General features: G+C 62.9%; 100 protein-coding genes and 1 pseudogene (1 of these 101 only partly in view). 45 read left to right on the top strand and 56 right to left on the bottom strand.

From position 1 onward, the window contains the following. Positions 1-625 precede the first annotated feature (625 nt). The 6 genes from JWR51_RS06900 to dapD all read right to left on the bottom strand — a co-directional run bounded on the left by JWR51_RS06900 (position 626) and on the right by dapD (position 4,937). A complete protein-coding gene (locus JWR51_RS06900; RefSeq protein ID WP_299745482.1) occupies positions 626-1,186 on the bottom strand; it encodes a hypothetical protein in 561 nt (186 codons plus the stop codon). A 12-nt stretch (positions 1,187-1,198) separates the two neighbouring features. Next, positions 1,199-1,741, bottom strand: coding sequence for a hypothetical protein (locus JWR51_RS06895; RefSeq protein WP_299745480.1), 543 nt, complete (start codon positions 1,739-1,741; stop codon positions 1,199-1,201). Next, positions 1,738-2,901, bottom strand: a complete 1,164-nt coding sequence (gene dapE / locus JWR51_RS06890) for a succinyl-diaminopimelate desuccinylase (RefSeq protein WP_366525556.1) — start codon at positions 2,899-2,901, stop codon at positions 1,738-1,740. Before dapE ends, JWR51_RS06895 begins: the two co-directional genes overlap by 4 nt. Positions 2,902-2,924: 23 nt before the next feature. Further along, entirely contained in the window at positions 2,925-3,425 is a 501-nt protein-coding gene (locus JWR51_RS06885; protein WP_299745477.1) for a DUF805 domain-containing protein, read from the bottom strand. Between the two features lie 173 nt (positions 3,426-3,598). Beyond that, positions 3,599-3,973 (bottom strand): DUF805 domain-containing protein, encoded by a 375-nt coding sequence (locus JWR51_RS06880; RefSeq protein WP_299745475.1) that lies wholly within the window; start codon positions 3,971-3,973, stop codon positions 3,599-3,601. Positions 3,974-4,094: 121 nt separating this feature from the next. Next, entirely contained in the window at positions 4,095-4,937 is an 843-nt protein-coding gene (dapD, locus tag JWR51_RS06875) for a 2,3,4,5-tetrahydropyridine-2,6-dicarboxylate N-succinyltransferase (protein ID WP_299745472.1), read from the bottom strand. A gap of 166 nt (positions 4,938-5,103) precedes the next feature. Between dapD and JWR51_RS06870 the strand changes: the two genes are divergently transcribed. The 3 genes from JWR51_RS06870 (at position 5,104) to JWR51_RS06860 (ending at position 9,343) form a co-directional block, all read left to right on the top strand. Then, positions 5,104-5,961, top strand: coding sequence for an LOG family protein (locus JWR51_RS06870; protein ID WP_299745469.1), 858 nt, complete (start codon positions 5,104-5,106; stop codon positions 5,959-5,961). Positions 5,962-6,228: 267 nt separating this feature from the next. After that, positions 6,229-7,683, top strand: a complete 1,455-nt coding sequence (sthA, locus tag JWR51_RS06865) for a Si-specific NAD(P)(+) transhydrogenase (RefSeq protein ID WP_299745466.1) — start codon at positions 6,229-6,231, stop codon at positions 7,681-7,683. 280 nt (positions 7,684-7,963) lie between these two features. Continuing rightward, positions 7,964-9,343 (top strand): FAD-containing oxidoreductase, encoded by a 1,380-nt coding sequence (locus JWR51_RS06860; RefSeq protein ID WP_299745463.1) that lies wholly within the window; start codon positions 7,964-7,966, stop codon positions 9,341-9,343. A gap of 145 nt (positions 9,344-9,488) precedes the next feature. On the opposite strand, the gene JWR51_RS06855 is transcribed toward JWR51_RS06860, so the two are convergent. From JWR51_RS06855 to JWR51_RS06810, 10 genes are all read right to left on the bottom strand, one after another. After that, positions 9,489-11,168, bottom strand: a complete 1,680-nt coding sequence (locus JWR51_RS06855; protein WP_299745460.1) for a PAS domain S-box protein — start codon at positions 11,166-11,168, stop codon at positions 9,489-9,491. 112 nt (positions 11,169-11,280) lie between these two features. Beyond that, positions 11,281-12,114, bottom strand: coding sequence for a sugar phosphate isomerase/epimerase (locus JWR51_RS06850; protein ID WP_299745457.1), 834 nt, complete (start codon positions 12,112-12,114; stop codon positions 11,281-11,283). Positions 12,115-12,336: 222 nt separating this feature from the next. After that, complete coding sequence (locus tag JWR51_RS06845) at positions 12,337-12,786, bottom strand: MaoC/PaaZ C-terminal domain-containing protein (RefSeq protein ID WP_299745454.1); 450 nt, start codon at positions 12,784-12,786, stop codon at positions 12,337-12,339. Then, entirely contained in the window at positions 12,786-13,892 is a 1,107-nt protein-coding gene (locus JWR51_RS06840) for an extracellular solute-binding protein (protein WP_299745591.1), read from the bottom strand. Before JWR51_RS06840 ends, JWR51_RS06845 begins: the two co-directional genes overlap by 1 nt. Before the next feature lie 17 nt (positions 13,893-13,909). Next, the gene (locus JWR51_RS06835) at positions 13,910-15,067 is read right to left on the bottom strand and encodes a CaiB/BaiF CoA-transferase family protein (protein ID WP_299745451.1); all 1,158 of its coding nucleotides are present in this window, start codon (positions 15,065-15,067) and stop codon (positions 13,910-13,912) included. Between the two features lie 4 nt (positions 15,068-15,071). After that, a complete protein-coding gene (locus tag JWR51_RS06830; protein WP_299745448.1) occupies positions 15,072-15,623 on the bottom strand; it encodes a MaoC family dehydratase in 552 nt (183 codons plus the stop codon). Next, entirely contained in the window at positions 15,620-16,684 is a 1,065-nt protein-coding gene (locus JWR51_RS06825) for a Gfo/Idh/MocA family oxidoreductase (RefSeq protein ID WP_299745445.1), read from the bottom strand. The genes JWR51_RS06830 and JWR51_RS06825 overlap by 4 nt, the downstream gene beginning before the upstream one ends. Positions 16,685-16,850: 166 nt before the next feature. Further along, on the bottom strand, positions 16,851-17,180 hold the full coding sequence (locus JWR51_RS06820) for an L-rhamnose mutarotase (protein ID WP_299745443.1): 330 nt from the start codon (positions 17,178-17,180) through the stop codon (positions 16,851-16,853). A gap of 1 nt (position 17,181) precedes the next feature. Then, positions 17,182-18,003 carry an amidohydrolase gene (locus tag JWR51_RS06815; RefSeq protein ID WP_299745440.1) on the bottom strand — a complete coding sequence of 274 codons (822 nt, stop codon included), beginning with the start codon at positions 18,001-18,003 and terminating at the stop codon, positions 17,182-17,184. Between the two features lie 20 nt (positions 18,004-18,023). Continuing rightward, a complete protein-coding gene (locus tag JWR51_RS06810; protein WP_299745438.1) occupies positions 18,024-18,797 on the bottom strand; it encodes an IclR family transcriptional regulator in 774 nt (257 codons plus the stop codon). A gap of 208 nt (positions 18,798-19,005) precedes the next feature. On the opposite strand from JWR51_RS06810, the gene JWR51_RS06805 reads away from it, so the two are divergent. From JWR51_RS06805 to JWR51_RS06775, 7 genes are all read left to right on the top strand, one after another. Beyond that, on the top strand, positions 19,006-20,337 hold the full coding sequence (locus JWR51_RS06805; protein WP_299745435.1) for a sugar ABC transporter substrate-binding protein: 1,332 nt from the start codon (positions 19,006-19,008) through the stop codon (positions 20,335-20,337). A 236-nt stretch (positions 20,338-20,573) separates the two neighbouring features. Then, complete coding sequence (locus tag JWR51_RS06800) at positions 20,574-21,476, top strand: sugar ABC transporter permease (protein ID WP_299745588.1); 903 nt, start codon at positions 20,574-20,576, stop codon at positions 21,474-21,476. Next, complete coding sequence (locus tag JWR51_RS06795; RefSeq protein ID WP_299745432.1) at positions 21,473-22,330, top strand: carbohydrate ABC transporter permease; 858 nt, start codon at positions 21,473-21,475, stop codon at positions 22,328-22,330. Before JWR51_RS06800 ends, JWR51_RS06795 begins: the two co-directional genes overlap by 4 nt. A gap of 11 nt (positions 22,331-22,341) precedes the next feature. Further along, positions 22,342-23,427, top strand: a complete 1,086-nt coding sequence (ugpC, locus tag JWR51_RS06790; protein WP_299745429.1) for a sn-glycerol-3-phosphate ABC transporter ATP-binding protein UgpC — start codon at positions 22,342-22,344, stop codon at positions 23,425-23,427. Beyond that, a complete protein-coding gene (locus JWR51_RS06785) occupies positions 23,427-24,533 on the top strand; it encodes a mandelate racemase/muconate lactonizing enzyme family protein (protein ID WP_299745426.1) in 1,107 nt (368 codons plus the stop codon). Before ugpC (JWR51_RS06790) ends, JWR51_RS06785 begins: the two co-directional genes overlap by 1 nt. Before the next feature lie 9 nt (positions 24,534-24,542). After that, positions 24,543-25,274 carry an SDR family oxidoreductase gene (locus JWR51_RS06780; RefSeq protein WP_299745424.1) on the top strand — a complete coding sequence of 244 codons (732 nt, stop codon included), beginning with the start codon at positions 24,543-24,545 and terminating at the stop codon, positions 25,272-25,274. A gap of 143 nt (positions 25,275-25,417) precedes the next feature. Further along, on the top strand, positions 25,418-26,692 hold the full coding sequence (locus JWR51_RS06775) for an L-fuconate dehydratase (RefSeq protein ID WP_299745423.1): 1,275 nt from the start codon (positions 25,418-25,420) through the stop codon (positions 26,690-26,692). Positions 26,693-26,908: 216 nt separating this feature from the next. On the opposite strand, the gene JWR51_RS06770 is transcribed toward JWR51_RS06775, so the two are convergent. Together JWR51_RS06770 and JWR51_RS06765 are read right to left on the bottom strand one after the other, a co-directional pair. Further along, on the bottom strand, positions 26,909-27,502 hold the full coding sequence (locus tag JWR51_RS06770) for a YdcF family protein (RefSeq protein ID WP_299745421.1): 594 nt from the start codon (positions 27,500-27,502) through the stop codon (positions 26,909-26,911). Positions 27,503-27,638: 136 nt separating this feature from the next. Then, the gene (locus JWR51_RS06765) at positions 27,639-28,883 is read right to left on the bottom strand and encodes an aminopeptidase (protein WP_299745418.1); all 1,245 of its coding nucleotides are present in this window, start codon (positions 28,881-28,883) and stop codon (positions 27,639-27,641) included. 554 nt (positions 28,884-29,437) lie between these two features. Between JWR51_RS06765 and JWR51_RS06760 the strand changes: the two genes are divergently transcribed. Together JWR51_RS06760 and JWR51_RS06755 are read left to right on the top strand one after the other, a co-directional pair. Next, the gene (locus tag JWR51_RS06760) at positions 29,438-31,252 is read left to right on the top strand and encodes an ABC transporter ATP-binding protein (RefSeq protein WP_299745415.1); all 1,815 of its coding nucleotides are present in this window, start codon (positions 29,438-29,440) and stop codon (positions 31,250-31,252) included. A gap of 143 nt (positions 31,253-31,395) precedes the next feature. Further along, positions 31,396-32,313, top strand: a complete 918-nt coding sequence (locus JWR51_RS06755; protein ID WP_299745413.1) for a VOC family protein — start codon at positions 31,396-31,398, stop codon at positions 32,311-32,313. A 149-nt stretch (positions 32,314-32,462) separates the two neighbouring features. Here JWR51_RS06755 and JWR51_RS06750 read toward each other — a convergent pair whose 3' ends face one another. Continuing rightward, the gene (locus tag JWR51_RS06750; RefSeq protein ID WP_299745410.1) at positions 32,463-33,371 is read right to left on the bottom strand and encodes a sugar kinase; all 909 of its coding nucleotides are present in this window, start codon (positions 33,369-33,371) and stop codon (positions 32,463-32,465) included. 136 nt (positions 33,372-33,507) lie between these two features. On the opposite strand from JWR51_RS06750, the gene JWR51_RS06745 reads away from it, so the two are divergent. Continuing rightward, entirely contained in the window at positions 33,508-34,977 is a 1,470-nt protein-coding gene (locus tag JWR51_RS06745) for a mannitol dehydrogenase family protein (protein WP_299745409.1), read from the top strand. A gap of 174 nt (positions 34,978-35,151) precedes the next feature. On the opposite strand, the gene JWR51_RS06740 is transcribed toward JWR51_RS06745, so the two are convergent. The 6 genes from JWR51_RS06740 to ppk2 all read right to left on the bottom strand — a co-directional run bounded on the left by JWR51_RS06740 (position 35,152) and on the right by ppk2 (position 43,099). After that, entirely contained in the window at positions 35,152-36,306 is a 1,155-nt protein-coding gene (locus tag JWR51_RS06740) for an iron-containing alcohol dehydrogenase (RefSeq protein ID WP_299745407.1), read from the bottom strand. 142 nt (positions 36,307-36,448) lie between these two features. Further along, positions 36,449-37,831 carry an aldehyde dehydrogenase family protein gene (locus JWR51_RS06735; RefSeq protein ID WP_299745406.1) on the bottom strand — a complete coding sequence of 461 codons (1,383 nt, stop codon included), beginning with the start codon at positions 37,829-37,831 and terminating at the stop codon, positions 36,449-36,451. Between the two features lie 156 nt (positions 37,832-37,987). After that, positions 37,988-39,352, bottom strand: coding sequence for a glutamine synthetase family protein (locus tag JWR51_RS06730; protein WP_299745404.1), 1,365 nt, complete (start codon positions 39,350-39,352; stop codon positions 37,988-37,990). 169 nt (positions 39,353-39,521) lie between these two features. Further along, a complete protein-coding gene (locus JWR51_RS06725) occupies positions 39,522-41,033 on the bottom strand; it encodes an amino acid permease (RefSeq protein WP_299745402.1) in 1,512 nt (503 codons plus the stop codon). A 35-nt stretch (positions 41,034-41,068) separates the two neighbouring features. After that, positions 41,069-41,866, bottom strand: a complete 798-nt coding sequence (locus tag JWR51_RS06720) for an N-formylglutamate amidohydrolase (RefSeq protein ID WP_299745399.1) — start codon at positions 41,864-41,866, stop codon at positions 41,069-41,071. A 369-nt stretch (positions 41,867-42,235) separates the two neighbouring features. Continuing rightward, the gene (ppk2, locus tag JWR51_RS06715; RefSeq protein ID WP_299745396.1) at positions 42,236-43,099 is read right to left on the bottom strand and encodes a polyphosphate kinase 2; all 864 of its coding nucleotides are present in this window, start codon (positions 43,097-43,099) and stop codon (positions 42,236-42,238) included. Positions 43,100-43,233: 134 nt separating this feature from the next. On the opposite strand from ppk2, the gene JWR51_RS06710 reads away from it, so the two are divergent. Further along, entirely contained in the window at positions 43,234-44,466 is a 1,233-nt protein-coding gene (locus tag JWR51_RS06710) for an ATP-binding protein (protein WP_299745393.1), read from the top strand. Positions 44,467-44,470: 4 nt separating this feature from the next. On the opposite strand, the gene ugpC (JWR51_RS06705) is transcribed toward JWR51_RS06710, so the two are convergent. The 5 genes from ugpC (JWR51_RS06705) to JWR51_RS06685 all read right to left on the bottom strand — a co-directional run bounded on the left by ugpC (JWR51_RS06705) (position 44,471) and on the right by JWR51_RS06685 (position 52,175). Continuing rightward, on the bottom strand, positions 44,471-45,532 hold the full coding sequence (ugpC, locus tag JWR51_RS06705) for a sn-glycerol-3-phosphate ABC transporter ATP-binding protein UgpC (RefSeq protein WP_299745390.1): 1,062 nt from the start codon (positions 45,530-45,532) through the stop codon (positions 44,471-44,473). Between the two features lie 178 nt (positions 45,533-45,710). Further along, a complete protein-coding gene (locus JWR51_RS06700) occupies positions 45,711-48,905 on the bottom strand; it encodes a glycoside hydrolase family 38 C-terminal domain-containing protein (RefSeq protein WP_299745387.1) in 3,195 nt (1,064 codons plus the stop codon). Further along, on the bottom strand, positions 48,902-49,714 hold the full coding sequence (locus tag JWR51_RS06695) for a carbohydrate ABC transporter permease (RefSeq protein WP_299745385.1): 813 nt from the start codon (positions 49,712-49,714) through the stop codon (positions 48,902-48,904). Before JWR51_RS06695 ends, JWR51_RS06700 begins: the two co-directional genes overlap by 4 nt. Continuing rightward, positions 49,714-50,610, bottom strand: a complete 897-nt coding sequence (locus tag JWR51_RS06690; RefSeq protein WP_299745382.1) for a sugar ABC transporter permease — start codon at positions 50,608-50,610, stop codon at positions 49,714-49,716. Before JWR51_RS06690 ends, JWR51_RS06695 begins: the two co-directional genes overlap by 1 nt. A 242-nt stretch (positions 50,611-50,852) precedes the next feature. Continuing rightward, positions 50,853-52,175, bottom strand: a complete 1,323-nt coding sequence (locus JWR51_RS06685) for an extracellular solute-binding protein (RefSeq protein WP_299745379.1) — start codon at positions 52,173-52,175, stop codon at positions 50,853-50,855. A gap of 295 nt (positions 52,176-52,470) precedes the next feature. On the opposite strand from JWR51_RS06685, the gene JWR51_RS06680 reads away from it, so the two are divergent. Beyond that, positions 52,471-53,514: a LacI family transcriptional regulator gene (locus JWR51_RS06680; RefSeq protein ID WP_299745376.1), complete on the top strand. Its 1,044-nt coding sequence runs from the start codon at positions 52,471-52,473 to the stop codon at positions 53,512-53,514. Positions 53,515-53,538: 24 nt separating this feature from the next. On the opposite strand, the gene JWR51_RS06675 is transcribed toward JWR51_RS06680, so the two are convergent. The 4 genes from JWR51_RS06675 to JWR51_RS06660 all read right to left on the bottom strand — a co-directional run bounded on the left by JWR51_RS06675 (position 53,539) and on the right by JWR51_RS06660 (position 59,126). Then, positions 53,539-55,416, bottom strand: a complete 1,878-nt coding sequence (locus tag JWR51_RS06675) for a glycosyltransferase (protein ID WP_299745374.1) — start codon at positions 55,414-55,416, stop codon at positions 53,539-53,541. A gap of 240 nt (positions 55,417-55,656) precedes the next feature. Next, on the bottom strand, positions 55,657-56,679 hold the full coding sequence (locus JWR51_RS06670) for an Hsp33 family molecular chaperone (RefSeq protein ID WP_299745371.1): 1,023 nt from the start codon (positions 56,677-56,679) through the stop codon (positions 55,657-55,659). A 175-nt stretch (positions 56,680-56,854) separates the two neighbouring features. Next, positions 56,855-57,787, bottom strand: a complete 933-nt coding sequence (gene argF / locus JWR51_RS06665) for an ornithine carbamoyltransferase (RefSeq protein ID WP_299745369.1) — start codon at positions 57,785-57,787, stop codon at positions 56,855-56,857. 133 nt (positions 57,788-57,920) lie between these two features. Further along, the gene (locus JWR51_RS06660) at positions 57,921-59,126 is read right to left on the bottom strand and encodes an aspartate aminotransferase family protein (RefSeq protein ID WP_299745367.1); all 1,206 of its coding nucleotides are present in this window, start codon (positions 59,124-59,126) and stop codon (positions 57,921-57,923) included. A 389-nt stretch (positions 59,127-59,515) separates the two neighbouring features. Here JWR51_RS06660 and JWR51_RS06655 point away from each other — a divergent pair, with 389 nt between their 5' ends. Together JWR51_RS06655 and JWR51_RS06650 are read left to right on the top strand one after the other, a co-directional pair. After that, a complete protein-coding gene (locus JWR51_RS06655; protein WP_299745365.1) occupies positions 59,516-60,064 on the top strand; it encodes a GcrA family cell cycle regulator in 549 nt (182 codons plus the stop codon). Between the two features lie 66 nt (positions 60,065-60,130). Then, positions 60,131-60,349: a DUF6500 family protein gene (locus tag JWR51_RS06650; protein WP_299745362.1), complete on the top strand. Its 219-nt coding sequence runs from the start codon at positions 60,131-60,133 to the stop codon at positions 60,347-60,349. Here JWR51_RS06650 and JWR51_RS06645 read toward each other — a convergent pair. Then, a complete protein-coding gene (locus JWR51_RS06645) occupies positions 60,346-60,963 on the bottom strand; it encodes a TetR/AcrR family transcriptional regulator (RefSeq protein WP_299745585.1) in 618 nt (205 codons plus the stop codon). The genes JWR51_RS06650 and JWR51_RS06645 overlap by 4 nt on opposite strands. A gap of 137 nt (positions 60,964-61,100) precedes the next feature. On the opposite strand from JWR51_RS06645, the gene JWR51_RS06640 reads away from it, so the two are divergent. Together JWR51_RS06640 and JWR51_RS06635 are read left to right on the top strand one after the other, a co-directional pair. Beyond that, positions 61,101-61,856 (top strand): SDR family NAD(P)-dependent oxidoreductase, encoded by a 756-nt coding sequence (locus JWR51_RS06640; protein ID WP_299745359.1) that lies wholly within the window; start codon positions 61,101-61,103, stop codon positions 61,854-61,856. A 19-nt stretch (positions 61,857-61,875) separates the two neighbouring features. Continuing rightward, a complete protein-coding gene (locus tag JWR51_RS06635; protein WP_299745356.1) occupies positions 61,876-62,907 on the top strand; it encodes an aldo/keto reductase in 1,032 nt (343 codons plus the stop codon). Between the two features lie 43 nt (positions 62,908-62,950). Here JWR51_RS06635 and JWR51_RS06630 read toward each other — a convergent pair whose 3' ends face one another. Beyond that, the gene (locus tag JWR51_RS06630) at positions 62,951-64,093 is read right to left on the bottom strand and encodes an alpha-D-ribose 1-methylphosphonate 5-triphosphate diphosphatase (protein ID WP_299745354.1); all 1,143 of its coding nucleotides are present in this window, start codon (positions 64,091-64,093) and stop codon (positions 62,951-62,953) included. 255 nt (positions 64,094-64,348) lie between these two features. Beyond that, complete coding sequence (locus tag JWR51_RS06625; protein ID WP_299745351.1) at positions 64,349-65,278, bottom strand: helix-turn-helix domain-containing protein; 930 nt, start codon at positions 65,276-65,278, stop codon at positions 64,349-64,351. 161 nt (positions 65,279-65,439) lie between these two features. On the opposite strand from JWR51_RS06625, the gene JWR51_RS06620 reads away from it, so the two are divergent. The 5 genes from JWR51_RS06620 (at position 65,440) to JWR51_RS06600 (ending at position 72,901) form a co-directional block, all read left to right on the top strand. Continuing rightward, positions 65,440-67,530 (top strand): ABC transporter substrate-binding protein, encoded by a 2,091-nt coding sequence (locus JWR51_RS06620; protein WP_299745346.1) that lies wholly within the window; start codon positions 65,440-65,442, stop codon positions 67,528-67,530. A 124-nt stretch (positions 67,531-67,654) separates the two neighbouring features. After that, a complete protein-coding gene (locus tag JWR51_RS06615; protein ID WP_299745344.1) occupies positions 67,655-68,662 on the top strand; it encodes an ABC transporter permease in 1,008 nt (335 codons plus the stop codon). A gap of 59 nt (positions 68,663-68,721) precedes the next feature. Further along, positions 68,722-69,846 carry an ABC transporter permease gene (locus tag JWR51_RS06610; RefSeq protein WP_299745583.1) on the top strand — a complete coding sequence of 375 codons (1,125 nt, stop codon included), beginning with the start codon at positions 68,722-68,724 and terminating at the stop codon, positions 69,844-69,846. Positions 69,847-69,859: 13 nt separating this feature from the next. Continuing rightward, on the top strand, positions 69,860-71,524 hold the full coding sequence (locus tag JWR51_RS06605) for an ABC transporter ATP-binding protein (protein WP_299745342.1): 1,665 nt from the start codon (positions 69,860-69,862) through the stop codon (positions 71,522-71,524). 9 nt (positions 71,525-71,533) lie between these two features. Further along, positions 71,534-72,901, top strand: a complete 1,368-nt coding sequence (locus JWR51_RS06600) for an alpha-glucosidase/alpha-galactosidase (RefSeq protein WP_299745341.1) — start codon at positions 71,534-71,536, stop codon at positions 72,899-72,901. Positions 72,902-73,141: 240 nt separating this feature from the next. On the opposite strand, the gene JWR51_RS06595 is transcribed toward JWR51_RS06600, so the two are convergent. The 3 genes from JWR51_RS06595 to JWR51_RS06585 all read right to left on the bottom strand — a co-directional run bounded on the left by JWR51_RS06595 (position 73,142) and on the right by JWR51_RS06585 (position 76,819). Then, positions 73,142-73,732, bottom strand: coding sequence for a LysE family transporter (locus tag JWR51_RS06595; protein ID WP_299745339.1), 591 nt, complete (start codon positions 73,730-73,732; stop codon positions 73,142-73,144). Continuing rightward, the gene (locus JWR51_RS06590; RefSeq protein WP_299745337.1) at positions 73,729-75,270 is read right to left on the bottom strand and encodes a tryptophan halogenase family protein; all 1,542 of its coding nucleotides are present in this window, start codon (positions 75,268-75,270) and stop codon (positions 73,729-73,731) included. Before JWR51_RS06590 ends, JWR51_RS06595 begins: the two co-directional genes overlap by 4 nt. A 94-nt stretch (positions 75,271-75,364) precedes the next feature. Next, complete coding sequence (locus tag JWR51_RS06585; RefSeq protein ID WP_299745334.1) at positions 75,365-76,819, bottom strand: alpha-glucosidase/alpha-galactosidase; 1,455 nt, start codon at positions 76,817-76,819, stop codon at positions 75,365-75,367. 100 nt (positions 76,820-76,919) lie between these two features. On the opposite strand from JWR51_RS06585, the gene JWR51_RS06580 reads away from it, so the two are divergent. From JWR51_RS06580 to JWR51_RS06545, 8 genes are all read left to right on the top strand, one after another. Further along, positions 76,920-77,792, top strand: a complete 873-nt coding sequence (locus JWR51_RS06580) for an AraC family transcriptional regulator (RefSeq protein ID WP_299745332.1) — start codon at positions 76,920-76,922, stop codon at positions 77,790-77,792. Positions 77,793-78,074: 282 nt separating this feature from the next. Beyond that, positions 78,075-79,106, top strand: coding sequence for an aldo/keto reductase (locus JWR51_RS06575; protein WP_299745329.1), 1,032 nt, complete (start codon positions 78,075-78,077; stop codon positions 79,104-79,106). Positions 79,107-79,307: 201 nt separating this feature from the next. Further along, complete coding sequence (locus JWR51_RS06570) at positions 79,308-80,216, top strand: LysR substrate-binding domain-containing protein (protein WP_299745327.1); 909 nt, start codon at positions 79,308-79,310, stop codon at positions 80,214-80,216. A 162-nt stretch (positions 80,217-80,378) separates the two neighbouring features. Further along, complete coding sequence (locus JWR51_RS06565) at positions 80,379-81,533, top strand: ABC transporter substrate-binding protein (protein WP_299745325.1); 1,155 nt, start codon at positions 80,379-80,381, stop codon at positions 81,531-81,533. Positions 81,534-81,557: 24 nt separating this feature from the next. Then, positions 81,558-82,553 (top strand): ABC transporter ATP-binding protein, encoded by a 996-nt coding sequence (locus JWR51_RS06560; protein ID WP_299745323.1) that lies wholly within the window; start codon positions 81,558-81,560, stop codon positions 82,551-82,553. After that, positions 82,550-83,500, top strand: coding sequence for an ABC transporter permease (locus tag JWR51_RS06555; protein ID WP_299745321.1), 951 nt, complete (start codon positions 82,550-82,552; stop codon positions 83,498-83,500). Before JWR51_RS06560 ends, JWR51_RS06555 begins: the two co-directional genes overlap by 4 nt. 275 nt (positions 83,501-83,775) lie before the next feature. Beyond that, positions 83,776-84,585 carry an ABC transporter permease gene (locus JWR51_RS06550; RefSeq protein ID WP_299745318.1) on the top strand — a complete coding sequence of 270 codons (810 nt, stop codon included), beginning with the start codon at positions 83,776-83,778 and terminating at the stop codon, positions 84,583-84,585. Positions 84,586-84,597: 12 nt separating this feature from the next. Beyond that, on the top strand, positions 84,598-86,028 hold the full coding sequence (locus JWR51_RS06545) for a gamma-aminobutyraldehyde dehydrogenase (protein WP_299745581.1): 1,431 nt from the start codon (positions 84,598-84,600) through the stop codon (positions 86,026-86,028). Positions 86,029-86,246: 218 nt separating this feature from the next. On the opposite strand, the gene JWR51_RS06540 is transcribed toward JWR51_RS06545, so the two are convergent. From JWR51_RS06540 to JWR51_RS06495, 10 genes are all read right to left on the bottom strand, one after another. Continuing rightward, the gene (locus JWR51_RS06540) at positions 86,247-86,972 is read right to left on the bottom strand and encodes a FadR/GntR family transcriptional regulator (protein WP_299745315.1); all 726 of its coding nucleotides are present in this window, start codon (positions 86,970-86,972) and stop codon (positions 86,247-86,249) included. Between the two features lie 78 nt (positions 86,973-87,050). Next, entirely contained in the window at positions 87,051-88,247 is a 1,197-nt protein-coding gene (locus JWR51_RS06535) for an aminotransferase class V-fold PLP-dependent enzyme (protein WP_299745312.1), read from the bottom strand. 1 nt (position 88,248) lies between these two features. Beyond that, the gene (locus JWR51_RS06530; protein WP_299745310.1) at positions 88,249-89,145 is read right to left on the bottom strand and encodes an ABC transporter permease; all 897 of its coding nucleotides are present in this window, start codon (positions 89,143-89,145) and stop codon (positions 88,249-88,251) included. Further along, positions 89,142-90,071: an ABC transporter permease gene (locus JWR51_RS06525; RefSeq protein ID WP_299745307.1), complete on the bottom strand. Its 930-nt coding sequence runs from the start codon at positions 90,069-90,071 to the stop codon at positions 89,142-89,144. The genes JWR51_RS06530 and JWR51_RS06525 overlap by 4 nt, the downstream gene beginning before the upstream one ends. Further along, complete coding sequence (locus tag JWR51_RS06520; protein WP_299745304.1) at positions 90,068-91,834, bottom strand: ABC transporter ATP-binding protein; 1,767 nt, start codon at positions 91,832-91,834, stop codon at positions 90,068-90,070. Before JWR51_RS06520 ends, JWR51_RS06525 begins: the two co-directional genes overlap by 4 nt. Before the next feature lie 129 nt (positions 91,835-91,963). Beyond that, complete coding sequence (locus JWR51_RS06515; protein WP_299745301.1) at positions 91,964-93,568, bottom strand: peptide ABC transporter substrate-binding protein; 1,605 nt, start codon at positions 93,566-93,568, stop codon at positions 91,964-91,966. Between the two features lie 270 nt (positions 93,569-93,838). Further along, entirely contained in the window at positions 93,839-94,255 is a 417-nt protein-coding gene (locus JWR51_RS06510; RefSeq protein ID WP_299745299.1) for a curlin, read from the bottom strand. A gap of 186 nt (positions 94,256-94,441) precedes the next feature. After that, a complete protein-coding gene (gene csgH / locus JWR51_RS06505) occupies positions 94,442-94,837 on the bottom strand; it encodes a curli-like amyloid fiber formation chaperone CsgH (RefSeq protein WP_299745297.1) in 396 nt (131 codons plus the stop codon). An 86-nt stretch (positions 94,838-94,923) separates the two neighbouring features. After that, positions 94,924-95,358 carry a curlin gene (locus JWR51_RS06500; protein ID WP_299745296.1) on the bottom strand — a complete coding sequence of 145 codons (435 nt, stop codon included), beginning with the start codon at positions 95,356-95,358 and terminating at the stop codon, positions 94,924-94,926. A 176-nt stretch (positions 95,359-95,534) separates the two neighbouring features. Next, positions 95,535-96,302, bottom strand: coding sequence for an IclR family transcriptional regulator (locus JWR51_RS06495; protein WP_299745293.1), 768 nt, complete (start codon positions 96,300-96,302; stop codon positions 95,535-95,537). Positions 96,303-96,439: 137 nt separating this feature from the next. On the opposite strand from JWR51_RS06495, the gene dgoD reads away from it, so the two are divergent. The 4 genes and pseudogenes from dgoD to JWR51_RS06475 all read left to right on the top strand — a co-directional run bounded on the left by dgoD (position 96,440) and on the right by JWR51_RS06475 (position 99,673). After that, on the top strand, positions 96,440-97,609 hold the full coding sequence (gene dgoD / locus JWR51_RS06490) for a galactonate dehydratase (protein WP_299745290.1): 1,170 nt from the start codon (positions 96,440-96,442) through the stop codon (positions 97,607-97,609). Positions 97,610-97,664: 55 nt separating this feature from the next. Next, positions 97,665-98,394: pseudogene (locus JWR51_RS06485) on the top strand (ribonuclease activity regulator RraA). A gap of 20 nt (positions 98,395-98,414) precedes the next feature. Beyond that, a complete protein-coding gene (locus JWR51_RS06480; RefSeq protein WP_299745288.1) occupies positions 98,415-98,912 on the top strand; it encodes a 2,4'-dihydroxyacetophenone dioxygenase family protein in 498 nt (165 codons plus the stop codon). Positions 98,913-98,914: 2 nt separating this feature from the next. Further along, the gene (locus JWR51_RS06475; protein ID WP_299745285.1) at positions 98,915-99,673 is read left to right on the top strand and encodes an SDR family oxidoreductase; all 759 of its coding nucleotides are present in this window, start codon (positions 98,915-98,917) and stop codon (positions 99,671-99,673) included. Here JWR51_RS06475 and JWR51_RS06470 read toward each other — a convergent pair. Both JWR51_RS06470 and JWR51_RS06465 read right to left on the bottom strand, forming a co-directional pair. Continuing rightward, positions 99,666-101,063, bottom strand: a complete 1,398-nt coding sequence (locus tag JWR51_RS06470; protein WP_299745283.1) for a glycoside hydrolase family 5 protein — start codon at positions 101,061-101,063, stop codon at positions 99,666-99,668. The genes JWR51_RS06475 and JWR51_RS06470 overlap by 8 nt on opposite strands. A gap of 35 nt (positions 101,064-101,098) precedes the next feature. Further along, positions 101,099-102,082 (bottom strand): LacI family DNA-binding transcriptional regulator, encoded by a 984-nt coding sequence (locus JWR51_RS06465; RefSeq protein WP_299745280.1) that lies wholly within the window; start codon positions 102,080-102,082, stop codon positions 101,099-101,101. 432 nt (positions 102,083-102,514) lie between these two features. Here JWR51_RS06465 and JWR51_RS06460 point away from each other — a divergent pair, with 432 nt between their 5' ends. From JWR51_RS06460 to JWR51_RS06425, 8 genes are all read left to right on the top strand, one after another. Then, on the top strand, positions 102,515-103,732 hold the full coding sequence (locus JWR51_RS06460) for a sugar ABC transporter substrate-binding protein (RefSeq protein WP_299745277.1): 1,218 nt from the start codon (positions 102,515-102,517) through the stop codon (positions 103,730-103,732). Between the two features lie 141 nt (positions 103,733-103,873). Then, entirely contained in the window at positions 103,874-104,731 is an 858-nt protein-coding gene (locus JWR51_RS06455; RefSeq protein ID WP_299745274.1) for a sugar ABC transporter permease, read from the top strand. Beyond that, positions 104,728-105,597 carry a carbohydrate ABC transporter permease gene (locus tag JWR51_RS06450; protein ID WP_299745271.1) on the top strand — a complete coding sequence of 290 codons (870 nt, stop codon included), beginning with the start codon at positions 104,728-104,730 and terminating at the stop codon, positions 105,595-105,597. The genes JWR51_RS06455 and JWR51_RS06450 overlap by 4 nt, the downstream gene beginning before the upstream one ends. 2 nt (positions 105,598-105,599) lie before the next feature. After that, positions 105,600-106,421: an aldo/keto reductase gene (locus JWR51_RS06445; RefSeq protein ID WP_299745269.1), complete on the top strand. Its 822-nt coding sequence runs from the start codon at positions 105,600-105,602 to the stop codon at positions 106,419-106,421. Positions 106,422-106,427: 6 nt separating this feature from the next. After that, positions 106,428-107,480, top strand: coding sequence for a sn-glycerol-3-phosphate ABC transporter ATP-binding protein UgpC (ugpC, locus tag JWR51_RS06440; RefSeq protein ID WP_299745267.1), 1,053 nt, complete (start codon positions 106,428-106,430; stop codon positions 107,478-107,480). A 4-nt stretch (positions 107,481-107,484) separates the two neighbouring features. After that, positions 107,485-108,609: an iron-containing alcohol dehydrogenase gene (locus JWR51_RS06435; RefSeq protein ID WP_299745265.1), complete on the top strand. Its 1,125-nt coding sequence runs from the start codon at positions 107,485-107,487 to the stop codon at positions 108,607-108,609. Between the two features lie 36 nt (positions 108,610-108,645). Beyond that, entirely contained in the window at positions 108,646-109,014 is a 369-nt protein-coding gene (locus tag JWR51_RS06430) for a tautomerase family protein (protein ID WP_299745262.1), read from the top strand. A 32-nt stretch (positions 109,015-109,046) separates the two neighbouring features. Then, positions 109,047-110,048 (top strand): NAD-dependent epimerase/dehydratase family protein, encoded by a 1,002-nt coding sequence (locus JWR51_RS06425; protein ID WP_299745260.1) that lies wholly within the window; start codon positions 109,047-109,049, stop codon positions 110,046-110,048. Between the two features lie 45 nt (positions 110,049-110,093). On the opposite strand, the gene JWR51_RS06420 is transcribed toward JWR51_RS06425, so the two are convergent. The 3 genes from JWR51_RS06420 to JWR51_RS06410 form a co-directional block, all read right to left on the bottom strand. After that, positions 110,094-111,716, bottom strand: a complete 1,623-nt coding sequence (locus tag JWR51_RS06420; protein WP_299745258.1) for an ABC-F family ATP-binding cassette domain-containing protein — start codon at positions 111,714-111,716, stop codon at positions 110,094-110,096. Between the two features lie 125 nt (positions 111,717-111,841). Continuing rightward, positions 111,842-112,747, bottom strand: coding sequence for a S1C family serine protease (locus JWR51_RS06415; RefSeq protein WP_299745256.1), 906 nt, complete (start codon positions 112,745-112,747; stop codon positions 111,842-111,844). Between the two features lie 120 nt (positions 112,748-112,867). Then, a complete protein-coding gene (locus JWR51_RS06410) occupies positions 112,868-113,560 on the bottom strand; it encodes a phosphoribosyltransferase (protein WP_299745579.1) in 693 nt (230 codons plus the stop codon). Positions 113,561-113,617: 57 nt separating this feature from the next. Here JWR51_RS06410 and JWR51_RS06405 point away from each other — a divergent pair, with 57 nt between their 5' ends. Next, on the top strand, positions 113,618-114,796 hold the full coding sequence (locus tag JWR51_RS06405) for a M20 aminoacylase family protein (RefSeq protein WP_299745254.1): 1,179 nt from the start codon (positions 113,618-113,620) through the stop codon (positions 114,794-114,796). Positions 114,797-114,956: 160 nt separating this feature from the next. On the opposite strand, the gene JWR51_RS06400 is transcribed toward JWR51_RS06405, so the two are convergent. Further along, a protein-coding gene (locus JWR51_RS06400) for a nucleoside hydrolase (protein ID WP_299745253.1) crosses the window boundary here: on the bottom strand, positions 114,957-115,343 show its 3' end. Its footprint extends 504 nt past the window's final position; the window shows 387 of its 891 coding nt (coding positions 505-891); the start codon falls outside the window, past its right edge; its stop codon occupies positions 114,957-114,959.

Genomic DNA, 115,343 nt, shown 5'->3' with positions numbered 1-115,343 from the left:
TTCCCGCGGACTTGATCTGCGGGCCTCTATCCAGCATGGCACAAGCGGTGAGTGGCCCGCGGGTCAAGCCCGCGGGAAGGAAGTGATGGGGAGGATGGTGGATTACCAGGAGCCGCTGCGGTTTTCGGTGACGCACTGAGCATCCACTCCCACTGTCCTTCCCGCGGACTTGATCCGCGGGCCTCTATCAGCATGGCACAAGCGGTGAGTGGCCCGCGGGTCAAGCCCGCGGGAAGGAAGTGATGGGAGGATGGTGGATTTACTAGGAGCCGCTGCGGTTTTCAGTGACGCGCTGAGCACCCACCTCACTGTCCTTCCCGCGGACTTGATCCGCGGGCCTCTATCAGCATGGCACAAGCGGTGAGTGGCCCGCGGGTCAAGCCCGCGGGAAGGAAGTGATGGGGAGGATGGTGGATCACTAGGAGCCGCTGCGGTTTTCAGTGACGCACTGAGCATCCCACCCCCACCGTCCTTCCCGCGGACTTGATCCGCGGGCCCCTATCAGCATGGCACAAGCGGTGAGTGGCCCGCGGGTCGAGCCCGCGGGAAGGAAGTGATGGGGCTGGGAAGGAATTGATGGGTTAGGAAGAACGGCGATGGGGATGGATCCGGCTTGTACGGAACCCTAGGCGGCAGCCGGCGCTACCATGCCGCCCAACAGCAGCAGCCCAATGGCCGAACCGACCAGTTGGGCGACGATGAACATGGCGATCTGCAGCGGCGGCAGGGTGACGATCAGCCGGGCGATGTTGATCTCGACGATGATCACCACGATGCCGATGGCGATAATGACCACGTCGGCCGGCAGGCCCAATAGCAGCAGTCCCAGCGACAGGATCGAGGTGAAGAACGTGGCCCAGTTGTCGGCCACGAGGAATGGCACGAAACCGTCCAGCCGGCCCATCTGGCGCAGTACCAGATAGGATACGGCGAGCTGGATCAGGAACAGCACGCCGCCCAAGATCAGCGCCTGCGTGGCGGCGCCCGGCGGGCTCTGGATACCGAAAACCTGCGACCCGTAGGCCCCCAGCGCACTGGCGATCACGAAGGCGATGAACGAGCCGATCAGCCCGCGCTGGCTGAAATCGAAATGGGTAGGCGCCTGCCGGTTGCCGGTGAGCAGGGCGAAACAGCCACGCGCCGCATCCACCAGCTCATCGAGAAAGGTCGAGGAATTCTGAGACAAACTGCAACTCGATCAGATTGGAGAACCGGCGGGATTGTTCAGCATGTAGAGCGTCAACGGCATGCCGACAAGCAGCACGACGGTTAAAACCGCAAATGCCAGCGCCACGCCGATCGACCAGGTGCCCGCGGCGCGCCCCAGGCTGTAAAGCAGAAACACCAGTCCCAACAACACGATCGGCACCGTCTCGATGCTGATCGCCGCCAGCACCGAGCCGGCGACCAGGTAGAATACCATGCCGTAAATCCCCGGTATCAGCACGCGCAGCAGCGGCACCTGGGATTTGACCGCCAGTTTCGTCACCACGATGCCGATCAGCAGCGCCACCAACCCCAGCGACTGCACCAAAAGGTTGGCGATCAGCCCAGGCAGGGACGGCATGCCGCCCTGCACCGACCCCATGGCAATAGCGAGGAAGGCGAACAGGAAAAAGATCACCAGCGCCTTGGCCAGTGCGCCGAACGAAAGGCCGAACCGTTCCTGCCAGCCCGGTCGCTGCCGCACGATATCGACCCAGCCCAGCCAGGCATCCCGCAGTGCTGCCCAGAGCTTCATCCCAGGTCCCCGAAAAACCGCGTCATGAATGCCGTGTAGATCGCCGTCAATCCGGTGACATCGGCAATGGTCACATGCTCGTCGGCCTTGTGCATCGAGGGGCCGACCAGCCCGCATTCCACCACCGGGCCATATTGCGCCACGAACCGCGCGTCCGAGGTTCCGCCGCCGGTGGATAGGGTGGGCCGGCGTCCGGTCATCTCGAAGATGACGTCGCCCAGCGTGTCCACGGCCGCGCCCAGTGGTGACAGGAACGACTGCGACGGCACGCCCGCTACGGTGAACGTCACCCTGGCCTGCCCCGCATCCACCGTAGCGATCCGCCCGCTCACCCATTCGGCCAGCGCCTGTGGTGTCCACAAATCATTGTAGCGGACGTTGAACTTGAGCGTGCCCTTGGGGGGGATGACATTGCTCGTCGGGTTGCCGACATCGATCGAGGTCACTTCCAGATTGCTGGCCGGAAAATGCGCCGTGCCCTTATCGATGACCTCCCCGCTCAGCGCCGTCACGATCGCCGCCAAAACCGGCAGGGGATTATTGGCCTTTTCCGGATAGGCGACGTGGCCCTGCACGCCCTCGACGGTCACGACCGCGCTCAGCGAGCCACGCCGGCCGATCTTGATGCTGTCGCCCAGCTCAGCCGCCGAACTGGGCTCACCCACTATGGCGAAATCGAAATTGTGGCCCTGCGCTTGGGCCCAGGCCAGCAGCTTTTCGGTGCCGTTGATGCCGTCGGCTTCTTCGTCATTGGTAATGGCCAGCATGATGGTGCCGGCCTGCGTCGGGACGTCCGCAGCGGCGGCCACGAATGCCGCGACGCCGCTCTTCATGTCGGCCGCTCCACGCCCATAAATCTTGCCATCGGCCTCGCGCGGCACGAACGGATCGCTGGTCCAGTTCGCCAAATCCCCCGGCGGTACGACGTCGGTATGGCCGGCAAACAGCAGCTTGCGCCCGCCGCCATGGCGAATGGCGAACAGGTTATCGACCGGATAGGAGCCGTCGCCCTCGAAACGCAGCCGCGTCACGGTAAAGCCGAGGCCGGTCAGCGCGCTCTCCAGCACGCCGAGCACACCGGCATCCTCCGGCGTCACCGATGGCCGCGCAATCAGGGCCTTGAGCAGTTGGACGGGATCGCACCTAGAAATATCAGTCACGCGCAATCCCGTCCCTTATTGTCTTAAGCTGCCGGCGCCCAGGTGCCGCCAGTCGGATCGGCCCCGTAGGTGTTGTTGCCCACGGTGCCGCGCAGGAACCCCAGTACCACCAGCAGATAGAGGCCGGCCAGACCAAGGATCACATAAAGTGTGCTCAGCCACACCGCGGGCATCGGCACCATCACGCCGCCGCCGATATCGGTGGGTGTCATGCCCACGCCCAAGGCCTGCAGCAGCGTCAGCACCAGTGAGATGCCGGTGAGGATCTTGATGTCCATGCCGTTATTGTCGCGGTCGTGACGGCGCTTGGTGGACAGGCACAGTGACGGATAGAGCAGCAGGATAGAAACGATCAACTGTCCCCAGCCCGCCGAGCCCGTCGTCGGCGACGGTCCAAGCCCAATCGCGGACAGGATGATTGTGAGCACGATGCCGACCACGGCGAGGCCGATCACGCCCAGCCACCAGCTCTTGCGCCCAATGCGGCCTTCCATGCCGTTATACAGTGAAATGAATGAATTCATGATGTTTCCCTCAAAGACTCATGATGCCGATACCGGCGCACCGACAATATGACAGTTCGCACAAGCTCGCCAGCGGAGGGAAATGCTGCTTCGCACACTGTACAATAGACGACGCCCGCCCCCGGAATGCCGGGAACGGGCGCTGTAATTGTCAGATCTGCGAGGTATCGCGATCAGGCGGCGACGGTGCCGCCGAGCGGGTTCTGGCCATACTGGTTGGCCGCCGGCTCGCCTTCCTTGATGCCCAGCATATAGATCGTGTAGATCGCGCCGAGCAGCGGAACCAGCGCGATCAGCGTCCACCAGCCGGACTTGGCCTGGTCGTGCCAGCGCTTGGCGTAGAGCGCTACGGCCGGATAGATCAAAATCAGCGAGCCGATCGTCGCCAGATAGCTGAGCGGCCCGAAGATCATGCTCAGGATCGAGCCGATGATCGCCAGCACCACATTGGCGCCGACGAGAACCAGCACGCCGGCCCAGAAGGGCTCGCGATTGATGCGGCCGTCAAAGCTCGTGAACAGGTATTTCCAGTCTTGATCGAAATTCATTTTTTGCTCCAGATCGTGAAGGCGGCCCTCAAAGCCTGCCGCGCCAATTCGGTATCGGGAGTGTTCCCGCCCCTGAGCGCCTTCTATCGATCTGGAAATGAACGCCAAATGAGTGACTGGTTCAGTCGCGCAATAGCTCGTTGATGCCGGTCTTGCTGCGGGTCTGCGCGTCCACGGTCTTGACGATGACAGCGCAATACAGCGACGGGCCGGGCTGCCCGTTCGGCAATGGCTTGCCGGGCAGGTTGCCGGAGACGACCACCGAATAGGGCGGCACCTTGCCGATGTGAATTTCGCCCGTGGCGCGGTCGACGATCTTGGTGGAGGCGCCGATGAACACGCCCATCGAGATCACCGAGCCCTCGCCGACGATCACGCCTTCGACCACTTCGGAACGCGCGCCGATGAAGCAATTGTCCTCGATGATCACCGGGCCGGCCTGCAACGGCTCCAGCACGCCGCCAATGCCGACGCCGCCCGACACATGCACGTTCTTGCCGATCTGTGCGCAGCTGCCGATGGTGACCCAGGTGTCCACCATGGTGTTCTCATCCACATAGGCGCCCAGGTTGACGAAGCTGGGCATCAGGATGACGCCCTTGGCGATATGGGCGGAGCGGCGCACTACGGCGCCAGGCACGGCGCGGAAGCCGGCATCGCGGAACGTGTTTTCGCTCCAGCCCTCGAACTTGGTGGGCACCTTGTCCCAATAGGACGAGCCGCCCGGACCGCCCGGGATCATCACATTTTCATTGAGGCGGAAGCTGAGTAGCACCGCCTTCTTGAGCCACTGGTTGACCTGCCAGGTGCCGTCGATCTTTTCGGCAACGCGGGCCTTGCCGCTATCGAGCAGCGCCAGGGCCTCCTCGACCGCCTCGCGCACGGCGCCCTTGGTGCCGGAATTGACCTCGGCGCGCGCCTCGAAGGCGTCGTTGATGGTCTGGGCGAGATCGGTATACGACATGGCGAGGTCCTGGCGGAGAAGGTGGGTTGGCCGGGACCATAACGGGGCTCCGCCTTGTGTCAATCGGGGCCGCAAACCCAATCGTGATGCCGTGCCGCTTTACCGCACTGCCATTGATCCTTAACCCGACTCAGACAGCATGGATTGCAACACTTGGAGAGCCGGAATGGCCAAAGCCCCCCAGACACCCTTACGCACCGCCGGCCAGGATGTCGCTGCCGCCAAGCGCGCTCCCCAAACCCCCCAGACCGAATCGGCAGCATTCCGCCTTGCCTATGCGGATGACGATTTCCTGACCGCCGAGGAAACCCGCGGCATCCGCTTCCAGCTCGAATATATGAAGACCGAAACGCGGCTGCGCGAACAGGCGATCAATTCGACCGTAGTGCTGTTCGGCGGCGCCCGCATTCCCGAGCCCGGCAAGCCCGCCTGGGCCGCCAAGAACGATGTGCAAAAGGCCAATCTCGAAAAGGCCTCGCGCTATTACGACGAGGCGCGCCGTTTCGCCCAATTGGCCGCGCTGACCTCGAAGTCGCTGGACTTCAGGGATTATGTCGTCGTCACCGGCGGTGGTCCCGGCGTCATGGAAGCCGGCAATCGCGGTGCCAGCGATATCGGGGCGCCCTCGATCGGGCTCAATATTGTGCTGCCGCACGAGCAGGCGCCCAACCACTACGTCACTCCGTCGCTGAGCTTCAATTTCCACTATTTCGCGACGCGAAAAATCCACTTCCTGTTGCGCGCCCGCGCCGTGGCGGTGTTTCCCGGCGGCTTCGGCACGCTGGACGAATTCTTCGAAACCCTGACCCTGATCCAGACCGGTCGCATGGACCGCATCCCGCTGCTGCTGTTCGGCGCCGAATTCTGGGGCAAGGTCATCAACTTCGAGGCCCTGGCGGAAGCCGGCACCATCGCCCCCACCGATCCAAGCCTGTTCAGCATCGTCGACAGCGCCGAAGAGGGCTGGGACGTGATCCGGCAGTTTTACAACCTGCCCGACGTTGGAGCGGCGCCGGGGTGGTAGGGGGCGACTATTCGTCCGGCGGGTCGCCCCCTCCTATCCTCCCCCATCAAGGGGAGGTGTCTGCCGGTGGTCGTGGCTTCGATCGCGCGTCAAGAGTGGAGAGAAACCTCCTCCTTGATGGGGGAGGTAGGAGGGGGTGTTCTGCTTCGGCCCGGATATTCGGAGCTGCACGCATCCCAGCCCTTCCGTCTGCCCCGTTGCATCGATTGCAATGGCAGTGTCACACTTGCGCTATAACGCCTGCCTGGGCGTGATTTGGGGATAATCTTGGAAACGTTCGATCTCGTCGTCATCGGCAGTGGTCCCGCCGGCCGCCGCGCCGCCATTCAGGCGGCCAAGCTGGGCAAATCCGTGCTCGTCGTGGAAAACCGGCTCCGCCTCGGCGGCGTCTCGGTCCATACCGGCACCATCCCGTCCAAGACCCTGCGCGAGACCGTGCTGAACCTGTCCGGTTGGCGCGAACGGGGCTTTTACGGCCTCGCCTATCGGGTCAAGAAGGACATCGAGGGCAAGGACCTCGGCGCCCGTCTGCGCATGACGCTGGACCACGAAATCGAGGTGCTCGAACACCAGTTCGCCCGCAATGGCGTGCGCACGCTCAGCGGCAAGGCGCGGTTTGTCGATACCAACCACGTCGCCGTCACCACCAACGAAGGCGAGGAGACCAAAATTGGTTTCGGCGCTGCGGTGATCGCCGTCGGCACCGCCCCCTACCGCCCGGCCAATATCCCCTTCAACGACCACTCCATTCTCGACAGCGATAGCCTCGTCGCCGAGCCGCGCGTGCCGCGCAGCCTGACCGTCGTGGGTGCCGGCGTTATCGGCATCGAATATGCCACGATTTTTTCGGCGCTCGACGTGCCGGTCACCATCATCGAGCCGCGCGACACCATCCTGGATTTCATCGATCGCGAAATCATCGAGGAATTCACCCACGAGATGCGCAAGCGCGGCATGACCATCCGCTTCGGCTCCAAGGTCGACCATGTCGAGCTGGACGAACAAGGCTGGGCTGTCGCCGTGCTCACCGATGGCCGCCGCATCCGCTCCGACATGCTGCTCTATGCTGCCGGCCGCTCCGGCGCCACGGCCGATTTGGGGCTCGAGAACTGCGGCATCACTGTCCACGACCGTGGGCGCATCAAGGTCGATCCCATCACCTTCCAGACCAATGTGCGCAATATCTACGCCGCTGGCGACGTCATCGGCTTTCCCTCGCTCGCGTCGACCTCGATGGAGCAGGGGCGTATCGCCGGGCTGCACGCCTGCGGCGCCGCCATGCCGCCCGCGCCCGAATTTTTCCCCTATGGCATCTATGCGGTGCCGGAAATCTCCACCATCGGGCTGACCGAACAGCAGGTCCGCGCCCAGGGTATTCCCTATGAAAACGGCATCGCCCGGTTCCGGGAAACCTCGCGCGGCCACATCATGGGGCTGCAATCGGGCATGATGAAGCTGATCTTCTCGCTGGAGACTCGCAAGCTCCTGGGCGCGCACATCGTCGGCGAAGGCGCCACCGAACTGATCCATATTGGCCAAGCCGTACTCAATCTCGGCGGCACGCTGGATTATTTCGTCGAGAACGCCTTCAATTATCCAACGCTCGCCGAGGCATACAAGATCGCCGCGCTTGATGCGTGGAACCGCATGCCAAGGGATATCCCGCTGGCGCCGGTGGCCGACGCCGAAACGGAAGACGCACCGGTGAAGAAGGCGAAGTAAGCCCCCTCACCCTGGCCTTCCGCTGGACGCGTCAGGCCTGTCCCTCTCCCACAAGGGGCGAGGGTGACGACTGCGAGCTTTCGGCTCTTTCCCTTTCTCCCGTCGTGGGAGAAGGGGCCCGAAGGCGGATGAGGGGGCACTGCGGAGCGTCATTTGCCAGTAGTCCTCATGGTGAGGTGCGAGCCTTCAAGAGCCTCGAACCACGAGGGCGTGCCCGAATGCCTCCCTAGCGCAAACTCAAATCCCCCCATAAGCTCTCCTCAAACAACGGGGCACCACTATGAGCGAAGCCTTTGACGCCATCATCATTGGCGCCGGCCAGTCCGGGCCGTTCCTCGCGGCAAAGCTAGCCACGGCCGGCTGGAAGACGGCGCTGATCGAGCGCACGCATCTCGGCGGCACCTGCGTCAACGATGGCTGCACCCCCACCAAGACCCTGGTCGCCAGCGCCCGCGCCGTCTGGTCGGCGCGCCATGCCGCCGATTGGGGCGTCACCGTCTCGGGTCGCGTCACCGTCGATATGAAGGCCGTCAAGGCGCGCAAGGACAAGGTGGTCAACGCTTCCGTCCAGAGCCTGACCGACTGGCTCGGCGGCCTCGAACACCTCGAAGTCATCCGCGGCTCCGGCAGCTTCGTGTCGCCCACCGAAGTTGCGGTCAACGGCCGCACCCTGACCGCGCCGAAAATCTTCATTAATGCGGGCGCCACCGCCAGCGTGCCCGATTGGCCGGGCCTGTCCTCGGTGTCCTATCTGACCAATACCACGATGATGGACCTGGACACGCTGCCCGATCACCTGGTGATCGCCGGGGCCAGCTATATCGGGCTGGAATTTGCCCAGATGTATGCCCGCTTCGGCGCCAAGGTCACCGTCATCGAGCGCGGCCCACGCCCCGCCTCGCGCGAGGACGAGGATATTTCCACCTCGATCCGTCAAATTCTGGAAGCCGACGGCGTCTCGTTCCTGTTCGACACCACGGTGGAATCGGTGGTCAAGGCCGGGCCGGGGGTGCTGCTCTCGCTCAATACCGGCGGCCGCCGCGCTTCGACCGAAGCCAGCCACCTGCTGATTGCGCTCGGCCGCACGCCCAACAGCGCCGACCTCAACCTTGCGGCCGCGGGCGTTGCCACCGACAAGCGCGGCTATATCCCGGTCGACGACCACCTACGCACCAGCGTGCCCGGCATCTGGGCCATGGGCGACATCAACGGCCGCGGCGCCTTCACCCACACCTCCTACAACGACTTCGAAATCGTCGCCGACAACGTGCTGGACAGTGGTAGCCGTTCAATAGCCCACCGCATCCCGGTCTATGGCCTGTTCATCGACCCGCCGCTGGGCCGCATCGGCATCTCCGAACATGAGGCCCGCGCCTCCGGCAAAAAGGTGCTGATGGGCACCATGCCGATGTCGAAAATCAGCCGTGCCAAGGAAAAGGGCGAAACCCAGGGCCTGATGAAAGTGCTGGTCGATGCCGACACCAAGCGCGTCCTCGGCGCCGCCATCCTGGGCATCGGCGGCGACGAGATCGTGCATTCACTGCTGCAACTGATGGCCGGCGATCTGCCCTACACGGTGATGCAGCAGACCGTGCACATCCACCCCACGGTCACCGAGCTGATCCCGACCCTTCTGGCGGATTTGAAGCCGCTGGTTTGAGATTGGCTCGTCCATCTAACCCCACCCACTGTCCTTCCCGCGGGCTCGACCCGCGGGCCATTCTCAACACGGCACAAGCGACGCGAGGCCCGCGGATCAAGTCCGCGGGAAGGGCCAGAGTGTGTTGAAGGATATGGACACTTCTTCAAATATCCCGGAACGCTATAGCAATCCCGCGGCCGCCAGCCTTGGCCGCATAGCACGCGGCGTCAGCTTCACCCATGAAACCGAGCGGCGAAGCAGGTCCTGCGCCAATCGTCGCGATGCCGATGCTGGCGCCGATGCGATAGGTCTGTCCCGCCCAACTGAACGCCAAAGCGGTGATCGCCCGCACGATCTTGTCGGCCGTCGTCTTGGCACTGGCCGCGAGGCTATCCTGCAGCAGCACGGTGAATTCGTCGCCGCCGACCCGCGCCGCAATGTCGTGGCTACGGCAACAGCCGCGAATGGTCTGCGCCACCTGCTTGAGCAGGGCGTCGCCCGCCGCATGGCCGGCGGTGTCGTTGACCGGCTTGAAGCGGTCGAGATCGATATAGAGCAATCCATGCTGCCGGTTGCCGTCCCGCGCGGTGGCAATGGCGCCGTTCAGCGCCCGGTCGAACGCCGCCCGGTTGGGCAGCCCGGTCAGGTCGTCATGATTGGCCGAATGGGTCAGTTGCCGCTGCAGCGCCCGGCTATGCGTGACGTCCTGGAACACCAGCACTGCGCCGATGACGCCTCGATTATCGCGCACCGGTGCCGACGAACAGCGGATATCGCGGCCGATGCCGTCGCGCCCCACCAGCACCATATCGTCCTCGATATGCACCGGCCCGTCCTGCGCCAGACAGACAGCCACCGGGCATTCCTCGACCAGGCCGGTCATCTCGTTGCGAATGGCAAAGATCTCGCGCACCGACCTGCCGGTGGCTTCCGCCGCCGAATACCCGGTCAGCGCCTGGGCCGAGGCGTTCATGAACAGGATATTGCCCAACGCGTCGGTCGAGATCATGCCATCGCCAATGGCCTCCAGCGTGATACGCAGGCGCTCCTTTTCGGCCGCCAGTTCCGCCTCGATGGTTTTGAGGCGGGTAATGTCGGTGTCGGTGCCCAGCGTGCGGATCGGGTTGCCTTCGGCGTCCCATTCCACCGGCTTGCCGCGGCTTAGGATCCACACATAGCTGCCGTCGCGCCGGCGTTCGCGATATTCCAGTCCCTCGAAGTCGTCTTTGCCCTCGTCCTGCCGCCGCATATTGGTCGTCACATGCGCCAGATCGTCGGGATGAATGCGCGATAACCACTCGGGCAGGTGATCCTGCGGCACCGCTTCGTCGGGTGGAATGCCGCGCATGATGCGCCACATGCGCGAATAGAACATCGTGTCGTTGACGATGTCGTGGTCCCACACGCCCTGGCCGGCGCTTTCCAGCGCGAAATTCCAGCGGCTTTCGGAATAGGCCAGCGCCTCTTCGGCACGCTTCTGCAGTTCGATATTGGTGATCTGCACGATCAGGTAGAGCGGCTCCTGGGGGTCCTCCGGCCTTAGCGCCGATACGGCGACCGTGACCCAGAGCGCGCTGCCATCTGCGTGGCGGAAACGATGCTCGGCGCGATAGTCGTCGACTTCGCCGCGCGTCAGCCGATCGAGCTGCAAGCGCGCCGCGCCGGTATCGTCTTCATGCACCAGATCGAGAATGCTCAGACCCTGGTAGGCCTCGGCACCATAGCCCAGCATTTCGATGAACGCGCGATTGCCATAGCGCAGGTGGCCGTCCATGCCGGCAATGACCATGCCGATCGCCGCATTATCGACGATCTTGGCCAGAATCGACTTGTTCCTGTCCAACGAGGGACTGGGCGATCGAAATTTTGTCAGCGGCTCCGGCATTTGCCCAATGTGCCGGAGAGCCCGTTAATAACTGCCTTAGAATCCAGGGCAGTTTCTTACAAGTGATCGCCTACTTGAGCAGTTCTTCGATGAATTCTTTTTCGGTCTCGATACCGGCCCATTCGTCCGGCGTTTCGGCGTCGAAAATCAGCGTATAGGGGCCTTTGTAGCCCGCCTCCTCGGCCGCCTGCAGGCATTGGCCATAGTCGGCCTCGTCCAGCTTTCCGTCCGCAAAACTACCCTTGGCGTGGCAGGTTTCCGCCCGCCCGAAAATGGCGCGCAGGTCGTCATACTTGGTGGCACGGCCCCAATTGCCGAAATCGCCATTGAGCCCGATGCGCCCGTCCAGCTTGTCGAGCAGATAGTGCACCTGCGCGGGCTCAGCCAACAGGTCAAACCAGTTCTCGGTGGTCAGCCGCACCTTGGAGCCGGCATTGCGCTCAGCGAGGGACGTCAGCGCCTTGACCGAGAGGTCCAGCGCGTCGCGCGTCGGCTTCTGCTTGCCTGCGATGACGCGGGCGCGTTCGGCGCCGAGCTGGTTGGCGATCTCGATCCAGCTCCAGATCCACTCGGTATCGCGCGCGCTGGTGGCTGGATCGCTGATATCGCCGGCATCGATTAGGAGCGTCTGCAGGGCGACGTCGGCATTGCTCAGCGCACTGCGCAATTCGCCCAGATAGACCGGGTCCTTGCTCGGCAGGTGAAACGACACCAGTTCCAGTCGGTTGATACCGTGATTGGCAATGGCCGAGGGAATATCGAGCAGCGACTCGTCGACCTCGCCATAGGTCTCCTGCACCGGCCCGATCTCGAGACTGTCGAGATTGTGCGGATAGGTGGTGCCCAGCATCCGGTGCAGCGACCAAGTGGAGACCGCAATACGGTCAGCGGAGTTGAAAGCCATCGAAAACGTCCTCATTCGTGTTGAGGGCGACACTGCCCCGGCGCGGTGGCCGGTTCAAGGCATAAACCCATCCAACGCTTGGGTTCTCGTGGGCATCATGCCTGCCAACCCACTCTTTCTTCCCGCGGGCTTGACCCGCGCGCCACCCTCAACACAGCATGAGCGACGAGAGGCCCGCGGATCAAGTCCGCGGGAAGGACGGTAGGTGGGCTAGGCCATGCCTTACTCGGACAGCCGCCGCTGCGCCAGATAGATGTGGTCACACGCCAGCACAGTCTCGCCGCGCTGGTTGAGCACGCGCACCGCCTCGGTAATGCGGCCATGGTCGGCCCGCTTGGGATCGGGGTCGAGCCCCGTAATGGTCAGCGTGGTGTGCATCGTGTCGCCGATGAACACTGGCTTGGGAAACCGCAGCCGCTCATAGCCATAGGAGAAGGCCAGCGGATTGATCTCGCTGGCGGTCAGGCCAATACCGATGGCAAAGGTCATGGTGCCATGGGCGATGCGCTGGCCCCAAGGCGAGTCTTTCATCGCCTCGGCGTCCATATGGTGCGGGAAGAAATCCCCCGTATGGCCGGCATGAACCACGAAATCGGTCTCAGTGATGGTACGCCCATAGGTCTTGCGGGTTTCGCCCAGCACGTAGTCCTCGAAGTGGCGTGGCCGCTCCATCAGAAGCTCTCCCGATACAGGCGGTTGATCTCGGCGACGATCAGGGCAGGGCTCTCCTTGCCGAGCAAGCCGGCATTGAGGCGCTTCGATGCCGCATCCTGGAAGCCCATGTAACCGTTGTGCCGCGGCCGTACCCAGGACGTTTCCAGCGTCCGCCGCGTGTCCCGGTAAAACCCGTCCACTGCCGCGTTCACCGCCTCGTTTTCCCAGGCCAACCCATGCCCCGGCTGCCCACCGGCCTCGGCATAAATCGTGCTCTGGATGCCGCCACTGGCGACCCAATACGCATAGTCGAGCGCCGCCTCGCGATGCTGCGAAAATGCCGAAACAGCGATCCCGGTACCGCCCAGCGCCGAGCCCACCGGACCCAGGCCACCAGCATCGGGAATATCGGCGAATTTCAGCCGCCCCGGCCGGAAACCCTTGAGCGCATAGCTCAAATAGCCATAGCCATAGGGCATCACGCTGACGAGGGGATGTTCGCGCGCCATCGCTTCGCTGGCCGCAATCGGGTCCATGGCAAAATTGGACGGCTCGATCAACGCCACCAGCTCGCGCAGGTGCTCGATCACCTCGGCCCCGGCCGCAGCCCCGATCAGCTCGCCTTGGCCCGTATTGCAAGCGTGGCCCAGATTGCCGGCCAGCGTATAAAACGTCATCAGGCTATGCGGCGCCATCATCGGCAGCACCACCTGTCCGGCCTTGGCCAGCCCGATCACATCCGCCCAACTGGTCGCCGGACCTTGGACGATATCGGCGCGATAGGCCTGCACCTGCGTCGCGGCATCGATGGGAAATGCCCATTGATGGCCGGCCCACGTATAGCTCGGATAGGATTGGCCGACACTGTGCCGTGCCAGCTCGTCCCGCTCGCCCTCACGACCTGCTACGTCCAGCGGCGCCAGGCACTTCTCGTCGGTGATCTGCCCCACATGGGGATGATCGATGACGATCAGGTCATAGGCCCGCGCCAATTCCTCGACCGGAAAGGTCTCGAAATCCTGTAGACTCCGCTGATCCCACTCGATCTGCACCCCGGTCTTGTCGCGCCACAGCGCCGAGGTCGCCACCATCGGATCGAAACCCCGTGGGTGCTTCCAGGTCATGCCCTTGAGAGTGATCGTCACAAGCCGAACTCCGCGCGGATTTTCGCGCTCTGCTCGCCGATCAGCGGGGCGGCTCGCGTGGTTTGGGCCCGCTTGCCGTTGATCCGCAGCGGCGACTTGGTGGTGGTGATCGACACATTGTCCTCGCGCGTCACCGTCTGCAGCATGTCGAGTGCCTTGAAACCCTCGCTGGCCATCAGCTCCGGCCAATCCAGCACCTTGGCGCACCAGATATCGGCCGGCTCAAGTATGCTCAGCCAATGTGCGGTGGATTGCATCGACAGTCGCTCGGCGATCAACTGCTTGATCGCGTCGCGCGCCGTGAACCAGCTTTTTGGATCGGCATAGGCGCCAAGCGCCGCGATCTCCAACAGTTTCTGCAGTTTGCCCAGCGGCGTCATAGCGATCGCCAGATATCCGTCGGCGGTCGGATAAACCCCATAGGGTGCCGAAAGATAGGCATGAGCCGAGCGGAATTCGCTACGCTTGGGCACCCGGCGTCCGTCGTTGAGATGGGTGGTCAAAACCTCGAATTGGAAATCCACCAGCACTTCCAGGAGGCTGGTCTCGATATGGGCGCCCTGTCCGGAAATGCCGCGCCGTACCAAAGCGGCGAGGATGCCTTGGGCCACGGCGGCACCGGCCAGCATATCGGCAATCGCCAGCCCGAACGGCACTGGTCCCTGATCGTGATCGCCGTTGAGCCACATCACGCCGGATCGAGCTTGCGCCAGCAGGTCCTGGCCCGGACGATCCACCCACGGGCCTTCGTCGCCATAGCCGGTGATCGAGGCGTAAACGATGCCTGGATTGATCGCCTTGACCGCCTCGTAATCCAGTCCCAGCCGCTCGATCACGCCCGGCCGGAAATTCTGCAGTACCACATCGGCCTTAAGCAACAGCTTGCGCAAAGCCGCCAGGTCGTCGGCATTCTTGAGGTCCAGCGCCAGACTCTCCTTGGACCGGTTGATGGCGTGGAAAATCGTCGAATCCCCGCCGATTTCCGTATCGCTCAGATACAGCCGACGGCTGAGATCGCCCCCATCCGGTCGCTCGATCTTGATCACCCGCGCGCCCAGATCCTGCAATCGCAGGCTGGCATAGGGGCCGCTGAGGAACTGGCACATGTCCACGACGACAAGGCCGTCGAGCAGCTTGGTTTCGGTGTCGCTCATGGCTTTATTTCTCCGTCTTGCCGACGAAGTCAGCCGGATTTTTGTAGAGAACCGTCTGGATATGCTCGCAATATAGCACCAGCTCGCCCTCGCCCTTGAACACCTCGTAGCTGGCGCGGATCAGGCCCAGCTTCTGGTATTTCGGCGATTTCTCGAGGTTAGTGCGGATCGTATAAATCGTGTCGCCGATGAAGGTCGGCTTGATGAAGCGCAGGCGGTCATAGCCATACGAGAAGGCGTTGACGCAATTGGTCGCCACAAGCCCCAGCCCGGCCGAAAACACGAACGCGCCCGCCACCAGCCGCTTACCGAACTGGCCCTCGCTCTGGGCGAAAATATCGTCCGCCACGTACGGGTGCATGTCGGTCACCAGCGCGTTGAACTGCATCGATTCCCCCTCCGAGATCGTGCGCCGCAACGAGCGGATTTTGTGCCCGACCTGCCAGTCCTCGTAAAACCAGTTCTCCGCATTCCACACCGGGATATCGGCGTGCGCCTCCGGCATGGTCTTGGGATGGGTGGAATGGACGCCAACGGTGGGTGCGAATTCGCTCATGGTTGTGCCTGAACCTGGGTTGCGGGCGCTGCTGCCGAGGCGAATGCCGCTTCGGCCAGTGCCATGGTGTGCCACGCATCCTCAACCGACGAGACCAGTCGGTCATCCTCGCCCGCTGCGAAGCGCTGCAGATTGCTCATCGTGCCAACAAAGGCATGGGGGAACCAGCCGCCGCTGAGGGCAACCTGTTGCCAGTCCTCGCCCTTGCGGGTGATCCAGAGTTCGTCGGGCTCGCCTGCGGGATAGTTCAGCAGCAGGCCCAGCTTGACCATGGCCGCGCCCTCGGTGCCTTCGAAACGGAAGCTGGCATCCTGGAATTTGCGGCCGAAATCGTGGTTGTGGTTGATGCTCATCGTGGTGCGCACGCCGTCCTCGAAATCGATCAGCGCGCTCGTCCGCGTCTGCGCCAGTTCGGTCGACGGGTGGCCCATGGTGCGGGCATGCACGCCCACCGGATTGCCCAGCAGCGCCCGGATCAGGTCGAGGTAATGGATTGAATGAACTGCGATTTCGACCCTCGGCGCGCCTTTGAGAAACGGGAACAGCTCCCATGGCGTCACGAGGTTCAGGTGCACTTCGGTATCGATCAGTCTGCCCAGCCAACCGCGTTCCAGCGCATCGGCCACCGCCAGCATCATCGGGGAAAACCGCAGCTGGAAATTGACCGCCGCGACGAGTTTCTTGGCGCGGCACAGCTTGAGGATGGCGGTGGCATCGCTCAAGTCTCGCCCCATCGGCTTTTGCAGCAGCACGGCCGCGCCATCGGGCAGCTTGGGCAAAACATCCAGATGCGCGACCGGGGGCAGGGCGAGGTCATAGATCGCCCCAGGCGTGGCGATCGCCTCTTCCAGCGTCGCAAACGCCGGAATGTCCCACTTGGCGGCCAGCGCCAGCGCCTTGTCGCGGTCGATGTCGAACACGCCGGCGACCGGCAGACTGGCCAGCCGATAGGCCGGCAAATGCGCATCGTTGACGATGCCGCCGGCCCCGATGATCACGATCGGGCGCGGCGCGCTGGGCTTTGGCCAGCTCTGGCGCAATGCCGAATAGTCCGTGGGCACTTGCCCCTCCCTCGCGACGGCCAATGCGGCGTCATTCTTATGTGAATAATCTTTTCACATACGAGATATCGAGGCAAGACCCGTTTTGCGTTCAGCAGCGGCGCGGCGCTTTCGGAAAACGCTCATCGGCGTAATCCAATTGCGACCGCGCCAGTGTGAACCCGCTTCAGTCGACGTGGAAAACTTCTTCGGTGCCCACCCACCATTCGCCCTCGGCGCGCGTATCCAGGGGGGCCTGCATCGGCATGCACACGGCCCACCATTCCTGCGTCCGCGGATCGGCAGCCATTGCGGCCATATCGGCATCGTGGTCGGTCCCCACATATTCGTAATAGGCGAACAGCAGGTTTTCCGGCTCGCGCAGGAAAATCGAATAGTTGGCAATCCCGCTGGCCTTGATCTGCGCCAACACATCCGGCCACACTGCGGCGTGGACCCGCTTGTATTCGGTAATCTGCTCGGGCTTGAGCCCGATGACGGAACCGTATCGTTTCATTTCAAACCCCGTAAATTCGTTCAGCATTGCGGTGGAACAGGCGCGCCTGCTCGTCCTCGCTGGCGCCCTTGACGATCTCGCGCGTGGCTTCGACCCACCGGGTCAGGCTACCGGTCAGCGTCACCACCGGATGGTCCGAGCCCCACACCACGCGGTCCCAGCCAAAGCTCTCGATGATATGCTCGACGAAGGGCCGTAGGTCCGCAACCGTCCAGTCGGCGCCCGCATAAGCGACGATTCCCGACACCTTGGCCGCCACATTGGGGAGCTTGGCGATTTCGGTGATGTAGCCCCGCCACGGATCGAGCCCCTTGCCGGCCACATCCGGCACCCCGCAATGGTCGAGAATGAACTGCACATCCGGCGCCCGCTGCGCCAGCATGGTGCCGATCGGCAATTGATCGGCCCGCACGCAGAGATCGAAGCTCAGGTCATAATCGGGCAGGTGCCGGATGTTTTCGACGAATAGATCGCTCTGGCTCAGCTCATCCGGTGCCTGGTGCAAAATTCGCCGCACGCCCTTCACATGCGCATGCTCGCTCAACTGCTCGATCTGGTCGACGAAACCCATGCCCTCGGGTCGGCAGGCCGCGATGGCGCCGACAATGCCCGGCAAAGTGAGCATGAACTCGGTCTCGGCCACGATATCCTTGTCGGCGACATCGACCTCCATATGCAGCGCCCCGGTGATCCCCAGTCCGCGCGCCTCGGAGAAGTAATTCTCCACCAGCCAGGGCCGGTTGATCGCGGGCGCGTCCGCCAGCCACGGATAGGAGAATTTCTCGGGATAGACGAGGTGCAGATGGGTATCGAGAATGCGCATGAAGGCTGTCCTCCCTAGGGTCAGGATTGATTGCTGGAGCGCTTGGAAATTTCCTGGCCCGCTTCGAGCAGCAGCCTAATGGCCTGCTGCGTATTGGGCGCATCGAGCTTGTCGAGGCGCTGTGTATAGGGGCAGGTGAGCACCGCGATAACGCTGCCCAGCGGCCCGAAGATCGGCACCGACAGGTTGGAAACCCCGGAAACCTGGGCGCTCGGCATGTTCTCGTAGCCCTGCTCGCGCACCCCATCGAGCCGCCCCACCAGCCCCTTGGGCATCTGCTCGGGTGAGCCCAGATCCTGCTCTTCCAGCATCAGCTTGCGCTCTTCCGGGGTCGAAAACGCCAGGAACACATGGCCCGAGCCGGTATTGACCAGGCTGATTCGGCTGCCGACGCGGATCGACACATTCCAATAGCCGGGGCCATCGACCTGGGCGATCACCACCAGGATATTGCGGTCCTGCACCACCAGGTGCACCGCCTGCTCGGCCTTGAGGGCGAACTGGCGCAGCACCGGGGTCGCCTGGCTGATCAGCCGCCGCATCGGCGGGCGCGCATGGCCCAGTTCGAAGAGCTTGAGCGTGACCTCGTAGCGATCCTCCAGCGTGCGGCGCACATAGTCGCGCCGCACCAGCCGGTCCAGCATGCGGTAGATTTCGTTGGGCGATCGATCGAGCGCCTTGGCGATTTCGGCCTGGCTCAGCCCGTCATCGGTAGCCGCCAGCAGTTCGAGAATATCCAGCCCCTTGTCGAGCGCCGGCGCGCGATAGCGTTCCGCATCATCCGCAATACTCACCGGTTCCTACTCCCATCCCGTGCTAACGATGCTAGCCATTCACCAGCGAATTGCTAGCGAACTGTTACCCTCCACAACCGCATTCCGCTCCCCTCAGCCGTTGACGCGGAGGCGGAAGTTATGCTTACCTACGAATAGACTTTTCAAATATGGATGATCAAGCCCCGAGTGGGGCGGCATCGGAAGGTCCCCTGTGGAGGAGAAATCAATGGCAACCAAGTTCCTGGCCAAGGCCCTTTTGGCCTCGGTCGCCCTGGCGACGCTGTCGGGCGCCGTCATGGCGCAAGAATTCGATTACGGCTCGTTCCCCGGCTACACCCTCAAGGTGAAGCTCATCGGCGGTACGCAGTACGAAAAGCTCTATACCCGTATTCCCGAGTGGGAAGCGCTGACCGGCGCCAAGGTCGAAATCGTTTCATCCAAGAACCATTTCGACCTGGACCGCGAAATCAAGCAGGACATCGCGTCCGGCCAGATCACCTGGTGCGTTGGCTCCAACCACACCAGCTTCGCCCCCCAGTATGGCGATCTCTATATCGACCTGGCGCAGTCGATCCCGGCGTCCGAACTGGCCAAGTACGTCCCCGGCACGCTGCAGTCCGCCATGGTCGATGGCCGACTGGTACAGTTGCCGCGCGTCACCGACGTGTCCAACCTCTATTATCGCAAGGACCTCTATGAGGACCCGGCGAAGATGGAAGCCTACAAGGCCAAGTTCGGCACCGATCTCGCGCCGCCCAAGACCTTCGACGAATTCAAGCAGCAGATCATTTTCTTCGCCGACGCTCCTAACCTTTACGGCACCGCTTTTGCCGGCAAGGACGAAGGCATGTCCGGCCGCTTCATGGAAATCTTGCGTGCCAATGGCGGCGACCTGTTCGACGCCAACTGGAAGCCGACCTTCAATTCGCCTGAAGGCGTCGCGGCCCTGCAGTGGTTCAAGGACATCTATGATGCCGGCGCCGTGCCGGCTGGTACTGTGAACTACACCTGGGACGAAATCGGCCAGGCCATGGCCGCCGGCCAGTTGGCTGTCGATCTGGATTGGCCGGGCTTTGCCGGCTTCTACAGCGATCCGACCGCCTCCAAGATCGCCGATCACCTCGGCTTCGCCGTGGCGCCCGTGGGCACCTCCGGCAAGCGTGGCGGCTGGTCCGGTTCGCACTCGTTCTCGGTGACCGAAGCTTGCGATAATAAGCCGGCCGCCGTCTCGCTGGCCGTGTTCCTGACCAATGACGACAGCGAGCTGATGGAAGCCGAAGCCGGCAACCTGCCGACCCGTTCCGCCACGTTCGACGCTGCGGTGAAGTATTTCAACGAGAACGGCAAGACCGCTCTGGCTGAGATGTTCCCGATCTGGCAGGCCAGCCTTGCCGATGCCCGGACCCCGCCATTGATCCCCCAGTGGATTGAAGTCAGCAACGTGCTCTGGCCCCAGCTCCAGGCTGCCATCGTGGGCGAAAAGACCCCGCAGGAAGCGCTCGATCAGGCTGCTGCCGAGGCGACCACCATCCTCGAAGATGCCGGCATCCTCAAGTAGTAAGCCAATCGCCGTTTCGGGGCTTTGCTCCGAAGCGGCAACTCCCACGATGTCATTCCGGCGCAGGCCGGAATCCATCCTGAGATTCATTCAAACACACGCATCTCAGGATGGACCCCGGCCGATGCCGGGGTGACACTGTGGCGGGTCTCGGACACGAGGCCGCCGCTCACGATAGAGGCCTGTCCTTGACCACAGACGTTCAATCCCTGCCGCAGACCCGAACCAAGGACCGCGTGTCCTGGTTCGCCTCGCCGCGCGCTATTCCCTATGTGCTGCTGTTGCCGGCGATCGTGGTCATCCTGTCGGTCGTGCTGGTGCCGCTGCTGGTCTCATTCTGGACCAGCTTCACCGCCTATAACCTGACCAAGCCCGCCACGCTGTACCAGTTCGTCGGGCTGCGCAATTACCAGCGCCTGCTGACCAATGGCGATTTCTGGTGGGCGTTCGGGCGCACCTTCGTCTTCGTCACCATCACGCTGAACCTCGAAATGATGCTGGGCCTGGGCCTGGCGTTGCTGGTCAACAAGATCACCTGGGGCCAGCGCACGCTGCGCACCATCATGATGTTCCCCATGATGTTCAGCCCGATCCTCGTCGGCTTCCAGTTCAAATACATCTTCAACGACAGCATTGGCCTGCTCAACAATGCGCTGTTCGACCTGCACATTATCAACCAGCCGATCCCCTGGCTGGTCGATGGCACGCTGGCCAATTTCTCCATCATTTTCGCCGAAATCTGGATGAGCACGTCGGTGTTCGCCATCCTGCTGCTGGCGGGCCTGATGGCACTGCCCAAGGAGCCGATCGAGGCTGCGCGCGTCGATGGCTGCAACCCGATCCAGGTGTTCCAGCACATCACGCTGCCCTTCCTGATGCCCTTCGTCTACATCGCCATGACCATCCGCTCGCTGGACGTCGCCCGCGCCTATGACATGGTCAAGATCATGACCAATGGTGGGCCGGCGGGCCGCACCGAGCTGCTGTGGACGCTGATGACCCGCACCGGCTACCAGAACAGCCAGATGGGCATGGCCAACGCCATGGGCTACGTGTCGATCATCCTGTCGATCGTTTTCACCTTCTATTTCTACCGCAAGCTGGTCGCCGCGCGCACCTTCATGGGAGGCGCACAATGAGCCGGTTGACGATCGAAAAACCCTGGCAGCGCTGGCTGATCCGCTTCGGCGTCTTCGTCGCCATGGCCATCCTGACCGTGCCCGGCCTCTGGGTCGTGCTGACCGCGTTCCGGCCCAATATCGAAGTGCTGGCCCGGCCCGCCGTCTGGATTCCGCAGAACCCGACGCTGGACAATTTTGCCCGCCTGTTCGGCCTGTCCTCGGCCCAGCAGGGCCTGCCGGTGGCGCAGTATTTCATCAACTCGCTGGTGATCTCGATCACCTCCACCATTGTGGCCGTCGTCATCGGCATGGCCGGCGGCTATTCGTTCGCCCGCTTCAGCTTCAAGGGCAAGGCTACGCTGTTCCTGGCCTTCATGCTCAGCCGCACCGTGCCGGGCGTAGCGCTCAGCCTGCCGTTGTTTATCATCTGGGCACGCCTCGGGCTGATCGATACCAGCTTCGGCATGATCCTGGTCTACATGGCGGTCAATATCCCCTTCACCATCTGGCTCACCGATGGGTTCTTCCGCCAGATCCCGGTCGATCTCAGCGAGGCCGCCCAGATCGATGGCTGCACTCGCTGGCAAGCGTTCTGGAAGGTCGAATTTCCGCTCGCCCGCTCAGGCCTTGCCTCGGCCGCCATCTTTGCCTTCCTCACCTCGTGGAACGAATATGCGCTGGCGAGCCAACTGACCCGCACCACGGCATCCAAGACCATGCCCGTCGGCCTGATGGATTTCACCGCCCAATTCACCGTCGATTGGACCGGCATGAGCGCCATGGCTGTGCTCATCATCATCCCGGCGCTGGTTCTCACCTTCGTTGTACAGAAACACCTGATCGCCGGCCTGACCTTCGGCGGCGTCAAGTAAGGAACTCCCTCGTGGCACAAGTGCGCCTGGAAAAAGTCAGCAAGAGCTATGGCAAGATCGAAACGGTGCATGGCATCGACCTCGATATCGCCCACAATGAATTCGTCGTTCTGGTCGGCCCCTCGGGCTGCGGCAAGTCGACCACGCTGCGCATGATCGCCGGGCTGGAGGAAATCACCGGCGGCACGATTTCGATTGGCGATCGGGTGGTCAACGACCTGCCGCCGCGCGCCCGCAACATCTCGATGGTGTTCCAGTCCTATGCGCTCTATCCGCATATGACGGTGCGCGACAATTTGGGCTTCGGGCTCAAGATCGCCAATATGCCGGAAGCCGAAATCATCACCCGGGTCAACGAAGCCGCCGAAATCCTCGGGCTTGGGCCGTACATGGATCGCCTGCCCGCCAACCTGAGCGGTGGCCAGCGCCAGCGCGTCGCCATGGGGCGCGCCATCGTGCGCAATCCGGACGTGTTCCTGTTCGATGAGCCGCTGAGCAATCTCGACGCCAAGCTGCGCGGCCAGATGCGCGTTGAAATCAAGAAGCTGCACCAGCGCGTCAAGACCACGGTGATCTACGTCACCCACGATCAGGTCGAAGCCATGACGCTGGCCGACCGTATCGTCATCATGCGCGATGGCCACATCGAGCAGATCGGCACGCCCTCGGACGTGTTCGAGCACCCGGTCAATACCTTCGTCGCCGGCTTTATCGGTTCCCCGCCGATGAACCAGCTCGACGCGGTGGTGAAGGGTGGCAAGGCCGTGCTCGCCGATGGCGTGGAAGTGCCGCTGCCTGCCGATAGCGCCGTGACCGAAGGCCAGTCCATCATCCTCGGCTTCCGCCCCGAAAGCTTTGCGCCTGCAGGCCATTCCTTGCATGGCACCGAGAACGCGCTCTCGATCACCCGCACCATCGCCATCGCCGAGCCGCTCGGCACCGAAACCATCCTGTTCACCGAGCTGGGCGGCAAGGAAATCCAGGGCAAGATGCTCAACCCCCGCGTCGTCAAGCCGGGCGAGAGCCTGGATTTCACCCTCGATCTGACCCGCCTGCACGTCTTCGACGCGGCCAGCGGCAAGAGCGTGAGGGCATAATGGCCAAAATCGTCCGCATCGACCTGCTGATGGTTGACCTGAAACCCAAGGTCAAACGCGTCGACGCCATCCAGTCCTTCGTCAGCCAGGAAACCCCCATCGTCCGCATCACGGACGCGGACGGCGTCACCGGCACCGGCTATAGCTACACCATCGGCACCGGCGGCCATTCCGTCATGGAGCTGCTCAACCGCACGCTCTGCCCCGCCATCATCGGCCGCGATGCTTATGACATCGAGTCCATCTGGCGCGACCTGTTGTTCCTCACCCACGCCACCACAATCGGCGCCATCACCGCCATCGCCATGGCGGCGATCGATACGGCCCTTTGGGACCTTAAATGCCGCAAGCTCGGCCTGCCGCTGCATAAGCTGGCCGGCGGCGCACAAAAGGAAATCCCGCTCTACACCACCGAAGGCGGCTGGTTGCATCTGGAGCAATCCGCACTAGTCGAGGACGCGCTGCGCGCTCAGGCCGACGGCTTCAAGGGCGCCAAGCTCAAGGTCGGCCGCCCCATCCACGAGGATGTCGCCCGCATCACCGCCGTGCGCGAGGCCGTCGGCCCGGGCTTTGAAATCTTCACCGATGCCAACCAGGCCTTTGCCGTCGACGAAGCCATCCGCCGCGCCCGCGCCTATGAGCCACTCGATATCGGCTGGCTCGAGGAGCCGCTCCCCGCCGACGATATCTCCGGCCATGTTCGTCTCAGCGAACACACCAGCCTGCCCATCGCGGTCGGCGAAAGCCTCTATTCGGTCAGCCATTTCCGCGAATACCTGCAGCGCCATGCGGCCTCGGTGATCCAGGTCGATGTCGGCCGCATTGGCGGCATCACGCCCTGGCTCAAGGTCGCCCACATGGCCGAGTGCTTCAACATCGTCGTCAGCCCGCATTTCCTGATGGAACTGCACGTTTCGCTCTGCGCCGCCGTGCCCAATGCGCGCTGGGTCGAATACATCCCACAATTGGACGACTTGACCACCGAGCGCATGACGATCCAGAACGGTAAGGCTCGGCCCTCCGATGCCCCCGGCCTCGGCATCGCCTGGGATTTTGCGGCCATCGACCGCCAGGTTGTCGAAGGCAGCCGCTCCACCATTCAATAAGGTCCAAAAATGTCCGATATTTCCGGCAAAATCGTCCTCATCACCGCCGCCGCCCAAGGCATCGGTCGCGCCTCGGTCGACGCCTTCGTTGCGGCGGGCTGCAAGGTCATTGCCACCGACATCAATGCCGAAAAGCTCAAGGAGCTGGACGGCACGCCCAACGTGACGACGCGCATCCTCAACGTGCTGTCGGCCGAGGAAGTGAACAAAGCCGTGGCCGAAATCGGCCGCATCGACATCCTGTTCAACTGCGCTGGCGTGGTCCACAACGGCACCGTGCTGGAGATGAGCGACAAGGAGCTCGATTTCGCCTGGGACCTCAACGTTAAGGCGCAGATCCGCACCATCCAGGCCGTGCTGCCGCAGATGCTGGAGCGTAAGGACGGCGCCATCGTCAACATGGCCACGGTCGCGTCGTCGGTGAAGGGCGTCCCCAACCGCGCCGCTTATTCCATCAGCAAGGCCGCCGTCGTCGGGCTAACCAAATCCGTCGCCGCCGATTACGTCACCCAGGGCATCCGCATCAACGCCATCGCGCCCGGCACGGTGGATTCGCCCAGCCTGCACGAGCGCTGGCACGCCACCGGCGATTTCGAAGCCGCCAAGAAAGCCTTCATCGCCCGCCAGCCCATCGGCCGCATCGCTCGCCCCGAAGAAGTCGCGGACCTCGCCGTCTACCTCGCCGGCGCCACCTACACGACCGGCCAGGTCCATGTCATCGACGGTGGCTGGACGGGCTGAGCCCCCTCATCCGGCGCTACGCGCCACCTTCTCCCACGAGGGGAGAAGGGAACACCGAGCTTGAACAACCACGATGCCCCCCTCTCCCCTCGTGGGAGAGGGTGCCCGAAGGGCGGGTGAGGGGGCCTTCCTTAGGAACATCCATGACCAAAATCACCGCCCTCCTGACCCACGATCTCCGCTTCCCCACCTCGGACGCACTCGACGGCTCCGATGCGATGAACCCGGATCCCGATTATTCCGCCGCTTACGTCATCCTGACCACCGATGGCGCGCATGAAGGCCACGGGCTGACCTTCACCATCGGCCGCGGCAATGAAGTCGTGGTCGCCGCCATCAAGGCACTCACGTCGCGCGTCGTCGGCCTCGACCTCGCCTGGATCGCAGAAAATCCAGGCCGCTTCTGGCGCCACGTCACCGGTGATAGCCAGCTCCGTTGGATCGGCCCCGACAAGGGCGCCATGCATCTTGCGACCGGCGCCGTGGTCAACGCCGTCTGGGACCTCTTGGCTAAGGATGCCGGCAAGCCCGTCTGGCAGTTCGTCGCCGACATGACGCCCGAGCAGCTCGTCTCCGTCATCGACTTCCGCTATCTCACCGATGCCATCACGCCCGACGAAGCCTTGGCGATTTTCCGCAAGGCCGAAGCCGGCAAGGCCGAGCGCGTCGCCGCCCTCAAGGCCGAGGGCTACCAGTGCTACACCACCTCGGCGGGCTGGCTCGGCTACTCCAACGAGAAGCTCACCCGCCTCGCCACCGAGGCTGTCGCCGAAGGCTTCAACCACATCAAGATGAAGGTCGGCCGCGACCTCGACGACGATATCCGCCGGCTCGAAATCGTGCGCTCGATCATGGGCCCTGATCGCTTCCTGATGATCGACGCCAACCAGGTCTGGGAGGTCGATCAGGCCATCGACTGGGTCAAGCAGCTCGCGCGCTTCAATCCCTATTTCATCGAGGAGCCGACCAGCCCCGACGACGTCTCCGGTCATCGCGCGATCCGCCAGGCCATTGTCCCGGTAAAGGTGGCGACCGGCGAAATGTGCCAGAACCGCATCCTGTTCAAGCAGTTCATCAAGGACGGCGCTATCGATATCGTCCAGATCGACGCGTGTCGGATTGGTGGGCTGAATGAAGTGCTGTCGGTATTGCTGATGGCCGCCAAATACAACCTGCCGGTCTGGCCCCATGCCGGTGGGGTGGGGTTGTGCGAATATGTGCAGCACCTGTCGATGATCGATTATCTGGTTGTCTCGGGGACGAAAGAGGGAAGGGTGATCGAGTATGTCGATCACCTGCACGAGCACTTTTTGGACCCCTGCGTGATCCAGAACGCCGCCTATATGCCGCCGAGCCGGGCTGGATTCTCGATCCAGATGAAACCGGAGTCGATCGCCAAATATGAGTTTGTGGGGTAGGGGCCGTTTGGGTGTAACCCCAAAATCACCCCAACCACCGTCCTTCCCGCGGGCTTGACCCGCGGGCCACTCTCAACCCGGCACAAGCGGCGAGAGGCCCGCGGATCAAGTCCGCGGGAAGGGCGGTGGGTGTGACTCGATCGAGTTTTAAGAGTGGGAAGCAACCCCTTGATGGGGGAGGTAGGAGGGGCTGCTCTTCACGAGCACCGGACTGAGCTACATCCCCGTCACCAGATACTGCCCCATGAACCACACCTCCCGCGCTAAAAACGGCAAGGTCGTCTGCCAGCTCTGATATTTGCTGGTCGGCGTCGGCGATGGCTCCGCCCGGATCCCCACGCGTCCCGCGATCATCAGCGCCCGCCGCATATGCAGCGGATCGCTGACCACCAGAACCGTGCCGATCCCGTTCGCCTCCAGCACCGGCTTGGCAAACTGTAGGTTCTGGATCGTGGTGCGCGACTTGTCCTCCAGCAGCACATCGGCGGCCGGCACACCCTCGGCCACCAGCCAGTTCTTGCTCGCCTGCGCCTCGGTCAGGTCATCCTCGGGGCTCAACCCGCCCGTCACGACGATCCGTTTCACCTGCCCGCTTTCGTACAAATTTGCGGCGTGGCGCAGCCGTTCCACCAGTACCGGCGTCGGCGTGGAGCCGATCACCGCCGCGCCTAGCACGAGCGCCGCATCGGCCTTGCCGGTCGCGCTTTCCCCGGCGAAGCGCCAGATATCAACGGCCATGCCGCCCACGCCCAGCAGGGCGAGAACAATGAGCGCCACGATGAGTTTGTAGATGCGGCGGACTAAGATCATGGCCGGTCGTTCCCTGAATCCAGTTCGCCCCACGGCGTCATCCCCGCGAAGGCGGGGACCTCCGTTGCGGTACCATCAAGGAGAGGTTCCCGCCTTCGTGGGAATGACCTGGTGGGCAGGCAGCTTCCGTGAGCCTCTATGCTGAGGCCCATTCGCCCTTGCGCATCACTGGCTCGGTCGTGCCATCGGCGTGGACGCCGTCGATATCGACCTTGTCCGAGCCGATCATCCAGTCGATATGGATCAGGCTCTTATTGCCGCCCTGCGCGAAAATCTGCTCCTGGCTCAAATTCTTGCCGTCGATGAAGCAGTCTGCATAGCACTGTCCCTGCGCGATGTGGCAGGAGGCGTTTTCGTCATAGAGCGTGTTGAAGAACAAAATCCCCGAGGCTGAAATCGGCGACGAATGCGGCACCAGTGCCACTTCACCCAGCCGGCGCGCACCCTCGTCGGTGTCCAGCACCTTGTTGAACACGTCTTGGCCTTTGGCTGCCTTGAGCTCCACCAGGCGGCCGTTCTCGAACCGGCCCTGCATTTCCTCGATCAGCGAACCATTGTGGCTCAGCGGCTTGGTGGCCGCCACATAGCCGTCGACCCGCTCGCGATGCGGCGTGGTGAACACTTCCTCGGTGGGAATATTGGGGTTGCAGGTGACGCCGTTCTTGGCTTCCGACGCGCCGCCCTTCCAGCGGTGGCCATCGGCCAGCCCCACCGTCAGGTCGGTGCCCGGGCCGGTATAGTGCAAGGACGCGAACGACTTCTCGTTGAGCCAGGTCCAGCGCTTCTTGAGGTTCGCATTGTGCTCTTTCCACGCCGCAATCGGATCGGGCTGATCCACACGGCTGGCAGCGAAGATGGCATCGGCCAGCTTGCCCACGGCGACATCGTCGCTGTCATTGGGGAACACCAGCTTGGCCCAGGCCAGCGTCGGATAGCTGACGATATTCCAGTTGATATCGAAGCCGGTGATCAGCTCCAGCGCCGGGCGATAGGCCGCCGAATTGGCGCGGTTGGCGCGCGAAACCTTGGTGGGGTCCTGGCACGCCAGCATCATCGGGTTATCGCCCGAAATCGCCAGCCGTGCGGCGTTGTTCTTGTAGGCCTCGGCCATGCCCGAATAGAGCCAGCCGGCAGCGCGGTCGAAGCTGGCGTCGTTGGCGTACTTGTAGCGCATCAAGGTGGCTTCTTCGTCAGAATAGATCGTCGTCACCAGCCCCGCACCGGCCTTGTAGGCATGCTCGGTAATCCGCCGCACCAGCGGGGCCGCGGTCATCGGCGCGGTGATGATCAGGTCCTGTCCCTCCGCCAGTTGCAGCCCCACTTTGATGGCGACTTCGCCGAGCTTGTCGAGCTTTACCGGGTCGATGGGATTCGTGGTCATGGCATGTTCCGAAACAGGATTGATTTGCGCATTACCCTAACCAGCCATCGCGGCAAGGCAAGGGCAAGAATGGGATGGTCGCCGATACAATAAGTACCCCCACCCCCCTCCCCCTGGGAGGGGGAGGAGTTCCTTCTGTGGTCGGCACTCAATCGAGTTTAAGGAGTGGAGCAACTCCTCCCCCTCGAGGGGGAGGATGGGTGGGGGCGGCCGCTACTCCATCGTGCCCTCCCGTTGCATCCCTGCAACACCTGTCACATTGGGGACATTTTCCCGGTTGGCAAAGCCTGCCGGTTTGGTTACAAATCGTCCACCGCTCAAAATCGAACTTCGGGGAGGCGTTGCATGACAGATATGTTCACCAATTCCCCGATGGGTAATCCGCTGCCTCGTCGAGGTTAGGTACCCATCCGCGGCCCGCCCTGGTGCCGCCCGCGGTCTTTCATCACAACCCTTCTGCATCTGCCGGGACTATTTTCCTCTCCCGTCACGGTTGTGCCTTTCATGTCTACCCCAGAGGGCCGGCGCGCCAAAATCGTGGCCGGGTCACCATTATGTCGTCCAAGAAATCCGGTTTCAGTGCCGACGCGTTTCGCAATGTCCTGGGCTTTACCTTTGGCTATTGGCGCCAACAGCCCGTCCGCGCCGCCTTGATCGGCGGGCTCGTGCTGCTGGCTACCCTGGCCGAAGCCCTGAGCCCGCTTTTCGCCGGCCACATGGTCGATGCCGTGGCGTCGGGCAATGGCCAGGATGCCCAGTATTGGGGCGCCGCGGTCGCGGCATTCCTGACCATGTCGGGGCTCTATCTGGCTTCGGTGGTGCTGCGCCAGTTCGTGTTCTTCAACATCATCGTCTTCACGCTGCGCATCATGAGCGACGTGACCACGAACGCGTTTCATCGCGTCCAGCGTTTCTCGACCGATTGGCATGCCAACAGCTTTGCCGGCTCCACCGTGCGCAAGATCACCCGCGGCATGGGCGCCATCGACCTGCTCAATGACGTGCTGCTGACCGCGCTTTTGCCGTCGCTGACCATGCTGGTCGGCGCCACGGTGATCCTGGGTCTCGCCTGGCCGGTGATGGGCCTGGTGGTCGGCCTCGGCTCGATCATCTACGTGTTCGTTACGGTCTGGCTGTCGGTCAACTTCGTTGCGCCTGCCGCGACACTCGCCAATGCGTGGGATACCCGCATGGGCGGCGCGCTGGCCGATGCGGTCAGTTGCAACCCGGTGGTCAAGGCCTTCGGTGCCGAAACCCGCGAGGAGGCACGGCTCACCCATGTGGTTGGCAAGTGGCGCAAGCGCACCCGCCGCACCTGGCAGCGCGGTACGCTCAACGGCGGCGCCCAGGGCCTGATGATGGTCATCATGCAGACGGCGATCCTGGGCACGGCTCTGCTGCTGTGGCAGCAGGGCGCCGCCACGCCGGGCGACATCACATTCGTTCTGACCATGTTCTTCGTGCTGTCGGGCCATCTGCGCGACGTCGGCCAGCACGTGCGTAACCTGCAGCGTTCGGTCAACGACATGGAGGAACTGGTGGCCCTGCACAGCCAGTCGCTGGGGATCGATGACAAGCCGGGCGCCAAGCCGATCGCCATCGGCAAGGGTGCCATCGCGTTCGAGAACGTGACGTTCCAGTATGGCTCGCACGCCACCGCGCTCTACCGGGATTTCTCGGTCAGAATTGCGCCCGGCGAGCGCGTCGGGCTGGTGGGTCATTCGGGTTCGGGCAAGACGACCTTCGTCAAGCTGATCCAGCGTCTCTATGACGTCAACAAGGGCCAGATCGTCATCGACGGGCAGAACATCGCCGACGTGAAGCAGGCGTCCCTGCGCCAACAGATCGCCATCGTGCAGCAGGAACCGGTGCTGTTCCACCGTTCGCTGGCCGAGAACATCGCCTACGCCCGCCCCGGCGCCACCCGCGCCGAGATCGAGCTGGCGGCCAGGCAGGCCTCGGCGCATGACTTCATCGTCTCGCTGCCCAAGGGCTATGAGACGATGGTGGGCGAACGCGGGGTGAAGCTGTCGGGCGGTGAACGCCAGCGCGTGGCCATCGCGCGGGCATTCCTCGCCGACGCGCCGATCCTGATCCTGGACGAGGCGACATCGAGCCTCGACAGCGAAAGCGAAGTGCTGATCCAGAACGCGATGGAACGCCTGATGGTCGGCCGCACCACGCTGGTGATTGCCCACCGTCTGTCGACGGTGCGGGCGCTGGATCGCCTGCTGGTGTTCGACAAGGGCCGCATTGTCGAGGAAGGCACCCACGAACTGCTGGTGCGCCAGCCCTCCGGCATCTACCGCCGCCTGTTCGAGCGGCAGGCGCTGGAGCTGACCAAGGGCCTAGCCATCGCCGGAGAATAGAAAACGCCGGGGAGCAATCCCCGGCGTTTTCATTAGCTGGCTTTGGCTCAGCATTGACGAACAATGCCTTCGCCTTGGCAGTCATGGTGGGAACGACCGGCCGGGCCTATATCAGCGCAAGACACATTTATTGGGAGGCCATCATGATCGATGCCCGCATCCAGACCGACGTCCGCTCCGCCCCCATCCTGCCGCTGACCACCCGACTGGGCCCGGTCCACATCGCCGTGACCGAAAAGGCGCGGGCCCTCTCGATCTGGCGCGATGTCGTCGGCCTTGAGCTCATCTCCGAAACCGGCAACCTGCTGACCCTGGGCGCGGGCAGCACGCCGCTGATCGTGCTTGAAACCGGCGCTACTCGCCCCTCGGTGCCGCGCACCATCGGCCTCTATCACGTCGCCATTCACGTCCCCACACGGCCCGACCTGGCCCAGATGGCGGTCCGCGCGTTGCAGCGCCAGGTGCAGATTTCGCCCACCGATCACTTGGTGTCCGAGGCGATCTACCTGTGGGACCTCGACCGTAACGGCATCGAAATCACCTTTGAAACCCCATGGCGCGGCACGCTGGCCGATCCAAAGCTGGGCCATTACGCCGTCACCACCGAGGGCAAGCCGCATTCCGGCCGCGAGCCGATCGATCTCGACGGCCTGCTCGACGAGCTGGGCGATAAGCCGGTGCTGGTCGCCTCCATGCCCGCCGGCACGCGCATCGGCCACGTCCATGTCCACGTCAACGACCTGCACATGGCGATGGATTTCTACCGCGACGTCATCGGTTTTGCCGGGTTCCTGCTGATCACCTCGTTCGGCATGGGCGATGTCGGGCTCGACTACGCGCCCCACACCATCGCTTTCAATATCTGGTCTGGCGAGAATGCCGGCCTGCCGCCCGCCGGTGCCGCGGGTCTCCGTTGGTTCACCATTGTGCTGCCCGATGTGGCAACGCTCGAAGGCGTCCGCACCCGCCTGACCGCCGCCAAGGCGCCGGTGCTGGATATCGACGGCGGCATCGAAACCCAGGACCCGTTCGGCAATCGTATCAAGCTGCTTGTGGACTGAGGCTTGGGCCTTTTCACCTCGCCCCTCCGGGGAGAGGTCGGCGCGTAGCGCCGGGTGAGGGGCCTTTACTGAGTGCGGCGCATGGGGAAAGCCCCTCACCCGACCCAAGAGGGTCGACCTCTCCCCGGAGGGGCGAGGTGAGGAAAGAGCTATCTAACCAACCTCGGCTCCACCAACGCCCCACGCTGCCCGATCACAATCCCCGCCACCCGATGCGCCGCCTCGGCAGCCTCGCGCAATGACTTCCCCGCCAGTCGCGCCGACAAATACGCCCCGTTGAACGAATCCCCGGCGCCCGTCGGGTCCACCACCACCGCACCCGGCTTCGGCGCCACGGTCACCCGCTCGCCCGCCGTCGCGATCAGCGCCGGATTGGCCCCGTCCTTGACCACGACTTCCTCGACCCCCAGTTCGAGATACCGCTCGGCGGTCTCTTCCACCGAGGCGTCGCCAAACACCGGCGCCTCGTCCGAATGCGTCGGCAGGACGATATCGCACACGCTCGCCGCCGCCGTTAGCATCGAGGCCATCACCCGCTGGCTGCTCCACAGCGCCGGTCGCAGATTGGGGTCGAACACGATTTTCGCCCCTGCATCGCGCGCCCGCACGATCGCTCCCAGCAGCCGCCCCCGCGCCCGCGGATGCAGGATCGCCATGGTGATGCCCGAGAAATATACCATGCTGGCGCCCTCCAGCGCCACGTTCAGCGCATCCTTGTCCTCGGCCATCAGCTTGGCCGCCGATTGGTCGCGCCAATAGGTGAAGTGCCGGTCGCCATGTTCCTGATGGATCATGTAGAGCCCCGGCCGCCGCCCCTTCACCGTGCCGATGAACTGCGTGCCGATGCCATTGCTATCCAGGAACGCCCGGATATCGCCCGAATAGCGGTCCTCGCCCAGCGCGGTGAAATAATCCACCGACCAGTCGGCCCCGAGCAACGCCCGCATGTACCAGGCCGTATTGAGCGTATCGCCCGCATAGCCCAGCCGGTACTGGCGATCCTCGCCTCCGGCCATCTCGATCATGCACTCGCCAATGCTCACGAACCGCTGTGCCAAGCTCAAACCTCCATTGCGTCAGACTGGGTTATGCCGTCAAACCCTGTTGCGCCGCAAGATTACAGCAACGCCTGCAGCCTTCCATACAAGTTTGGAAGGCATTATGCTGCGCCCATCGTTTGGAGATTCTGCCGTCATGACCCGCCTGAGCGCCAAAACTATTCCCGGATCGCCCACGGGCTTTGCCGTCCCCGATTATGACCGCAGCACGGTGACCCCCGGCATCGTTCATCTCGGCATCGGCGCCTTCCATCGTGCCCATATGGCGGTTTATGTCGATAGCCTGCTGGCGACAAATCCGAACTGGGGCATTGTGGGTGCGAGCCTCCGCCGTCCCGATACCAAGGAGGCGCTGGAGCCGCAGGACGGGCTCTATACCGTCGCCGTGCGCGACGCCTCCGGCACTAAGGCCCGTGTCATTGGCTCGGTCCTCAAGGTACTCGACGCCAATACCCAGCGCAGCGAACTGCTCGATCTCATGGCCTCGCCTGCCATCCGCATCGTCTCGCTGACCGTCACCGAGAAGGGCTATTGCTACGCCCCCGCGACCGGCGAGCTCGATCCCAACCACCCCGATATCGTCCATGACCTGGCCAATCCCGACTCCCCCCGCAGTGCACCGGGCATGATCGTCGCCGCGCTGGCCCAGCGTCGCGCCGCCGATGTCCGCCCCTTCACGGTCATGAGTTGCGATAATCTCCCTTCCAACGGCCCCACCACTCGCCGCATCGTGGTCCGCTTCGCCGAATTGCGCGATCCCGCTCTGGGCGCCTGGGTCGCCGAACATGTGGCTTTCCCCGGCACCATGATCGACCGCATCGTGCCCTCCACCACCGACGCCGACCGCGCCATGGTCACATCGTTGACCGGCCTCGAAGACGCCTGGCCGATCATGACCGAGCCCTTCACCCAATGGGTCATTGAGGACCATTTCCCCGCCGGCCGTCCGCCCTTCGAAACCGTCGGCGCCCAAGTGGTCAAGGATGTCGAGCCCTTCGAGCGCATGAAGCTGCGCATGCTCAATGGGTCGCACTCGACGCTGGCCTATCTGGGCTATTTGGCCGGCCACCAATACGTCTCCGACGCCATGGGCGATCCGGCATTCGTCAAGTTGATCCACAATCTGATGACCGAGGAGGCCATCCCCACCCTCGACATGCCCGGCGTCGATCTGGCAGGCTATCGCGATCAATTGCTGGAGCGCTTCCGCAATCCGGCGCTGCAGCACCGCACTTGGCAGATCGCCATGGATGGTACGCAAAAACTTCCGCAACGCCTGCTCGGCACCATCCGTGATCGCCTAAAGGCCGACCAGCCCATCACGCATCTGGCTTTGGGCGTCGCCGCCTGGATGCGCTACGTCATGGGCATCGACGAGAATGGCGATACGATTGATGTTAAAGACCCGCTGGCGATGCGCATGATGGCCATCGCGGCGGGGGCGGGGGATGACCCGGAGGCGCTGTTTGATGGGCTATCGGCTTTGACGGAAGTGTTCGGCACGGACTTGCCGGAGAACGAGGTGTTCCGGGGCACCGTCATCGAGCACCTGGAAAGCCTGTTCGAGATTGGGTCGGCGGAGACGGTGGCGGAACTAGTGGGCTGACCTCCGAGCCTAACCCTCTCCCCTTGAGGGAGAGGGACGACCTGACGCGTTCAGCGGAAGGTCAGGGTGAGGGGTACACCGCGAACGCTGCTGCATCGCTGACCCCTCATCCGCCCTTCGGGCACCTTCTCCCTCAAGGGGAGAAGGGTGACGACTGCGTGACGCGGAGTAGATTCAAACCCAGCCGTTCAACGCCCTATCAAATATATCCAGCGCCCGCGCCTTGGTCAGTTCGATCGGGTTGCCGCCCGCCGTCGGATCGACAATCGCCATCTCTCCGATCAGGTCGCGCTTGCTGTCATCCACATTGAACTCCCGCAGCGTATTGGGCACGTCCAGTCGCTGCCGCAGCGCCAGCACCGCGTGCTGGAACGCCTCGAAGCTCGGCGACAGGCCCAGATACGCCGCCAGCCGCGCGATGCGCTGCTCGATGGCCGAGCGGTTGACCGCCAGCACATAGGGCATGAACACCGCATTGGTCATGCCGTGATGGGTGTCGTAAAGCGCGCCGACGGGATGGCTCAGCGCATGGATGGCGCCCAGCCCCTTTTGGAAGGCCGTCGCCCCCATCGCCGCCGCGCTCATCATGTGGCCGCGCGCTTCGATGTCGTTTGGATTGAGATAAAGCTTGGGCAGGTTCTCGAATACCAGCCTTATGCCCTCGACCGCGATACCATCCGCCAGCGGGTGGTAGCCCGGTGCGCAGTAGGCTTCGAGGCAATGCGCCAGCGCGTCCATGCCCGTGCCCACGGTGATGAATTTGGGCATGCCCACCGTCAATTCCGGATCGGCGATCACCACTTTAGGCATCATCAGCGGGTGGAAAATCACCTTCTTGGTATGCGTCGTCTCGTCGGTGATCACGCCGGCGCGGCCTACCTCCGAGCCGGTCCCGGCCGTGGTCGGCACCGCCACGATGGGGAAAATCCCCTTGGGATCGGCGCGCGTCCACCAGTCGCCCACGTCCTCGAAATCCCACATCGGTCGCGTCTGGCCCGCCATGAAGGCGATGACCTTGCCGGTATCCAGCCCCGAGCCGCCGCCGAACGCGATTACGCCATCATAGCCGCCGGCCCTCAGGGCGGCGATGCCGGCTTCCACATTCGCCGAAATCGGGTTTGGCTTCACCTCGGCGAACACGCCAACATCGATCCCAGCCGCCTTGAGCAGCGCGATCGTGTTCTGCGTCACCGGCAGATTGACCAGCCCCGCATCGGTCACCAGCAGCGGCCGGCTGATCCCGGCGGTCTTGAGCGCCTCGGGCAGTTCGGCGATGCGGCCGGCGCCGAACTTGACGGCGGTTGGGTAGTTCCAGTTGGCTTTGGTCATAATGGCCTCCGGTGGCACGCCCTCGTGGTTCGAGGCTCGTGAAGAACTCGCACCTCACCATGAGGGCTACTTTGATTGAACCCCCAGTAGCCCTCATGGTGAGGCGGGAGCGCAGCGACCCTCGAACCACGAAGGCGTGCCACTAGGCGTGCTTGAGATGAAAACTCTTCGGCTGGGTTAGGTTCGCGTAGCCGATCTCGCTCAGCCCACCGCCCTTGCCGGTGTCCTTGACCCCGGTCCAGACCAGCGCCGGATCGAGATAATCGCAGCGATTGGCGAACACTGTGCCGGTCTCGACCCGCGCGCCGATCTTGCCGGCGGCATCGAGGTCCTCGGTCCAGATCGAGGCGGTCAGCCCATAGGGGCTGTCGTTCATCAGCGTGATCGCCTCGTCATCGTCGGCCACCTTCATGATGCCCACGACCGGCCCGAAACTCTCCTCGCGCATCACGCTCATTTGGTGATTGACGTTGGTTAACACCTCCGGTGCCAGGTACGGCGAGCCGTCCTTGTCGAGTGCATGTTTGGAATTCAAATGCCGCTTCGCGCCACCGCGCACGGCCTCGGCGGTCTGCCCGCGCACGTGATCGGCGAAGTTTCCGCGCGCCATCGGTCCGACAATGGTCGCTTCATCCAGCGGATTGCCCAGTGTCCAGCCCTTGGCATTCTCCACGAACCGCTCGACGAAGCCGTCATAGACGCTCGCGTCGACATAAATCCGCTCCACCCCGCAGCAGCTCTGCCCCGAATTGAAGAACGAGCCATCCACGAGGTTCTCGGCCGCATTGTCGAGATTGGCGTCGGCCCGCACATAGGCAGGGTCCTTGCCGCCCAGTTCCAGCCCGAGCGTGGCGAACGTTCCCGCCGCCGCTTTCTCGATCCGGCGGCCACCCTCGACCGAGCCGGTGAAATTGATGTGGTCGATGGCGCCCGAGGCGATCAGTTTTTCGGTATCCGCGTGGCCCAGCACCAGGTTCTGGAAAATCCCTTCAGGAAGTCCAGCATGCTTGGCGGCTTCGGCAAATCTCTCGCCCGCCAGCAGCGTTTGGCTCGCATGCTTGAGGATCACCGCATTGCCCGCCATCAGCCCCGGCACGATTGAATTGACCGCCGTCAAAAACGGATAATTCCACGGCGCGATCACCATTACTGTGCCCAAAGCCTCGCGGGTGATATACCGCGTAAAGCCTGGTTTACCGGTCTTTTCCATCGGCTTGAGGCTGTCCTCGGCAATGGCGATCATGTGCCGCGCGCGTTCCTCGACCCCGCGCTTCTCGCCACCGAACCGCACCGGCCGCCCCATCTGCCAGGCCAGTTCCTGCACGATCTCGTCGTTCATTTCCAGCAGCGCATCGACGAAATGGCTCATCACCTTGGCCCGCTCGGCCACAGTGATCTCATGCCAACTGTGCCGCGCCGCCTTGGCCCGCGTCACGGCCGCATCGATCTCCGCGCCGCTGGCCAAAGGCCGCTCGGCGTAGACGCTGCCGTCGATGGGCGAGATGATTTTGACGGTTTCGGTCATGGCATATCCTTGAATCCCACGGCGTCATTCCCGCGAAAGCGGGAAACCATTCTGGCTGTCTGGCAGGTCGAAGAATGGGTTCCCGCTTTCGCGGGAATGACACCGTGTTTGAAAATTACGGTCTCAATAAGCACTGGCGTCGAAGCGAGGCAATGCCTAGCTGCGCTCGAAACCGCGCTTGAGCTCCCAGTCGGTTACCCGCCGATCATACTCGAACTGCTCCCATTCCGCCGTGTGGACATAGTGTCCCACCACGTCCTCGCCGAACACCTCGCGCAGCAGCACCGAGTGGCGCAGCGTTTCGGTGGCTTCGCGCAGGGTCTTGGGAATTTCGCGCAGTTTTTCAGTGACATAGGCGTCGCCAACGAAAGCGGGCTCCAGCGGCAGCTTGTCCTCAATGCCCTTGATGCCGGCCGCGATCAGTGCGGCCATCGCCAGATAGGGGTTTAGATCTGCCCCGCCGATGCGGCATTCGACGCGAATGGCCTTGCCGCCCTCGCCACACAGGCGGAAGCCGGCCGTGCGGTTATCCGAACTCCAGATCGCCTTGGTGGGCGCGAACGTGCCGGCCTGGAAGCGCTTGTAGGAATTGATGTAGGGCGCGAGGAAATAGGTGATGTCGCGCGCGTGGGCGATCTGCCCGGCCATGAAATGCGCCATGGTCTGGCTCATGCCGCGGTCGGCGGTGGGATCGGCGAAGACCGGCTTGCCCGCCATATCGGCCAGCGACATGTGGATGTGGCTCGATGAGCCGGCCAGCCCAAAGTCCCATTTGGCCATGAAGGTCACGGCCTTGCCCTGCGCGTAGGCGATTTCCTTGGTGGCGTTCTTGAGCACCACATGCCGGTCCGCCATGGTCAGTGCGTCGGCATATTTGACGTTGATCTCTTCTTGCCCCGGGCCCCATTCGCCCTTGGAGCTTTCCACCGGAATGCCCGAGGCCTGCAGGTGCTTGCGCAGCGCCCGCATCACCCCTTCTTCCTTGGTCGTCTGGAAGATGTGGTAATCCTCGATGTAATAGCCGGACGTTTTGAGGTTGCGGTGGCCCTTATCGTGCACCGTGCGGAAATCATCGTCGAACAGGTAGAATTCCAGCTCCGTGGCCGCGTTGCAGGTATAGCCCATCGCGGCCAGCCGCTCGATCTGGCGCTTCAGGATGGCCCGGGGACTGTGCGGCAGAGGTTCGTGATGGTGATGGTCGAGCACGTCGCACAGCACCAGCGCCGTGCCCTCGAGCCAAGTCGCCTTCATCAGCGTCGTCAAATCGGGCTTCAGCACGAAATCGCCATAGCCCTTGGCCCAATTGGCGGCCTCATAGCCCGGCACCGGCTCCATATCGATATCGTCGGCCAGCAGGTAATCGCAGCCATGGGTTTCGTCATGGGCGGTTTCGAGGAAAAACTCGGCTTGCAGCCGCTTGCCCATCAGCCGCCCCTGCATATCGGGAAAGGCGACGAGGACGGTGTCGATCGTGCCGGCGGCGACGTCGGCCTTGAGCGCGTCGAGGGTGTAGGCAGCCATGGGTAGTTCCTCTTTTTGTTCTTACCGGCGGGCTAATTGCCCACCGGGTCATTCCCGCGCAGGCGGGAACCTCCGTTATCGATGCCGCAATTGCAAACAGAGGTTCCCGCCTGCGCGGGAATGACTCTGTGGGGTAGGGGCGCTCAACGAAAGCCAAGCGCCCTTCGGGTTACGCCTTCTGGTGTTCCATCGCGAATTCTTCTTCTGGCGACAGGATCAATTTGTGACGGCCGACAATTGCAAAGTAGACGATGCCGACGGCGCACCACAGCACCACCCAGATCACGCCCTTGAAGAAGTTCGGGTCCTGCATCTGGTAGCCCAGCGTCACCGCCGCGATGATGATGGTGATGACGGCGCCCGGAATGCCCACCGGGCTTTTGAACGGCCGCTCGATATTGGGCTGGTTGCGACGCAGCAGGATAAAGCTGATCCCCTGCATGATGTAGCTCAGCATCGCGCCGAACACCGCCATGTTGAGCAGCACGGTGCCGATGATGTCGTCACCCAATTGGGTTTCGCCAGCACCGCCGCCGCCATTGGCGAACCAGATGATCAGCATCACCGCAAGGCCCAGCAATGCGCCGGCGATCATGGCGACATGGGGGGTCTTGTACTTCGGATGCGTCACCGACAGCGCCGACGGGAAATAGCCGGCGCGGCTGAGCGAATAAACCTGCCGACCCTGCGCATAGAGGATGGTGTGAAACGAAGCGATCAGACCTGTGAGGGCCACCAGGCCCAGCACGGTGGCGCCCGCATCGCCATAGATGGCGCGGAAGCCGTCGAGCAGCGGCTCCAGCGAGGAGCCGAGCGCGAAGGACCCAATGCCCGCCACCGACGGATTGAGCAGGACGATCATGAAGGCCGACAGCAGCAGCGTGGCAAAACCCAGCAGGATGCCGCGCGGCAGGTCACGCTTGGGATCGACCGATTCCTCGGCGGCCAGCGGCACCTGCTCGATGGCGAGGAACAGCCACACCGCGAAGGGCAGGGTGGCCAGAACACCTTGCCAGCCAAACGGGAACCACGAGCCATTACCCTCCGGCAGCTCCACTGCCTTGCCATCCGGCCCGGCGCCGATATTGAGCGCCCAGCGGCCGAAGTCCATATGAGTGAAGGCCGAGATCCAGAACACCACCAGCACCGCCAGCGAGATCAGGGTAACGACCAGCGTCACCTTGTAGCTCAGCGCCACGCCATAGATGTTGAGCGCGAGGAAAATGGCATAGAACACAATCCACAGGATTGGATAGAGCGCCGTGTCCATGCCGGTGATCGAGCCGAAATAGCCCGAGATGAAGGTGACGATCACCGCCGGCGTCAGCACATATTCGACGTTCTCGAACAGCCCGGTGATGAAGCCGCCCCATGGCCCCATGGCGGTGCGCGCGAAGGAATAGGCCGCCCCGGTATGGGGGAGGGCCGGGCTCATCTCGGCGATCGAGGAGACCAGGCCCATATACATGATGGCGATGATCACGCCGGCCACCAGCATGCCGCCCCAGCCGCCGGTCATGAAGCCAAAATTCCAGCCCGAGAAGTGGCCGGAGATCACCGCGCCGACGCCGAGCGCCCACAGCGACCAGATGCCCGCATAGCGGGTCAGGCCGCGTTTTTCGAAATAATCACTTTCTCGCTTAGCATAGGCAACGCTGCCCACTTTTGTCGTCTCAGCCATTCAAGTCCCCCTGGTTCAAAGCCCGTTCACTTGGTCTAGCGAGCCGCCGTCCTGCTGCGCGCCTCATGCGCCTGCGTCAGACTGCGGGCCAGCCGCGCCGCCCAGAAGGCGACCCCGGCAGGTTCGAGAATTTCATTGTTGCGAATTTCGATCATGGTGGCGTCGAGCCCGCGCCCGTCGCCATGGCGCTCCAGCGTCAGCGTCACCCCGTTGAGCGCCGCATAGGGCTGGTTCCAGCCCAGGTCGAGCGCTGGGTCTTCGGCCTTCAGCGCGTCGAACAGCTTTTGCGTATAGCCGGTGTCGCGACCATGGATCAGCCCTATCGGCCAGGGCCGCGGCACGCCCAGATAGATCGGCGTGAACGAGTGCATGCAAACCAGCACGGTCGACAGGCCTCGCTCGGCGCGTTGGTCCAGCACCCGTTCGATGGCGAGATGGAACGGCGCGTGATAATCGCCGATCCGCCGCGCCCGTTCCTCGGGGCTCACGTCGATATTGGCGGCGATCACCGTGGCTTCCGACAGCGTGCGGATCAACTCGGGCGAATTGGTATCCCTGTTGCAGTCGATGATCAGCCGCGACACCGTCGAATGCACCAGCGGCGCATCGAGCAGGTCGACCAGCGCCTGGCACACCGACAGCGCACCCGGGTCCCAGGCGATGTGTTCAAGCCGCTGCGCCAGCGACAGGCCCAGATCGCCATAGCGCTCGGGAACGCGATTGGAAGCATGGTCGCAAACCAATACGAAGGGCGAGCGCCCCTCGGAATTGATGGTGATTGCCGGCGGCAGTTGGCTCGCCTCCCGGCGAACCTCCGCACGATCGTCAAGCATGCCGTGCCCCAGCCGGATCGCCGATCCGGACTTCCATCTTCATGCGCCGGCCCTCACCAGCGATCATGAAAGATTAACGACAGATGAAAGCCTTTTGCGGCCTCTGTCAAAGGGAACGCGCCAACCCCTGTGGATAATTTGACCGTCCGGTCAAATTGCATTCGGCTGATGCTGGCCGGCGATGTCGGTTTTCTGCGCTTCCGATCCTCATGTATCTACCCTGATCCATCCTCACCATTGTCCGCTTGTGCCATGCTGTTAGGGGCCCGCGGGTCAAGCCCGCGGGAAGATCGGTGGGGAGGAGAGACTGTGCGCCACAGCTAAGACGGCGTGCTCTAGCTTTTTCGGCTCAGCCTGGTCTGAATGATCCTACGCCGCATCCACGCCGTCCATCGCCAAAAATTCCTCGGCGCTCATGGTGATTTTCGGATCGATCTTGCCGATTTTCGACAAATCCTTCCCCGAAAAATCCAGCCGGTCGAGCACGCTGCGAATGACGGTGAGCCGGCCGCGCCGCTTGTCGTTGGCGCGAATGATGGTCCAGCGCGCATGCGGCTTATCGGTGCGCTTCAGCATCTCGTCGCGGGCCTTGGAATAGGGGTCCCATTTGTCGAGCGCCTGCAGGTCGACCGGCGACAGCTTCCACACCTTGAGCGGATCGTGCCGCCGATCATGGAACCGCTTGAGCTGCATTTCGCGGCCGATCGACAGCCAGAACTTGAACAGATGAATGCCGTCATTGGTCAGGCGCTTTTCGAATTCGGGCGCTTCCTCGAGGAAATGCTCGGTCTGTTCGGGGGTGCAGAACCCCATCACCGGCTCGACCCCGGCCCGGTTATACCAGGAGCGATCGAACAGAACGGTCTCTCCGGCGGCCGGAAGCCAGTCGACATAGCGCTGGAAATACCATTGCGTGCTTTCGCGATCGTTCGGCTTGGGCAGCGCCGCGATCAGATTGTAGCGTGGGTTGAGATTTTCCAGATAGGTCTTGATGGTGCCGCCCTTGCCGGCGGCGTCGCGGCCTTCGAATACCAGCATCACGCGCTCGCCGGTTTTGGCCAAATGGGCCTGCAGCAGCACCAATTGCTTTTGCAGATCAAGCATTTCCGCCTCGTAGACATCCCAATCCAGCTTGTCCGCATAGGGATAGAAGCCCGAGCGCATGGCATTCTTCTTGATGTCTTTCGGCAATTTGGGATTTTCGATATCGAAGTTGTCGGACGGATCGCTCACCTGTCTCTCCCTTGTCGCATTGAACGTGCTATGAAGATCGCTTGTGTGCAAGTGGCCCCGGCCGCTTTGGTTTTTTTACGGTGCCGATGCTCGATCGTAGTCTCCCTCAACCGCGTAGCTTTGTCGTAACGCTGATGTCTCGCCTGCTCAGCCGGGCCACGCTGCTGCTCGCGCTGGCCGGCGTGCTGCTGGCGCTGGTGCTGTCCGCTTCGCTGAACCCCATCAATGCGCTGCTGGTCTTGCTCATCATGGCCGTGGTGGCGGCGTTGTTGCCGGCCGCTGAAATCCGCATCGAAACCGTGGTGCCCGGCGCCACCGAGGCCGCCGATGACGAACAATGGATCGCCGCTTTCGCCGACGCGCTGACCGATCCTTGCCTGCTGCTGGACCGGCGCGCCATCGTCACCCACGCCAATGGCGCGGCCGCGCGGAAGTTCCCCAATCTGAGTACCGGCAATCCGGTCACGTTCTATCTGCGCAATCCGGACCTGGTGCAGGCCATCGATGGCGCCGGTCGCAGTGGCGCGACGCGCACGTTCGAACTGCACGAAACCCTGCCGTCCGAGACCTGGGACAAGGTCGTCGTCACCCCCCTGCGCCGCCCCGACGTCGAATGGTTCCAGGACGAGGACCGGCTCGTGATCGTAACCTTTCAAAGCCTGACCGAGCTCAAGCGCGTCGATGCGATGCGCTCCGACTTCGTCGCCAATGCCAGCCACGAACTGCGCACGCCCCTGGCGTCCCTGCTGGGCTTCATCGATACCCTGCTCGGCCCGGCCGCCAAGGATACGGCGGCACGGGAGAAATTCCTCGTCATCATGCGCGGCCAGGCCGAGCGGATGAGCAAGCTGATCGACGACCTGTTGAGCCTGTCGCGCATCGAGATGCACCAGCATGTCCGCCCCACCGGCAGCATCGATCTGGCGGCGCTGTTGCGCGAAGTCCGCGACGGCCTGCAGATGCAGGCGCGCGCCGCCAATGTCGAGATCGTCATGACCCTGCCGGATGGGCCGGCAACCACTACAGGCGATCGCAGCCAGCTCTACGAAGTTTTCGAAAACCTGATCGATAATGCGGTCAAATACGGCTCCAGCGGCAAGACCGTCGAGGTCCAGCTCGGCGCGGCCGGCCGCGTCGGCTTCCAGCATCAGGTCAGCGTCACCGACCATGGCCCGGGGGTCGAGCCCGAGCATGTACCGCGGCTGACCGAGCGCTTCTACCGCATCGACGCCGACACCAGCCGCAAGAAAAAAGGCACCGGCCTCGGCCTCGCCATCGTCAAGCACATCGTCCACCGCCACCGCGGCGTGCTGACCATCAAGAGCAAGCCAGGCGAGGGCATGCGGGTGGACGTGCTGCTGCCGTGAGCCGCTAGACCGACCGCAACGCCCGTCCCTCGGCGTCGAACAGATGCACCACAGCAGGATCTAACCCGACATGCACTTCGGTATGCAAATGCAGATCCGGCGCGCCGTCCAGTTTGACCGTCAGGTGATTGCCGTCGGCGAGCACGACGTGGATCAGCGCATATTCGCCGAACTGCTCGATGACCTCGATGGTGCCGGTGAATTGCGCGCTCGCCGCGTCGGTCAGCCCCAGATGTTCCGGGCGCACGCCGAGGCTCGCCGCTTTGGCAATCTGCGGATTGCTGCTGGCGATGGTCTTGCCGCCGGGCAGGGTGAGCGTCGATCCCTTCGGCGTCACATTGACGAAATTCATCGTGTGATTGGCGATGAAGCCGGCCACGAACGTGTTGACCGGGTGTCGGTACAGCTCCAGCGGCGTGCCAACCTGTTCAATCCGCCCGGCATTGAGCACCACGATGCGGTCGGCCAGGGTCATGGCCTCGACCTGATCGTGCGTCACGTAAATCATCGTCGCGTCGAGCGTATCGTGCAGCTTGGCGATCTCGACGCGGGTCTGCCCGCGCAACGCCGCATCAAGGTTGGATAGCGGCTCATCGAACAGGAACACCTTCGGTTGGCGCACGATGGCGCGGCCGATGGCGACGCGCTGGCGCTGGCCGCCAGAAAGGGCTTTGGGCATGCGGTCGAGATAGGGTTCGATCTGCAAAATCCGCGCCGCCTCGCGCACGCGCTTGTCGACTTCCGCCTTGGGCGTCTTGGCCAGTTTCAGCCCGAAGGCCATGTTGTCGTAGACGCTCATATGCGGATAGAGCGCGTAAGATTGGAACACCATGGCGATGCCGCGCTGCGGGGAGGGCACGTCATTGACCACCTTGCCGCCGATGCGGACCTCACCACCGGTAATGTTTTCGAGCCCCGCGATCATCCGCAGCAGGGTCGACTTGCCGCAGCCCGAGGGGCCGACAAAGACCACGAACTCGCCCGACTTGATCGTCAGATCGACGCCATGCAGCACCGGCACACTGCCGTAAGATTTGTGCACGCCGGTTAGTTGGACATCGCTCATCGTGGTCTCCTTATTCTCGTTGACGGGCTGGTCGATTGCCAACCCCCTCACCCGTCTCGGCCTTCGGCCGATCCACCCTCTCCCACGAGGGGAGAGGGGTAGCTCCGCTGTTAGCCCCTCCACCGAGCCACCTTCTCCCCTCGTGGGAGAAGGTGCCCGAAGGGCGGATGAGGGGGCCTTAAGCCGTCTCAACCATCAGCGTGGCGATCTGGAACGGGCGCAGTTCCAGCACCACGGTGTTGTCCACCACCGTGACCTTCCCCTCGTCGCCTTCTTCCATCAGGTTCACCAGCCTGGCCGATTTGATCGGCAGGCCGAACTTGATCGTCGCTGTCGCGCGGGTATTGGCGGTTTCGAAAACCCGCAGCACCAGTGCGTCGGACTTTTCCGCCTTCTTGACGGTCTCGATGGTGACATTCTGCGCATCGCAGGTGGCGAAGGCGAAGCTTTCGCTGCTGCCCGTGCCCGAGCCTGGCTTGACCGAACCCAATACGCTGATCGGGTTGTTGAACCGCTCCGCCGCACGATGCACCTGGGCCAGATCGGCGACACCATCGTGCACGAACAGGCCATAGCGCAGGCGATGTTCGCCCAGATCCGCCTTCGGGTCAGGGAAGCTGGAGCCGCGCAGCAACGTTAGCCGCACGGTCTGTTCCAGCGCGTCATAGCCATACTTGCAGTCATTGAGCAGCGCGGCGCCGAAATCGGTCTCGCTCATGTCCACCCAGCGATGCATCGACGCCTCGAAGCGCGCCTTGTCCCAGCTCGTATTGCGATGGGTCGCCCGTTTCACATGGCCGAACTGGATTTCCGAGCGGATTTCCGAAACGTTGAGATCGAACGGGAAACAGGCCTTGAGCACGGTTGCGCGCTCCTGCCAGTCGACATAGGTATCGAATTCAAGCTGCCGCGCGCCGGCTTCCAGCGAAATAACCTGCACGATCTTGGACAGATTATACGTCCGCTCCACCCGGATCGCCGCCCGATGCGGACCGGTTTCCACCACGGTGATGTTCGCCTTGCTGTCGCTGAGCGGCCAGAACTGTTCCTCGAAATAGCGGTCGATATCCCAGGCGTCCCACTCCATCGGCTTGTCTTCGTAAGCGATCAGCCGGTTGCCGGTCTGCCCCTTGGCGATGACTTCGCGATTGCGCGTCTTGTCGAGGATCGAGGTGATCTCGCCGGCCTTGTCGAAGCTGACCTTGAGCAAGGCATTCTCAAGCTTGCTGGTCGAAACCGACAGGCTCGACTTGCCGGCGGCAACGCCGGACACAACTTGCACCCCAGTCCAGCCCAGCGGCGCCAAAGCGCTGACCGGGGCCGCATAGCTGGTTTCGCCACCGGCGCCGACCAGCTTTTGCAACGGCTGCGTCGCGCCACCCTGAGCAAGCCCGGCGCCATCGAGACCAACATCGCTGCCCAGGCTCACCAGCGCATTCGTCCTGCTCTGGCTGGTAAAGTTGAACAGCCGCGTGCCGCTCTTGGCGCCGGGAATAGCCGCCGCCGCCGAATGCCACGGACCATTGGCCGAGGCCAGGGTCGAGAACAGCTCGCCATACTCATTGTCCGAGTCGACATAGACTTCCGGGATCGAAGTGCCCGGCAAAATGTCGTGGAACTGGTTGATCAAAATGGTCTCCCAGAACGTATTGATCTGGGCGGTTGGGTAAGCCGCGCCGCTCTGCGCATGCGCCAGGGCGCTGAGCAGTTCGAGCTCTTTCATCACCCGCTCGGACCTGCGGTTATTGGCCTTGTTCTTGGCTACCGAAGTCAGCGTGCCGCGATGATATTGCAGGTAGAGCTCTCCATTCCATTCGGGGAAGCGGGCCGGATCAGCTTCCATCGCCGTGCCGAGGCGATTGAGGAACGGCGCAATGCCTTCCAGCTTGAGCTTGGGTGCGCCCGGAATGCCGCGCTCCAAGCGCGTACCGCGCTCGATCATGGCCCGGGTGGGTCCGCCACCACCATCGCCATAGCCGTAGCACAGCAGCACCTCGTCATAGGCCTGCTTGGGCTCGTAGCGGGTCCAGGCGCCCATCACTTCGCTGACCGAAAGATCGGAGTTGTACGTGGTGTAGATCTGCTCGCTGCCGAACTTCTGCGCGGTGATCAGCTGCGCCTTGGTCTTGGTGCCGTCGATGCCGCGCCAGAAGAAGGTGTCATAGGGATGCCGGTCGGTATCGTTCCAGCTCAGCTTGCTGGTGACAAAATATTCCAGCCCCGAGCGCTCCATAACCTGCGGCAGGTTGGCCGAATAGCCGAACGTGTCAGGCAGCCAGACGGTCTTGGGCGTAACGCCGAATTCCTCGATGTGGAACCGCCGCCCGCGCATGATCTGGCGCACCAGGCTCTCGCCCGAAACGATGTTAACGTCGGGCTCGACCCACATCGCACCTTCGATTTCGAACTGGCCGGATTTGACCTTTTCCTTCAGCCGCGCCCAGGTTTCCGGGTAATCGGTCTTGAGGAAGTTGAACAGGACCGACTGGTTGTACATGAACACGAACTGCGGATATTCGAGCATCAGCTCGATCACCGTGGCGAAGCTGCGCCCCGTCTTGTCGCGCGTATGCATCACGCGCCAGAGCCAGCCGACGTCCAAATGGGTATGCCCCACCGCCGTGATGGTCGGCATCACCTCGGTGTCCTTGAGCTGATAAATCTTCGCCGCGATCTTCTCGGCCGCGCCCAGCGAAGCTTCGAAGGCGTCGGTATGCGCACCCCGTCGGTCCAGCGCTCGCAGCGCGTCATTCACCAGATTGGTGATGGCATGGCGGCGCGGATCGGACTGGTGCAGGCGGGTCGCCACTTCCAGCGGCGTCTGCAGGTCGTAATAGAGCTTTTCCGCCCGCTCGTTGCGGATGAAGAACTCAACCGTGAAGCCCACCAGCAGCCGCGGGAAGAACGTAAATGCGTTGACATGGACGACGCGCTTGGTGCCCGCCTTGGCCTTGCGCATCACCACCAGTTCATTGTGGTTGCCGTCGATCGCCTGCGCCGTCGAGCCATCGAGATAGGCAAGGCACTGCGGATCGGTGCCGCCCGGCCGGTCGCTCCACTGTGAGGTCACCCGCATGATGAAGGTCTTGCCAGCAGCTTCCTTGGGGACGGTCACTTCGGCCGCGAACCAGGTATTGTCCTGGCTGCGCGCCCAGACAGTGCGCTCGTCGAACTTTTTCCAGGCCTGCCAATTGGCCTTGAGCGCCACATCGGCGGCGAGATTTTCCTCGATATAATGCCACTGGAATGGCGTGGCGACCGGCGTCAAAATCTTGGCGCGCAGGTCGGCACATAGCCGCAGCAGCTTCCCCTCGGTTTTCAGGTCATCGTCCATCAGCGCAAGCTTGGTGGACAGGGGATTGGAATAGGTCATCCTTTAACTCCGACACCGGCGAAACCTGTGTTCATGTTGCGCCGTAACAAGAAATAGACGCCGACCGCCGGCGCTGCGTAGATAATGGAATAGGCCGCCAGGAACCCGTACTGGATCGCACCATTTTGGCCAAAAGCGGCATAGAGGCCCACCGACATCGGAAAACCCTGTTCGGTGCGCGAAAAGATCAGCGGCAGCAGGAACTCGTTCCAGGCGCCGGTGAAGGTGAAGAACCACACCACCGCAATGCCGGCCCGCGATAGCGGCAGCACGATGCGGGTGACGATGTGCCAGAGGCTGGCGCCCTCGACGTAAGCGGCCTCCTCTAGCTCGACCGGCACCGTATCGAAGAAATTCTTGAGCAGCAGCAGCGTGAACGGCAGGTTCAAAATCGTCAAGGCCAGCACGACGCCGTAATTGTTCAACAAGCCCATGGATTGCGACACGAAATACATCGGCACCAGCACGCCGATCGATGGCAGCATACGCATCACCACCAGCGCCCACAGGAACGCATTGCGGCCGGGGATTTTCAGCCGCGACAGCGGATAGGCGGCGGCGATGCCGACGATCACCGTCAGCGTCGCGGTACCCGCCGCAATATAGATCGAGTTGAGGAACTGCCGCCCCGCATTGCCGCTCATCGCCTGGGCGAAGTTGCCCAGCGTGACGCCCTGCGGTATCGCCAGCCGGCCGGTCGCCGCCGGATCGAAGGCGTTGAGGATGAGCCACGCAAACGGGCTGATCCAGATCAGCGCCATGAACGATAGCGCCAACGCCATGGCGCGGGAATGGCCTTCATTTTCCATTATTTAGGCTCCCGCAGCAGGCGCAGATAGATCAGCGACAGGGCGCCGACGATGAGCAGCATGGCCACTGAAATGGCGCTGCCATAGCCCAGCTTGCCGGTGCCAAAGCTCTGTTTGTACATGAAGATGGCCAGCGTCTCGCTCTGCCGCCCCGGCCCGCCGCCGGTCAGCGCGTAGATCAGCGGGAAATATGTGAAGGTCCAGATGGTGATGAACAGCATGTTCGTCGCGATATGCGGCCTTATGATCGGCAGGATCACCAGCCAGATGCGCTGGAACGGCGTCGCTCCATCGACCTTGGCGGCCTCCACGACTTCGCGCGACACCGAGTCCAGCGCGGCGGAAAACAGCAGGTAGCTCCAGGCCGTGCCCTTCCAGATATTGGCGATGGTCACCACCGGCAGCGCGAATTCGCTGATGAAATTGACCGGCTTGAAGCCCAAAGGCGTGATGATCAGGTTGTTGATCAGCCCGGTCTGAGAGGTGGTCGCCGACCACAGGAACGCCGCGACGATATCGGGCAACAGCCAGCCCAGCATGATGGCCACTTCGATGAAGCTGCGCAGGTTGGACCGCGTGGTGCGCAGCGCCCCCGCCAGCAGGAAACCGAGCACGCTCTGGCCCACAATGGCGGAGAAGAAGGTGAAGATAACCGTGGTCCACAGCGCATCGAGGAACCCCTTGCGGGTCCATAGGCGCACGTAATTTTCAAAGCCGACCCAGCTCCAGTTGACCGACTTACGGCCGACGAGCTCAAGATCGGTGAAGGAGAAGCTGAAGGCCCAAGCGGTGAAATAGATCAGCGCGGCGAGCAGCAGGAAGGCCGGCAACATGGCGATGACCAGCAACCAGACATTGGAGGCCAGCCAGGGATTGATCTGGTTTTTCATCGCCATTCGGCTGGATTTCCCAATTGATCGCGGAGATCCCGCGTCCTCGATATGGAGGAGAGGCTAGGGTGGGGGTTGGTCAAACCGGGAGTGGCGTTGCCGCAACGCGCTCCGCCCCGTCCAACAAACCCCACCCCACCCCTGCCCTCAAGGGGGAGGGGAGCCGCCGCTCCGTATTCTTCTAAAATCCCGGTACTGGCGGCGTTCGGATTGCTCCGAAGCGCCGCCGTGCCGGGAGGGCCTCGGTATTACTCGTAGGTCTCGACCGCGTCTGCGCCGAACTCGTCGACCAGGGCGTCGTGATATTCCTTGACCACGTCATCCACGCTGGAGCCGTCGAGGATATCGGCGGTTGCCTGCTGGATCAGAGCCGAAACGGTCTGGTAGCCGGGGACGGTGTCGCGACCGGTCGTGGTGGCGGCAAGAGCCGTCGCCTTGGCCAGATAGGCGTCTTGGGTATATTCCGGGGACTCCGAAATATCGGTCCGCACGCCCATGCGGTGGTTGGCGATGGTCCAGGCTTCGAAGTTATCCTTGTCGAAGATGGCCTTCACCAAGCCGAAGGCCAGGTCCTTGTCGGCGGCCTTTTCGTTGATGCCCACGGCCCAGCCACCCGAGATATTGGTGGTGGCATTGGTGCCCGGATCACCCGAGCCCGGCCATGGCGTCCAGCCGACCAGCGCATCGCGCTCTTCGCGGCTAGGCACATTGGCGCCGGTGCAATCCCACAGGCACGCATCTTCCCACGAGCCGGAAGCCAGAATGCCGATGGTGTTGTTGGCCATGGCCTCACGCACCGAAGCGCCGATATCGGTGGCGTAGTTCAGGTCCGGCGCCGTCAGGCTCTTCTCCACGTAAACGTCGTGATAGAGCTGCAGGGTCTTGCGGATACCCGGGCTGTCGCCAATCCACTTGCCGCTGGTACGGTCGCGCAAGCGATTGCGATCCCCTTCGGGAACGTCGGCCCCAAGCAGCGCCATGTAGAAGCCCTGCATCGTGGTGGCTTCGCCCTGCTTGGTGCCGGCGGGAAGCTGGAACGCATATTCGACGCCCGCGTCCTTGAGCTTCTGGGCTGCATCGAGCACGTCGGCCCAGCTCTTGGGCTCCCATGGCATGGCAATGCCTGCCTTTTCGAAATTGGCCTTGTTGTACCACAGCATGCGCACGTCGGTGTCGGTGGGCAGGGAGTAGACCTTGCCGTCATAGGAGCCGACTTCGATCAGGCCCTTGAGATAATACTGATATTGATCCCAGCCGGCGGCGAGTTCGTCCAGCGGGTGCAGATAGCCCGCCGAAGCCAGCTCGCTCACCATGAAGCTGTCCATCAGCACCACGTCGGCGGCAGTGCCGGCCGACAGGTCCAGCGCCACGCGCTGGTCATAGCCCTGATCGGGCAGCTTGATGGCATTGACCGTTTCGCCGGTTGCTTTTTCGAAATTGGCGACACCCGGTTCCACCAGGCCCGAGAGCCATGTGGCGTACATAAAGGTGATTTCGGCGTGGGCTGGGATGACCGACGCCGCGGCCATGGCCACAGCGGCGACCGTCGCCATTAGATTCCGTTTGAGCATGAACTCCTCCTCAGGTGCTCCACCGCGACATTGCGCGGCCCTTGCGCCGAACCCTCCTCCGACGCCGGCAAAGGTAATCATGTAAATTGCAACGTTGCAACGGTTTGTCGAAAATCAGCGGAAACGCTTTTGCCCATTTCATTTATTTCATTTTATGTGAATGGTTTAGGATGGAGATGTCCTGTGAACATCGCCGGTTGATGAACGTACATCATGCTGCATCGTTGCAAAATCTTCGCTGTTTTGAATCGTCACCACAGGGTGTAAAAGACCGCTGGAGACAAGCGGACAGACAATGGCTGGTGGCAAAGACAAGGGTAGCGGGAACGGCGCGGGGGCGATCGGCCAGCGCGCCACGCTGCGCACGATTTCCGAACTGACGGGGCTCAGCCAGTCGACGGTTTCGCTGTCGCTGCGCGGTGGCACCGCGCTCAAGGAGGAGACGCGGCGCAAGGTGGCCGAGGCCGCCAAGGCCGTCGGCTACGTGCCGGACCGGGCCGGCGTGCGCCTGCGAACCGGCAAGACCAATGTGATCGCCCTGGTGCTCGATGGCGGCGACGATTCCATCGATTTCGCCCGCCAGATGATCCAGGGGATCGGCCAGGCAATAAGGGGCTCGCGCTACCATCTGACGGTGATCCCCGAATTCGTGCGCACCCAATCGGTGGAAACCGTGCGCTACGTGCTCGATAACCGCACCGCCGATGGCGTCATCATCACCCATACCGGCCCGCGCGACCGGCGGGTGCAACTGCTGATGGACGCCAACTTCCCCTTTGTCAGCCATGGCCGCACCGAGTTTTTCACTCAGCACGCCTATCACGATTTCCATTCCGAGGCCTTTGCCACGGTGGCGGCCGAGCGGCTGGCCGCCAAGGGCTGCAAGCACCTGCTGATGCTGGTGGGCGACGACAGCACCACCAACCACCACAATATCGTCACCGCCTTCCGCCACGCCACGGCCCGGCTGGGCATTGTCGGCACGGTCCAGGATAGTGCTGCCCTGCGCGGAAGGCCCGACGAAATCCGCCAGCTCGGCCTCGACATCACCCGCCAGGCCAACCGCCCCGACGGCATCATCTGCGACAGCGAAATGCGCGCCATCGCCCTCATCGGCGGCCTGCAGGACGGCGGCCTGCACCTCGGGCAGGGCATCGAGATGATCTTCAAGCAGACCTCGGACATCCTGCCGACGCTGTTCCCCAAGCTCGACAGCATCGTCGAGGATGTGTTCACCGCCGGCGAGGAGCTGACGCGCCTGCTGCTGCGGCGGATCAACGGGGAAGCACCCGAGACGCTGCAAACCCTCTTCGAGCCCTCGCCACGCTGGCGGAGCTAGGAGCGGAAAACCACCCTCCGGGCGCTATTCGGCTGGCTTCGGGTTGGAGACGCCGCCCGTCTTGATGATCCGCCCTCTTGCCGCGCCCGCGCCGGTCTTGCGCACTCTATGCTCGGTCTTGGCCCAATAAAACGGCCGGTCGAGCAGTTCGTGCAGCGCCCGCAATGTCGCCACGGCCAGCAGCAGCCAATAGAACGGCAGCAGCAATTGCAGCGCAAACAGCCGGTAGCGCCGCTGCCGGTGCAGGCCGACCAGGGTCAGCGCCAGACTGCTGGCATAGCCGAAGCACAATAGCCCCAGATTCAATGACGCCCAATTCCAGCCCATGGCGCCGAAGACCGGCTGGCCCAGCAGCGCCTGCACCAGCAGGATCGGCAGCAGCGCGGTGTGCAGCAGGGGCGACAGGATCATCGATAGCACGACGATTTCGAAAGCCAGCATGGAGCGCCAGCCCATCTGGGCCAGCAGCGTTCCGGGATGGCGATTGTGCACGATGAACGTCTGCATCCAGCCCTTCATCCAGCGAGTGCGCTGGCCCAGCCATGTCCGCCATTGCGTCGGCGCTTCCTCAAGGGTGCTCGAGGCCAGCATTTCGGTGCGGTAGCCCCGCCGCGCCAGCCGCATGCCCAGATCGGCGTCCTCGGTGACGTTGAAAGCGTCCCAGCCGCCAATATCGCGCAGTGCCGCGATGCGGAAATGATTGGACGTGCCTCCCAGCGGCATCGGCAATTGCCAATCGGCAAACGCCGGCAGCAGGGCGCCGAACAGCCCGGCATATTCGCCCGCGAACAGGCCGGCCAGCCAGCGTTCGTCGGCATTGTCGATGAACAATTCGGCCTGCAGGCACTGCACGTCGGGCCGCTCGCGGAACGCGGCTGCGGCCTGCCAGAGCTGATCGGGATGGGGTGTATCCTCGGCGTCGAACACCACGACCAAATCGCCGCGGCAGGCCGGCAGCGCAAAATCCAACGCCTTAGGTTTGGTTCGCGGAGCCGCATCGGGCACCCGGATCAGGGAAAAGCTGGGATTGTCCGGCAACTGCTCCACCGCCTCGATCGTCGCGCACGAGCGCTCTTCGACGACGAATTTGATGTCTAGCTTTTCGGCGGGGTAATCCAGCGCCAGCAAGGCGCGATAGAGTTGCGGCACCATATGCGCCTCGTCGCGCAAGGGTACCAGCACCGAATAGACCGGCAGGTCACCATCGTCGGGCCGGATTGCCGCCGGCTGCGGCGCGCCGTGCCACAGGCCGTGCCAGCTTGCGGCCAGCCGCAGCGCCGCCGGCACGCCCAGGATCAGCAGCGCCAGCGGCAACAGCCAGTCTTGTCCCCAAAACGGCACCAGCAGCATGAACGTGACCAGCAAAACCAGTCCGGCCACGAAGCCGATCCGCACCGGCCGGGTCAGCTCCAGTTGCGCCGTGGCCAGCGGCCAGCGCCGTGCCAGCCCTTGGCGGGCATTGTCGATCAGGGCGCCCGAACTGGCCTGAACCAGATAATCGCGGATCGCCGCGTCGGGCACGAAACATACGCGGCGATGCAATTGCGGCCGCTCGCGCAGCCGGATTCTGAGCGCCAGCATTTCAAAGAAGCCGGGGGCGGAGAAGAACACGTCGCGGTCGATCAGCCGAAGCGGCACAGCGCGCGCTCGCGCCAGTTCTGCGAGGGGATAGTGTTCGGCGTGGCCTGCCAGGCCGCGCGGGATCACCTTGTAGAAGGCGAAGCCGGCCCAGCGCGCCGCCCGCTCCATCACCGTGACCTGTCCGAGACTGAGGGTATTGGCGCAGTAACTGAGCGGGTCGACCTGCCGCTCCAGCGCGCGCTCGAGCACCTGTTCGGCACTCAAGCCATGGGCATGGCTCCCCCCGATCACCGCCTCGATGAGGTTCAGCGCGTCGGACATAGCTCAGCCGGACCGACAAAAGGTCAACTGAGTATGGCGGACGATAGCCCAATACCCATCGGCCATGCGCGCTGCCCGCGCGCGATGCGACGTCCCCAAGAAGATCAACTGGCGCTGCCCCGCCTGTTTTTACTCTACGGGCATAGTGTCATAAATGTACAATTGCGCAAGTGCTTGTAAGTAAGCAAAAAACCGCCGCCCGATGGGGCAGCGGTGCTGACTGTTTCGACGATTTTAGTCTTAGTGCTTGGCGTCAAACTGATGCGGATTGAAGTGATAGGCGGTCGAGCAGAACTCGCACACCACTTCGATCTCGCCATCCACCGCCATTTCCTCGCGGTCCTCGGGCGTGAAACTGGTGGCCAGCATGTCTTCGATCCTGTCGACCGAGCAAGTGCAGCGCTCGACCAGCGTCGTGGGGGTGAACACCCGCACACCGGTCTCGTGATACAACCGGAACAGCATCCGCTCCGGCGACAGGTCGGGATCGGCCAGTTCGATATCTTCCAGCGTCATCAACAGCGTCTTGGCCTCGTTCCACACGTCGGGCTCGACGAAGTCGGGGTCCGAAGTGTGCGGATTGTCGAAGTCGCCATCGCCGGGCAGGTCGGCCATCATCGATTGCCCATGCTGGGGCAGATGCTGGATCAACACGCCGCCGGCGCGCCAATGGGCACGGTGATCGCCCTTCTGCATGAATTCGGCGACCGCCAGCCGCACCATGGTGGGGATCTGTTCGGACTGCATGAAATAGGTATGCGCCACCTCTTCGAGGGATTCTCCTTCGAGCGCGACAATACCCTGATAGCGCTCCATGTCGGCGCCCTGGTCGATGGTCATGGCGAGGTGGCCGTGGCCCAGCAATTCGCCCGGCTTGGTCTTGCCCTCCTCGGATGCCTTGAGCAGAGCGTCATGATCGTAGCGCGCATAGCCGCGAATCCCGTCCGGCGCGTCGAAATCGACGACCAGCAGGTTCACCGGACCATCCGTATGGGTCTGCATGATGAAGCGGCCGTCGAACTTCAGCGACGAGCCGATCAGCGAGGCCAGCACCACCGCTTCGCCCAGCAGGCGCGCGACCGGAGCCGGATAATTGTGCCGGCTCAAAATAGTGTCGAGCGCCTCGCCCAGCCGCACCGAGCGGCCACGGGTATCGAGTTTGTCGAGCGTGAACGGCACGACGGCGTCATCGCCGGTTTCCGGGCGATCGAGGCCGAGGGAACTCATCAGTGTGTCAGGCATGGCGGTCGCGTCCGTCGTCATTTGTATCGGTTCTTTCGGCAGGCTTGGCCTTCCGGCGTTGATCAAACCACAACGTCATTCCCGCGCAAGCGGGAACCCATTCTGCTCTGCTGGCGATAACCAGAGAATGGATTCCCGCCTGCGCGGGAATGACGCCGTAGTTGAACAGAGAGCTGTCTAAACCAGAAATCTGTTCTTAATTCGTCTCAACGCCGAAGGCCCAGCACAGGATGGCTTTTTGTGCGTGGAGGCGGTTTTCGGCCTCGTCCCACACAACCGATTGAGGACCGTCGATTACCTCGTCGGTCACCTCGTCACCGCGATGCGCGGGCAGGTCGTGCATGAAGAGAGCGTTCTTGTCCGCCAAGGCCATCAAATTGGGGTTGACCTGGTAGGGTTTCAAGACCCGGCGGCGCTCCGCGATATCGACGTCGCCCATCGACACCCAGGTGTCGGTGATGACGAGGTCGGCGCCCTCGACTGCTTCGCGCGGATCCTGGATCAGCCGCACCTTGTCGCCGGCGCGGCGGATGTCGTCCATCAGGTCCTTTTCGGGGCTATATTCCTCAGGCGTCGCGATGGTGAGTTGGCATTCGAACACCTCGGCCGCATTGACCCAGGAATGCAGCACATTGTTGCTGTCGCCGACCCAGGCCACCTTGGCGCCTTTGATGTTGCCGCGATGCTCTTCGAAGGTCATCAGGTCGGCCATGATCTGGCACGGATGCGCGCGACGCGTCAGCCCGTTGATCACCGGCACGGTCGCGGCCTCGGACAGTTCGAGTAGGTCGGCATGGCTGAGAATGCGGATCATGATCGCATCCACATAGCGGCTGAGAACGCGTGCAGTGTCGCTGAGCGTCTCCTCACGGCTGAGCTGCATTTCCTGGCCGGATAGCATGATGGTCTCGCCGCCCAACTGGCGCATGCCGACGTCGAAGCTGACGCGGGTACGAGTGGACTGGCGCTCGAAGATCATCGCCAGGACCTTGTCCTTGAGCAATTGCGGGCGGTCGCCCTGCTTGAGGCGGGCTTTGAGCGAGCCAGCGGCGGTGAGCATGCCGCGCAATTGGGAATAGTCGAAATCGTCGATCGAGAGAAAATGCCTTGGTGTGCCGGTCGATGTCATGGGCCGGGTTCCTTTGTGACGCATAGAAAAGCGGGCGGCACCCCTACGGGCACCGCAATGAATGCTGCCTCCACTCAGGGTGGAGGAAACAAACCGCGTCGTCGCCGTCCGAAATATTCGGTTGCGTCTTGCATCAGTCGACTGCCGGCACCGAGGCCACTTCCGCCTCGATCGCGCTGAACGCCGCAGCGATCTTGTCGATCGCCTCTTCGATATCGGCTTCGGTGACGATCAGGGGCGGCAGCAGGCGCAGTACATTGTCGCCGGCCCCGATGGCCAGCAATTGATGGTCGGCGCGCAGCCGGGCGACGAAATCGCGCACCGGCGGGGTGATCTTGATGCCCGCCAGCAGGCCCTTGCCGCGCTGTTCCACAACGAAATCGGGGAAGCGCTGCGCGAGCTGCTGCAGATGCCAGGCCAGCTTCTGGCCCATCTGGTTGACATGGTCGAGGAAACCGGGCGCCAGAATACGGTCGAGCACCGCATTGCCGACAGCGGTCGCCAGCGGATTGCCCCCATAGGTCGAGCCATGCGTGCCGGGCACCATGGAGGCCGCGACATCGCCTTTGGCGAGGCACGCGCCCAGCGGGAAGCCGCCCCCGATGGCCTTGGCCACCGCAACGATATCGGGCGTGATGCCGCTCCACTCGAAAGCGAAGAAGCGGCCGGTCCGGCCATAGCCGCACTGCACTTCGTCGAGCACCAGCAGCATGCCATGCTTGTCGCACAGCGCGCGCAGGCCCTGCATGAATTCGCTGGTCATGGCGGTCACGCCGCCTTCGCCCTGCACGGTCTCGATCAGGATGGCGCAGGTGTGCGGAGTGATGGCCGCCTCCACCAGAGCCAGATCGCCGGGTGCCACATGGGTGAAGCCGGGCATGGCCGGCCCGAAGCCTTCGAGGTAGCTCGGATTGCCGCCGGCCGCGATCGTGCCCATGGTGCGGCCGTGGAAGCTGCCCGTGAAGGCCAGGATTTCGAAGCGGTCGGGCTCGCCCTTGGCGAAGAAATAATGCCGCGCCGTCTTGATGGCGCATTCCAGCGCCTCGGCGCCCGAATTGGTGAAGAACACCGAGTCAGCGAAGGTGCTGTCGACCAGCCGCTGCGCCAGCCGTTCCTGCTCGGGAATGGTGAACACGTTGGACGTGTGCCAGACCTTGTCGGCAGCGCCCTTCAGCGCCGCCACCAGGTGCGGATCGGCATGGCCGAGCGCATTAACGGCGATGCCGGAATGGAAATCCAGATAGGCCACGCCGTTCTGGTCAAAAAGGCGCATGCCTTCGCCGCGCTCAAACGAGAGTTCGGACCGAGCATAGGTGCCAAAAAGCGCAGACATGGACATTGACCTTTATTGGGTGTGACAGACAAAGCACAGGGCGGGGATGGAATTATCGGCGGCCCCGAAAAAACCAAAAACGCGCTCCATTTTTGCAGCGCGTTCAGCCTCCGACATAGAGCATTTTTGCTTTGAAAGTCAATGTTTGCCAGCCAAGTGACTGAATTGACTCAGGCTTTCTTTACGCGATGTTAACCAGTCGTTTTTCCGGGGAAAATGGGCTTGGACTCTTGATCCCGATTCCACCGATGGCGTACTATAGAAACCGTTGGGGACACGATATCTCGTGTGGCGGACCCGCCTAACATACGACGTATAGCGATATTTGGCGACCAGGCCATTCTGGGAGCGCAATGAAGGATTCTGCTTTGACGATGGTTTCAGGAGCGCAGCCGATGGGCTGGACCGACGAGCGCGTCGAACTTCTCAAGAAGCTCTGGATGGAGGGCCTGAGCGCCAGCCAGATCGCGGGCGAACTCGGCGAAGGGGTGACCCGCAACGCCGTCATCGGCAAGGTTCACCGGCTTAAACTTTCAGCCCGGGCCAAGCCCACCAATTCGGCGCCGCGCGCCCGTCCGGCAGCGCGTCCCGCGCCGCGCCGGGTGGCCAGCCCTGCCTCGACCATCGGCAATGCGATGGCGGGGATGAACAAGGCCCGCGCCAGCATGAACAGCCGGCCGCAGACCATGGGTGCCACCGCCCTGGCCTCGAGCCCCGAGATCGAGGCCCAGCTCTATGTGGCGCCGGCCAGCCAGGAAATCTTCATTCCCGAAGACAAGCGCCTGAGCCTGCTGCAACTGACCGAGGACACCTGCAAGTGGCCAATCGGCGACCCGCTCAACAAGGACTTCTACTTCTGCGGTGGCCACGCCCAGGATACGAGCCCATACTGCGAGTTCCATGCCCGCAAGGCCTACCACCAGGTCGACCGCAAGCGGCGCTGAACTTTCCCGATCCCTCCCGAAACTGGGGCGCCTCCGGCGCCCCTTTTGTTTGCGCAAGAGGCTCCCATGCGACCGTCCCTCCGACAAAAGGCCCTGGCCATCTGCGATGCCAAGATCGCCCAGAAGGGATCGGGTGTCGGGCTGTCCTTCTACGCCTTCTTCGCCAACCGGAATGACGACCCAGAACTGCTGATGGAGGCCGCCACCTGGTGGATCCAAACCCACCGCCTCGACCACTTCGAGAAGGCCGTCAAAATCAAGGCCATGATTGAAGCTCAGGGCTAGGCTTCCGGCCGCCCCGTTGCGCCGTAGCGCAGCCCGTCGATCAGCAAGGCCACCATGCGGCGCGCGCTTTCGGCGCCTGGTTCGTCGCGCACCGACATGTAGAGACTGCCCACGGCGTTGAGTAGGTCATAGGCGTCGACGCCGGACCGGATCTCTCCTGCCGAAGCGGCGGTGTCAAGCAGCCCGCGCAGGGCCGGGATCAGGCGCTGGTTTCGATGGGGCGGCAAGCTCTCATAGGCGGCGTCGCCCGAATGCAGGGCCGCCGCCAGGCCTTTTTTCGTCGCGACAAACCCCACATAGCGTTCGATCCATAGCGACAGGGCCTCAAACGGCGGATGGGCCGCGGCTAGGGGTTCGGCGGCATTTGCACAGGCATCGATTTCGCGGCGGAAGACCGCGGCGACCAGCTCGGCACGGTTGGGAAAGTGGCGGTAGAGCGTACCGATGCCGACGCCGGCCTTTTCCGCGATCTCGCGCACCGGCGCGTCGACGCCAGAACTGGCGAACACCTCGGCGGCGGTCTGCAGCAGCGTATCGAGATTGCGCTGCGCATCGGCACGCGGTGCCCGCGCTTTTGCCGATCCGTGCTCGTCATTCTCCAACGGTGCAGGCACGTCCGTACTCACGTCAAAATCCCCACTTGCTAAACGGAACAGCGTTCCGTATATAGGCGGAATGCTGTTCCGTTTAGGTTCATATAGCGCACCTCAGCGCTGTTGACCACACAGCAACCTCAAAAAAGGAGATCATGATGGCACACACGCGCATCGCCCTCGTCACGGGCTCCAATCAGGGCGTCGGCCTGCAGCTCGCCAAGGAACTCGTCGCCAACGGCGTCACTGTCCTGCTTGGCTCCCGCAATCTCGAACGCGGCGAGGCCGCTGCCCAATCCATCGGGGCAGGGGCCGTTCCGATCCAGATCGATGTGACCGATCAGGCCTCAATCACCGCTGCCGCCGAACGCATCCGCACCGAGTTCGGCCGCCTCGACCTGCTGGTCAACAATGCTGGCATTTCCAATACCAGCAGGGATGCTGTTCCACTGGCTGACTACGCCAAGTCTCACCGCGCCAGCAATGCCTCGCTCGATGAAGTCCGCGCCATCTGGGAGACCAATGTGTTCGGCGTCCTCGCTGTCTATCAGGCCATGCTCCCGCTGCTGCGGCTGGGTGTGGACGCCCGCATCGTCAATGTCTCGAGCGGCGTCGGGTCGCTGACATCGAACGCCGATCCGGCCTTTCCCTACCGCACCATCTTCGGCCCCGGCTACGCCGCCTCCAAGACGGCCCTCAATGCCATGACGCTCACCATGATGATCGAGCTCGAAGGAAGCGGCATCAAGGTCAACCTGGTCTCGCCCGGCTTCACCAGCACCGCCCTCAACAATTTCGAAGGCACCGAATCCGTCGAGGACGGCTCTCGCGAAGTGGTCCGCGTCTGCCTGCTCGGCCCGGACGGCCCGACCAACACCTTCACCCGCTGGGACAATGCCACCATCCCGTGGTGAGCCAATCTAGGAGACCATCATGCAATACCGCACACTCGGAAAAACCGGCATCAAAGTCAGCCCCTACTGCCTGGGCGCCATGATGTTCGGCAAGCTCGGCAACCCCGATCACGACGATGCCACAGCCATCATCCACAAGGCGCTCGATGCCGGCATCAACTTCATCGACACCGCCGACCGCTACAGCGCCGGCGAATCCGAAGAGATCGTCGGCAAGGCCCTCAAGGGCCGGCGCGACACTGTCGTTCTGGCAACCAAATTCTTCGGCCCCATGGGCACCGATCCCAACCAGCAGGGTGCCTCGCGCCGCTGGATCATGCAGGCGGTGGATGCCTCGCTCCGGCGCCTCCAGACCGACTATATCGACCTCTATCAGATCCATCGCCCGTCCCCCGAGACCGATATCGAGGAAACCCTCTCCGCCCTGACCGACCTGATGCGCGCCGGTAAGGTGCGTGCCATCGGCTCGTCGACCTTCCCGGTCTCCGAGATCGTCGAGGCCCAATGGGTCGCCGAAAAGCGCGGTCTGGCCCGCTTCCGCACTGAACAGCCACCCTATTCGATGCTGGATCGCGGTATCGAGCGCGACATGCTGCCCACCGCCCAACGCTACGGCATGGGCGTCATGGTCTGGAGTCCGCTGTCCAAGGGGATGCTCACCGGCCGCTACCGCAAGGGCCAGCCGCTGCCCGATAGCCTGCGGGTCAAGTTCATGCCCAAGCAGATGTCCGATGAGCGCAGCCTCGACGCCGTCGAACAGCTCATACCGCTGGCCGAGGAGGCGGGCCTGTCGCTCACCCATATGGCGATAGCCTTCGTGATGGCCCATCCGGGCGTGACCTCGGCCATTCTTGGCCCACGCACTATGGCCCATCTCGATGACCTGCTGGCCGGCGCCGAAGTTCGGCTCACCGACGAGATGCTCGACCGTATCGACCAGATCGTCCCGCCCGGCACCGATGTCGGCATCAACGAGGCCAACTACAATCCACCCGCGATCACCACGCCGGAGCTGCGCCGCCGTCCGATGGCCGGACGCGTCGCGGCCTGATCAACAGTCCGAGGGGCAGCGGCAACCCTCCCCTCGGTCCATCTCACATGAACTTGCGGCCGGCCACCCAGATGCCGTCGATCACCGGCAAGCCGTCGACCACGCGCACGCGCAGGAGGTCCGCCCGCAGCCCGGTTTCGATCCGGCCGCGATCGGCAAAGCCGAGTGCGGCGGCCGGGCGGGCGCTGACCATGGCCACCGCGTCATGCATGGCGAGGCCACGATTGGCCAGGATGAACGCGGCTTGCAGCATGCTGGCCGGCACATAGTCCGAGGTCAGGATATCCAGCAGCCCCTCATCGGCGAGTGCCAGCGCGCTGACATTGCCCGAATGCGAGCCGCCCAGCACCACATTGGGCGCGCCCATTACGTTCTGCATGCCCAGTTCATGAGCCCGCTTGGCGGCTGCCATCGTGGTGGGGAATTCGCTGATGCCAATGCCGTAGCCATGGGCGCGATCGACGTCTTCCACCGTCGTGTCGTCATGGCTGGCCATGGGAATATTGTGGGCCTTAGCGGCCTCCGAGACCCAGGCGCGGGCCGGCCCCACATGCTCGGCCTGCGAGGCGACACGCTCGGCGATGTAGAGGTCCCATTCGGGCTCGGTCCACACCTGGCCATTCTTCTTCTTCCGGAACGCGCGATAGATGGTCAGGTCGTGCCACTGCCCCTGGCCCGGCGTGTGGTCCATCATGCTGACCAATCGCACCGCCGGATTGTCGACATGCCGCTTGGCCAGATCCAGCAAGCCGGCATCTGAAAGTTCATAGCGGAAATGCAGGTAGTGGTCGCTCTTGAGCACGCCCGCCGCCTTGGCCTGACCCACGGCGGCGATCGCTGCTTCCAGCATGGCGGTGCGTTGCCCCTTGCTGTCGTAGTCGCCCATCGACAACGAATCGAGCACCGTGGTCACGCCAGCGCCCAGCACCTGCCAGTCATGCGCCAAAGCGGCCGCCATCGACGACGGCCACCGCACTGCGGGGCGCGGCTGCATGTGGTGCTCGAGATTGTCGGTATGCAGGTCGATGATCCCCGGCAGCAGATAGTCGCCGCCAAAATCGAGTGCATCACTGGCCATATCGGCGCCTTCGCTGACCGCCGCGATCATGCCGTTGTCCACGGTCACCGACCCCGTAATGGTGCGATCGGCCAGCACGATGCGGGCATTGCTGAGTATCTGTGACATGGGGGTGAATCGATCCGGCTGGTTGTTGCTGCGCGATTAGGTGGCAATGATGACGGTGCGATGACGATGGCGCTTCTTCGCAATATCTCGCCACGTCCTCGTGGTTCGAGGGTCGCTACGCTCCCGCCTCACCATGAGGACTACTTTCATATCGACCCCGACCGAAGCCCCCAAGAGCCACAGCTGCCCAGTAGCCTCATGGTGAGGTGCAAGCCCTTGCGAGCCTCGAACCACGAGGGCGTGGCGCCGAACTAGTCACCTATCAATGACGTCCTGGCGCATCTCGCTGGGCGTAATCCCATACGCATTGCGAAAATGTTCGTAGAACTGCGTCAGCGAACTAAACCCCGACTGAAACGCAATATTGGAAACCGACAAATTGCCCTCGAACAGCAAGGAACGCGCCCGGATCAGGCGCATCCGCACGACGAACTTCTGCACCGAGATGTGCATCACCTTGGCGAACAGGTTGGTGGCATAGTTGGGATGCAGGCCCACCACGTCGGCAATGGATTGGGCGGTCAGCGGATCGGTCAGGTTCTCCACGATATGGCGCACCATGCGCACCACATAGCGCACCGGGGCGGCAGTGCGGGTGCGGGCGCTGGAATTTTCGATCCAGGCGGGCAGCAGCAGGTCCCAGCCGGTTAGCGCCGCGCGGCGGAACATGGCGCCGATCTCGGTCTTGACGATATCTGTGCGCAAGCTGTTGCCGCTGCGATAATCGCCATGCCAGCGATCCAGCGCGTCGATGCCGATCGTGTCAGGCCGCAATTGCACGACGCCGCCGCCCATCAGGGTCTCGGTCAGCAGGCCCAGTTGTGGCATGTCCAGGAAGGCATCCACCGGCAGGTAGATATTGACCTGCCGGCCCAGGCTCGTCTCGGGGCTAAGCCCCACCGTTTGGTGCGGAATACCGGCCCAGAACGCCACCAGTCGCCCCGATCCCACCGTCACCGGACGGCTATCGACCAGATAGTCCATCGTCCCCGCGGTGAGCCAGTTGAACTCGATATGGCCATGGCTATGCGGCTCCGGCATCAGTTGCGGCGGAAACGAACGCACCCCGAACCGACCGAAGGCCTTGCCCGAGGCATAGAATTTGCGGTCTGGTCGTGGCGTGGGTCGCGGGGCCTTGTCCCGCCCGATCCGGACCAGGTCGCCCGCGGCGTTCAACTCATCCATCTGAAGAGCGTACCTATCTTTGAATCCCGGAATAAGTCTCTAACAAACCGGATTGTTTGCGCGCTGGCAAGGGATAGGATTTTGGCTCAAGCACGGACTAACGGCCGAAGAGTATAATTCGGCGCGGCGATCAACGCCGTTCCGCTGCTATGGGAGGAATGATGAGAAAACATGCAATTGCCCTTGGCGGGGCAGGCTTGCTGCTGGGTGTTTCCCTGATCGCAACGCAGGCCCAAACGGCGACGGCCGTGCTGCCCGATCCGCCGGAATTCGCGGCTCAGAGCGAGCCCGTCTTTGTCGGCGTGTCCGACATTCAGGAATACAAGGCGCTGCCCGAATACCACCAGCCCGCCTGGATGGATAAATTCGTTGCCGACGGCACCATCCCGCCGGTTGCCGAGCGCTTGCCCAAGGAACCACTGGTCTTCAAGACCGGCAACATGCCTGACGGCGTCGGCGTCTATGGCGACGTGATGCGTCACGTCATCGGCGGCCGTCCCGAAGGCTGGAACTATATTGCCGGCCAGTCCCAGGGTTGGGGCGGCATCGATATCGGCCTATCCGAATGCCTGACGCGCACGGGCCCGCTGTTCGAGGTCAAGGCCGACGAACTCGAGCCGCTGCCGAACCTGGCCAAGAGCTGGGAATGGTCCGAAGACGGCCATCAGTTGACCATGCACCTGATCGAAGGCGCAAAATGGTCCGACGGTGACCCCTTCGACGCCGAAGACGTGATGTTCTATTGGAACGACAACGTTCTGGATCCCAATGTCACCGCAGTGCCGTCAGGCACCGGTACACAGGAACGGTTCGGCGAGGGCACCACGCTCGAAGAAGTTGATCCCTATACGATCCGGTGGACCTTCAAGGAGGTCAAGCCGACCCAATATCTCTATGCCATGGGCTACGACTCCTTCTGCCCCGGCCCGAGCCATATCCTCAAGCCACAGCACCCCAAGTACAACACCGCCAATACCTACGACCAATACAAGAACGCCTTCCCGCCCGAATATATGAATATTCCGGTGATGGGCGCCTGGGTGCCGGTCGAGTACCGTCCTGACGATATCATCGTCATGCGTCGCAATCCCTACTACTGGAAGACCGACGAGAATGGCAATCAGCTGCCCTATCTCGACGAACTCCAGTATCGCCTCTCCACTTGGGCCGATCGTGACGTGCAGGCCGTGGCCGGCACGGGCGACTTCTCCAACCTCGAACAGGCCGAAAGCTACGTCGAGGCGCTCAAGCGTTCCGCCGATCCTGCGGCTCCCGCACGTCTGCAGTTCGGTGCCCGCACCATCGGCTATGCCCTGCGCATGAACTTCTCGGCCAATGGCTGGGGTGAACCCGATGCCCGCGGCCAGGCCGTGCGCGAACTCAATCGCCAGCTCGACTTCCGCAAGGCCGTCTCGATGGCGATCGACCGTCAGCGTCTGGGCGACAGCCTGGTGCGTGGTCCGTTTACCGCCATCTATCCGGGCGGCCTCTATGCCGGCACCACCTACTACGACAAGGCCTCGACGGTTTATTACGGCTATGACATCGCCGCAGCCAATGCGCTGCTTGATGGCATCGGCCTCAAGGACACCGACGGCAACGGCGTCCGCAACTTCCCCGCCGGCACTGCCGGTGGCGCAGATGTGGAAGTCACTATCCTCGCCAATACCGACTACGGCACCGATACCAATCTGGCCGAAGGCGTGATCGCACAACTGGAGCCCCTGGGCATCCGTGTCATCGCCAATTTCCAGGCCGGTACCGCCCGTGACGATATTGCCTTGGCTGGCAAGTATGACTGGTCGGTCGAACGCCAGGGCGCCGAAGTGGTCGCCGTGGTGCAGAGCACGACCGCTCTGGCTCCGACGGGCCCGCGCACCCATCCGTTCCATAAGGCTGGCACGGACGGCACCCTGGACTTGCTCCCCTTCGAGCAGGACCTGGTCGATGACGTGAATGGCTTCATCGCCACCGCCGATCCGGCAGAACGCACCGAGCTGATGAAGAAGTACCAGCACACCTTCACTGAAAACGTCTACTCGGTCGGTCTGACCCAGTATCCGGGTGCGCTGATCGTCAACAAGCGCTTCTCCAATATCCCGGTGGGTGCGCCTGTCTTCATGTTCAACTGGGCTGAAGACAACATCATCCGCGAGCGCGTCTACGTGGCTGCCGACAAGCAGGGCAATTTCGAGCTGCATCCAGACACCCTGCCGGGTGCTCCGGGTTCCGCCGGCCCGATCAGCGAGTAACCGCTGATCCTACGAATGCGGGCAGGGGAGACATCCCCTGCCCACCCAAGCATCAAGCAAAAAAGTGGCTTCCGGTTTTCTGCAAAAAAGATGCGACTAAGAAGTTTCCCGAAAGGCCGCAGTGATGCTCCGATTTTTGACTATGCGCATCCTGAGCGCCATCCCGCTGCTGCTATTGCTCAGCGTCGTCACCTTCTCCATCATCCAGGCGCCTCCGGGCGACTATGGCGACTACATCCGCTCGATGGCGGTCAACCAGGGCGGCGCTACTCCCGAACAAGCTGAAATCCAGGCAGATGCCTATCGCGTCGCCAACGGTCTTGATCAGCCTTTCGTCACCCAATATTTCAACTGGATCGGCGGCATCCTGACCCGCTTCGATTTCGGGCATTCGCTCTATTACAACAAGGACGTCGGCACCGTGGTGACCGAGCGTCTGCCTGCCACCATCGCGCTGGCGCTGGTCTGCCACATCCTCGCGTCCGTACTCGGCATTGGCCTCGGTATTCTGGCTGCCACCCGTCAATATAGCTGGGTCGATACCACGCTGGGCATCATCTCGTTTCTCGGCATGACCATCCCGCGGTTCCTGCTCGCGATCATCATTTTGTACATCATGGTCTTCCGCCTCAACGTGCAGGAAGTCGGGATGTTCTTCTCGGCCAAGTATGGCGGCGCGCCCTGGAGCTGGGACAAGTTCGTCAACCTAGTCTACCACGTCTGGCCGGTGGTCTTCATCGCCACCTTCGGCGGGCTGGCCTACAATATGCGCGTCATGCGCGCCAACCTGCTCGACGTGCTCAACGCCCAATATATCGAAACCGCCCGCGCCAAGGGCCTGCCCGAAGCCGCGGTGATCATGAAGCATGCCGTGCCCAATGCACTGCATCCGCTGATCGCCTATCAGGGCGTCGTGCTGCCCTATATGCTGAGCGGCGAAATCGAAGTGGCCATCGTCTTCGGCCTCGCCACCGTCGGCCCGGCCATTGTTGGCTCCATGGGCGTCGGCGACGTGTTCGTCACCGCTACCTTCATGCTGGTGCTGGCGACCACGCTGATCATCGGCAATATCATCGCCGATCTGCTGCTCGTCCTGATCGACCCGCGCATTCGCCTCGGGGGAGAAGCCTGATGGTCGATGACATCAACACCAAATCCTCCATTCCGCTGCCCCCCGACGCCGGTGGCGCCATGCCGACCCCAGCCGAGGAAGCCACCAACCCGGTGCAGGCGCGCTTTTCCCACGGCAATGAAGGCTATGCCACACTGGTCTGGCGGCGCTTCAAACGCTCGCCCATGGGCATGATCGGCCTGACCCTGGTGGGCCTGCTGCTGGTGGTCTCCATCTTTGCCGATTTCTTCGCGCCGATGGACCCCAAGGCGGCAAACCTGCCGTTTGCCCCACCCGATGTCATCGCCTTCGAGAACCCCGACGGCGCCTTCAGCCTGATCCCCTATGTCTACCCCATCGGCGACAGCGGCGAATTCGACCCAATCACCTTCCAGCCCCTGAACGGGCCGGATAAAACCAATCCGACTCCCACCAGCCTCTTCGTCAAGGGTTACCCCTACAAGATCCTCTGGTTCATTCCGTCGGACATCCACTTCTTCGGCACCACCGACGGACGGCCGATCCAACTGCTTGGCACCGACAAGTTCGGCCGCGATATCCTGTCGCGCGGCATTGTCGGCTCGCGCATCTCGTTGATGATCGCTCTCGCCGTGGTCACCCTGACGACCATTGTCGGCACCTTGGTGGGTATTACCTCCGGCTATCTCGGCGGCCGCACCGATGCCTGGGTGCAGCGCTTCGTCGAGTTCGTGCTCGCCTTCCCGCAATTGCCGCTCTACCTGGCGCTGACCTCGCTCATTCCCGTAACTGCGCCATCAAACGTGTTCCTAACCTTCGTCATCGCCGTGATGGCCGTGCTGGGCTGGGCGCAACTCAGCCGGGAAGTCCGCTCCAAGACCCTCTCGCTGGCGCGCATTGAATATGTCCGCGCCGCCATCGCGGTCGGCTCCAGCGATGCCCGCATCATCACGCGCCACATCCTGCCCAACGTGCTCAGCCACATCATCGTGGCCATCACCCTGGCCATTCCCAGCGTCGTGCTGCTCGAAAGCTTCCTTGGCTTCCTCGGCTTCGCGGTGAAACCCCCGCTGATCTCCTGGGGCCTGATGCTGCAGGATACCGGCACCTTCTCGGTCATTGGTTCCTATCCGTGGATCCTATCGCCGGTGGTGTTCGTGCTGATCACCGTCTTTGCCTTCAACGCGCTCGGCGATGGCCTGCGCGACGCCATCGACCCGTATTGAGTAGGGCAAGACCATGACCGACACCAACTTGCCTGTCTCCAACGATCGCCACGACCTGGGCACCCATGGTCGCGAACTGATCCTCAACGCCCGCAATATCGCCGTCGATTTCAAGGTCGAGGGCGGCACTGTCCACGCCGTGCGCGACGTGTCGTTCCAGCTCCACAAGGGCGAAACCATCGCGCTCGTCGGCGAAAGCGGCTCCGGCAAATCGGTGACCGCCCGCGCCCTGATGAAGCTCCTCACCAAGCGGGCCACCATCGGTCCGCAGACGCAGATCACGCTGTCGGGCCAGGACATCGTCAAGATGAGCGACCGCGATATGCGCAAGCTGCGCGGCAACGACATCGCCATGATCTTCCAGGAGCCGATGAGCTCGCTGAACCCGGTCTACACCATCGGCCAGCAGATCTGCGAGGTGATCCATCTCCACAACAAGATGAACCGCCGCCAGGCGATGGAAAAGGCCCGCGACCTGCTCGAAGAGGTGCAGATCCCTGACCCCGGCGCCCGCCTGCTGCAATATCCGCATCAGCTGTCCGGCGGCCAGCGCCAGCGCGTCATGATCGCCATGGCGCTCGCCAACCGGCCGGACGTGCTGATCGCCGATGAGCCCACCACGGCGCTCGACGTCACCGTGCAGGCGCAGATTCTCAACCTGATCAAGGACCTCAAGGACAAATACGGCATGGCGGTGATCCTGATCACCCATGACCTGACCGTGGTCCGCCAGTTCTCCGAATACGTCTACGTCATGCAGAACGGCCGCGTGCAGGAGCACAACGCCACCGAGGCCTTGTTCGCCAACCCGACCCACGCCTACACCAAGCACCTCCTGGCCTCCGAGCCCAAGGGCACCGCCAACCCGCTCGGCGACATGCGCGAAACGGTGCTCGAGGGCAAGAACGTCAAGGTCGCCTTCACGCTCAAGCGCGGCGGCTTCTTCAAGCCCGATTTCTTCGAGCTGCGCGCCGTCGACAATCTCGATATCAAGCTGCAACGCCATGAAACGCTGGGCATTGTGGGTGAGTCAGGCTCGGGCAAGACCACCTTCGGGCAGGCGCTGATCCGCCTGATCAACAACCAGGGCGGCGAAATCTACTTCGATGGCGAGCGCATCGATACCAAAGACCGCCAGGCGATGCGGCCGCTCCGCTCTCGCATGCAGATCGTCTTCCAGGATCCGTTCGCCAGCCTTAACCCCCGCATGTCGATCCGCCAGATCATCGAGGAAGGCCTGATCGTCAACAATATCGGCGCCAACTCCCGCGAGCGCGTTGAGCGGGTCCGCCAGGCCCTGCGCGATGCCGGCATGCCCGACACCATCCTGCAGCGCTTCCCCCACGAATTCTCCGGTGGCCAGCGCCAGCGCATCGCCATCGCCCGGGCCATCGCGCTCGAGCCCGAATTCATCCTGCTCGACGAGCCGACCTCGGCGCTCGATCTCTCCGTGCAGGCCCAGATCATCGACCTGCTGCGCAAGCTGCAGGACGAAAAAGGCCTCAGCTACCTCTTCATCTCGCATGACCTCAAGGTCGTGCGAGCCCTCTGTCACCGCGTCATGGTCATGCAAAACGGCAAAATCGTCGAGCAGGGTCCAGTGTCCGAAGTCCTCACCAATCCGCAAACCGATTATACAAAGCGCCTTGTCCGCGCTGCGTTTGAAATAGCCGCCTAGGAGCATTTTATGGCAAATCCCAAGATTACCTTTATCGGCGCTGGCTCGGCCGTGTTCATGAAGAACATCGTCGGCGATATCCTGCAGCGCCCGGCATTAGCCGGCGCCACCATCCGCCTGATGGACATCAACCCAACGCGGCTGGAAGAGAGCGAAGTCATCGCCCGCAAGCTGATCGCCACTCTTGGCGTTTCGGCCCAGGTCGAGACCTATTCCAACCAGCGCCAGGCGCTGGACGGCACCAATTTCGTCGTCGTCTGCTTCCAGATCGGTGGCTACGAGCCATCGACCGTGATCGATTTCGACGTGCCGAAAAAGTATAACCTGCGCCAGACCATTGCCGATACCCTCGGCGTTGGCGGTATCATGCGCGGCCTGCGCACCGTGCCGCATCTGTGGAGCATCTGCGAAGACATGCTGCAGGTCGCCCCCGAGGCGGTCATGCTGCAATACGTCAATCCCATGGCCATCAACACCTGGGCCATCGCCGAAAAGTATCCCACCATCAAGCAGGTCGGCCTCTGCCACTCGGTGCAGGGCACGGCCATGGAACTGGCCCACGATCTCGATATTCCCTACGAGGAAATCCGCTACCGCTCGGCCGGCATCAACCACATGGCCTTCTATCTCAAGTTCGAGCATCGCCAGGCCGACGGCTCCTATCGCGATCTCTATCCGGATCTGGTCCGCGCCTATCGCGAAGGCCGCGCCCCCAAGCCGACCTGGAACCCGCGCTGCCCGAACAAGGTTCGTTACGAGATGCTCACCCGCCTGGGCTATTTCGTCACCGAAAGCTCCGAGCACTTCGCCGAATACACCCCCTACTTCATCAAGGAAGGCCGCGAGGACCTGATCGAGAAGTTCGGCATTCCGCTGGATGAATATCCCAAGCGCTGCGTCGAGCAGATCGCCAAGTGGAAAAAGACCAGCCAGGATTACCGCAACGCCGACCGCATCGAAGTGGCGCAGTCCAAGGAATACGCCTCCTCGATCGTCCACTCGGTCTGGACCGGCGAGCCTTCGGTGATCTACGGCAACGTCCGCAACAACGGCGTCATCACCTCGCTGCCCAATAACGCCGCAGTCGAAGTGCCCTGCCTCGTCGATGCCTCGGGCATCCAGCCCACCTTCATCGGCGACCTGCCGCCGCAACTGACCGCGCTGATCCGCACCAACATCAACGTGCAGGAACTGACCGTCGCCGCCATGATGACCGAGAACCGCGAACACATCTACCATGCCGCGATGATGGACCCCCACACCGCCGCCGAACTCGATCTCGAACAGATCTGGAACCTGGTCGACGATCTCCTCGAAGCCCACGGCACCATGCTGCCCGCCTGGGCCCGCGGCTCCCGCAAGCAGCAGGTCGCGTAAGCGGCTCTGGATTAGTCCTCCCTGCTTGCAAATCGGCCCCGATGTGGAAACATCGGGGCCGATTGGTTTTGTGTACTGAGGGCGAAACCACCCCCACCCCTGTCCCCTCCCCACAAGGGGGAGGGAGACCATGAAGCCGCCAACTCAAAGGTCGCGGTTACAATGACCGATTGGGCCGGCGTCTCCCTCCCCCTTGTGGGGAGGGGACAGGGGTGGGGGTACGGATGCCCCCCCGATCTATCAGCCGATCAACCCCTCTACCGTCTGCACCACCAGCACCACCGCAAACACGACCAGCACCACCCCTGTCACCCGCTCCACCCGCGCCGACGTCAACCACCCCCGCGACGATCTCTCCGCTACCATCCCCAGCGTCATCCAGCCGATCGCCGTCACCACCACCAACACGGCAAACACGCCCAGATACGGCAGCCTTGCCCCAAACCCCACCTGCGGAAAAATCGCAAACGCAAACACCAGCCCCTTGGGATTGACCAGCGTCGTCGCGAACACTCGCGACAGGGTAATTCCACGCTGTGGCAGGTCAGCTCGTCTCCCCGCGCTCCACAGCTTCCAAGCCGACCAGATCAAAAATGCCGCCGCGACAAACTTGGCCACCACCGGCACCAGCGGTTGGCTATTCGCCGCCGCTCCGACAACCTCCGTCCAGAACATAATCGCAATGAAATAGCCGCCCAACTCACCCGCCAGAAACGGCAACGACCGCACCACGCCCCGGCTCGCGCCGGCCGCCGCCATCAGCGTATTGGTCGGCCCCGGCACCGCCAGCAGGGTAAGCACCGCCAACACAAACGGCGTCAAACCGCTCACGCCATCTCCTGCACGGCGGCCAGAAACTCGGCATGCCCCAGCGCCTGGCTCGCCGCCGCGCGATATTCCTTCACCAGCGCATTGAACGTTTCCTGCGCAAAGCGCCGAAGTTTCGGATCGCGATCCATCTCCGCCCGCGCCATATCCTGGTTGAGCAGCCCCAGCCCGCTCAGCACCGGATAATGCAATTGCGTCTCGATATGCGGCAGCCCGCCAAGATAGCTCGGGAAATCCTCCTGCCGCGGCATCCTGGTCTGCCAGCGCGCCAGCCGATCCTTGGTCTCGGGATGGATGCGGTTGGCTCTGACCTCGCGCCAGAACGGCGTGTCGTCGCGCTCGGTGACGTAGTGCGTGTTCACAAAGGTGCGGAAATCATCCACCTGCCGCCCCACCCGCGCGTTGTAATCGGCCCTGTCGCTACCGGTCATCTCCCCCGGTGCCTTGAGATACTGCTGCGCGAACAGCATCATCTGCACGATGGTCCCATGGATCGACGTGGACTCCAGCGGCTCGAGAAAACTCGAACTCAGCCCCACCGCGATCGTATTGCCAATCCACGCATTCTCCAGCCGCCCGATCTGGAACTTGATGTCGCTCCGCACCTCGATCTCATGCCCCAGCACCCTCTCCACTTCGAGCTTGGCCTCCTCCGGCGTCGAGAATTCATCGGAATACACATAGCCGCAGCCGTACCGCGTCCGCGTCGGAATCTGCCACATCCAGCCCGAGCTCTGAGCCCAAGCCCTTGTATAATTGGCCAATTCCTCGCCCGGCTTGATATCGATCCAGAACGGTAGCGCCCGATTGACCGGCAATTCATGCGCATAGGAAATCCACGGCGCCTTGAGTTCCTTGACGATGATCTGCTTGCGAAACCCCGTCGCGTCGATGAAGAAATCGCCCTCGAACCGCTGATTATCGTCCAGCACCAGCGCCGTGATCAGCCCGCTCTCCGCATCGCGCTCGACGCTCGCCACCGTCGCATCGACGATGTCCACGCCCTTGGATTTGCTGGCAAAAAACTTCCCCACCAGCGCCTGATCGAAATGATAGGCATGATGAAATGGCCCCAGCGGGATCAGCGACCCATCGGCCTTGCGCGCATACGGCGCCTTTTTCTGCTCCAGCAGCGGCTGGAACAGATGCATCTCCTGCACCGCCCGCCCGGCCGCCACCGCATACACATTGAGATAATCCGACGGCGCCCCCGCCGGCGCCTGGATCACCTGATGTGGATCATCGATCGGCCCGTAATAGGTAAAACCCTTGCGCCGCCAGTCTTCGTGGCGAATGCCCAGCTTGAAACTGGCATCCGTCTTCCGGAAAAACTCGAACTCATCGATCTTGAAATGTTTGAGCAACACGCGGAACGCTGCAGTCGTGGCCTCGCCCACCCCCACGGTCGGAATCTTCGACGACTCCACCACCGAAATCTTGGCGTTCAGCCCCCTCCGCCGCGCCTCATCCTGAATGATGAACGCCGCGATCCAGCCGGCGGTCCCACCGCCCACGATGACGAAATGCGCAGGTTTTTCCATGCGTTATGTTCTCCCCACCACACTCTAAAACCAAGCCGGGCGCCCCACAAGGGACGCCCGGTTCGGGAGGGGTTCTTTTGTCTTTTGGGAGGGCTTAGTGGTGCCCGCCCACCATTTCGCGCAGCTCTTCCACCGAGCGGACGCGCTTGCGCGCGGCGCCTTCCCAATCGCTGGTCTTGACCGTCGATTTGGCCATGCGCTCCTTGGCGGCTGGGACCGCGTCGGCATATTGCGGCAGCCACTGGGCCTGTGCGACGACCATCTCATCGACCATCGCCCAGACCTCGTCGGGCGTGCAGATGGCCCCGACCAGTGGATCATGCAGCACGGCGAGCTTCAGCGTATCCAAATTGCCGGTCATCGCGGCTTCCACCGACAAGCGCTGCACCGAGACCGACACCGAGCAGGTCGCGGCGCAGGCGGTCGGCAGCGTGATGCCTTCGATCATGTTGATGCCGAAACGATCCACATAGCCGGGGCTTTCGATGATCGCGTCATCGGGCAGATTGGTGATGATGCCATTGTTGCGGCGGTTGAAATGGCCGCGATAGGCGCGCCCGGTTTCCATCGCCTCGATGATGTAGCTGGCGTGCTCGGTGGTCCGCTTGTGCTCGGACAGCGGCTTGTTGGCCTGCTCCTTGAACATCGGGAAATCGGTTTCGAACCAGTTGCGGCGCTCGGTCGAGTGGCGCAGATAGCCCCCGGTCTCACCATGGATCCAGTCGCTCATGTCGATCCAGCGGTTGATCTCGTTCGGACGCTTGCGATACCAGGGCAGGTATTCGCTGAGGTGCCCGTTGCTCTCGGTGGAATAAACCCCGAAGCGCTTGAGCACGTCGATGCGCACCTTTTCCTGCTTGGAATAAACCGGGTGGCGCTCGAAGCCGGCGATCAGCTCATCCGCCTCGATCTTGCGGCCCTTGGCGCGGATATCGATGTACCAGGTCTGGTGATTGATGCCCGAGCAGACATAATCGAGCTCGCTATCCTCGACACCCAGAACTTGGGCAATCTGGTGCGCACCATGCTGCACGCCGTGGCACAGGCCGACGACATTGACCCCGCCATATTGCTCGGCGGCCCAGGTGTTCATCGCCATCGGGTTGGCATAGTTGAGGAACAGCGCGCCCGGCTCGGCGACTTCGCGGATGTCCTTGCAGAAATCGAGGATCACCGGAATGTTGCGCTGGCCATACAAGATGCCACCGGCGCAGATGGTATCGCCCACGCACTGGTCGACGCCGTATTTGAGCGGAATCTTGATGTCGGTCGCGAAGGCCTCAAGCCCGCCCACACGTACGCAGCTCATGATGTAACGAGCGCCCGTAATAGCGGCGCGGCGATCGGTGGTGGCGGTCACTTTGGCGGGTAAATTATTGACCGAGACGATCATGTCGATGATCTGCTTGGCCATATCCAGATTGGCCGGATTGATGTCGGTCAGCGCGAATTCGCAATCGACAAATTCGGGGACCTTGAGCAGGTCCGAGATCAGCGTTTTGGTAAAGCCGATCGAGCCGGCGCCGATGACGGTAACTTTGAAGGCCATCAATCTCTCCCTGCCGCGTTGCGGCTAATTTCTCTGCCTCCTGTCTAGCGGCACAGGCCGGATCGGTGTAGAGAAAACTTATGCGCAGGCGGGTAATTTTGTGCTCAGTGATCTGATCGACTATGGCCATAAACTGCGGGTGCTGGCGCTGCCGAAAAGCGCCGTGCCGCTGCACGCCATGGCGATCAGCGCCGGCTATGAGCAGCGCGTCAACGAGGTCTATTCCTGGGATGGATTGCAGCGCGGCACCGCGCCATTCCTCGTGTTGCAGCACACCATCGCGGGGCAGGGTAGGCTCGATTATGCCGGCACGCAGCACCGGTTGACGCCGGGGCAAACCATGGTCCTTAGCCTGCCCCATGCCCATCGCTACTGGCTCGAACGTGGTCAAAGCTGGGAGTATTTCTGGATCGTGCTGCATGGCCGTGAGGCACTGCGCATCGCCCGTGAGGTGATCGACGCGGCCGGCCCGGTGCTGACCTTGCCGGAGGCGGTAATCGACCGGATGGCTGATGCGTGCCTCGCGCTGATCGATCGGCCGGGGATCCTGCCCGGCGAGGCTTCGAGCGCCGCCTATGCCGCCATTGTGGCGCTGCATGATGGGGTGTTCAGCACCAATGCCGAACCGCGGCTGGCTTTGCCGCCGGCCATCGCTCGGGCCGTGGCCTATGTCGATGCCAACCTGGCTGGCGCCATCAATGTCGAGCGCATCGCGGCGGCGGCGCAGATGAGCCGCGCCCATTTCGTGCGGCAGTTTTCGGCGGCTCTGGGGTCTTCCCCATCGGTCTTCGTCTTCGAGCGCCGGCTGGAGCGGGTCGAGCGGCTGCTGCTGGCCACCGATATGAGCGTCGTCGCCATCGCTGCGGCGGCCGGCTTCGCCAATGCGAATTACTTGGCCAAGGCGTTCCGGCGCAAGCACGCGCTGGCCCCGCTGGAATATCGCATCGCGATGCGTTCGGCGGTTGGCGCTTAGGCAGGTCGCGTCGATCTCGCCAATCCCAACCACCACCGGGTCATTCCCGCCTGCGCGGGAATGACTCCGCGGGGAGGGAGCTTGGCGGCGAAAACAAAGCGTTCTGGTCAGGGCTTGCCCCACGCCCCCTCCCGGTGCAATATTGACTGGCGTACCTCAAATCACGCCCCGCCCGACAAAAAACTGTCACATTGTCAATAATTGCATCCAGCTCCTTGGATGCGATGACGCGGCCGTCGGGCGATGATTGCTCATTCGAACATCCCCAAAGGGAGCCCCATTATGGAATACCGCAAACTCGGCCCGAGCGGCGCGATCGTGACCAATTACGCTCTCGGCACGATGACTTTCGGCCACGAGGCCGACGAGGCCATGTCTGGCCAGTTGATGGATGACTACGTCGCCGCCGGCGGCAATTTCATCGATACCGCCAACGTTTATAACGCCGGCGTTTCCGAGGAAATCATCGGCCGCTGGCTCAAGGCCCACAAAACCGAGGCCGAGCAACTCGTCATTGCCACCAAGGCCCGTTTCCCCATGGGCACCGGTCCCAATGATGTCGGCATCTCGCGCCGCCACCTCGGCAAGGCGCTGGACGATAGCCTGCGCCGCCTCCAGGTCGAGCAGATCGATCTCTACCAGATGCACGCCTGGGACGCGCTGACCCCGCTGGAGGAAACCCTGCGCTTCCTCGATGACAGCGTACGCAATGGCAAGATCGCCTATTACGGCTTTTCCAATTTCCTCGGCTGGCAACTGACCAAGGCCGTCTGGATGGCCAAGGCCAACGGCTACACGGCCCCGGTGACGCTGCAGCCGCAATACAACCTGCTGATGCGCGATATCGAGCACGAAATCGTACCGGCAGTGCTGGATGCGGGCATGGGGCTGATGCCGTGGTCGCCGCTCGGTGGCGGCTGGCTCAGCGGCAAGTATCAGCGCGATGTGACGCCGACCGGCGCGACCCGCCTGGGCGAAAATCCCAAGCGCGGCATGGAGGCTTTCGACAAGCGCAATGCCCGCGAACAGACGTGGCAGGTCGTCGAGGCCCTGGCCGCTATCGCCAAGGAGCGCGGGGTCAGCTCGGCCCAGATCGCCCTTGCATGGGTCGCCGCACAGCCGGCCGTCACTTCGGTTCTCCTCGGTGCGCGGACGCGCGAGCAACTGGCCGACAACCTGGCCGCGACGTCGCTCACGCTGACCGGCGGTGAACTGGCAACGCTCGACGCAGTAAGCAAGCCGGACATGTCGGAATATCCCTACGGCACCGGCGGCATCAACCAGCGCCACCGCAAGATCGAAGGCGGGCGGTAGACTGCCTTCACCTCTCCCTTTGGGGAGAGGTCGACCCTCTTGGGTCGGGTGAGGGGGCCTTTACTGGGTGAGGAGCTTGGGGAAGGCCCCCTCACCCGTCATTGCGCGCCGACCTCTCCCCCAAAGGGAGAGGTGAAGGCTTTCCATCCTCCCGTTCCGCCGCTACCGTCACCCCACCCTCCGCCAGCCCATCGGACCCGCGTGGCCTTCACCCTACGTCAGCTCCAATATTTCGTCGCCGTCTGCGAAACCCAGACGGTGTCGGGCGCGGCCCATGTCATTTCCGTCTCGCAATCGGCGGTCACCGACGCCATCAAGGACCTCGAACACGATCTCGGCGTGACCCTGTTCGAGCGCCATCGGCGCGGCTTGACCATGACCAACAAGGGCCAGCAATTCTACCGCCACGCCACCCGCATTCTCTCCAGCGTCTCCGACGCGCGCCACAGTTTCTCCGACGAAATCCCCGCCGAAGCCGGCGCGCTGCATCTGGGTGTCACCTCGCTGGTAGCCGGCTATATCCTCTCCGACCTGCTCGCCCGTTACCGCCGCGCCCAGCCCTCCGTCAACGTCACTGCCATCGAGGATAATGGCGATTATCTCGAACACCTGCTGATCGGCGGTGAGCTCGACGTAGCCGTCATGGTCATCTCCAACATGCGCGACCGCGTCGCCCTGCAGGCAGAAATCTTCGAAACCTCGCCCTATCGCCTGTGGCTGCCGCTCGGCCATCGGCTGGCCGGCGCCGAGATCATCGAGATCAACGATATCGCCAAGGAACCGCTGATCATGCTGACGGTCGACGAGACCGAGGAAAATACCGGCAAGCTGCTCTCGGCTTTGGGCGCCCGCCCGCAGGTGGCTTTTCGCACCCGTTCAGTGGAGGCAGTGCGCAGTCTCGTCGCCACCGGGGCAGGGGTCGCCATCCTGCCCGACCTGATCTATCGCCCCTGGTCACTGGAAGGCGACCGCATCGAAAGCCGCGATATCGCCGGCGTGCTGCCCGTGGTGCAGGTGGGCATGGTCTGGCGCAAGGGCTCGACCCTGCCGCGCGCCGCCCGCGACTTCATCTTCATGGCCCAGGCCCATCATCCTCGCCAGCGACCCTGATGTGGTATCGGTTTTTCCGATACGAGGCTTCGTTACAAAAGATTTGCGAAAGTTAACGGGCGCTCTAAGCTCTCTTTCAGGGAGCCATGCGCTCCGCGCCCGCTCCCGAGCGCGACCGGCCACCAAGGCCGGCTCGGTTCGTTCAGGAACAGGGAGATAGCGATGAAATCGATACTGAGGACAGGTACGGCGCTCTCGATGGTGGTGCTGTTCACCGGCCAATTGATGGCCCAGGACATGATGACGACGCTCGGGACCAATGAGGGCGAGCTCAATATCGTCGCCTGGCCGGGCTATATCGAACGCGGCGAAAGCGACCCCGGCTACGATTGGGTCACCGCCTTCGAAAAGGACAGTGGCTGCAAGGTCAACGTCAAGACCGCCGCCACCTCCGACGAAATGGTCACGCTGATGAACGGCGGCGGCTTCGATCTCGTCACCGCCTCGGGCGACGCCTCGCTGCGCCTCGTGGCCGGCAAGAAGGTCGTCCCGGTCAATACCGACCTGATCCCGAGCTGGTCCACCGTCGACGAGCGCCTGCAGAACGCGGCCTGGTACACCGTCGACGGCCAGCACTACGGCGTGCCCTATCAATGGGGCCCCAACGTCTTGATGTACAATACCACCACTTTCCCCACCGCGCCGACCAGCTGGAACGTGGTGTTCGAAAAAATGGACCTGCCCGACGGCAAGACCAATGAGGGCCGCGTGCAGGCCTATGACGGCCCCATCTACATCGCCGACGCCGCCAATTACCTGATGACCGCCAAGCCCGAACTGGGCATCAAGGACCCCTACCAGCTCAACGAAGAGCAATATGCGGCCACCATCGAACTGCTCAAGGGCCAGCGCGCCCTGATCGGCCGCTATTGGCATGACGCCGCCGTACAGGTCGACGACTTCACCAATGAAGGCGTCGTCGCCTCGGGCTCGTGGCCCTACCAGGTCAATACCCTGATTGCCGCCGAGCAGCCGGTTGCCTCCACCATTCCGGCCGAAGGCGCCACCGGCTGGGCCGATACCACCATGCTGGCCGCCGACGCCGCGCACCCGAACTGCGCCTATGCGTGGCTGGAGCATTCGCTCGACCCGAAAGTGCAGGGTGACGTCGCCGCCTGGTTCGGTTCGGTCCCGACCGTGCCCGCCGCCTGTACCGCCAGCGAACTGCTCGGCGAAACCGGTTGCGCCACCAATGGCTTCGACAATTTCGACAAGATCAAGTTCTGGAAAACCCCGACGGCGCAATGCGAGGGGGGCGGTGAATGCGTGCCCTATTCGCGCTGGGTTTCGGATTACATCGCCGTCATGGGCAGCTGACGGCGATCGGGGGGAGACAGCCGCATGACCTCAGCCGTCTCCCTCCAACAGGTCTCGCGCCATTTCGGCCCCATCCGCGCCATGGACGCGGTCGATCTGGAAATCGCGCCCGGCGAATTTTTCGCCATGCTGGGGCCCTCGGGCTCCGGCAAGACCACGTGCCTCCGCGTCATCGCCGGTTTCGAACAACCGACCGCCGGCCACATCGAAATCTTCGGCGAAACCGCCGAGGGCGTGCCGCCCTATCGGCGCAACGTGAACACCGTGTTCCAGGACTACGCGTTGTTTCCGCATCTCAACGTGCTCGACAACGTCGCCTATTCGCTGATGCTGCGAAAGGTCGACAAGGCTGAGCGCCACCGCCAGGCTGAAGACGCGCTCGCCATGGTCAAACTATCAGGCTACGGCGCCCGCCGCCCCGGCCAGCTCTCGGGCGGCCAGCGCCAGCGCGTCGCTTTGGCCCGCGCCATCGTCAACCGGCCCAAGGTTCTGCTGCTCGATGAGCCGCTCGGCGCGCTCGATCTCAAGTTGCGCGAATCTATGCAGGAGGAACTGAAAAGCCTGCAGCGTTCGCTCGGCATCACCTTCATTTTCGTCACCCACGACCAGGGCGAGGCCCTGTCGATGGCCGATCGGGTCGCGGTGTTCAGCGACGGCAAGGTCATGCAGGTCGGCACGCCCGAGGAGATCTACAACCGCCCCAATTCGCGCTTCGTCGCCGATTTCGTCGGCTCGTCCAACCTGCTGCCGCCCGATTTCACCGCGACCATCACCGGTCAGCGCGCCTGGGCCAGCCTGCGCCCCGAAGCGATCCACATTACCCCCTCCGATGGCGCAGCCATGCAGGGCCGGGTGACCGCCCGCAGCTTCATGGGCTCGACGGTGCGGCTGGGCCTTTACGTCAATGGCGCATCGTTGCATGCCGTCGTCCCGGCCTCGGGCAATAGTGCCAACGTGGACGACATGGTCGGCGTCCTCTTCGCCCCCGAAGCCCTCCATCTGATGGAGCGCGAGACGTGATCGTTCTCGACACCGGCGCCATCCTGCCGCGCCGCGGCGGCATCTTCGGCGCCCTGTCCGACGCCTTCTGGCGCCATCCGAAACTGCTGGTCTTCCTGATGCTGACCCCGCCCGTCCTCTGGTTCGGCATCATCTATCTCGGCTCGCTCCTCGCGCTATTGCTCCAGAGCTTCTACTCGCTCGACGAATTCTCCGGCCTTGTGGTCCCCGAATTCACCCTCAGCACCTATGCCCAGCTGTTCCGCCCATCCAATTTCGACATCATCGTTCGCACCGTCCTCATGGCGGCGGCGGTCACCCTGGCCTCGGGTATCGTCGCCTTCCCCATCGCCTACATGGCCGCCCGCTACGCCAAGGGCAAATGGAAGGCCCTGTTCTATCTAGGGGTCATGCTGCCACTGTGGTCGAGCTACCTCGTCAAGGTCTATGCCTGGAAGCTGATCCTGGCCAAGGAGGGCATTCTCAACTGGGTGTTCGAGAGCCTCCGCCTCACCCCGCTGCTCGACGCATTCCTGTCCATCCCCGTCATTGGCGGCAACTCGCTGTCGGTCAGCTACACCGGCACCTTCTTGGTTTTCCTCTATATCTGGCTGCCCTACATGATCCTGCCGACCCAGGCAGCTTTGGAGCGCGTTCCAGTCAACCTGATCGACGCCTCGGGCGATCTCGGGGCTACCCCGTTCCAGACCTTCTGGCACGTCATCTTCCCGCTCGCTTTGCCCGGCCTCGTCGCCGGTTCCATCTTCACCTTCTCGCTGACTTTGGGCGATTACATCATCCCCAATATCGTCGGCTCCTCCCGCCAGATCATCGGCCAAGCCGTCTATGCCCAGCAAGGCAGCGCGGGAAATATCCCGCTGGCAGCCGCGTTCACAGTGGTGCCGATCGTCATCATGGGGCTCTATCTGTGGATGGCCAAACGCCTCGGAGCCTTCGATGCGCTCTAGGGGTCTCACCACCGTCTCACCACTCACGGCGTCATTCCCGCGCAAGCGGGAACCTATTCTTCGTGCCACGTCCTCGTGGTTCGAGGGTCGGCTACGCCTCCCGCCTCACCATGAGGACTACGGGGATATCGAGCTTGTATCAGTAGCCCTCATGGTGAGGTGCGAGCCCTTCGCGAGCCTCGAACCACGAGGGCGTGACACCATGATCGAGCAAGAATGGGTTCCCGCTTCCGCGGGAATGACGCCGTGGGTGTTGCTAGCGGTAGAGGACCACCATGTCCTCTGAAACCCGCGCGCCCTGGCCCCTCAAGCTCGCCTCCGCAGCCGGCCTCGCTTTTCTGCTCGTCCCGCTGCTCATCATCTTCGTCTATGCCTTCACCACCGAGGAGCGCAGTTTCGTCTGGCCGCCGCCGGGGTTGACGTTGAAATGGTTCGCCGTCGCCTGGGGCCGCACCGACCTGTGGAGCGCTCTGACCCTGTCGGTGCAGGTCGCCTCGATCTCCACCCTGATCGCCCTGATCCTCGGCACGCTTTGCGCCGCCGCGGTATCGCAAACCCAGTTCTTCGGCCGTGAGACGATTTCGTTGTTGGTCATCCTGCCGATCGCGCTGCCGGGCATCATCACCGGCATGGCCCTGCGCTCGGCCTTTTCCATCGCCGATATCCCGTTTTCCTTCTGGACCATCGTGCTCGGCCACGCCACATTCTGCGTTGTTGTGGTCTATAACAACGCCGTCGCCCGGTTCCGCCGCACTTCCGGCTCGCTGATCGAAGCCTCGATGGATCTCGGCGCCGATGGCTTCCAAACCTTCCGCCACGTCATCCTGCCCAATATCGGCACAGCGCTCTTGGCCGGCGGCATGCTGGCCTTCGCGCTCAGCTTCGACGAGGTCATCGTCACCACCTTCACTGCCGGGCAGCAACAAACCTTGCCGCTGTGGATGCTCGAAGAGCTGATCCGCCCGCGCCAGCGTCCCGTTACCAATGTCGTCGCCATGGTCGTGGTGCTGGTCACCACGCTGCCCATGCTGCTGGCATTCTACCTGACCCGCGATGGCGACCAGATCGCCGGCAGCGGCAAATAAGAGGAGGCTATCCTGGACACCAATATGCTGATCGGTGCGTCCTTCGTGGCGGGCACCGAGACCGAGGAACACATCCTCAATCCCAAGACCGGCGAGGATATCCTGCTGCTGCCCGAAGCCTCGCTGGGCCAAATCGATGCCGCCGTCAACGCCGCCGAAAAGGCGTTCACCTCGTGGTCGCGCACCACGCCCGGCCAGCGCTCCAATTATCTCCTCAAGATCGCCGACGCGATCGAGCGAGATGCCTTGGGCTTCGCCACGCTCGAAGCCCTCAATTGCGGCAAGCCCATCAATGCCGTCATCAATGACGAAATCCCCGCCATCGTCGATTGCTACCGCTTCTTTGCCGGTGCCGTTCGCTCGATGACTGGCGCTGTCGCCGGCGAATACCTGCCCGGCCACACCTCGATGATCCGCCGCGATCCGGTCGGCATCATCGGCTCCATCGCGCCGTGGAACTACCCGCTGATGATGATGGCCTGGAAGCTGGCGCCTGCGCTGGCCGGCGGCAATACCGTCGTCTTCAAGCCCTCCGAACAGACCCCGCTCAGCGCGCTCAAATTCGCAAAGCTGCTGGCCGACATCCTGCCCGAAGGTGTCGTGAATATCGTGCTCGGCCGTGGCGCCACCGTCGGCAATGCGCTGATCAACCATCCCAAGATCAACATGATCTCCATCACCGGCGATATCGGCACCGGCAAGAAGGTCATCGAAGCCGCCGCCAAATCGGTCAAGCGCACCCACCTCGAACTCGGCGGCAAGGCCCCGGTCATCGTATATGATGACGTCGATCTCGAAAGCGTCGTCTCGGGCCTCCGCGCCTTCGGCTTCTACAATGCCGGGCAGGACTGCACCGCCGCCTGCCGCGTCTATGCCGGCGACAAGATCTACGACAAGCTCGTCGCCGATCTGAGTTCTGCCGTCTCCACCATCACGCTCAACGATCCCGATGACACCAAGAACGAAATCGGCCCGCTGATTTCCGGCCGCCAGCGCGATCGCGTCGCCAGCTTCGTCAACCGCGCCGCAGAACTGCCCAATATCGAAATCACCACCGGGGGCAAGGCCACCGGCGATAGGGGCTTCTTCTTCCAGCCCACCGTCGTCGCCGGCGCGCTGCAATCCGACGAAATCGTCCGCCGCGAGGTCTTCGGGCCAGTCATCTCCATCACCCGGTTCAAGGAGCCCGAGGACGCCGTCACCTGGGCCAATGACAGTGACTACGGCCTCGCCTCATCGGTCTGGACCCGCGACGTCAACAAGGCCATGGCAACCGCCGCCCGCCTTCGCTACGGCTGCACCTGGATCAATACCCATTTCATGCTGGTCAACGAAATGCCCCATGGCGGCCTGAAGCAATCCGGCTACGGCAAGGACCTGTCGGGATATGCGCTGGAGGATTACACGGTGGTCCGGCACGTGATGATCAATCACGGGGGGTGAGGACTTTCTTACCTCTCAAGGCCAATGGCACGATCTGATCGCAACCACCGGCAGGCTCCTCCCCCTACCAGGGGGAGGTTGGGTGGGGGTTTCGAGAGCCCCGCTATTGCGGCCAACCGACCCCCACCTTGATCCTCCCCCTAGTAGGGGGGAGGCGTCGACTGGACCATCAGACCAGCCAGATCCCCACAAGGAGTAGGGGAGCCGAAGCTCAGCCCCTAAACCGCCCCGCCCGCCACGATCGCCTTAACTTCATTTTCGACACTATCCAAAATCGCATTGATCGCCGCCACCGACCCCTCGACATCCTCCGCCACGATCGCATCCGCCAAGGTCCGGTGAATGGGAAACGAATCCAACCCAAACGCATCTGCCCCGAACGGCGAATCCCCGCCGCGCTCCAGCGCATGGTCGAGGTTGGCGAGGATCTGCCCATACATCGGATTGCCCGAGGCATCGTAGATCGCGCCATGAAACGCATGGTCGGCCTTGCGCCACGGCCGCCCCGCGTCGACTTCGATCAGCAGCACCGTACACAGCCGGCCAATTTCTGCCCGCTGGCTCGGGTTCGCGGCAATCGCTGCCTTGCGCACCACATCGTTTTCGAGCGTCCGGCGCACTTCCATCAGCCGCAGCAGCGCTTCGCCTTCGAGCCGCACCATGGTGGGCACCAGCCCGCGCGAGGTCTGCACCCGCGCCGTCAGATAAGTGCCGTCGCCCTGCCGGCGCTTGATGATGCCAAGGCCTTCCCAGCGGTTGAGCGCTTCGCGCATGGTCGAGCGGCCGACGCCGAGCGTCGCCGCCAGCGATACTTCGGGGGGCAGGCGATCGCCGATGGTGAGGCCCGCACTCTCGATCATCGCCGCGAGCGCATCCAGCACCGCCACGCCGCGCGTGCGGGTTTCCAGCGGCACGAGATAGCTGAGTGCTCCACCCTGACTCACCGGCTCGAATCTCCTCTGCGTCAGCGGAAGCCGACGGCGGCACATTCATCACGTTTTCGGCGCCGTGTCAGCCCAGCGTCACGCCGAGCGGGCGGCGCTCTTGTTGAGTCCAAGCAGCGTAGTCAGCGCCTCGATCAGCAAATCCATCTGCGGCTTGGAGTTATAGCCCTGCACCGACACGCGGGCGATATGGTGATCCTGCCATTTGAACACCGGGATTTCGATGCTGTACTGCTCCAAGAGGGCAATCTTGAGCCAATCGGTATCGCAATCCGGAATCGGCATCGCGACCATTTGTGGGGCGGAAAATTCCGGGCTGCTCAGCGCCGGCAATCCGGTGATCGCCGCCAGCCGCCGCGCAGTATCCTGCGCCAGCGCCTGGCAATGGGCGGACACGTCCCACCAGTCATTGTCGCGCCGATAATCCAGCGCCGCGCTCACCGCCAGCCAGGCGGCCGGATCGCGCGTACCCTGCATTTCGATTTCGTCGATGAACGGCGAATTGCCGAACGCGCCCTTGGCGCCAGCCTCTTTCGACTCCGCAGTCCAGCCGTGGGAAATCACCAGCGGATTGAGCAGGCCCTGCAGTTCCGGCCGCGCATAAAGAAACGCCGAACCCTTGGGCGCCATCATCCATTTGTGGCAATTGCCGGCATAAAAATCGGCGCCGATGGAATCCAGATCGAGCTTGATATGCCCGGGGGTATGCGCCCCGTCTATAACACTCCAGATGCCCCGCTTGCGCGCTTCGACAATCGCGGCCTCGATCGGAAACAGCAAAGCCGTTGGCGAGGTTATGTGGCTGAGGAACAACACCTTTGTGCGTTCCGTCATGCCCGCAATAAGCGTGTCGGTGAACTGTTCTGCTGTGGTCAATGGTAACGGAATGCTAACCGTAACGACCTCTGCGCCAGTCTTGCGACACACATAGGCCCAGGTCTTTTCCAGCGCCGAATATTCGTGGTCAGTGGTCAAAATCTGGTCGCCGGGCTTGAGGTCGAGCGACTGCGCGACGATGTTCAGCCCCAACGTCGCGTTGGTCAGTCCGACAATATTGTCCGAGCTGGTTCCCAGCTCTGCCGCCAGCGCCACCCGCGGCCCCCGCATGTTCTCGGTCAGCTTTCGTCCAAGAAATTCAACGGGTTGGCTTTCCAGCTCAAGCTGCCAGTTCTGATACGCCTGGAACACCGGGCGCGGGCAAGCGCCGAACGAGCCGTGATTGAGAAAGACGACATCCTCGCGAATGAGGAACTGCCGGGCTAGGTTTTCGGACACGTCAACGCCCTTTCAGGGTGGGATCGAGGGCATCGCGCAGTCCATCGCCGAACAGCGTGGTCGCGAGCACGGTGATGGCCAGCGCAGCAGTTGGAAAAACCGCCATGTGCCAGTAAAAGAACATGAAATTCAAACCGATACTGATCATCTGCCCCCAGCTCGGCGTCGGTGGTGGCACGCCGATACCAAGGAAGCTCAAGCTGGCCTCTAGCATCATGGCGAGCGGGATCGCCAGCACGAAACCGACAATGATCGGTGAGATAGAATTGGGGATCAAATGCCGCCGGATGATGTACCACGGCGATGCCCCCAGCGCCTGAGCGGCGCGGACAAACTCCTTTTCGCGGAAGGACTTAACCTGTGCCCGCACCAGCAGGCACACATTCACCCAGCCGAACAGTGCGGCGATCAGCACGATGGTGAAAAACCCGCCATGCGTCAGCGTCGCCAGCAGCATGGCGGCCAGCAGCGGCGGCACCACCGAGAACAATTCGATGATGCGCATGATGAACCAATCGACCTTGCCGCCGTAATATCCGGCCAGCGCCCCCAGCGGAATGCCGATGAGAACGCTGAATGCGGCGGCCGAGAACCCGATGGTCAGCGACACCCGCGCGCCATAGACGATGCGCGTATAGAAATCGCGGCCCAGGTCATCGACGCCGAACCAGTGCTCGGCCGAAGGAAACGCCAGCGCCTGGGTCAAAAACGCCTGCTGTTCCGGGCCAATCGGGGTGATCAGCGGTGCGAAAATCGCCATCAGGATCAAGATCATAACGATCGCGCCTGCCACCAGCGCCGCCTTGTTGCCGGTAAAACGCCGCCAGGCAAAATACAGCGGGCTGCGTTGCCGGTATTTGGGCGCCAGCGCCGCGGGGATCAGCGTCTCGGCGCTCATGGCTTGCCTCCGGCGCGGATGCGCGGATTGAGCAGCGCATAGACAATGTCGGAGAACAGATAGGCCAGGCAGTACATCATGGTGATCATCAGCATCAGCGCCATTTCCAGCGGATAATCGCGCTTTTCGATGCTGGAGACGAAGTAGGAACCCAGCCCCGGCACACGGAACATCGCCTCAACGAAGATCGAGCCCGTCGCCGTGCCGATGAACATGGGAAGGAATACGGTGACCAGCGGGATCGCCGAATTGCGCAGCACATGCTGGAAAATGATCCGGCGCTCGCTCAGCCCCTTGGCCCGCAACACGGTCACGAATGGTCGGTTGAGCGTATCGAGCATCGCCGAGCGGGTGTAGCGCGCATAGGTCGCCAGCGGGATGGCCGCATAGGCGATGATGGGGAGAATCCAGCGCTCCGGCTTGCCCCAGCCACTCGCCGGCAGCCAGTTGAGCCAGACCGCGAACACCAGGATCAACATGAGCGAGATGACGAAGACCGGGATGGTCAGGCCCAGCGTCGCAAAGGTGGAGGCCAGATAATCGATCCAGGTATTGCGGTTCAGCGCCGCCGCCATGCCGAGCAGCACGCCCAGCGGAGCACCGATCAAAACGCCGGCGCCGCCCAGCACGAGGCTCGGGATCCACGCCCGCGAGAGCAGCCCGATGATCGTATCGCCGGGGCTCTGATAGGGCACACCGAAATCGAAATGCAGCACGCCCCACATGTAGTTTAGGTATTGCACATGCAGCGGCTGATCGAGCCCTAGCCGGGCCATCAGCTTGGCGCGCACGGCATCCGATAGCGGCATGTCGTGGCCGTCGAACGGACCGCCCGGAATAGCGTGCATCATCAGAAAGATGATCAGCGAAACCACGATGAAGGTCACGGCGATCGATACCAGCCGGCGCAGGATGAACGCGATCATGTGGTCACCACCGCTTCGACAAGATGATTGGGCGCAATACTCACCAGTTGCGGCGCGGCGTTCGGCGCCATCCCGGTCTGGATAACTGTGTAGCGCGGGGTCGCCGCGTCGATATCGGCGGCGCTGAGGAAGGTGCGGTGCCGCTTGTCGCGCGGATTGCTGGCCGGGATCGCATCGAGCAGGGCCCGCGTATAGGGATGCTGCGGGTTCTCGAAAATCTGCGCGGTCGGCGCCTGCTCGACCACACGGCCGCGATACATCACCACCACTGTGTCGGTCAGCGTCCGCACCGTGCCCAGATCATGGCTGATGAACAGCATGGAGAGGCCCATTTCGCGCTGCAATTGCTTGAGCAGCCCGATGATCTGCGCCTTGACGGTGACATCCAGCGCCGAGGTCGGCTCGTCCGCAACCAGCACGGACGGCCCGAGGATCAGCGCTCGCGCAATGGCCACGCGCTGACGCTGGCCGCCGGACAGTTCATGCGGGTAACGCTGGCCGAAATTGCGGTCGAGGCCGACTTTTTCCAGCCAGTCCAGCGCCGTTTCGGTCTGCTGCTTGCCGGGCGTGATGCCATGGATATGCAGAGGTTCGGCGACGATCTGCGCCAGTGTCATCATCGGATCGAGCGCCGAGTAACTGTCCTGGAACACCACCTGCATGCGGCGGCGGAAGCCTTTGAGCGCGGCCGGCTCCAGCATCGAGATATCGCTGCCGTCGACCAGGATTTGTCCGCCGCTTGGCTCGGTCAGCCGCAGCGCCATCATGCCGGTCGTGGTCTTGCCAGATCCGGACTCGCCCACTAGGCCAACTATCTTGTTGCGCGGCAGCACCAGGTCGACGGTGCGCACAGCACGGAAATCGGCATATTTGCGCGACAAGCCCTGGCCCTGATGGACGCGGTAAGTCTTGGACAGGCCGCGCAGTTCCAGCGCCGGCACGGCCGTGTCGTCCACTTCGCCCGTGTCGTCCGGCTTGGTTGCGCCGGCCTTGAGGCTCGCCAGCAGGGTCTGCGTATAGCTGTGCTTGGGTGCATCGAAAATGTCCTGTACCCAGCCTTCTTCCATCACCTCGCCGCCATACATGACCAGCACGCGATCGACCGTCTCGGCGATGACGCCGAGGTCGTGAGTGATCATGATCAGCGCCATGCCGAACTCGGCCTGCACCTTTTTGATTAACTGCAGGATCTGCGCCTGGATGGTCACATCGAGCGCGGTGGTCGGCTCGTCGGCGATCAGCACTTTCGGCCGGCAGCTCAGCGCCATGGCGATCATCGCGCGCTGCAGCATGCCGCCGGAAAGCTGGTGCGGATAATAGTTCAGCACATCCTTGGCGTTCTTGATTTCAACGCGCAGCAGGAGCTGCTCGGCCTCGGCCCAGGCGACGCGCTTGGCGGTCTTGCGATGGGCGCGAATGGTTTCGGCAATCTGGTGGCCGATGGTGAAGACCGGATCGAAGGCCGTCATCGGGTCCTGGAAAATCATCGCGGCGGAGCGGCCGCGCAACTGCGCCAGGCCTTCCGCATCGGCATCCAGAACGTTGACGCCATCGAGGATCATCGACTTGGCGCCGATTTTGGCATTGGCGCCGAGCAGGCGCAGCAGCGCCATGCAGGTCACCGATTTGCCGGAACCGGATTCGCCCACAATGCCCAGGCTCTCGCCCTCATTGAGGTGGAAGCTGACGCCGCGGACCGCTGCGACGTCCCCGCCATATTGGCTGAAACTGACGGTCAGTCCGTTGATTTCGACAAGCTTCATAATGAAATCCGGCGGAGCGTTTCCAGGAAAAGTGCCAAGCGGTTTTCCGGTTCGGAAACGCGACCAACAAGGACTCTTATGAAAGGCGCGCTTCCCGGGGAGGATCCGGGAAGCGCTTTTGCGGGTCGACTACTTCTTGGTCAGGTGCGTGAAGAAGTAGTGGGCCAGTCGATCGAGCGGGGTGAAACCCTGCTTGTTGGGCGTCGATGCATCGCCGCCGAGCTGGTCGGAGAGCACCGCAATAGTGATCGGATGCACTAGCGGCACGATCGACGCATTGTCGATCAGCACCTGTTCGGCCTGGGCATAAAGCTTGAGGCGCTCTTCCCAGACCGGGTTGCTGTCGGCGGCGGCGACCAGCTTGTCATAGGCTTCCACATGGTGGTCGTGACGGCCGCCATTGTAGAAAATGCCGAAGAAGTTGGACGGATCGAGATAGTCATATTCATAGGGCGCGATGAAGATGTTGTTCTTCTTCTTCAACAGGCCATCCATCCAGTCCTGCGTCGGCATTACCTTGATATTCATGGTAATGCCCAGGATGTCCTTGAACTGGGACTGCAGGTATTGGGCCATCGGCGGCACGATCGCGCCGTTATAGCCACCCTCTTCGCGATACCAGATCTCGATTTCGGGAAAACCCTTGCCGTCCGGGAAGCCGGCATCGGCCATGAATTGCTTGGCCTTTGCAGGATCGAACACGGCTTCGGCAGCGATCTCGGCATTGTAGCCAGGATAGCCGGGCGCTAGGATCGAGCCGGCCGGGATGGCGATGTCCTTGAGTACGGTCGAGGTCAGCTCGTCACGGTTGACGGCGTAATAGAACGCCTTGCGCACATTGACATCGTTGAACGGGGCCGAGTTCAGGTCGAACGAGATATAGGACACCGCGAACACCGCGTTCTTGCGGATGCCGTCGGGATAGCGCTGGCTCGCCACCGGCACCTGGCCGGTATTGAGGAACGAGTAATCGGCGTCGCCGGCGAGGAAGGCCGGCAGGCCCACTTCAGGCGCGCCCAGCGTCGGATCGATTTCGATGCGATCGACTTCGGACTGCCACGGCCCCGTATAGGTCGGGTTCTTGACCAGAACGACCGAATTGTTCGACTTCTCCCAGCTATCAAGCAGATACGGGCCCGACGAAATCACGGTGTCAATATTGGTCGCCCAGTCGTCGCCATACTTGTCGAACTGGTGCTTGGGTACCGGATACCACAGGCTGACCACGCTCGGCAGATACGGCTTGGGCGCGGCGGTGGTGACTTCGATGGTCATGTCGTCGACGGCCTTGAGGCCAAGGGTGGACACGTCGGCCTTGCCTTCGGTGACGTCTTTCCAGTTCTTGATGCCGCCGGCAAAGTCCCAGTACCAGTTGAAATCATAGCCATCGGTGGCGGCGCGTTGCAGCGCGAACACATAGTCTTCGGCGGTCAGCTTTTCGCCATCGCTCCACACAAGGCCCGGGCGCAGATGAAAGGTCCAGGTCAGCCCGTCTGCCGACTGGTCCCAGCTTTCGGCGCCGAGCGCGGTCAGTGTGAAATCCTTGTCGAAGCTGGTCAGCGGTATCTGCAGCACTTCGGCATAGGTGGCACGCGCATAGACCGTCTTCATGTAGTCCATATAGGTGCCAGACGTGTTCTGGCCCGGCGCGACCAGCGTCGTCTGGGCCAGTGCCGGCACGGCCAGTCCGACCGCCAGCGCCAGCGCGCCCGCTATTTTGAGCAGTGCGTTCATTCAGCTCCCTCCTTGTTGCAGAGCCAATTCATTTGCGTCCCCTCGCAACATCCGGCGGCGATGGTTTGCCGCCCGGCTGCGTTCCCCCAACAGGCACCGAAGTGTGTCAGATGACATATGTCTGACAAATATGGAAAGGGTTAGCAAGCGCCTCGCGGCAATCTCTGCACAAGGAATGTGCCAAGGCGCGAGACGATCAAGGAATGGGCAGGGCAAGGCAAAACGGCGCCCCTAAAGGACGCCGTTTGAATTGTCGCGGCGGTGGCTGGATCAGAAGCCGAACACGCCGGTGACGCTGGAGCCGTTATCGCCGTTCTGGACGCATTCGGCATCGGTGTTTTCGCCGAACTGGAACAGGCCGCAATTGTTGTTGTTGCCGTTCTGGTGAATGGTGCCGTTGTGGCCATTGCCTTCCTGATACACCACGCCGCCATTGCCCGAACCCTGCTGGTCGACGCCGGCCGAATTGCCATTGCCGTTCTGGCTGACATTGGCGCCGTGGGCATTCATACCGTTGAAGATCGAGAACAGCTGCAGGCCCACGCCGAGCGCTTCGGCTTCGTCCGGGTCGGTGGGGGTGTAGCTGACGGAAACCTGCCCATTGGCCATGGCGGGGGCGGCAAGGCTGAAAGCGCCCATGGTGAGGGCGAGTACGGCGACGATGGCGGTTTTGAAGGTCTTGGTCATGATGTCTCTCCTGGGTGCTTGGCGTTGGCGTTGATGCTGGTGTTCCAGCCGATGACCACACATTGGCACCCCGGGACTGAACCGATCTGGAGCGACGTATTCAGACTTCGTTCACGGATTTGGCGCCGCCCGTGCAAACAAAAAGGGCCCCGGTTGCCCGGAGCCCTTGGTGGCGATTGAGTGGTTTCAGGTGCGGCTGGGAATGGTCTGCGAGCAGTCCAGATCGATGCCATCGGCGGTGACCTTGAACCTGACCTCGTAGGTAGCGCCCTCGTTGATCGAAACCTGGCCCAGCGTGACCGTCTGATTGGCCGGCGCTGCGAAGGCGCCGCCCTGGCTGATATTGGAATTGCCGCCGGGACCGGAGCTGACCACCTGGAGCTGATAGCTGCCGCTGACATCGACATCGGAGGTGAAAGCCGCCTGCAGCGCGATCATGCCGCCATTGCTGGTGGCATTGATGCCGCAGACTGTGGGGTCCTGGCTTTTGGCCTGGCCGCTGGTGGCGGCGACGCCGACAAGCCCGAGGCCAAGCAGGATCGGGACGGCGATAATGCGGAGGCGGGAATCGAAAATGCTCATCTGAGTCTCCTGTGTTCGGGTTGATGTCATTAAGGCCGGGAGGCGCTGTGTCCTCCCGGCCCCAAAAATTTCAGATGGTGGCCGGATCAGGGGCAGGCCTGAACGAAGGCTGCGACATTGCCCGAACCGTGCTGGGCGACATTGGCGGCGCAGTTGTTGCCGACCTGGACACCGGCGGCGACGTTGCCATTGCCGTCCTGGGTCAGGATGGCGGTGTGGTTGGCGCCGAACTGGCCAACGCCAGCGGCGTTGTTGTTACCAACCTGGTTGGTCTCGCCGTAGTTGTTGAAGCCGTCCTGGCCGATGGCGCCAACGTTGCCATTGCCCTGCTGCTGGCCGATGGCCTGGTTCCAGATGCCATTCTGGTGGACACCGATGATGTTGCCGGTGCCGATCTGACCGCCGCCGGCGGTGTTGCCCCAGCCGGCCTGGTCGATGAAGACGTCATTGGCCATGCTCGGTGCTGCGGCGAAGGCGAGGACAGCGGCGACGGCGGCGGAAATAAGGAAGGTGCGGCTCATTTTGTCTCTCCTGTTGGGGTGCGGCCCGTGCGGTGCCGCTGTTTCGATGACCTGAGACTAGGCCCGCCCAAACGAACCGGCACTGAACCCGCAGTTCAGAATCCGTTCACGAAATCATTATTTTTTGCGAGGGCTACCACGGTCGCGCGAAGGCACTTTTTGTCGCTTCTGGCCGCTCAGCCCGGCATGTCGCCGCTGATGGCTTGCGCCGCCCCGATGGTGGCGAGGCGTATCTCTTCCATCCGCGCCGCATCGGTGCCCGATAAAAACGGAATGCTGAGCGCCGCCACCATCTCACCGCCCCTTGTGAAGATCGGCGCGGCGAAGGCCTGCACGCCCGGCGCGTTCTCGCCGCTGTCCTGCGCCCAGCCCTGGCGCTTGATTCGCACCACCTCGCTGCGCAGGCGCTTCGGATCGGTAATGGTTTTGGCGGTGTAGGCCGAGAGCGGCCGGCTCAGCCACAGGTTGAGTGCCGGTGCGTCCATATAGGCGAGCAGCAGCTTGCTGGCGGCGCCGGCATGGATCGGCACGTGCTGGCCAGGCGCCACGCTCAGCGCATATTCGCGCCGGCCCGTAGCTGCCGCCAACACCAGAATGCCTTCCTGCGACAGCACGCTGACCTTGACGCTTTCGCCCAGTTCCAGCGCCAGCCGGTCCAGATGCGGCTGACAGATCGCGGCGAGGTCGATCTCGCTGGCTTGAGTGGCCACATGGGCCGCCAGCGACAGCAGACGCCGCCCCAGATGGTAGGCCCCGCTCGCATCGCGACGCACCACTTCATGGCGCTGCAGCGTGTTCAAGATCCGGTAGATCGTCGTGCGCGGCAGCGCCAATGCACTGGTGAGTTCGCTGATGGTCAGGCCCGTGCCGCGCTGCTCCAGTGCGCCCAGAATGTCCATCATGCGCTCGATCACCGGAACATCATGGGGCGCGGCGTCGCTCATTTCGCTCCTTCACGCGTCAATGCGATTGACAATCCGTGGCCGAGATTTAGCATAGCAATCTGAATAGTCAAAGTTCATATTTGGATAGCTGGGCAAGCCGGCTGCCAAGTGGCGCAAGACGCCGTCGAGGACATCGCATGAAAATCACCGGACTGAAGACCTTCGTGGCCAACGCGTCCCGCACCAATTTCGTCTTCGTCAAACTCTATACCGATGACGGCATCGACGGGCTGGGCGAGGCGACGCTGGAGTGGAAAACCATGACCGTGGTGGCCGCGCTGGAGGAACTGGAGCGCGTGCTGATCGGCCGCGACCCCTTCGCCGTCGACGCCATCATCGAGCAGTTGCACCGCGACAGCTATTGGCGCACCGGCGCCGTGTTCCGCACGGCGCTCGGCGGCATCGAGGCGGCCTTGCTCGACATCAAGGGTAAGGCGCTGGGCGTGCCGGTGTTCGAACTGCTGGGCGGCAAATATCGCGACCGCGTCGCCTGCTACGCCAATCACTGGTTCTTCGGCGCCACCACGCCCGAGCAATATGCGGCCAATGCCCGCAACGCGGTGGCCCTGGGCTACAACGCGCTCAAATGGGACCCTTTCGATACCGCGGACCTCGAAATGGACCGCAAGCAGCGCCGCACCACCATCGAAATCGTCGAGGCAGTGCGCGATGCCGTCGGGCCCGATATCAACCTGATGCTCGATGTGCATGGCCGGCTCAATGTCCCCACCGCCATCGCCATGTGCAAGGCGCTGGCGCCCTATGACCTGACCTGGATCGAGGAGCCGACGCCGCCAGAAAGCATCGATGCGCTGGCCGATGTGCGCGCCCATAGCCCGGTGCCGATCGCGGCAGGGGAGCGCTTCTATGAGCCGGCGCGGTTCCTCGAAGCGCTGAGCAAGAAGGCCGTCGATATCCTGCAGCCCGACGTATCGCATGCCGGCGGCATGGGCGAGACCAAGCGCATCGCCCACATGGCGCATAGCCATCTCATCCCGATCGCACCGCACAATCCGGTCGGCCCGGTGATGAACGCCATGACGCTGCACATGTCGGTGGCGATCCCCAATTTCACCGTGTTCGAAACCGTCTCCATCGACGTGCCATGGCGCAAGGAACTGGTGCACGAGACGCTGCAATTCGAGAACGGCTACATGCTGGCCCCGACCGCGCCGGGCCTTGGTGTCGAGCTCAACGAGGAAGCCTGCGCCCGTTTCCCCTATGAGGCGACCAATGTTCCCCTGTTCGATGGCTCGATGAACACGACCGGTGTCGCCACCGGCGCGGTGGCGCAGCCGACGAAATGACGGCCCAGCCGTTTTTCCTTTCCCACGAGGCCTGAAATTGCAGTCTCCATCCGACATCAAAGACATCATCCGTCCGCCCCGCGAATATTGCGACGCTCTAGCGGCGATCGGCACCGCCACGGCCAGCAGCGAGCTCAGCCTGATGGGCATTCGCGATGCGCAAATCCACGGGCCGCGACCGCTGAAGTCCGGCTACTCCGTCGCCGGGCCCGCCTTGACGCTGCAATTCATGCCCAAGCGCGAAGATCTTTACGGCTCCGACGAATATGAAAATCCCGAGCGCCAATTGCACCGCCACGTGCTCTATCCGGCCCGGGCCGGCGACATGGTGGTGGTGGATGCGCGCGGCGACATGGCCAGCGGCGTATTCGGCGAAATGATGCTCACCTATTTTGCCGGACGCGGCGGTGCCGGCGTCGTCATCGACGGCTGTATCCGCGATTCCGCCGAGGCCAAAAAGCTCGACCTGGGCATTTGGGTCAAAGGCGTGACACCGAATTACCATGCCCAGACCAGTCTCATTCCCTGGGCCGTCAATGTGCCGGTCGCCTGCGGTAATGCCTTGGTCATGCCCGGCGATATCATCGTCGCCGATGACGATGGCGTCGTGGTGGTGCCGGTGGCAATGGCCGCCAAGCTGATCGAGGGGGGCCAGCAAGCACGCCGAATGGGAAGAATTCGCCCGCTACCGCCTTTCGCAGGGCGGCGATCTGCGCAAATACTACCCGCTCACCGAAGCGGTGCAGGATGAGTATATTGCCTGGCGTGACGCCCAGAAGCGTTAGCCGGAAACAGGAGACGCCGCATGTACCAGAATATGGCCGGCTCGGCCCATCCCCTGGCGCCCAAGGAAATTGCGGTGCCGGCCATGCCCGAGGACGAGCGCGTCTGGGTGCCCCAGGCCGATAATGTCTGGTTCCGCCCGCTAATGCTCAATACGCTGGCGGGGCAGTGGTGCAACCTGCTGCGGGTGCGCCGGGCCGGCGTGCTGTCGCGACACCTGCATCCCAACCCGGTGCATGGCTACGTCATCAAGGGGCGCTGGTTCTACAAGGAGCACGATTGGGTCGCCGAAACCGGCTCCTACGTGTTCGAGCCGCCCGGCGAGGTGCATACGCTGATGGTGCCCGAGGATTGTCCCGAGATGATCACCTTCTTCAATATCACCGGCTCGATGGTTTATCTCGATGAGAACAACAAGCATGTCGGCTATGAGGACGTGTTCACCAAGATCGACATGTGCCGCGCTCACTATGAAAAAGTGGGGTTGGGCGGCGGCTATGTCGACCAGTTCATCCGCTGACCATGGCCGATAATCTGGACTACCAATGGGCCGCCGGCTGGTACGGCGGCAAGACCGTGTTGGTGACCGGAGGAACTTCCGGCATCGGCGCGGCCGTTTCGCGGGCCTTCCTGCGGGCAGGGGCCTCGGTCACGGCGGCCGGCGTGGCGCAGAGCGAGGCCGATGCGCTGGCTGGCGACATCGACTTCGCCAAAGCCAGCCTGAAACTGCTCGACGTGCGCGATGGCGGGGCGGTCAATGACCTGGTCGCCGGTTTGCCGTCGCTGGACATCCTCGTCAACTGCGCCGGCATTATCCGGCGCGGCGACGAACTGGATCCTGTCGTGTTCGAGCAGGTCGTCGACATCAACCTCAACGGCACCATGCGCTGCTGCGCGGCGGCGCGCCCGCTGCTGGCGAAATCCGGCACTGGCGCCATCGTCAACCTCGCCTCCATGCTATCGATCTTTGGTGGCGGCCTGGTTCCCGGTTACTCCGCCAGCAAGGGCGGTATTTCGCAGCTCACCAAGTCGCTGGCCATTGCCTATGCGCCAGATGCCATTCGGGTCAACGCGGTGGCGCCTGGCTGGATCGCCACACCGTTGACCCAGGCTCTGCGCGACGATCCCGCGCGCTCGGACCCAATCCTGGCCCGCACCCCGCTCAAGCGCTGGGGCAGTCCCGACGACGTGGCGGGCGCGGTGCTGTATCTCTGTTCCCCCGTCGCCGCCTTTGTCACCGGCACGACGCTGGTGGTTGACGGAGGCTATTCGATCAGCTGAGGCCTGTGCGGGCCGCGATCACCTCGGCCAGCCGCTGCCGGCGTACGCAATTGCCCAGTGCGAACGACTCGGCCAGTTCGATCACCGTTTCATCATTGTCGATATCGGCAAACAGCGCGCCAAAGTCCTCGGCCATCGGCTCGCCGAGCATGATGCTGCGCACCAGTTGCTGCGCCCAGTTCTGCCGCCCAAATGGAAATGGGTCGAAGCCCGGATATTCCGTGTCCATGGTCGCCTCGACCGGCCCCATGATATAGCGCACGTCGGCGTCGCTGGAGCCCCAGCTGTCGACGCCCAGCCGTGCCTTCTTGTCGACCACCGGCTTGATGCGCGCCCGCCAGGCCGAGTCGGCGGCGGCATAGACCAGGCCCTGGCCGCCGACATCCTTATAGGCCCAGAGCGACCAGTGCGCGTCGTGCTCGTTGTAGATATCGAGTTGGTCCTCCAGCAGATGATAGCGGTCGGCGTCGCGCTCGGGATCGCCGGTGAACACCGGGCCAAACTCACCGATCCAGATCGGCGTGCCGGTCTGACGCATGAACTCGGTACGCTTGAGAAAGGTCGCTTCGACATTGGCGCGATCGACGAAAATTCCGCGCGTCAGCCCCGGATAGGGCCCGCCATAGGAGTAGCCGGGCAGCTTGTAGTCATGCGCTGCATAGACCGTGTTCGGATAGGGATCGAACCCCTCGAAGGCGCTGAAGTCCTGGCCATAGCGGTTGCCGTCGAGAAAGATGATGTGATCGGGATCGATTGCGCGGATGGCGTCGATGGCGCGATCATAGAACGGCTTGATCTTGAGGTTACTGGCATCGCCTGGCTCATTCATGATGTTGTAGCCCGCCACCGTGGCATTGCCCTTGTAGCGCGTCGCCAGCTTTTCCCAGATATTGACCGCGCGATCCTGGAAGTGCCGGTGCTGCCAGAACAGCGCCTTGTGGGTGGCATTATCGCTGTGCCAATGCATGTTCTGCGCGCCGGGCAGGGCATGCAGGTCGAGGATGGCGTAGAGCCCGTGGCGCTCGCACATGGCGATGACGCTGTCGAGCAGACGGAAGCCGGCTTCCTTCATTTCGAACGGGCGATCATCATTCTCGAAATGGCGGTAGTTGAACGGGATGCGCACGTGATTCATGCCCAGCGAGGCGAGATAGCGCGCGTCCTCGTCGGAAAAGAACGCCGCCATGAAATGCTCGAGATAGAGCGCATAGCGCTCCGGCCCAAGGGCGCGCAGCATGGCGTCGCGGTGCAGCGACTCGGTGGACGGGAACCCGGTGAGGAAGTTCTCCATGTTCATGAAACCACCGATATTGTAGCCGCGCAGTGAGACGGCCTTGCCATTGGCATCCAAAATCTTGGTGCCACTGACGCGCAGGAAACGATCGCTCATGAACTGGGTCTCGACAGGTTAGAGGTTTGGCGCGGCTATTTTTGTACGCGTGGCGGGGCTGTGCTGGAGCGCACGACAAGGCTCGTAGCCAGCTCGATGCGATGGCTGAGGTCCGACGATCCCTTGCCCAGCAGCATCTGGACGGCCAGCCCAGCCATTTCCGCCAGCGGCTGGCGCATGGTGGTCAGCGGCGGCGAGACCCATTCGGCCATCGGGATATCGTCAAACCCCACCACGCTCAGATCGTCGGGCAGCCGCAGGCCGTGCAGGCGCGCGGCCTCATAGACGCCCATGGCATGCAGGTCGCTGGTGGTGAAGATGGCGGTTGGCGGGTTGGGCAGGTCGAGCATCGCCGAGGCGGCATTCAGTGCCGTGGGATGGAAGCGGGCGCCGGTGAAGATCAACGCCGGATCGACCTCGATGCCGGCCCGGGTCAGCGCGGCGCGGTAGCCATCGAGCCGCTGCTGGTTACACAGCGTCGCCGGTCGGCCGGCAATCATGCCGATGCGCTTATGGCCCAGGCTGATGAGGTGATCGGTCGCCGTCATCCCGCCCGCCCAATTGGTGACGCCGATCGAGGGCGTGCTCGGATCGGGATGCCCCAGCGGATCGACGATGACGACCGGCACGTTCAGGGCCGTCAGACGCTGGCGATGGGTCGGGGATAGCTCGGCAAACACCAGGATGACGCCATCGGTGCGCCCCGAACCGATATTGCTCAGCCAGCGGGTTTCCTTGGGATCGTCCGATAGGGCCGAAACGGCGATGCGGCACTTGTTGGCGAGGGCGGCCTCTTCGGCGCCCTTGATGATTTCGATGGCGTAGGGGCCGAAGTCGGAGAATACCAGGTCGATCAACCAGGGAGCCTCGTCCTTCTTGCGCTTGCCCCGGGCATAGCCGGAGGTGTTGATCGCCGCTTCCACCCGCTCGCGCGTTTCCACGGCCACATCGAAGCGCCCGTTGAGAACCTTCGATACCGTTGGTATCGAAACGTCGGCGGCGGCCGCGACTTCCGCCATGGTCACGCGCCGGGCGCCATCCTGTTGGCTTGCGTGAAGGTTTCGACCGCGCGTCATGCCTATTCCATTCCCTCTGCCGTCGATCGCGGCGGTGCCCGCTTTCCGGCCTTTATCGGGCCTCAACCTCACACTGCGCAAGCCCAGAGCTTGCACGGTAACGTCGCCGATCGCTGCACAAAAGTTTCGATAATTTCTTCGACTGTTTCGATTTGAACGGAATAAACATCGTTGCGCCGCGCTTGGCAAGAGCGCGGATTAGCGATAATTTTCGCCTTGACGCGATAAAACCCCTTCGATAGCGTCCGAAAGATAACAACACGAGCTTCGAAACTTTCGAAGTTAACGTGGCCGCCACTGCGGCATGAGGAATAAAGGTCCCCGCTGGGCCTTTGAGAAAACCGCGGCCCAACGGCCGCCTTACGGGAGGACGATATGAAGTTGACGAGCGCGGCAGCAATGCTGGCCCTGACTGTCTCGAGCTTGACGCTGAGCACTGCCGCCTTTGCGGGCGAAGTGGTGTGGTGGACCCCCAATTGGGGCGAGGCCCGCGCCAAGGAACTGGTCGAGAAGTTCCAGGCCGCCAATCCCGGCATCACCATCAAGGCGGAAATCACCGTGTCCGACGGCTTGCCGCAGCGCGTGCTGACGGCCCTGCAGTCCGGCGGCGCCCCCGATATCATCGAAGTCCAGCACGGCTGGGTGAACGGCTACGCCCAAAATGGCCTGATCATTCCGCTGGATGATACCATCCAGGACAAGGACGATTACACCAAGGCGGCGATCGATTACGTCACCTGGGACAACCAGCTCTGGGCCATTCCCTACCGCATGGAAACCCGTGCGGTGGTGTTCAACAAGGGTGATTTCACCGCTGTCGGCCTCGACCCCGCCAACCCGCCCCAGACCTGGGACCAGTTCGTCGATGCCGCGACCAAGCTCTCCGTCAACGGCAAGTCCGGCTTCGCCATCACCGGCGGCGGCGAGATGGGCAATACCATCACCGCGTCCCTGCCTTACGTATGGATGGCCGGCGGTGCGCTGATCTCCGATGACATGACCACCGCGACCGCCAATTCGCCCGAAACGGTCAAGGGCGTCACCTTCTATACCGACTTCCTCAAGAAGGGCCTGTCGCCGGCCTCGACGCTGGAGAATGACGGCACCGCGGCGCGGCGCCTGTTCATCGCCGGCACCGTGTCGTCCTACCTCGGTGGCCAGTTCGATATTCCCTCGATCAAGACGGAAAACCCAGCCATCGATATCGGCGTGTTCCCGATTCCGCATCCCGAAGGCGTCAATACCGCCGGCGTGCTCGGCGGCTGGAGCTATGTCATCCCCAAGGATGCCAAGAACCCGACCGATGCGAAGCTGTTCCTGCAATTCCTCAACACCACGGAAAACCAGGGCTTCTTCACCGATACATTCCCGGTGCGCGTGTCCTCGCAGGCGCTGCCACGGTTCGACGATCCGATCCTGAGCGTGTTCAAGTCCATGCTGCCCTACGCGCGGCCGGTGCCGATCCACAAGAACTGGGTGCAGATCACCCAAGCCTATTTCGATGGCCTGCAGCGCATCATGCTCGACGAGCAGACGCCGCAGGAGGCCATGGATCAGGCCAACGAAGAAATCCAGGCTCTCCTGGACAGCTAGGCGCGCTCCTCCCGCGACAGCTCCTCGGGGTGTCATGCCCCGGGGAGCCATTTCGGGCCCGCCGTTCATCATCGCCACCGCTCGCGCCGGCCGCATTGCCGCGCCGCCATCTTGAGCCTTGGCACAGCAGGAAGATCAGTCATGAAATCGCAGACCGGATTGCTGTTCGCGCTGCCGGCACTGATCGTGCTGTTCATGCTGATTGCCTATCCGGTAGCCTATACCGGGCTGCTCAGCGTCACCGATGCCAAGGGCAATTTCTCCGGCCTCGACAATTTCGCCGCCGTGCTCAAGCCCAAGGTGACGGTGCAGGCCTTCATCAACACCATCTATTGGGTGTTCGGCTCCATCGTGTTCCAGGTCGTGCTGGGCACGCTGACCGCCATCCTGCTTAACCAGAGCTTTTTCGGGCGCGGCGCACTGCGGGCGATCACGCTGATCCCGTGGGTGGTGCCGGGCATCGTCGCAGCGACCACCTGGGCGTGGATGTTCCATACCGAATTCGGCATCATCAACTACATGCTGACCGGCACCGGCGTGCTGCAAAATCCCATCGGCTGGTTGACCAACAAGGATACGGTGATGCCGGTCCTGATCGCCATCAATGTGTGGAAGCTGTTCCCCTTCGTCGCCATCATGGTGCTGGCCGGCCTGCAATCCATTCCCAACGACCTCTATGAAGCCGCGCGCGTCGACGGCGCCACCTTCTGGGAGGAGGTCTGGTACATCATGTTGCCCTCGGTGCGCCCGGTGATCACCGCGGTGACGCTGCTGCTGGTGATTTGGGGCCTCAACTCGATCACCATCATCTACGCCATCACTCGTGGCGGCCCGGCCAACAAGACGCTGATCACCCCCATCCAGATTTTCCGCTCCGCCTTCGAGAGCTTTCAGTTCAACCAGGCGGCGGCGCTGTCGGTGATCTTCTTCGCCGTCACCATCGTGGTGGTCTTCATCTACATCAAGGTGCTGTCCGCGCAGCCGGGAGAGGCCAAATGACCGCGCCCGCAATGGACGTTTCCGCACAGCCGAAAATGAAAAAGCCAGGCCTCGGCTGGCCCGTCATCCTGATCGGCTCGATCCTGGTAATCGTGGTCTGCCTGTTCCCCTTCGTCTGGATGGGGCTGTCCTCGATCAAGACGCTCAAGGAACTCTATTCCGTGCCGCCGATCTGGTGGCCGGCAGTGCCGAGCCTCGACAATTATTACAAGGTGCTGTTCGAGAGTAATATCCCGCGCTACTTCCTCAACAGCGTCATCATCTCCGTCGGCTCGACCGGGCTGGCGTTGATCCTGGCGATCTTTGCCAGCTACGGCTTTGCCCGCTTCGACTTCAAGGGCAAGGCGTTCTGGCAGGCCTTCGTGCTGGTCGGCCAATTGCTGCCGACGGCAGCGATCATCGTGCCGCTGTTCATTACTCTGCGCGTGCTCGGTCTGGTCAATACCTATTGGGGCTTGATCCTGGTCTATATGATCGTGACGCTGCCACTCAGCGTGTGGATGTTGACCAGCTATTTCAAGGCCATTCCGGTGGAGCTGGAAGAAGCGGCGATCATCGATGGCGCATCGCGTATGGGTGTGCTGTTCCGCATTACCCTGCCGCTGTCGCTGCCGGGCCTCGTCGCGGTGATCGTCTATGCCTTCGTCACCACCTGGAACGAGTTCATTTTCGCGCTGTGCTTTGCCACCGACAGCTCGGTCAAGACGCTGCCGATCGGGCTGGCGGAATTCTCCACCGAGTTCAATACCGACTGGGGCGCGGTGATGGCGGCATCCGTGGTGATGACGCTGCCGATCGCGCTGCTGTTCCTCGTATTCCAGAAAATGTTCGTCGGCGGCCTGACCGCTGGCGCCACCAAGGGCTGACGATGACCTATTCCGGACCAATCCCTCAGCTCGGCCTCGGCACCTTCGGACGCACCGGCGACGCTGGTGTCGAGGCGATGCTCAAGGCCATCGAGATCGGCTATCGCCACCTAGATACGGCTCAGAGTTACGATACCGAAAAGCAGGTCGGCGAGACCGTGCGCCGCTCGGGCCTGCGTCGCGACGAGCTGTTCGTCACCACCAAGGTGGCCGATACCATGCTCGACAAAGAGGATTTCCTGCCCAGCGTCGAGCGGAGCCTCGCCACCATTGGCGTCGATCAGGTCGATCTGCTGCTGATCCACTGGCCCAGCCAGAATGATCAGGTGCCGTTCGAGGATTACATGCTGGGACTGGCCGAAGCCAAGAACCGAGGCTTTGCCCGCCTGATTGGGGTGTCGAACTTCCCCATCGCCGATCTGGAACGGACCCGCAAACTGCTCGGCGAGGGTGCCATCGCCACCAACCAGATGGAAATCCATCCCTTCCTGCAGACGCCAAAGCTTCGCGACTATTCGCGCGCCATGGGCATGCCGCTGACCGCCTACCAGCCGCTGGCCAAGGGCGAAGTCAACGCCGATCCGTCCATCAACGCCATCGCCACCAAACACGGCGTCGGGCCATCGGCCATCGCCCTGGCCTTCCTGATGGGGGAGGGCCACATCGTCATCCCCGCTTCGGGTAGCGAGGCCAATCTGCGCGCCAATTATGCAGCCCTTTCGGTGGCGCTCAGCCCCGCCGAGATGGACCAGATGCGCGCCCTCAATCGCGGCTATCGCCGCATCGATCCGGCCAAATCCCCGCGCTGGGACGATCAGGAGTAGAACGAGATGGGCTCAGTCAGCATCCGCAATGCGCGCAAGTCTTATGGCGCACTGGAAATCCTGCACGGCGTCAGCATCGACATCGCCGATGGCGAATTCGTCATCCTTGTCGGCCCCTCGGGCTGTGGCAAGTCGACGCTGCTGCGCATGATTGCGGGGCTGGAGGAAATCTCTGGCGGCGAGATCGCCATCGACGGCAAGGTCGTCAATTCACTGCCGCCCAAGGCGCGCGACATCGCCATGGTGTTCCAGAGCTACGCGCTCTACCCGCATATGACGGTGGAGCAGAATATGGGTTTCTCGCTCAAGCTGGCCCGCGCCGGCAAGGACGAGATCAACCAGCGCGTCGGCAAGGCCGCGACAGTCCTGGGCCTCGATCCCTATTTGAAGCGCTATCCGCGCCATCTCAGCGGCGGCCAGCGCCAGCGCGTCGCCATGGGCCGCGCCATGGTGCGCGATCCAAAAGTGTTCCTGTTCGATGAGCCGCTGAGCAATCTCGACGCTAAATTGCGCGTGCAGATGCGCTCCGAGATCAAGCAGAACCACCAGCGCCTCAAGACTACGATGATCTATGTGACCCACGACCAGATCGAAGCCATGACCATGGCCGACCGCATCGTCGTCATGCATGACGGCGTCGTCGAACAGATCGGCACGCCGCTGGACCTGTATGATCGTCCCGCCAACCTGTTCGTCGCCGGCTTCATCGGTTCGCCCGCGATGAACCTGCTGGGCGGCAAGGTCGCCGACGGTGCATTTATCGCCGCCGATGGCACGCGCATCGCACTGGATCGCGCCGTTCCCGACAGTGCTTCGGCAACCCTTGGCGTCCGTCCCGAACATTTCCGGCTTGATCCCAACGGCATCCCGGCAGAGATTTTGACCGTCGAGCCGACGGGTGCGGAAACTCAGGTGCTCATGCGCCTGGCCGGGCACGAGGTGATGGGCGTGTTCCGCGAGCGCCTCACGGTCGGGCCGGGCGAGAACCTGCGTGTCAGCCCCGAGACCGGAAGCCTGCATCTGTTCGACGCCACCACTGGACAACGGATCGAACGGTAATCCCATGGCCCGCATCGCCTATCTCACCAGCGTCGACTTCGGTCCGGGCGTCATCGCCACGCTCAAGGACGCCATTGCCGAACTTGGGCTGAAGCGACCGCTCCTTGTGACCGACAAGGGCATTCAGGCGGCGGGTCTCGCCGACAAGGCGCTGGCCTTCATGCCCGCCGGAACGCCGGTATTCCTCGATACGCCGCCCAACCCGACCGAGTCGGCGGTGTCGGCAGCATTGGCGCTCTACCGCCAGGAAGGCTGCGACGGCGTGGTGGCTTTGGGCGGTGGCTCGCCGATCGATCTGGCCAAGGGCGTGGCATTGCTCGCGACCCATGCGGGCGATCTGGAACAATACGCGGTGATCTACGGCGGGCTCGACCGCATCACCGCCTCCGTGGCCCCCGTCATCGCCATTCCCACCACTGCCGGCACCGGCGCCGAGGTCGGCCGCGCGGCCCTGCTGACCCTCGACGATGGCCGCAAGCTCGGCATCATCTCGCCCCATCTGATCCCCAAGCGCGCCATCTGCGACCCCGAACTGACCACTGGTCTCCCGCCCGGCCTGACCGCCGCGACCGGCCTCGACGCGCTCAGCCATTGCATCGAAACCCTGTGCTCCCCGCGCATCAATCCGCCGGCCGAAGCCATCGCGCTCGACGGCGCCGGCCACATCTGGCGCAATCTCGAACGCGCCTGCGCCGACGGGCAAAATCTCGACGCCCGCGGCGAAATGCTGATGGGCGCGCTGATGGGCGGCCTTGCCTTCCAGAAGGGCCTCGGCGCCGTCCATTCGTTGAGCCACGCTTTGGGTGGCCTCAAGGACCTCAAGCTGCATCACGGCACCCTCAATGCCATCCTGATGCCGCTGGTGGTCCGCTTCAACGCCCCCGAAATCGCCGACAAGCTGCGCCGGCTGACCCAGGCGCTCGGCCTCTCCGATGGCGCAGACCTCGCCGCCGAACTAGACGCCCTCAACCGTCGGCTGGCCATCCCCTCGGGCCTTGGCGCACTCGGCGTCACCACCGCCCATTTCGATTGGGTCATCGAGCGCGCCTTGGCCGACCACAGCCACGCCACCAATCCGCGCGTTCCCAGCGCCGCCGACTGTCGCGACATTCTCACCCAGGCTCTCTGAGGGCACGGCCCTCCACCATCATCATTGGAGTTCTTCATGCCCCTCGTTCAAGTCGATATGTCGCGCAAGATGTACGACGCCCATGCCAAGCAGATGAGCGTGGAACTGCAAAAATCCTTCGTCGAGGCGCTCGACGTCAACCCGCTCGACAAGTTCCAGATCTTCCGCCCCCGCGAGGAGGGCGAGATGGTGTTCGACCCCGATTATGGCCTGGGCAACCGGCAGAACCTGGTGCTGATCCAGATCTTGATGGTTCACAAATACAGCGCCGACCAGAAGCGCGGCCTCTACAAATCCATGGTCACCAAGCTGGTGGCAATCGGTATCCGCAAGGAAGACATCCTGATCGGTGTCACCGAGAACGGCTTCGAAGACTGGTGCGCCGGCCGACTGCACGGCGAATAGCCAATCCAACGCACATCAAGGGAGTAGATTTCATGACACGGCAGAAAGTCCTGTTCATCGGCGGTACGGGCCGCATTAGCGCGCATTGCGTCGACGCCGCCCTGGCGCGCAATTTTGAAGTTTTCGTGCTCAACCGCGGCCAGACAGCGATGCGGCCGGTGGCCGGCGGCGCGCAGTACATCAAGGGCGATGCCCGCGATCCCGCATCCCTCCGCGCCGCGGTCAAAGGCATGGATTTCGACGTCGTGGTCAATTTCGTCGCCTTTAATGCGGCCGACGTGACCGTCGATCTCGACATCTTCCGCGGCCATACCGGCCAATACGTGTTCATCAGCTCGGCCTCGGCCTATCAGACCCCGCCGCGCCACTTGCCGGTGCTGGAATCCACCCCGCTGCACAATCCGGTGTGGAAATATTCGCAGGACAAGATCGCCGCCGAGGACGTGCTGGTCAAAGCCTATCGCGACGAAAGCTTCCCCATCACTATCGTACGTCCGTCGCACACCTACGATCGGGGCTCGGTGCCGATGGTCGGCCAATGGACCTCGATGGAGCGCATGCGCCAGGGCAAGCCGGTGATCGTGCATGGCGATGGCTCGTCGCTGTGGACGCTGACCCATGCCCGCGACTTCGCCAAGGGCTTTGCAGGTCTCCTGGCCAATCCCTACGCCTATGGTGAAAGCTATCACATCACTTCCGACGAGGCGCCCAACTGGAACGCCATCGTCCGCATGCTGGCCGATGCTGCCGGCGTCGATGATCCAAAAATCGTGCATGTGCCGTCCGATGCCATCGCGCTGGCCGACCGCGGCTGGGGCGATGCCCTGCTCGGCGACATGGGCCACAGCATCTATTTCGACAACAGCAAGCTGAAAAACCTGGTGCCCGAATTCGTCTGCACCACGCCGTTTGTCCAGGGCGCCCGCGAAATCGTGGCCTGGTTCGATGCCAATCCGGAATGGAAGATCATCGATACCGCCAAGGACGAAACCATGGACTGGCTGGCGCAAACCTACGCGCCGCGCGCCCGGTAATCTAATAAAAGGCCCTGGAGTTTCCTCCAGGGCCTTTTGTATCCTCTAGCTCCGGAGCCCGGGCGCTTCCTGGCCAGTGCTCTGCACATATTCAGTATAGCCGCCGCCATAGGTATGGATGCCCTCGGGCGTCAGTTCCAGCACGCGATTGGACAGCGCCGCGAGGAAGTGGCGGTCATGACTGACAAACAGCATTGTCCCCTCGAACTGCGACAGCGCCTCGATCAGCATTTCCTTGGTGGCGATATCCAGATGGTTGGTCGGCTCGTCGAGCACAAGGAAGTTCGGCGGATCGAACAGCATGATCGCCATGACCAGCCGCGCCTTCTCGCCACCCGATAGCACCCGGCATTTCTTGTCGATCTCGTCGCCCAAAAAGCCAAAACACCCGGCCAGCGCCCGCAACGGAGCCTGGCCGGATGCCGGAAAGCTGTCCTGCAACTGTTCGAACACCGTGCGGTCGCCATCCAGCACATCCATGGCGTGCTGGGCGAAATAGCCCATCTTGACGCTTGGTCCGCGTGTCACCGAGCCGGCATCGGGATCGGCGGTGCCGGTCACGAGCTTGAGCAGCGTCGATTTACCGGCGCCGTTGACGCCCATGATGCACCAGCGCTCGCGGCGACGAACGTGGAAGTTGAGGTCGTCATAAATGGTGCGGCTGCCATAGCTCTTGCTGACGCCCTTGAGCAGCGCCACGTCCTCGCCCGAACGCGGCGGCGTGCGGAATTCGAACTCCACGACCTGACGGCGCTTGGGCGGCTCCACCTTGTCGATCTTGTCGAGCTTCTTGACCCGGCTCTGCACCTGCGCGGCATGGCTGGCGCGCGCCTTGAAGCGGGCGATAAAGTCCAGCTCCTTGGCCAGCATGGCCTGCTGGCGTTCAAATTGCGCCTGCTGGTTTTTTTCGGAGATTGCCCGCTGCTGCTGGTAAAACTCGTAATTGCCCGAATAGGTAGTCAGCGAGCCGGCATCGATCTCAATGATTTTGGTGCAGATGCGGTTCATGAATTCGCGGTCATGCGAGGTCATGAACAGCGCGCCGCCATAATTCTGCAGGAAATCCTCCAGCCAGATCAGGCTTTCCAGATCCAGATGGTTGCTCGGCTCGTCCAACAGCAGCGCATCGGGCCGCATCAGCAGGATACGGCACAAGGCCACGCGCATCTTCCAGCCGCCCGACAGCGCGCCGACGTCCCCGTCCATCATTTCCTGGCTAAAGCCGAGCCCATCCAGCACCTCGCGGGCGCGGCCATCGAGCGAATAGCCATCCAGCTCCTCGAACTGGTGCTGCACCTCGCCATAGCGCTCGATGATGGCGTCCATCTCGTCGGCCTTGTCGGGATCGCCCATATCGGCTTCGAGCGCGCGCATCTCGACGATGAGCGCGCTGACCGGGCCGGCGCCATCCATCACTTCGGCCACGACGCTGCGGCCGGCCATTTCGCCCACGTCCTGGCTGAAATAGCCGATGGTCACGCCGCGATCGACCGAAACCTGCCCCTCATCCGGCTGCTCTTCACCCGTGATCATCCGGAACAGTGTTGTCTTGCCGGCGCCATTGGGGCCAACGAGACCGATTTTCTCGCCCTTCTGCAACGCAGCGGAGGCGTCGATGAAGACGATCTGCTTGCCGTTCTGCTTGCCGATGCTTTCGAGGCGGATCATGATTTCAAAACCTGACGAGAGAGATGGCCGCCTCCCCGTCGGGAAGCGGCCATGAAAGATGGTGTTCGTAAAGCATCCACAGCGTCCCGGCGCAAGCGCCGACGACGCGGCGCTGCTATGCCGGATTACTGCAATTGCGGCTTTCGCAGGAAGCTGTTGCGGTCGGCCGACTTGATGCGCAGCCAGGAGTCTCGGCCATCGCGCACGATCCGCATCGGCACTTCGGCCCCGGCCGGACCGCTGCTCCACACCTTGCGATAGAAATCGGCCAGGCTGTCGATTTCGCCGTCGCGAATATCGGAGATCACGTCGCCCCGGCGCAGGCCGGCCTTTTCCGCCGGTCCGCCCTCGCTGACGCTCATCACCACCACGTCGCCATTGCTTTCGGCCGAAAACACGCCGAGCCATGGCCGCGGCGGGGTGCTGACCTGGCCGCGCCTTAACATGTCGTCAAGGATGGGCGGCAGCAGGTCGATCGGCACGATCATGTTGATGTCGGTCACCGCGCCGTTGTGAACCATCTGCACACGCAGCGAACCGATGCCCAATAGCTTGCCATCGGCCCCCACCAGCGCCGCACCACCCCATGAGGGATGCGCCGGCGCGATGAAGATGGCCTCGTCCAACAGATATTCCCAATAGCCGGCAAATTCCTGCTTGGCCACGATCCGGGCCTGCACCGAGTGGCCGGTGCCATCGGTGAAAGCCACGGCGTCGCCCAAGGCGGCATCGGCCGAGCTGCCCAGCTCCAGAGCTGGCAGGTTCAACTGCCCCAGCGCCTGCAACAGGCCGAAACCAGTCTCCTGGTCATAGGCCATCACATGGGCCGGAACGACCCGCTCATCATGGGTCGTCAGCCAGACTTCCTCGGCCTCGGTGATCAGATAGCCGATGGTCAGCACCAGGCCGGTATCGCTGATGACGACGCCGCTGCCCTCGCGCAGGGTGCCCAAGCCCCCCGCCGTGAAAGCGTCGTCCGGAATGGTGGCGCGCACAGCCACGATGGACTGCAGCTTCGGATCGATGGTCATGCTCTTGTCCTGCCAAAACTTTGCGGCGGGCCTGTGGTCGGCCACTAGCCATACCCCATTGAGGTATGAAACCAGATGGCAAACCACAAGCCCCGAGCGCGCAATGCGGCCATCCGCGGTTTAGTTTGGCACCGGCAACCAGCGTCCGAGCGGCGTGCGACCGAACCGCGGCGAGGCAATCGGCGCCATGACTTTTTCGCGCCACGCCTCCAGCGGCGCCTGCCAATGCGTGCCCTGCAACATGGCGACCACCACCGCGGCGGGCGTGATGCCCGCCTGGGCCAAAAGGCGCAACACGGCCACCATCGATGTGCCCGAACTGATCACGTCATCGACGACGATCACACGCTTGCCGGCCAGCAAAGGCAGGCTGCGCGGATCGAGGAAAATGGTTTTCTGATGCGTCGGGCTGGTGATCGAGGACATCGGCGCCGACAGGTCGTCGCGATACCAGAACTTTCGCGAGGCCCCCAGCGCCACCATCCGCTTATGGCCGAGCCGCCGGGCAACATTGTTGGCGAGCGGTAGGCCGAGCGTGGGCACGCCGACGATGACCTCGGGGGCAAGCGGCCTGATCAGCTCGGTCATGGCCTGCGCCAGAGCATCCTCGACCGCGAAACTGGCCTGGTTGACGATCAGCGAGGCAACCGCTTCTGTGCCGTCGCCAGGCAACACCCGCAGCGGCAACAGCAATTGCCGTCCGTCGACAAAGCGCGCCGGATAACTGTCGGAAAACCCCTCGGCGGAGGCGGAGTCATGCGTGCCGGCCGGCTGGATGGTCTGCCAGAAGTGATGCGGTTCGAGCGGCGAAATGGCGAGCGTCCTATGCTAGATATTGGCGCGACTGGATTTTCAAGAGCTTAGCAACCGATGACGCCGCAAGACAACGACCCATTCGAGATCGACACCATGATCGCGCTGCGGCGCGACCTGCACGCCCATCCCGAGCTCGGTTTCGAGGAACTGCGCACCAGCGATATCGTCGCGGCACAACTGGCCGAAGCGGGGATCGAGGTGCATCGCGGGCTGGGCAAGACCGGCGTGGTCGGCACGCTGCGGGTGGGCGATGGGACGCGGGCGATTGCCCTACGGGCCGATATGGATGCACTGGCCATGCCGGAATTGTCCGATCTGCCGTATAAATCCACCGTCGCCAATACCATGCACGCCTGCGGGCATGATGGTCATACGGTCATGCTGCTGGCGGCAGCGCGGCATCTGGCGCGGACGCGAAAATTTTCCGGCACGGTGCATTTCGTGTTCCAACCGGCCGAAGAAGGTCGCGGCGGTGCCAAAGCGATGATCGCGGACGGCCTGTTCGAGCGCTTCACGGTCGACGCCGCCTACGGCCTGCACAATATGCCGGGCCTGGCGACCGATGAAATGGCGGTGGTGGCCGGCCCGCAGCTGGCCTCGTCCGATAGCTGGGAAGTAACCTTCCACGGCGTCGGCACCCACGGCGCCAAGCCGCATCTGGGCCGTGACGCCATGACGGCGGCCGCCCATTTCCTCACCATGATCCACACCATCGTCGCGCGGCGCATCGATCCGCTGCAGCCCGCCGTGGTCAGCGCCTGCGCCATCGCCGGCGGCGATTTCCGCGCACTCAACGTCATCCCCGATGACGTGCGGATTGGCGGGACCGCGCGGGCCTACACCCCCGCCGTGCGCGACCAGCTTGAAGCCGAGATCGGCCAATTGGCGCACGGCGTGGCCGCGACCTTCGGCATCGCCGCCGAATATACATTCCTGCGCCGGATTCCCCCGGTGGTGAACGACGCCGATGTTACGCGGCGAGCGCTTGCCGCAGCGCAAACAGCAACCGGCACCCGCCCCGTTATCACCGATTTCCCACCCTCGACGGCCGGCGACGACTTCGCGTTTTTCGGCGCAGCGGTGCCGGGTTGTTATGTCTGGCTTGGCAATGGCCCTGCCGTAGACGGCGCGCTGCACCACAATTCGCGCTACGATTTCAATGATGAGGCGATTTTGACCGGGGCGCGGTTTTGGACCGCGCTGGTGGAGCAGGAATTGCGCCCCAGTGTTTAGCGTTCAGCGCGATCCATCCCCGCCACTGGCCTTCCTGCGGACTTGATCCGCGGGCCTCCATCGGCACGGCACAAGCGGCCAGCGGCCCGCGGGTCAAGCCCGCGGGAAGAATGGTGAGGAGGAGAGGCCGCGCGCAAAAGCCACTTCGAGCCACCTTGGGCTAGGCGACCAGCCCCTCTGCCAGCAGGTTCAACGCCCCCGCTGCGTCGACGCTCATCGCGATCTTCACCGACACCGAACCCGCCAACAACGCCCCAGCATCAACGCCCTCACTCAAATCCACCGACACCTTCCGCGTCTCGACCTCGAACAGCTCTGGCGCTAATGCCAGCAGCATCACGCAGGGATCGTGCAACGGTCGGCTCTCGCGACCGTTCTGGAAATACGCCGCGATCAAGTCCGCCGCCGCATTCCCCGCCACGCCGCCGCGCAAAGCCTGCACAAACTCCACGCTGGCCCGCACTTTCCGGGTGACATCCAGCGGAACCAGCGTCACATCGAGGCCGCTTCCCAGCACCGCATCCACCGCCTCCGGATCGGACGCGAA

It is taken from the genome of Devosia sp. (assembly GCF_028290625.1).
Lineage (GTDB): Bacteria > Pseudomonadota > Alphaproteobacteria > Rhizobiales > Devosiaceae > Devosia.
This window is presented reverse-complemented; position numbering and strand designations above follow the sequence as displayed.

What these genes read in the sequence shown, in the direction of transcription:
- JWR51_RS06895 (WP_299745480.1), bottom strand. Translation starts at nt 1,741, where the DNA reads ATGAAGCTCTGGGCAGCACTGCGGGATGCCTGGCTGGGCTGGGTCGAT.
- JWR51_RS06885 (WP_299745477.1), bottom strand. Translation starts at nt 3,425, where the DNA reads ATGAATTCATTCATTTCACTGTATAACGGCATGGAAGGCCGCATTGGG.
- JWR51_RS06880 (WP_299745475.1), bottom strand. Translation starts at nt 3,973, where the DNA reads ATGAATTTCGATCAAGACTGGAAATACCTGTTCACGAGCTTTGACGGC.
- dapD (WP_299745472.1), bottom strand. Translation starts at nt 4,937, where the DNA reads ATGTCGTATACCGATCTCGCCCAGACCATCAACGACGCCTTCGAGGCG.
- JWR51_RS06870 (WP_299745469.1), top strand. Translation starts at nt 5,104, where the DNA reads ATGGCCAAAGCCCCCCAGACACCCTTACGCACCGCCGGCCAGGATGTC.
- JWR51_RS06860 (WP_299745463.1), top strand. Translation starts at nt 7,964, where the DNA reads ATGAGCGAAGCCTTTGACGCCATCATCATTGGCGCCGGCCAGTCCGGG.
- JWR51_RS06850 (WP_299745457.1), bottom strand. Translation starts at nt 12,114, where the DNA reads ATGGCTTTCAACTCCGCTGACCGTATTGCGGTCTCCACTTGGTCGCTG.
- JWR51_RS06845 (WP_299745454.1), bottom strand. Translation starts at nt 12,786, where the DNA reads ATGGAGCGGCCACGCCACTTCGAGGACTACGTGCTGGGCGAAACCCGC.
- JWR51_RS06840 (WP_299745591.1), bottom strand. Translation starts at nt 13,892, where the DNA reads ATGACCTGGAAGCACCCACGGGGTTTCGATCCGATGGTGGCGACCTCG.
- JWR51_RS06835 (WP_299745451.1), bottom strand. Translation starts at nt 15,067, where the DNA reads ATGAGCGACACCGAAACCAAGCTGCTCGACGGCCTTGTCGTCGTGGAC.
- JWR51_RS06830 (WP_299745448.1), bottom strand. Translation starts at nt 15,623, where the DNA reads ATGAGCGAATTCGCACCCACCGTTGGCGTCCATTCCACCCATCCCAAG.
- JWR51_RS06820 (WP_299745443.1), bottom strand. Translation starts at nt 17,180, where the DNA reads ATGAAACGATACGGTTCCGTCATCGGGCTCAAGCCCGAGCAGATTACC.
- JWR51_RS06815 (WP_299745440.1), bottom strand. Translation starts at nt 18,003, where the DNA reads ATGCGCATTCTCGATACCCATCTGCACCTCGTCTATCCCGAGAAATTC.
- JWR51_RS06805 (WP_299745435.1), top strand. Translation starts at nt 19,006, where the DNA reads ATGGCAACCAAGTTCCTGGCCAAGGCCCTTTTGGCCTCGGTCGCCCTG.
- JWR51_RS06795 (WP_299745432.1), top strand. Translation starts at nt 21,473, where the DNA reads ATGAGCCGGTTGACGATCGAAAAACCCTGGCAGCGCTGGCTGATCCGC.
- JWR51_RS06785 (WP_299745426.1), top strand. Translation starts at nt 23,427, where the DNA reads ATGGCCAAAATCGTCCGCATCGACCTGCTGATGGTTGACCTGAAACCC.
- JWR51_RS06780 (WP_299745424.1), top strand. Translation starts at nt 24,543, where the DNA reads ATGTCCGATATTTCCGGCAAAATCGTCCTCATCACCGCCGCCGCCCAA.
- JWR51_RS06775 (WP_299745423.1), top strand. Translation starts at nt 25,418, where the DNA reads ATGACCAAAATCACCGCCCTCCTGACCCACGATCTCCGCTTCCCCACC.
- JWR51_RS06770 (WP_299745421.1), bottom strand. Translation starts at nt 27,502, where the DNA reads ATGATCTTAGTCCGCCGCATCTACAAACTCATCGTGGCGCTCATTGTT.
- JWR51_RS06765 (WP_299745418.1), bottom strand. Translation starts at nt 28,883, where the DNA reads ATGACCACGAATCCCATCGACCCGGTAAAGCTCGACAAGCTCGGCGAA.
- JWR51_RS06760 (WP_299745415.1), top strand. Translation starts at nt 29,438, where the DNA reads ATGTCGTCCAAGAAATCCGGTTTCAGTGCCGACGCGTTTCGCAATGTC.
- JWR51_RS06755 (WP_299745413.1), top strand. Translation starts at nt 31,396, where the DNA reads ATGATCGATGCCCGCATCCAGACCGACGTCCGCTCCGCCCCCATCCTG.
- JWR51_RS06745 (WP_299745409.1), top strand. Translation starts at nt 33,508, where the DNA reads ATGACCCGCCTGAGCGCCAAAACTATTCCCGGATCGCCCACGGGCTTT.
- JWR51_RS06740 (WP_299745407.1), bottom strand. Translation starts at nt 36,306, where the DNA reads ATGACCAAAGCCAACTGGAACTACCCAACCGCCGTCAAGTTCGGCGCC.
- JWR51_RS06735 (WP_299745406.1), bottom strand. Translation starts at nt 37,831, where the DNA reads ATGACCGAAACCGTCAAAATCATCTCGCCCATCGACGGCAGCGTCTAC.
- JWR51_RS06730 (WP_299745404.1), bottom strand. Translation starts at nt 39,352, where the DNA reads ATGGCTGCCTACACCCTCGACGCGCTCAAGGCCGACGTCGCCGCCGGC.
- JWR51_RS06725 (WP_299745402.1), bottom strand. Translation starts at nt 41,033, where the DNA reads ATGGCTGAGACGACAAAAGTGGGCAGCGTTGCCTATGCTAAGCGAGAA.
- JWR51_RS06720 (WP_299745399.1), bottom strand. Translation starts at nt 41,866, where the DNA reads ATGCTTGACGATCGTGCGGAGGTTCGCCGGGAGGCGAGCCAACTGCCG.
- JWR51_RS06710 (WP_299745393.1), top strand. Translation starts at nt 43,234, where the DNA reads ATGTCTCGCCTGCTCAGCCGGGCCACGCTGCTGCTCGCGCTGGCCGGC.
- ugpC (WP_299745390.1), bottom strand. Translation starts at nt 45,532, where the DNA reads ATGAGCGATGTCCAACTAACCGGCGTGCACAAATCTTACGGCAGTGTG.
- JWR51_RS06700 (WP_299745387.1), bottom strand. Translation starts at nt 48,905, where the DNA reads ATGACCTATTCCAATCCCCTGTCCACCAAGCTTGCGCTGATGGACGAT.
- JWR51_RS06695 (WP_299745385.1), bottom strand. Translation starts at nt 49,714, where the DNA reads ATGGAAAATGAAGGCCATTCCCGCGCCATGGCGTTGGCGCTATCGTTC.
- JWR51_RS06690 (WP_299745382.1), bottom strand. Translation starts at nt 50,610, where the DNA reads ATGGCGATGAAAAACCAGATCAATCCCTGGCTGGCCTCCAATGTCTGG.
- JWR51_RS06685 (WP_299745379.1), bottom strand. Translation starts at nt 52,175, where the DNA reads ATGCTCAAACGGAATCTAATGGCGACGGTCGCCGCTGTGGCCATGGCC.
- JWR51_RS06680 (WP_299745376.1), top strand. Translation starts at nt 52,471, where the DNA reads ATGGCTGGTGGCAAAGACAAGGGTAGCGGGAACGGCGCGGGGGCGATC.
- JWR51_RS06675 (WP_299745374.1), bottom strand. Translation starts at nt 55,416, where the DNA reads ATGTCCGACGCGCTGAACCTCATCGAGGCGGTGATCGGGGGGAGCCAT.
- JWR51_RS06670 (WP_299745371.1), bottom strand. Translation starts at nt 56,679, where the DNA reads ATGACGACGGACGCGACCGCCATGCCTGACACACTGATGAGTTCCCTC.
- argF (WP_299745369.1), bottom strand. Translation starts at nt 57,787, where the DNA reads ATGACATCGACCGGCACACCAAGGCATTTTCTCTCGATCGACGATTTC.
- JWR51_RS06660 (WP_299745367.1), bottom strand. Translation starts at nt 59,126, where the DNA reads ATGTCCATGTCTGCGCTTTTTGGCACCTATGCTCGGTCCGAACTCTCG.
- JWR51_RS06655 (WP_299745365.1), top strand. Translation starts at nt 59,516, where the DNA reads ATGGGCTGGACCGACGAGCGCGTCGAACTTCTCAAGAAGCTCTGGATG.
- JWR51_RS06650 (WP_299745362.1), top strand. Translation starts at nt 60,131, where the DNA reads ATGCGACCGTCCCTCCGACAAAAGGCCCTGGCCATCTGCGATGCCAAG.
- JWR51_RS06640 (WP_299745359.1), top strand. Translation starts at nt 61,101, where the DNA reads ATGGCACACACGCGCATCGCCCTCGTCACGGGCTCCAATCAGGGCGTC.
- JWR51_RS06635 (WP_299745356.1), top strand. Translation starts at nt 61,876, where the DNA reads ATGCAATACCGCACACTCGGAAAAACCGGCATCAAAGTCAGCCCCTAC.
- JWR51_RS06630 (WP_299745354.1), bottom strand. Translation starts at nt 64,093, where the DNA reads ATGTCACAGATACTCAGCAATGCCCGCATCGTGCTGGCCGATCGCACC.
- JWR51_RS06625 (WP_299745351.1), bottom strand. Translation starts at nt 65,278, where the DNA reads ATGGATGAGTTGAACGCCGCGGGCGACCTGGTCCGGATCGGGCGGGAC.
- JWR51_RS06620 (WP_299745346.1), top strand. Translation starts at nt 65,440, where the DNA reads ATGAGAAAACATGCAATTGCCCTTGGCGGGGCAGGCTTGCTGCTGGGT.
- JWR51_RS06615 (WP_299745344.1), top strand. Translation starts at nt 67,655, where the DNA reads ATGCTCCGATTTTTGACTATGCGCATCCTGAGCGCCATCCCGCTGCTG.
- JWR51_RS06610 (WP_299745583.1), top strand. Translation starts at nt 68,722, where the DNA reads ATGCCGACCCCAGCCGAGGAAGCCACCAACCCGGTGCAGGCGCGCTTT.
- JWR51_RS06605 (WP_299745342.1), top strand. Translation starts at nt 69,860, where the DNA reads ATGACCGACACCAACTTGCCTGTCTCCAACGATCGCCACGACCTGGGC.
- JWR51_RS06600 (WP_299745341.1), top strand. Translation starts at nt 71,534, where the DNA reads ATGGCAAATCCCAAGATTACCTTTATCGGCGCTGGCTCGGCCGTGTTC.
- JWR51_RS06590 (WP_299745337.1), bottom strand. Translation starts at nt 75,270, where the DNA reads ATGGAAAAACCTGCGCATTTCGTCATCGTGGGCGGTGGGACCGCCGGC.
- JWR51_RS06585 (WP_299745334.1), bottom strand. Translation starts at nt 76,819, where the DNA reads ATGGCCTTCAAAGTTACCGTCATCGGCGCCGGCTCGATCGGCTTTACC.
- JWR51_RS06575 (WP_299745329.1), top strand. Translation starts at nt 78,075, where the DNA reads ATGGAATACCGCAAACTCGGCCCGAGCGGCGCGATCGTGACCAATTAC.
- JWR51_RS06565 (WP_299745325.1), top strand. Translation starts at nt 80,379, where the DNA reads ATGAAATCGATACTGAGGACAGGTACGGCGCTCTCGATGGTGGTGCTG.
- JWR51_RS06560 (WP_299745323.1), top strand. Translation starts at nt 81,558, where the DNA reads ATGACCTCAGCCGTCTCCCTCCAACAGGTCTCGCGCCATTTCGGCCCC.
- JWR51_RS06550 (WP_299745318.1), top strand. Translation starts at nt 83,776, where the DNA reads ATGTCCTCTGAAACCCGCGCGCCCTGGCCCCTCAAGCTCGCCTCCGCA.
- JWR51_RS06530 (WP_299745310.1), bottom strand. Translation starts at nt 89,145, where the DNA reads ATGAGCGCCGAGACGCTGATCCCCGCGGCGCTGGCGCCCAAATACCGG.
- JWR51_RS06525 (WP_299745307.1), bottom strand. Translation starts at nt 90,071, where the DNA reads ATGATCGCGTTCATCCTGCGCCGGCTGGTATCGATCGCCGTGACCTTC.
- JWR51_RS06520 (WP_299745304.1), bottom strand. Translation starts at nt 91,834, where the DNA reads ATGAAGCTTGTCGAAATCAACGGACTGACCGTCAGTTTCAGCCAATAT.
- JWR51_RS06515 (WP_299745301.1), bottom strand. Translation starts at nt 93,568, where the DNA reads ATGAACGCACTGCTCAAAATAGCGGGCGCGCTGGCGCTGGCGGTCGGA.
- JWR51_RS06510 (WP_299745299.1), bottom strand. Translation starts at nt 94,255, where the DNA reads ATGACCAAGACCTTCAAAACCGCCATCGTCGCCGTACTCGCCCTCACC.
- csgH (WP_299745297.1), bottom strand. Translation starts at nt 94,837, where the DNA reads ATGAGCATTTTCGATTCCCGCCTCCGCATTATCGCCGTCCCGATCCTG.
- JWR51_RS06500 (WP_299745296.1), bottom strand. Translation starts at nt 95,358, where the DNA reads ATGAGCCGCACCTTCCTTATTTCCGCCGCCGTCGCCGCTGTCCTCGCC.
- JWR51_RS06495 (WP_299745293.1), bottom strand. Translation starts at nt 96,302, where the DNA reads ATGAGCGACGCCGCGCCCCATGATGTTCCGGTGATCGAGCGCATGATG.
- dgoD (WP_299745290.1), top strand. Translation starts at nt 96,440, where the DNA reads ATGAAAATCACCGGACTGAAGACCTTCGTGGCCAACGCGTCCCGCACC.
- JWR51_RS06480 (WP_299745288.1), top strand. Translation starts at nt 98,415, where the DNA reads ATGTACCAGAATATGGCCGGCTCGGCCCATCCCCTGGCGCCCAAGGAA.
- JWR51_RS06475 (WP_299745285.1), top strand. Translation starts at nt 98,915, where the DNA reads ATGGCCGATAATCTGGACTACCAATGGGCCGCCGGCTGGTACGGCGGC.
- JWR51_RS06470 (WP_299745283.1), bottom strand. Translation starts at nt 101,063, where the DNA reads ATGAGCGATCGTTTCCTGCGCGTCAGTGGCACCAAGATTTTGGATGCC.
- JWR51_RS06465 (WP_299745280.1), bottom strand. Translation starts at nt 102,082, where the DNA reads ATGGCGGAAGTCGCGGCCGCCGCCGACGTTTCGATACCAACGGTATCG.
- JWR51_RS06460 (WP_299745277.1), top strand. Translation starts at nt 102,515, where the DNA reads ATGAAGTTGACGAGCGCGGCAGCAATGCTGGCCCTGACTGTCTCGAGC.
- JWR51_RS06455 (WP_299745274.1), top strand. Translation starts at nt 103,874, where the DNA reads ATGAAATCGCAGACCGGATTGCTGTTCGCGCTGCCGGCACTGATCGTG.
- JWR51_RS06450 (WP_299745271.1), top strand. Translation starts at nt 104,728, where the DNA reads ATGACCGCGCCCGCAATGGACGTTTCCGCACAGCCGAAAATGAAAAAG.
- JWR51_RS06445 (WP_299745269.1), top strand. Translation starts at nt 105,600, where the DNA reads ATGACCTATTCCGGACCAATCCCTCAGCTCGGCCTCGGCACCTTCGGA.
- ugpC (WP_299745267.1), top strand. Translation starts at nt 106,428, where the DNA reads ATGGGCTCAGTCAGCATCCGCAATGCGCGCAAGTCTTATGGCGCACTG.
- JWR51_RS06435 (WP_299745265.1), top strand. Translation starts at nt 107,485, where the DNA reads ATGGCCCGCATCGCCTATCTCACCAGCGTCGACTTCGGTCCGGGCGTC.
- JWR51_RS06430 (WP_299745262.1), top strand. Translation starts at nt 108,646, where the DNA reads ATGCCCCTCGTTCAAGTCGATATGTCGCGCAAGATGTACGACGCCCAT.
- JWR51_RS06425 (WP_299745260.1), top strand. Translation starts at nt 109,047, where the DNA reads ATGACACGGCAGAAAGTCCTGTTCATCGGCGGTACGGGCCGCATTAGC.
- JWR51_RS06420 (WP_299745258.1), bottom strand. Translation starts at nt 111,716, where the DNA reads ATGATCCGCCTCGAAAGCATCGGCAAGCAGAACGGCAAGCAGATCGTC.
- JWR51_RS06415 (WP_299745256.1), bottom strand. Translation starts at nt 112,747, where the DNA reads ATGACCATCGATCCGAAGCTGCAGTCCATCGTGGCTGTGCGCGCCACC.
- JWR51_RS06405 (WP_299745254.1), top strand. Translation starts at nt 113,618, where the DNA reads ATGACGCCGCAAGACAACGACCCATTCGAGATCGACACCATGATCGCG.